The sequence below is a fragment of the Rubrivirga sp. S365 genome (assembly GCF_032248475.1).
Taxonomy (GTDB): Bacteria; Bacteroidota; Rhodothermia; order Rhodothermales; family Rubricoccaceae; genus Rubrivirga; species Rubrivirga litoralis.
This window is the reverse complement of record NZ_JAVTTN010000001.1, coordinates 228,789-340,385: the sequence shown is the minus strand read 5'-3', so window position 1 is coordinate 340,385 and position 111,597 is coordinate 228,789. Positions and strand designations below refer to the sequence as shown.

General features: G+C 74.5%; 108 protein-coding genes, 3 tRNA genes and 2 pseudogenes (2 of these 113 running past the window's edge). 60 read left to right on the top strand and 53 right to left on the bottom strand.

The features are described 5' to 3' along the window. Positions 1-976: the 3' end of a T9SS type A sorting domain-containing protein gene (locus tag RQM47_RS01540; protein WP_314007117.1), read on the top strand. Its footprint begins 1,619 nt before the window's first position; 976 of the gene's 2,595 nt are visible here — the last part of the coding sequence; its start codon lies off the left edge, out of view; its stop codon occupies positions 974-976. Between the two features lie 295 nt (positions 977-1,271). On the opposite strand, the gene treF is transcribed toward RQM47_RS01540, so the two are convergent. Next, the gene (treF, locus tag RQM47_RS01535) at positions 1,272-2,912 is read right to left on the bottom strand and encodes an alpha,alpha-trehalase TreF (RefSeq protein ID WP_314007114.1); all 1,641 of its coding nucleotides are present in this window, start codon (positions 2,910-2,912) and stop codon (positions 1,272-1,274) included. A gap of 114 nt (positions 2,913-3,026) precedes the next feature. On the opposite strand from treF, the gene RQM47_RS01530 reads away from it, so the two are divergent. Beyond that, positions 3,027-4,922, top strand: a complete 1,896-nt coding sequence (locus RQM47_RS01530; protein WP_314007112.1) for an ABC transporter ATP-binding protein — start codon at positions 3,027-3,029, stop codon at positions 4,920-4,922. A 242-nt stretch (positions 4,923-5,164) separates the two neighbouring features. Further along, on the top strand, positions 5,165-5,527 hold the full coding sequence (locus tag RQM47_RS01525) for an FKBP-type peptidyl-prolyl cis-trans isomerase (protein WP_311663503.1): 363 nt from the start codon (positions 5,165-5,167) through the stop codon (positions 5,525-5,527). Positions 5,528-5,555: 28 nt separating this feature from the next. Here the strand turns inward: RQM47_RS01525 and RQM47_RS01520 are convergent, their stop codons facing one another. From RQM47_RS01520 to RQM47_RS01470, 11 genes are all read right to left on the bottom strand, one after another. Continuing rightward, on the bottom strand, positions 5,556-6,149 hold the full coding sequence (locus RQM47_RS01520; RefSeq protein WP_314007109.1) for a DUF421 domain-containing protein: 594 nt from the start codon (positions 6,147-6,149) through the stop codon (positions 5,556-5,558). A 12-nt stretch (positions 6,150-6,161) separates the two neighbouring features. Beyond that, positions 6,162-7,052 carry an MBL fold metallo-hydrolase gene (locus tag RQM47_RS01515; RefSeq protein WP_314007106.1) on the bottom strand — a complete coding sequence of 297 codons (891 nt, stop codon included), beginning with the start codon at positions 7,050-7,052 and terminating at the stop codon, positions 6,162-6,164. A gap of 57 nt (positions 7,053-7,109) precedes the next feature. After that, on the bottom strand, positions 7,110-7,613 hold the full coding sequence (locus RQM47_RS01510) for a cupin domain-containing protein (RefSeq protein WP_311663508.1): 504 nt from the start codon (positions 7,611-7,613) through the stop codon (positions 7,110-7,112). Between the two features lie 103 nt (positions 7,614-7,716). Next, entirely contained in the window at positions 7,717-9,054 is a 1,338-nt protein-coding gene (locus tag RQM47_RS01505) for an acyl-CoA dehydrogenase family protein (protein WP_311663510.1), read from the bottom strand. A 140-nt stretch (positions 9,055-9,194) separates the two neighbouring features. Continuing rightward, entirely contained in the window at positions 9,195-9,404 is a 210-nt protein-coding gene (locus RQM47_RS01500; protein WP_311663512.1) for a hypothetical protein, read from the bottom strand. Positions 9,405-9,612: 208 nt separating this feature from the next. Continuing rightward, positions 9,613-10,002, bottom strand: a complete 390-nt coding sequence (locus tag RQM47_RS01495) for a DUF4440 domain-containing protein (protein WP_311663514.1) — start codon at positions 10,000-10,002, stop codon at positions 9,613-9,615. Continuing rightward, positions 9,999-10,379, bottom strand: a complete 381-nt coding sequence (locus tag RQM47_RS01490) for a Rid family detoxifying hydrolase (protein WP_311663516.1) — start codon at positions 10,377-10,379, stop codon at positions 9,999-10,001. Before RQM47_RS01490 ends, RQM47_RS01495 begins: the two co-directional genes overlap by 4 nt. Before the next feature lie 292 nt (positions 10,380-10,671). Then, complete coding sequence (locus RQM47_RS01485; RefSeq protein ID WP_311663518.1) at positions 10,672-11,748, bottom strand: phosphotransferase family protein; 1,077 nt, start codon at positions 11,746-11,748, stop codon at positions 10,672-10,674. Positions 11,749-11,761: 13 nt separating this feature from the next. Next, the gene (locus RQM47_RS01480) at positions 11,762-12,574 is read right to left on the bottom strand and encodes an alpha/beta hydrolase (protein WP_311663520.1); all 813 of its coding nucleotides are present in this window, start codon (positions 12,572-12,574) and stop codon (positions 11,762-11,764) included. Between the two features lie 31 nt (positions 12,575-12,605). Beyond that, the gene (locus RQM47_RS01475) at positions 12,606-12,737 is read right to left on the bottom strand and encodes a hypothetical protein (protein ID WP_311663522.1); all 132 of its coding nucleotides are present in this window, start codon (positions 12,735-12,737) and stop codon (positions 12,606-12,608) included. Between the two features lie 82 nt (positions 12,738-12,819). Beyond that, positions 12,820-14,058: an acyl-CoA dehydrogenase family protein gene (locus RQM47_RS01470; protein ID WP_311663524.1), complete on the bottom strand. Its 1,239-nt coding sequence runs from the start codon at positions 14,056-14,058 to the stop codon at positions 12,820-12,822. Between the two features lie 129 nt (positions 14,059-14,187). Here RQM47_RS01470 and RQM47_RS01465 point away from each other — a divergent pair, with 129 nt between their 5' ends. Then, positions 14,188-15,927: an ATP-binding protein gene (locus RQM47_RS01465; RefSeq protein WP_314007104.1), complete on the top strand. Its 1,740-nt coding sequence runs from the start codon at positions 14,188-14,190 to the stop codon at positions 15,925-15,927. A gap of 52 nt (positions 15,928-15,979) precedes the next feature. Here RQM47_RS01465 and RQM47_RS01460 read toward each other — a convergent pair whose 3' ends face one another. The 4 genes from RQM47_RS01460 to RQM47_RS01445 form a co-directional block, all read right to left on the bottom strand. After that, the gene (locus tag RQM47_RS01460) at positions 15,980-16,780 is read right to left on the bottom strand and encodes a glucose 1-dehydrogenase (RefSeq protein WP_311663528.1); all 801 of its coding nucleotides are present in this window, start codon (positions 16,778-16,780) and stop codon (positions 15,980-15,982) included. Positions 16,781-16,892: 112 nt separating this feature from the next. After that, a complete protein-coding gene (locus RQM47_RS01455) occupies positions 16,893-17,744 on the bottom strand; it encodes a hypothetical protein (protein ID WP_311663530.1) in 852 nt (283 codons plus the stop codon). 42 nt (positions 17,745-17,786) lie between these two features. Next, complete coding sequence (locus RQM47_RS01450; RefSeq protein ID WP_314007102.1) at positions 17,787-19,391, bottom strand: MDR family MFS transporter; 1,605 nt, start codon at positions 19,389-19,391, stop codon at positions 17,787-17,789. 291 nt (positions 19,392-19,682) lie between these two features. Next, positions 19,683-20,960, bottom strand: coding sequence for a bifunctional 3-(3-hydroxy-phenyl)propionate/3-hydroxycinnamic acid hydroxylase (locus RQM47_RS01445; protein WP_314007100.1), 1,278 nt, complete (start codon positions 20,958-20,960; stop codon positions 19,683-19,685). A 53-nt stretch (positions 20,961-21,013) separates the two neighbouring features. Between RQM47_RS01445 and RQM47_RS01440 the strand changes: the two genes are divergently transcribed. The 4 genes from RQM47_RS01440 to RQM47_RS01425 all read left to right on the top strand — a co-directional run bounded on the left by RQM47_RS01440 (position 21,014) and on the right by RQM47_RS01425 (position 22,806). Continuing rightward, positions 21,014-21,352, top strand: a complete 339-nt coding sequence (locus RQM47_RS01440) for a cupin domain-containing protein (RefSeq protein ID WP_311663536.1) — start codon at positions 21,014-21,016, stop codon at positions 21,350-21,352. Between the two features lie 96 nt (positions 21,353-21,448). Beyond that, positions 21,449-22,102, top strand: a complete 654-nt coding sequence (locus tag RQM47_RS01435; RefSeq protein WP_314007097.1) for a DUF1361 domain-containing protein — start codon at positions 21,449-21,451, stop codon at positions 22,100-22,102. 4 nt (positions 22,103-22,106) lie between these two features. Beyond that, a complete protein-coding gene (locus tag RQM47_RS01430) occupies positions 22,107-22,529 on the top strand; it encodes a hypothetical protein (protein ID WP_311663540.1) in 423 nt (140 codons plus the stop codon). A gap of 76 nt (positions 22,530-22,605) precedes the next feature. Beyond that, on the top strand, positions 22,606-22,806 hold the full coding sequence (locus RQM47_RS01425; RefSeq protein WP_314007094.1) for a hypothetical protein: 201 nt from the start codon (positions 22,606-22,608) through the stop codon (positions 22,804-22,806). A 160-nt stretch (positions 22,807-22,966) separates the two neighbouring features. On the opposite strand, the gene RQM47_RS01420 is transcribed toward RQM47_RS01425, so the two are convergent. The 5 genes from RQM47_RS01420 to RQM47_RS01400 form a co-directional block, all read right to left on the bottom strand. Then, a complete protein-coding gene (locus tag RQM47_RS01420; RefSeq protein ID WP_314007092.1) occupies positions 22,967-24,415 on the bottom strand; it encodes a pitrilysin family protein in 1,449 nt (482 codons plus the stop codon). 80 nt (positions 24,416-24,495) lie between these two features. After that, complete coding sequence (locus tag RQM47_RS01415) at positions 24,496-25,938, bottom strand: pitrilysin family protein (protein ID WP_311663546.1); 1,443 nt, start codon at positions 25,936-25,938, stop codon at positions 24,496-24,498. Positions 25,939-26,100: 162 nt separating this feature from the next. Further along, positions 26,101-26,171: transfer RNA gene (locus RQM47_RS01410), tRNA-Cys, on the bottom strand. A 57-nt stretch (positions 26,172-26,228) separates the two neighbouring features. Continuing rightward, positions 26,229-26,302 (bottom strand) — tRNA-Arg (locus tag RQM47_RS01405). A gap of 26 nt (positions 26,303-26,328) precedes the next feature. Next, positions 26,329-26,402, bottom strand: a tRNA-Pro gene (locus RQM47_RS01400). An 87-nt stretch (positions 26,403-26,489) separates the two neighbouring features. Here RQM47_RS01400 and RQM47_RS01395 point away from each other — a divergent pair. Beyond that, positions 26,490-26,957, top strand: coding sequence for a hypothetical protein (locus RQM47_RS01395; protein ID WP_311663548.1), 468 nt, complete (start codon positions 26,490-26,492; stop codon positions 26,955-26,957). A gap of 77 nt (positions 26,958-27,034) precedes the next feature. Here RQM47_RS01395 and RQM47_RS01390 read toward each other — a convergent pair whose 3' ends face one another. The 5 genes from RQM47_RS01390 to RQM47_RS01370 form a co-directional block, all read right to left on the bottom strand. Continuing rightward, complete coding sequence (locus RQM47_RS01390) at positions 27,035-27,208, bottom strand: hypothetical protein (protein ID WP_311663550.1); 174 nt, start codon at positions 27,206-27,208, stop codon at positions 27,035-27,037. Positions 27,209-27,258: 50 nt separating this feature from the next. Continuing rightward, on the bottom strand, positions 27,259-27,429 hold the full coding sequence (gene rpmG / locus RQM47_RS01385; protein WP_311663552.1) for a 50S ribosomal protein L33: 171 nt from the start codon (positions 27,427-27,429) through the stop codon (positions 27,259-27,261). 33 nt (positions 27,430-27,462) lie between these two features. Further along, positions 27,463-27,702 (bottom strand): 50S ribosomal protein L28, encoded by a 240-nt coding sequence (gene rpmB / locus RQM47_RS01380; RefSeq protein WP_311663554.1) that lies wholly within the window; start codon positions 27,700-27,702, stop codon positions 27,463-27,465. Between the two features lie 462 nt (positions 27,703-28,164). Further along, positions 28,165-29,412 (bottom strand): hypothetical protein, encoded by a 1,248-nt coding sequence (locus tag RQM47_RS01375; protein WP_311663556.1) that lies wholly within the window; start codon positions 29,410-29,412, stop codon positions 28,165-28,167. A gap of 56 nt (positions 29,413-29,468) precedes the next feature. Continuing rightward, on the bottom strand, positions 29,469-30,362 hold the full coding sequence (locus RQM47_RS01370) for a tetratricopeptide repeat protein (protein WP_311663557.1): 894 nt from the start codon (positions 30,360-30,362) through the stop codon (positions 29,469-29,471). A gap of 409 nt (positions 30,363-30,771) precedes the next feature. Here RQM47_RS01370 and RQM47_RS01365 point away from each other — a divergent pair, with 409 nt between their 5' ends. The 4 genes from RQM47_RS01365 (at position 30,772) to RQM47_RS01350 (ending at position 36,694) form a co-directional block, all read left to right on the top strand. Continuing rightward, entirely contained in the window at positions 30,772-31,215 is a 444-nt protein-coding gene (locus RQM47_RS01365; RefSeq protein ID WP_311663559.1) for a DUF4783 domain-containing protein, read from the top strand. Positions 31,216-31,263: 48 nt separating this feature from the next. Continuing rightward, complete coding sequence (locus RQM47_RS01360; protein WP_311663561.1) at positions 31,264-35,343, top strand: ATP-binding protein; 4,080 nt, start codon at positions 31,264-31,266, stop codon at positions 35,341-35,343. A gap of 343 nt (positions 35,344-35,686) precedes the next feature. After that, on the top strand, positions 35,687-36,142 hold the full coding sequence (locus RQM47_RS01355) for a hypothetical protein (RefSeq protein ID WP_311663563.1): 456 nt from the start codon (positions 35,687-35,689) through the stop codon (positions 36,140-36,142). A 123-nt stretch (positions 36,143-36,265) separates the two neighbouring features. Beyond that, positions 36,266-36,694, top strand: coding sequence for a hypothetical protein (locus RQM47_RS01350; RefSeq protein WP_311663565.1), 429 nt, complete (start codon positions 36,266-36,268; stop codon positions 36,692-36,694). 187 nt (positions 36,695-36,881) lie between these two features. On the opposite strand, the gene guaA is transcribed toward RQM47_RS01350, so the two are convergent. From guaA to serA, 6 genes are all read right to left on the bottom strand, one after another. Then, positions 36,882-38,468 (bottom strand): glutamine-hydrolyzing GMP synthase, encoded by a 1,587-nt coding sequence (gene guaA, locus RQM47_RS01345; protein ID WP_311663567.1) that lies wholly within the window; start codon positions 38,466-38,468, stop codon positions 36,882-36,884. A gap of 109 nt (positions 38,469-38,577) precedes the next feature. Then, positions 38,578-38,964: a glycine cleavage system protein GcvH gene (gene gcvH / locus RQM47_RS01340; RefSeq protein WP_311663570.1), complete on the bottom strand. Its 387-nt coding sequence runs from the start codon at positions 38,962-38,964 to the stop codon at positions 38,578-38,580. A 99-nt stretch (positions 38,965-39,063) separates the two neighbouring features. Then, positions 39,064-40,410, bottom strand: a complete 1,347-nt coding sequence (gene accC / locus RQM47_RS01335) for an acetyl-CoA carboxylase biotin carboxylase subunit (protein WP_311663572.1) — start codon at positions 40,408-40,410, stop codon at positions 39,064-39,066. A 69-nt stretch (positions 40,411-40,479) separates the two neighbouring features. After that, positions 40,480-40,977 (bottom strand): acetyl-CoA carboxylase biotin carboxyl carrier protein, encoded by a 498-nt coding sequence (gene accB, locus RQM47_RS01330; protein ID WP_349256316.1) that lies wholly within the window; start codon positions 40,975-40,977, stop codon positions 40,480-40,482. A 99-nt stretch (positions 40,978-41,076) separates the two neighbouring features. Further along, the gene (efp, locus tag RQM47_RS01325; protein WP_311663576.1) at positions 41,077-41,646 is read right to left on the bottom strand and encodes an elongation factor P; all 570 of its coding nucleotides are present in this window, start codon (positions 41,644-41,646) and stop codon (positions 41,077-41,079) included. A gap of 514 nt (positions 41,647-42,160) precedes the next feature. Continuing rightward, positions 42,161-43,390, bottom strand: coding sequence for a phosphoglycerate dehydrogenase (gene serA, locus RQM47_RS01320; RefSeq protein WP_311663578.1), 1,230 nt, complete (start codon positions 43,388-43,390; stop codon positions 42,161-42,163). Positions 43,391-43,590: 200 nt separating this feature from the next. Here serA and RQM47_RS17385 point away from each other — a divergent pair. The 3 genes and pseudogenes from RQM47_RS17385 to RQM47_RS01305 form a co-directional block, all read left to right on the top strand. Continuing rightward, positions 43,591-44,439 (top strand): annotated as a pseudogene (locus tag RQM47_RS17385) (PAS domain-containing protein); the annotation flags it as partial. Positions 44,440-44,485: 46 nt separating this feature from the next. After that, positions 44,486-44,794 (top strand): annotated as a pseudogene (locus RQM47_RS01310) (PAS domain-containing protein); the annotation flags it as partial. Continuing rightward, a complete protein-coding gene (locus tag RQM47_RS01305) occupies positions 44,774-46,423 on the top strand; it encodes a response regulator (RefSeq protein WP_314009432.1) in 1,650 nt (549 codons plus the stop codon). The pseudogene RQM47_RS01310 and the gene RQM47_RS01305, both read left to right, overlap by 21 nt. Positions 46,424-46,553: 130 nt before the next feature. Here RQM47_RS01305 and RQM47_RS01300 read toward each other — a convergent pair whose 3' ends face one another. Continuing rightward, positions 46,554-48,914, bottom strand: coding sequence for an ATP-dependent helicase (locus RQM47_RS01300; protein WP_314007089.1), 2,361 nt, complete (start codon positions 48,912-48,914; stop codon positions 46,554-46,556). Positions 48,915-49,170: 256 nt separating this feature from the next. On the opposite strand from RQM47_RS01300, the gene RQM47_RS01295 reads away from it, so the two are divergent. From RQM47_RS01295 to dps, 3 genes are all read left to right on the top strand, one after another. After that, positions 49,171-49,716, top strand: a complete 546-nt coding sequence (locus tag RQM47_RS01295) for a hypothetical protein (RefSeq protein ID WP_314007086.1) — start codon at positions 49,171-49,173, stop codon at positions 49,714-49,716. A 432-nt stretch (positions 49,717-50,148) separates the two neighbouring features. Next, positions 50,149-50,469: a DUF5335 family protein gene (locus RQM47_RS01290; protein WP_314007083.1), complete on the top strand. Its 321-nt coding sequence runs from the start codon at positions 50,149-50,151 to the stop codon at positions 50,467-50,469. Between the two features lie 151 nt (positions 50,470-50,620). Further along, positions 50,621-51,217, top strand: coding sequence for a DNA starvation/stationary phase protection protein Dps (gene dps, locus RQM47_RS01285; protein ID WP_314007078.1), 597 nt, complete (start codon positions 50,621-50,623; stop codon positions 51,215-51,217). A gap of 111 nt (positions 51,218-51,328) precedes the next feature. On the opposite strand, the gene RQM47_RS01280 is transcribed toward dps, so the two are convergent. Both RQM47_RS01280 and RQM47_RS01275 read right to left on the bottom strand, forming a co-directional pair. Beyond that, a complete protein-coding gene (locus RQM47_RS01280; RefSeq protein WP_314007076.1) occupies positions 51,329-52,798 on the bottom strand; it encodes an alkaline phosphatase D family protein in 1,470 nt (489 codons plus the stop codon). Between the two features lie 103 nt (positions 52,799-52,901). Beyond that, positions 52,902-53,312, bottom strand: coding sequence for a hypothetical protein (locus RQM47_RS01275; RefSeq protein ID WP_314007073.1), 411 nt, complete (start codon positions 53,310-53,312; stop codon positions 52,902-52,904). A 184-nt stretch (positions 53,313-53,496) separates the two neighbouring features. On the opposite strand from RQM47_RS01275, the gene RQM47_RS01270 reads away from it, so the two are divergent. From RQM47_RS01270 to RQM47_RS01240, 7 genes are all read left to right on the top strand, one after another. Then, entirely contained in the window at positions 53,497-53,667 is a 171-nt protein-coding gene (locus RQM47_RS01270; RefSeq protein WP_314007070.1) for a hypothetical protein, read from the top strand. 615 nt (positions 53,668-54,282) lie between these two features. Further along, positions 54,283-57,345 (top strand): vitamin B12-dependent ribonucleotide reductase, encoded by a 3,063-nt coding sequence (locus tag RQM47_RS01265; RefSeq protein WP_314007067.1) that lies wholly within the window; start codon positions 54,283-54,285, stop codon positions 57,343-57,345. A 229-nt stretch (positions 57,346-57,574) separates the two neighbouring features. Further along, complete coding sequence (locus tag RQM47_RS01260) at positions 57,575-57,835, top strand: type II toxin-antitoxin system HicA family toxin (protein WP_314007064.1); 261 nt, start codon at positions 57,575-57,577, stop codon at positions 57,833-57,835. Next, on the top strand, positions 57,822-58,046 hold the full coding sequence (locus tag RQM47_RS01255) for a type II toxin-antitoxin system HicB family antitoxin (protein ID WP_314007062.1): 225 nt from the start codon (positions 57,822-57,824) through the stop codon (positions 58,044-58,046). The genes RQM47_RS01260 and RQM47_RS01255 overlap by 14 nt, the downstream gene beginning before the upstream one ends. A gap of 147 nt (positions 58,047-58,193) precedes the next feature. Then, positions 58,194-58,418 (top strand): DUF433 domain-containing protein, encoded by a 225-nt coding sequence (locus RQM47_RS01250; RefSeq protein WP_314007058.1) that lies wholly within the window; start codon positions 58,194-58,196, stop codon positions 58,416-58,418. Further along, complete coding sequence (locus RQM47_RS01245) at positions 58,415-58,753, top strand: DUF5615 family PIN-like protein (RefSeq protein WP_314009431.1); 339 nt, start codon at positions 58,415-58,417, stop codon at positions 58,751-58,753. Before RQM47_RS01250 ends, RQM47_RS01245 begins: the two co-directional genes overlap by 4 nt. A 162-nt stretch (positions 58,754-58,915) precedes the next feature. Continuing rightward, the gene (locus RQM47_RS01240; RefSeq protein ID WP_314007055.1) at positions 58,916-60,211 is read left to right on the top strand and encodes a sodium:proton antiporter; all 1,296 of its coding nucleotides are present in this window, start codon (positions 58,916-58,918) and stop codon (positions 60,209-60,211) included. Between the two features lie 246 nt (positions 60,212-60,457). Here the strand turns inward: RQM47_RS01240 and RQM47_RS01235 are convergent, their stop codons facing one another. After that, positions 60,458-61,474, bottom strand: coding sequence for an ion channel (locus tag RQM47_RS01235; RefSeq protein ID WP_314007054.1), 1,017 nt, complete (start codon positions 61,472-61,474; stop codon positions 60,458-60,460). A gap of 78 nt (positions 61,475-61,552) precedes the next feature. Between RQM47_RS01235 and RQM47_RS01230 the strand changes: the two genes are divergently transcribed. The 4 genes from RQM47_RS01230 to RQM47_RS01215 all read left to right on the top strand — a co-directional run bounded on the left by RQM47_RS01230 (position 61,553) and on the right by RQM47_RS01215 (position 64,246). Beyond that, positions 61,553-63,019 carry a M28 family peptidase gene (locus RQM47_RS01230; RefSeq protein WP_314007052.1) on the top strand — a complete coding sequence of 489 codons (1,467 nt, stop codon included), beginning with the start codon at positions 61,553-61,555 and terminating at the stop codon, positions 63,017-63,019. Between the two features lie 130 nt (positions 63,020-63,149). Beyond that, positions 63,150-63,626: a hypothetical protein gene (locus RQM47_RS01225; protein WP_311663604.1), complete on the top strand. Its 477-nt coding sequence runs from the start codon at positions 63,150-63,152 to the stop codon at positions 63,624-63,626. Between the two features lie 43 nt (positions 63,627-63,669). After that, the gene (locus RQM47_RS01220) at positions 63,670-64,014 is read left to right on the top strand and encodes a DUF6883 domain-containing protein (protein WP_311663605.1); all 345 of its coding nucleotides are present in this window, start codon (positions 63,670-63,672) and stop codon (positions 64,012-64,014) included. 4 nt (positions 64,015-64,018) lie between these two features. Then, positions 64,019-64,246: a DUF4926 domain-containing protein gene (locus RQM47_RS01215; RefSeq protein ID WP_311663606.1), complete on the top strand. Its 228-nt coding sequence runs from the start codon at positions 64,019-64,021 to the stop codon at positions 64,244-64,246. 108 nt (positions 64,247-64,354) lie between these two features. Here the strand turns inward: RQM47_RS01215 and RQM47_RS01210 are convergent, their stop codons facing one another. Both RQM47_RS01210 and RQM47_RS01205 read right to left on the bottom strand, forming a co-directional pair. Next, positions 64,355-66,004: an FAD-binding dehydrogenase gene (locus RQM47_RS01210; protein WP_311664209.1), complete on the bottom strand. Its 1,650-nt coding sequence runs from the start codon at positions 66,002-66,004 to the stop codon at positions 64,355-64,357. Between the two features lie 130 nt (positions 66,005-66,134). Continuing rightward, the gene (locus RQM47_RS01205) at positions 66,135-66,314 is read right to left on the bottom strand and encodes a general stress protein CsbD (protein ID WP_314007050.1); all 180 of its coding nucleotides are present in this window, start codon (positions 66,312-66,314) and stop codon (positions 66,135-66,137) included. 197 nt (positions 66,315-66,511) lie between these two features. Here RQM47_RS01205 and RQM47_RS01200 point away from each other — a divergent pair, with 197 nt between their 5' ends. The 4 genes from RQM47_RS01200 (at position 66,512) to RQM47_RS01185 (ending at position 72,287) form a co-directional block, all read left to right on the top strand. Then, complete coding sequence (locus tag RQM47_RS01200) at positions 66,512-69,028, top strand: prolyl oligopeptidase family serine peptidase (protein WP_311664213.1); 2,517 nt, start codon at positions 66,512-66,514, stop codon at positions 69,026-69,028. A gap of 81 nt (positions 69,029-69,109) precedes the next feature. Then, on the top strand, positions 69,110-69,541 hold the full coding sequence (locus RQM47_RS01195) for a hypothetical protein (protein ID WP_311664215.1): 432 nt from the start codon (positions 69,110-69,112) through the stop codon (positions 69,539-69,541). A 146-nt stretch (positions 69,542-69,687) separates the two neighbouring features. After that, a complete protein-coding gene (locus RQM47_RS01190) occupies positions 69,688-71,748 on the top strand; it encodes a S9 family peptidase (protein ID WP_311664217.1) in 2,061 nt (686 codons plus the stop codon). Positions 71,749-71,837: 89 nt separating this feature from the next. Then, positions 71,838-72,287 (top strand): hypothetical protein, encoded by a 450-nt coding sequence (locus tag RQM47_RS01185; protein WP_311664219.1) that lies wholly within the window; start codon positions 71,838-71,840, stop codon positions 72,285-72,287. Positions 72,288-72,311: 24 nt separating this feature from the next. Here RQM47_RS01185 and RQM47_RS01180 read toward each other — a convergent pair whose 3' ends face one another. Both RQM47_RS01180 and tsaD read right to left on the bottom strand, forming a co-directional pair. Beyond that, positions 72,312-72,710, bottom strand: coding sequence for an SET domain-containing protein (locus RQM47_RS01180; RefSeq protein ID WP_311664221.1), 399 nt, complete (start codon positions 72,708-72,710; stop codon positions 72,312-72,314). A gap of 112 nt (positions 72,711-72,822) precedes the next feature. Next, positions 72,823-73,860, bottom strand: coding sequence for a tRNA (adenosine(37)-N6)-threonylcarbamoyltransferase complex transferase subunit TsaD (tsaD, locus tag RQM47_RS01175; RefSeq protein ID WP_311664223.1), 1,038 nt, complete (start codon positions 73,858-73,860; stop codon positions 72,823-72,825). Between the two features lie 233 nt (positions 73,861-74,093). Between tsaD and RQM47_RS01170 the strand changes: the two genes are divergently transcribed. Then, entirely contained in the window at positions 74,094-75,263 is a 1,170-nt protein-coding gene (locus RQM47_RS01170; protein WP_311664225.1) for a phosphopentomutase, read from the top strand. 75 nt (positions 75,264-75,338) lie between these two features. Next, entirely contained in the window at positions 75,339-76,235 is an 897-nt protein-coding gene (locus tag RQM47_RS01165) for a hypothetical protein (RefSeq protein ID WP_311664227.1), read from the top strand. Here RQM47_RS01165 and RQM47_RS01160 read toward each other — a convergent pair. Beyond that, a complete protein-coding gene (locus tag RQM47_RS01160; protein WP_311664229.1) occupies positions 76,232-76,648 on the bottom strand; it encodes a hypothetical protein in 417 nt (138 codons plus the stop codon). The two genes, RQM47_RS01165 and RQM47_RS01160, sit on opposite strands and share 4 nt — an antisense overlap. A 9-nt stretch (positions 76,649-76,657) precedes the next feature. On the opposite strand from RQM47_RS01160, the gene RQM47_RS01155 reads away from it, so the two are divergent. The 3 genes from RQM47_RS01155 to RQM47_RS01145 all read left to right on the top strand — a co-directional run bounded on the left by RQM47_RS01155 (position 76,658) and on the right by RQM47_RS01145 (position 77,739). Then, entirely contained in the window at positions 76,658-77,065 is a 408-nt protein-coding gene (locus RQM47_RS01155) for a hotdog fold thioesterase (RefSeq protein ID WP_311664231.1), read from the top strand. Between the two features lie 66 nt (positions 77,066-77,131). Then, positions 77,132-77,470 (top strand): EutN/CcmL family microcompartment protein, encoded by a 339-nt coding sequence (locus RQM47_RS01150; RefSeq protein ID WP_311664233.1) that lies wholly within the window; start codon positions 77,132-77,134, stop codon positions 77,468-77,470. Next, positions 77,467-77,739, top strand: coding sequence for a EutN/CcmL family microcompartment protein (locus RQM47_RS01145; protein ID WP_311664235.1), 273 nt, complete (start codon positions 77,467-77,469; stop codon positions 77,737-77,739). Before RQM47_RS01150 ends, RQM47_RS01145 begins: the two co-directional genes overlap by 4 nt. Here the strand turns inward: RQM47_RS01145 and RQM47_RS01140 are convergent. From RQM47_RS01140 to purQ, 5 genes are all read right to left on the bottom strand, one after another. Beyond that, entirely contained in the window at positions 77,736-79,793 is a 2,058-nt protein-coding gene (locus RQM47_RS01140) for an acyltransferase family protein (protein WP_314007046.1), read from the bottom strand. The genes RQM47_RS01145 and RQM47_RS01140 overlap by 4 nt on opposite strands. 88 nt (positions 79,794-79,881) lie before the next feature. Further along, positions 79,882-80,901, bottom strand: a complete 1,020-nt coding sequence (locus tag RQM47_RS01135) for a dihydrodipicolinate reductase (RefSeq protein ID WP_311664239.1) — start codon at positions 80,899-80,901, stop codon at positions 79,882-79,884. Positions 80,902-80,935: 34 nt separating this feature from the next. Beyond that, positions 80,936-81,346, bottom strand: a complete 411-nt coding sequence (locus RQM47_RS01130) for a hypothetical protein (RefSeq protein WP_311664241.1) — start codon at positions 81,344-81,346, stop codon at positions 80,936-80,938. A 435-nt stretch (positions 81,347-81,781) separates the two neighbouring features. After that, positions 81,782-82,273, bottom strand: a complete 492-nt coding sequence (locus tag RQM47_RS01125) for an SRPBCC family protein (RefSeq protein WP_311664243.1) — start codon at positions 82,271-82,273, stop codon at positions 81,782-81,784. 95 nt (positions 82,274-82,368) lie between these two features. Next, positions 82,369-83,076 (bottom strand): phosphoribosylformylglycinamidine synthase subunit PurQ, encoded by a 708-nt coding sequence (purQ, locus tag RQM47_RS01120; RefSeq protein WP_311664245.1) that lies wholly within the window; start codon positions 83,074-83,076, stop codon positions 82,369-82,371. 153 nt (positions 83,077-83,229) lie between these two features. On the opposite strand from purQ, the gene RQM47_RS01115 reads away from it, so the two are divergent. The 10 genes from RQM47_RS01115 to RQM47_RS01070 all read left to right on the top strand — a co-directional run bounded on the left by RQM47_RS01115 (position 83,230) and on the right by RQM47_RS01070 (position 93,311). Further along, positions 83,230-84,117, top strand: a complete 888-nt coding sequence (locus tag RQM47_RS01115) for a DUF58 domain-containing protein (RefSeq protein ID WP_311664247.1) — start codon at positions 83,230-83,232, stop codon at positions 84,115-84,117. Between the two features lie 452 nt (positions 84,118-84,569). Then, positions 84,570-85,586 carry a hypothetical protein gene (locus RQM47_RS01110; protein ID WP_311664248.1) on the top strand — a complete coding sequence of 339 codons (1,017 nt, stop codon included), beginning with the start codon at positions 84,570-84,572 and terminating at the stop codon, positions 85,584-85,586. Between the two features lie 16 nt (positions 85,587-85,602). Further along, positions 85,603-86,388, top strand: coding sequence for an NAD-dependent deacylase (locus tag RQM47_RS01105; protein ID WP_311664249.1), 786 nt, complete (start codon positions 85,603-85,605; stop codon positions 86,386-86,388). Continuing rightward, positions 86,388-86,765: a four helix bundle protein gene (locus RQM47_RS01100; protein ID WP_311664250.1), complete on the top strand. Its 378-nt coding sequence runs from the start codon at positions 86,388-86,390 to the stop codon at positions 86,763-86,765. The genes RQM47_RS01105 and RQM47_RS01100 overlap by 1 nt, the downstream gene beginning before the upstream one ends. Before the next feature lie 185 nt (positions 86,766-86,950). Then, the gene (locus RQM47_RS01095; protein ID WP_311664252.1) at positions 86,951-87,925 is read left to right on the top strand and encodes a VWA domain-containing protein; all 975 of its coding nucleotides are present in this window, start codon (positions 86,951-86,953) and stop codon (positions 87,923-87,925) included. 249 nt (positions 87,926-88,174) lie between these two features. Further along, positions 88,175-89,239, top strand: a complete 1,065-nt coding sequence (locus RQM47_RS01090) for a VWA domain-containing protein (RefSeq protein ID WP_314007043.1) — start codon at positions 88,175-88,177, stop codon at positions 89,237-89,239. A gap of 80 nt (positions 89,240-89,319) precedes the next feature. Next, entirely contained in the window at positions 89,320-90,027 is a 708-nt protein-coding gene (locus RQM47_RS01085; protein ID WP_311664254.1) for a hypothetical protein, read from the top strand. Beyond that, a complete protein-coding gene (locus RQM47_RS01080) occupies positions 90,024-90,650 on the top strand; it encodes a hypothetical protein (RefSeq protein WP_311664255.1) in 627 nt (208 codons plus the stop codon). Before RQM47_RS01085 ends, RQM47_RS01080 begins: the two co-directional genes overlap by 4 nt. A gap of 3 nt (positions 90,651-90,653) precedes the next feature. After that, positions 90,654-92,528 carry a BatD family protein gene (locus RQM47_RS01075; protein WP_311664256.1) on the top strand — a complete coding sequence of 625 codons (1,875 nt, stop codon included), beginning with the start codon at positions 90,654-90,656 and terminating at the stop codon, positions 92,526-92,528. Between the two features lie 87 nt (positions 92,529-92,615). Continuing rightward, a complete protein-coding gene (locus RQM47_RS01070) occupies positions 92,616-93,311 on the top strand; it encodes an SH3 domain-containing protein (protein ID WP_311664257.1) in 696 nt (231 codons plus the stop codon). Here the strand turns inward: RQM47_RS01070 and RQM47_RS01065 are convergent. After that, positions 93,308-93,676 carry a hypothetical protein gene (locus RQM47_RS01065; protein WP_311664258.1) on the bottom strand — a complete coding sequence of 123 codons (369 nt, stop codon included), beginning with the start codon at positions 93,674-93,676 and terminating at the stop codon, positions 93,308-93,310. The genes RQM47_RS01070 and RQM47_RS01065 overlap by 4 nt on opposite strands. Before the next feature lie 128 nt (positions 93,677-93,804). Here RQM47_RS01065 and RQM47_RS01060 point away from each other — a divergent pair, with 128 nt between their 5' ends. The 7 genes from RQM47_RS01060 (at position 93,805) to RQM47_RS01030 (ending at position 100,047) form a co-directional block, all read left to right on the top strand. Next, the gene (locus tag RQM47_RS01060) at positions 93,805-94,488 is read left to right on the top strand and encodes a thymidine kinase (RefSeq protein ID WP_311664259.1); all 684 of its coding nucleotides are present in this window, start codon (positions 93,805-93,807) and stop codon (positions 94,486-94,488) included. Continuing rightward, the gene (locus tag RQM47_RS01055) at positions 94,485-95,021 is read left to right on the top strand and encodes a J domain-containing protein (protein ID WP_311664260.1); all 537 of its coding nucleotides are present in this window, start codon (positions 94,485-94,487) and stop codon (positions 95,019-95,021) included. The genes RQM47_RS01060 and RQM47_RS01055 overlap by 4 nt, the downstream gene beginning before the upstream one ends. Before the next feature lie 232 nt (positions 95,022-95,253). Then, positions 95,254-95,757, top strand: a complete 504-nt coding sequence (locus RQM47_RS01050; protein ID WP_311664261.1) for an RDD family protein — start codon at positions 95,254-95,256, stop codon at positions 95,755-95,757. 242 nt (positions 95,758-95,999) lie between these two features. After that, complete coding sequence (dnaX, locus tag RQM47_RS01045; protein WP_311664262.1) at positions 96,000-98,204, top strand: DNA polymerase III subunit gamma/tau; 2,205 nt, start codon at positions 96,000-96,002, stop codon at positions 98,202-98,204. 112 nt (positions 98,205-98,316) lie between these two features. Further along, positions 98,317-98,646 (top strand): YbaB/EbfC family nucleoid-associated protein, encoded by a 330-nt coding sequence (locus tag RQM47_RS01040; RefSeq protein ID WP_311664263.1) that lies wholly within the window; start codon positions 98,317-98,319, stop codon positions 98,644-98,646. Positions 98,647-98,808: 162 nt separating this feature from the next. Continuing rightward, positions 98,809-99,495 (top strand): recombination mediator RecR, encoded by a 687-nt coding sequence (gene recR, locus RQM47_RS01035; protein WP_311664264.1) that lies wholly within the window; start codon positions 98,809-98,811, stop codon positions 99,493-99,495. 120 nt (positions 99,496-99,615) lie between these two features. Next, on the top strand, positions 99,616-100,047 hold the full coding sequence (locus tag RQM47_RS01030; RefSeq protein WP_311664265.1) for a hypothetical protein: 432 nt from the start codon (positions 99,616-99,618) through the stop codon (positions 100,045-100,047). 123 nt (positions 100,048-100,170) lie between these two features. Here RQM47_RS01030 and RQM47_RS01025 read toward each other — a convergent pair whose 3' ends face one another. The 3 genes from RQM47_RS01025 to RQM47_RS01015 are packed head-to-tail and all read right to left on the bottom strand — an operon-like array spanning position 100,171 to position 103,519. After that, positions 100,171-100,971: a LytTR family DNA-binding domain-containing protein gene (locus tag RQM47_RS01025; RefSeq protein ID WP_311664266.1), complete on the bottom strand. Its 801-nt coding sequence runs from the start codon at positions 100,969-100,971 to the stop codon at positions 100,171-100,173. Beyond that, complete coding sequence (locus RQM47_RS01020; protein ID WP_311664268.1) at positions 100,968-102,164, bottom strand: sensor histidine kinase; 1,197 nt, start codon at positions 102,162-102,164, stop codon at positions 100,968-100,970. The genes RQM47_RS01025 and RQM47_RS01020 overlap by 4 nt, the downstream gene beginning before the upstream one ends. Before the next feature lie 41 nt (positions 102,165-102,205). Next, complete coding sequence (locus tag RQM47_RS01015; RefSeq protein WP_311664270.1) at positions 102,206-103,519, bottom strand: amidohydrolase family protein; 1,314 nt, start codon at positions 103,517-103,519, stop codon at positions 102,206-102,208. A 316-nt stretch (positions 103,520-103,835) separates the two neighbouring features. On the opposite strand from RQM47_RS01015, the gene RQM47_RS01010 reads away from it, so the two are divergent. Next, a complete protein-coding gene (locus RQM47_RS01010) occupies positions 103,836-105,632 on the top strand; it encodes a TonB-dependent receptor plug domain-containing protein (RefSeq protein WP_311664272.1) in 1,797 nt (598 codons plus the stop codon). 198 nt (positions 105,633-105,830) lie between these two features. Here RQM47_RS01010 and RQM47_RS01005 read toward each other — a convergent pair whose 3' ends face one another. Further along, entirely contained in the window at positions 105,831-105,980 is a 150-nt protein-coding gene (locus RQM47_RS01005; RefSeq protein WP_311664274.1) for a hypothetical protein, read from the bottom strand. Positions 105,981-106,024: 44 nt separating this feature from the next. On the opposite strand from RQM47_RS01005, the gene RQM47_RS01000 reads away from it, so the two are divergent. The 3 genes from RQM47_RS01000 to RQM47_RS00990 all read left to right on the top strand — a co-directional run bounded on the left by RQM47_RS01000 (position 106,025) and on the right by RQM47_RS00990 (position 110,103). After that, the gene (locus RQM47_RS01000) at positions 106,025-106,576 is read left to right on the top strand and encodes a TIGR00730 family Rossman fold protein (protein WP_349256325.1); all 552 of its coding nucleotides are present in this window, start codon (positions 106,025-106,027) and stop codon (positions 106,574-106,576) included. A 190-nt stretch (positions 106,577-106,766) separates the two neighbouring features. Then, positions 106,767-108,416, top strand: coding sequence for an iron ABC transporter permease (locus RQM47_RS00995; RefSeq protein WP_311664278.1), 1,650 nt, complete (start codon positions 106,767-106,769; stop codon positions 108,414-108,416). A 520-nt stretch (positions 108,417-108,936) separates the two neighbouring features. Next, positions 108,937-110,103 carry a saccharopine dehydrogenase C-terminal domain-containing protein gene (locus RQM47_RS00990; protein WP_311664280.1) on the top strand — a complete coding sequence of 389 codons (1,167 nt, stop codon included), beginning with the start codon at positions 108,937-108,939 and terminating at the stop codon, positions 110,101-110,103. A gap of 34 nt (positions 110,104-110,137) precedes the next feature. Here the strand turns inward: RQM47_RS00990 and RQM47_RS00985 are convergent, their stop codons facing one another. After that, the gene (locus RQM47_RS00985; RefSeq protein ID WP_314007039.1) at positions 110,138-111,094 is read right to left on the bottom strand and encodes a DUF368 domain-containing protein; all 957 of its coding nucleotides are present in this window, start codon (positions 111,092-111,094) and stop codon (positions 110,138-110,140) included. 89 nt (positions 111,095-111,183) lie between these two features. After that, positions 111,184-111,597, bottom strand: the 3' portion of a protein-coding gene (locus RQM47_RS00980) for a protein-L-isoaspartate(D-aspartate) O-methyltransferase (protein ID WP_311664284.1). Its footprint extends 252 nt past the window's final position; 414 of the gene's 666 nt are visible here — the last part of the coding sequence; its start codon lies off the right edge, out of view; its stop codon occupies positions 111,184-111,186.

The following is a 111,597-nucleotide window of genomic DNA, read 5'->3' as shown; positions in this document are numbered from 1 at the left end:
CGGGAGCGTGTCGCCGGCCGAGCTCTTCGCCGCGCTCGAAGGGACGGCGGACGACATGATCTCCGGTGCCCCCGTCACGACGGTCAACGAAAACGCCACGCCGGGCTTCGACGACCGGACCGGGAACGGGTTCGTCCGCGCCGACTTCGCCATCGCCAGCCTCCTCGGCGTCGAGCCCGTCGCGTGCTCGGCCGAGCTCGCGCTCTCGTTCGACTTCGACGGCGACGGCGACGTCGACGGCGACGACTTCGAGACGGACGGGGCCAATGACCCCGACCAGTTCCTCGGCGACGTGTTCGGCGAGCTCGCCGCGGTCACGAACGCGACGGCCACCGAGTTCGTCGACCTCTCGACGTGCACGTTCGCCGTGTTCAACCCGTTCACGGAGATGGTGACCTACGCGGCCACGCCGGGCGGTGTGATCGGCGCCCGCGAGGAGTTCGTGTTCGCCGGCCAGCGCGGTACGGCGGACCTCCCGTCGGGCACGCTCCCCGACGGCCCCGGCGCGTTCGCGCTCATCGAGGGCGACGTGGCCGTGGGTGCGTCCGTGCAGGACGTGCTTGGATCGGTCGTGGCCTCGGTCGTCTACCTCAACGACGAGACCGTGTTCGGGTCGAAGAGCGGCGGCAACGGCGCGGCGCGGACATCGGGGGACCAGGCGTTCCTCGACGCGCTGGCCCGCGTGCGCGGCGAGGCGCAGGTGGCCTCGGGTCCGGTGGACGTGACGCTGGTGGCGTCTCCGAACCCGGTGCGCGGCCGTCTCTCGGTCGGGTTCGGTGCGGCCGAGGCCGGCCCGGTCCGGGCGTCGGTGTACGACGCGCTGGGGCGTGAGGTGGCCGTGTTGGCCGACGGCGCCTTCGAGGCCGGCCGTCACGAGGTGACGCTGGAGGCGGGGTCGTTCCCGTCGGGCGTGTACATCGTGCGGGTGTCGGTGGGCGGCGACGTGCAGACGCAGCAGGTCACGGTGGTGCGGTAGCGTCCGTCTCCACCCCGCCCCCGGGTTGTCCCGGGGCGTGCGCGGCCGGCTCCTTCGGGGGCCGGCCGCGCCGCGTTGGGGTCGCCCCGCCCGTGGCCGCCCCCGTCCAAGCGGCCGCCCCGCCCCGCCCTCCACACGAGGGCGGGGCGGCTGCGTTAGCCCGCCCCGCCCCGCCCGTGGTGCTGCGCGAGGGCGGGGTGGGAAGGCGTCCTCCGCCCCGCCTGTGGTTCCACCCGGGAGCGGGGTGGTGCAGGTGGGGGCGCGGCGCTCGTCTCTGGACGACCGCCGGTCGCCCCTACTCCTGCGCGCTGAAGCCGAGCGCCACCCCGTTCGTCCACCCGAAGCCGTCCTGGTTCGGGTACTCGCCGCCGCCGGCGGGGCGCGAGAGGTCGGTCACGTCGTACTTCTCGGTCATCTTGCCCGTCGCCTGGTAGACCCGGCGGTTCAGGGCGAGCCAGCGGTCGCGGACGGCGTCGGCGAGGTCGGCGCGGCCGTAGCGGCGGGCGCCCTCGGCGCCGAGCCACTGGAGCGGGGGCCACCCGTTGGGGGCGTCCCACTGTTGGCCCGACGCGATGAGCGTGGTCACGAGGCCGCCCGGTTGGAGGAAGTCGCGCTCCAGGCGGTCGGCCGTCGCGCGGCCCTGCGCCTCGGTCGCGAGCCCGAAATAGAGCGGGGCGGCCATCGCCAGCGTCGGCCGGTCCGTCACGCGCTGGCCGGTCCGCCAGCGGACGTCGAAAAAGGCGCCCTCGCTTGGGTCGTAGGCGGCGTCCAGGAGCGCCCGGCGGCGCGCCTCGGCCCGCCCCGCCCACCGCTCGGCCTCGGCGTCGTCGTCCCCGAGCGCGTGGAGCCGGCCGATCGTCCGCTCCTGGTGGTAGAGGAGGCTGTTGAGGTCGACCGGGACGAGGTCGACCGTTTCCAGCGTCCGCAGGTCTGTGGGGTCGCGCATCCAGCGGCTGGAAAAGTCCCACCCGCTCTCGGCCGCCGCCCGGAGGTTCCGGTAGAGGGCGGGGCGGTCCGCCTCGGGCACCGTCTGGGCCAGCTCGTAGTCCTCGCGGTAGGACTCGGGCCTCGGCTCCGGCCGGTCGTCCCAGTAGCGGTTGAGGACCGCTCCGCCCGCCAGGCGCACGGCGCGGCGGTGCGCCTCGCCCGGCGTGAGCGCCTCGGCGCCGTCCATCCAGAACGCGTGCTCGGCTTCGAGGGCGGGGAGGTAGCGGAGCGCCTGCGCCGAGTCCGTGGCCGCCGCGTAGAGGCCGACCATGGCCGCGAAAAACGGCGGCTGGCTCCGGCTGAGGTAGTACGTCCGGTTCCCGTTGGGGACGTGGCCGACGGTCTCGATCTGGAAGGCGAAGTTGTCGAGCACGCTCCGCACGAGGTCGAGCCGCCCGCTCTCGACCAGCCCGAGCATGGTGAAGTACGAGTCCCAGTAGTAGACCTCGCGGAAGCGCCCGCCCGGCACGACGTACGGGTTGGGGAGCGGGATGAGCGACGAGACGAGCTCGGGGTCGTCGGCCGGGCGCGTGAGCACGGGCCACAGCGCACGGACGTGCGCCTCCATCGAGAGCGACGGGTCGGTCTCGTACCCAGCCCCGACCGGCTCGGGGATCTCGAAGTGCCGCTCGACGAACGCGGCCAGGTCGAACCCCGCCCCGCCCGCGCCGTCCGTTTGCGACCCGCCCCTCTCGGCCTGGTAGCGGGCGGCGATCTCAGTCGGCGGCTGGAGCGGCCGGGCGTCGGCGAACGTCTTGGAGTCGGGGAAGAGGCGGGCCAGCTGGACATCGTGGAACAGCGGCCCGAGGTCGCGGGCGGGGTGGTACCGACCGTCAGCCCCGGCAGCGGGCACGACGTCCGCCGTGGCGGGCGCGACGGGCGGGGCGGCGGTCTGGCAGCCAGCGGCGAGGACGACTGCGAGGAGGAGGGCGGGGCGGAGAGGGCGCATCGGGCGGGGCGGGCGTGCGGGGGCGGAGCAACCTACCGCCCCGCTCGCCGCGGCCGCCCCGCCCGCAGACCGCCCCGCCCGTGAACACGGCGCGGGGCGGGGCGTGCATCGGGCATGGCAACACGAAACGGCACGGCGCGGAAGACGGCAAAGCGGAAGGGGAGCTCGCGAGGCCCGGCCGAGGACCTCTCGTTCCGCGAGCGGCTCGGGGCGCTCTCGAACCTCCCCCCGCTCTTCCGCCTCGTCTGGGCCACGAGCCCCGGGCTCGTCGCGGCCAACCTCGCGCTCCGGCTCGTCCGCTCGCTGGTCCCGGTGACGATGCTCTACGTGGGCAAGCTGGTCGTCGACGAGGTCGTCCGCGTGGCGGACGCGGCGCCGGACCTGGGCGGGGTGGCGGCGTGGACGGCCGAGTTGGAGGGGCTCGCGTGGCTGCTCGCCGCCGAGCTGGGCCTGGCCGTGCTCCAGGACCTCCTCGGCCGGGCGACGGCGCTCTGCGACTCGCTCCTGGGCGACCTGTTCACGAACGAGACCTCGGTCCGCCTCATGCGCCACGCGGCGGCGCTCGACCTGGCCCACTTCGAGAACGCCGACTTCTACGACCAGCTGGAGCGGGCGCGGCGGCAGACGACGGGGCGGATGGTCCTGCTGAGCCAGGTGTTCGGGCAGGCCGAGAGCCTGGTCACGGTCGCCTCGCTGGGCGTCGGGCTGGCGGTCTACCAGCCGTGGCTGCTCGTGCTGCTCGCCGTGGCGCTCGTCCCGGCCTTTCTCGGCGAGGCCCACTTTAACGCCCAGTCGTACTCGCTGGCCTACTCATGGACGCCCGAGCGCCGCGAGCTCGACTACCTCCGCTACGTCGGGGCGTCGGACGACACGGCCAAGGAGGTCAAGGTGTTCGGGCTCAACGACTACCTCGCCGAGCGCTACCGGACGCTCGCCGACGCCTACTACCGGGCCAACCGTGCGCTCGCCGTCCGCCGGGCGGGGTGGGGCGGCCTGCTCTCGGCCGTCGGCACGTTGGGCTACTACGCGGCCTACGCCGTGATCGTGTACCGGACGGCGGCCGGCGCGTTCACGATCGGCGATCTCACGTTCCTGGCCGGCTCGTTCGGGCGGATGCGGTCGCTCCTGGAGGGCCTGCTCGCGTCGTTCTCCGACGTCTCGGGACGGGCGCTCTACCTCGAGGACCTGTTCTCGTTTTTCGAGATCGAGCCCGCCGTCGCCACCCCGCCCAATGCCGTGCCGGTGCCGGACCCGATCGCTGAGGGGTTCGCGTTCGAGGGCGTCGGGTTCCGGTACCCGGGGAGCGAGGTGTGGGCCGTCCGCGATCTCACGTTCACGCTCCGCGCCGGCGAGGCGCTCGCGCTCGTGGGCGAGAACGGGGCGGGCAAGACGACGCTCGTGAAGCTGCTCGCCCGGCTCTACGACCCCGACGAGGGCCGCATCCTGCTCGACGGCCGCGACCTCAGGGACTACGACCTCGACGAGCTCCGGTCCGCCATCGGCGTCATCTTCCAGGACTTCGTGCGCTACCACCTGACGGCGTCCGAGAACATCGCCGTTGGGCGGATCGCGGAGCGGGGCGACCGGCCCCGGATCGAGACGTCGGCCGAGCGGTCGCTCGCGGACGCGGTCATCGAGTCGCTGCCCGAGGGCTACGACCAGACGCTGGGCAAGCGGTTCTCGGCGGGCGTGGACCTCTCGGGCGGCCAGTGGCAGAAGGTGGCGCTCGGCCGGGCCTACATGCGCGACGCCCAGCTCCTCATCCTCGACGAGCCGACGGCGGCGCTCGACGCGCGCGCCGAGTACGAGGTGTTCGAGCGGTTCAAGGACCTGACCGAAGGCAAGACGGCCGTGCTCATCTCGCACCGCTTCTCGACGGTCCGCATGGCCGACCGCATCCTGGTCCTCGACGGCGGCCGCGTCGAGGAGGTGGGCACGCACGAGGAGCTCCTGCGGGCGGGGCGGCGCTACGCGGAGCTGTTCGAGCTCCAGGCTCAGGGGTATCGGTAGGCCGCCCCGCCCAGGGCGGCGGGCGGGGCGGGCGCCGTGCTCGGGTGGGCGGGGCGGCCGTCCGTGCGCCGCGCCCTACGTTGGCGCCACCCCGCCCGTGCGTCTCTACCGCACTGGCTGAGCGGCGGCTGAGGCGGCACGGCACGCGACCATCGCGGCTCGCTCGGACACCCCGCCCGCCCGGCGGCGTTGACAGGCCGCACCCACCCCGCCCCTATGCGTCTCCGCCCCACCCCGCCCCTATGCGTCTCCGCCCCGCCCCGCTCCTCCTGCTCCTCGTGGGCCTCGCCGTCGCCGCGTGCGACTCCAGCGACTCCAACGACTCCAACGACTCCGACGGCGTGGCCGATCTCGGCGACACGGTGTTCGTCTCGTTCGAAGGTCGCCTCGACGACGGGACCATCTTCAACCCCCGGACCCAGGCCTCTTTCCGGCTGGACGACAGCGTGATCCCCGGCTTCCGCGACGGCATCGTAGGGATGCGGGTGGGGGAGAGCCGGACGTTCGTCGTCCCGCCCGAGGAGGGGTACGGCGACCAGCAGCGGGGGCCGATCCCGCCCAACTCCACGCTCACGTTCGAGGTCGAGCTCCTCGGCGTCCGCTAACGCCGCGCTGTGGGCTCCCGCCCCGCCCTTACGCGCCAGGGCGGGGCGGCGGCACGCGGCCGTCGCGGCCGGCGAGGTGGAGCGGGAACGTGGGCTCGCCGTCCCGCGCCTCGCCCTCGTCGTAGCGGTAGAGCCCGAGCTTCCCCGACCGCTCCAGGAAGGCGTAACGGACCTCCCCGGTCTGCTCGATGCCCTCCTCGCGGAGCAGGCCGAGAAACTCGTCGGGCCGCAGGCGCTCCAGACGGACGTTCTCGTCCAGCACGCGGCCGTGCTCGATGAGGAGCCGCGGCCGCCCTTCGAGAAAGTCGTTCACGCGCTGTGAGCGGAGCTGGGCCTGCCCAGCCAGGCTGCTCAGGGTGACGACGACGACGACCACGAGGCACGCGTAGAGGATCGGGACCTGGGGGTAGAACATGACGTCGCCCGTCGCCGAGCCCAGCGCGATGACGACCACGAACTCGAACGGCGAGAGCTGCTGCTGGCCCCGCTTCCCCATAAACCGAAGGAGGAGGACCGTGAACAGGTAGATGACGACGACGCGGAAGACGATCTCGAGGAAGAAGAGCGGGGGTTGCTCTCCGATAAACATCCGGTGCCAGTCGAAGGGGGTCACGGGGTCCACGGCGGGGCGGGGCTAGCGGAGGGCGCGGGCGAGGCCGTGCCAGCTCGCGTCGGGGTAGAGGAGGGCGCGGTACGGCGCGGCGGCCTCGGCGCCGAGATCGGCGTCGAGGCCGCTCAGAATCTCGGACGAGAACGCGGCCGCCTGGTGCCCGCGGTCGGCGTCGGCGTCCGCGAGGTCGGCGCGGACGCGGGCGGCCCAGGCGTCCAGCGCCGTGCGGAACGCGGCGAGGTCGGCGGCCGGCGTCTCGCTCGCGCCCCAGTGCATGCGGAACAGGCGCTCCGGCTCCCACGCCGCGATCCGGTCCAGCGACGCCGGCCACGCCTCCAGGTCCACGTCCGGGGGCGGGGTGACGGGCAGGACGCGCTCCGAGGGCGGGGCGGTCATCCCGACCGTGTCGCCGACGAACGCGGTCGCCGTCGCGCGGTCGAAGTAGGCGACGTGGTGGACGGCGTGGCCCGGCGTGTACGCCACGTCGAGCGCCCGCCCGCCGACCTCGACGGCCTCCCCGCCCGCGAGCGGCCGCAGCGACGCCTCGGGGACGGCCTCGAAGGCACCCCACAGCTCGTCCATCCGGTCGCCGTAGAGCCGCGTCGCGCTCGCGATCAGCTTCTCCGGCCGGGCCAGGTGCCGCGCGCCGACCTCGTGGACCCAGACCGGCACGCCGAGCCGGCGCACGAGCGTGCCCGTCGCCCCGGCGTGGTCGAGGTGGATGTGCGTGAGGAGGAGCGCGCGGACGTCGCCCAGGCCGTGCCCGAGCGCGCCCAGCCCGTCCTCCAGCGCCGGAAGCACGGTCGACGGGCCGGGGTCGACGAGCGCCACCCCGCCCTCGACCGGGACGACGCCGCAGGCGAGGACGCGCTCGGCGCCGAGAAACGGGAGGTCGAGGGCGCGGACATCATTCATGGAGCGGACTCAGATGGTGAACCCCGAGGGCGGGGCGGGAAAACGGGGGCGGGGCGGTCAGCGCCAGAGCGTCGTGAGCGGGCCGCCCCGCCCGCGCACGGGGTCGGCGGCCGGGCGGGGCACGGCGACGCCGGGCGGGGCGGGGCCGTCGTGGTCGGGTCGCCGCGTGGTGAAGGCGTGCTGGCCCTCGGGATAGGCGCCGACGACGCGGAAGTCGGCGCTGGCGTCGAGCCGCTGGTGGACGGTCCCGACGGGGAGCACGACCACGTCGCCGGCCTCCACCGTCACGTCCTGCCCCGCCGCCCCGCCCAGGCGGAGCGCTGCGCGGCCGGCGACGACGGCGAGCGCCTCGTGGGCGTCGGGGTGCTCGTGCGGGTAGGCGAAGACGCCGTCGACCCACGCTCCGCCCCAGCCGTTCTCGTCCAGGCGGCGGACGGCGGCCTCCGCCCCGCCCTCGAATGCGGCGCGGTACAGGAGGACCGGCCACGCGCGGCCGTCGCCGCCCCGCCCCAGCGTCAGCGTCTCGGGCGGACCCAACGGGCGGGGCGGAACGTCGGGCATCGGGCGGGGCGGGAACGGTGGGGCGGGGCGGCGTGGAGCGGCGTTCAGGAGGCGGCCGAGTGCGCGGCCTGAGGCCGTACCCCGTACCCGCCCGGAGGGCGTTCTACACGAACGCGCTGAGGCCGGTGATGGCGCGGCCCGTGATGAGCACGTTCATCTCGCGCGAGCCCTCGTAGCTGTAGACGGCCTCGGCGTCGGCGAACAAGCGGGCCACGTCGTGCTCCAGCAAGATGCCGTTGCCGCCGAGCAGGCCGCGCCCGATCTGCGCCGTCTCGCGCATCTTGTCCACGCACCACACCTTGGCGAGCGACGCCCGCTCGTGGAGCCGCTCGTGCTCCTCGTAGAGCTGGCCGAGCCCGAGGACCGTGGCCTGGATGGCGACCACGTTGCCGAGCATCCGCACGAGCCCCTCCTGGACGAGCTGGAAGCCGGCGATCGGCTTGCCGAACTGGGTCCGCCGCGTGCAGTAGTCGAGCGTCGCCTCGTAGAGCCCCATCGCCATCCCGCACGCCTCCCACGAGACGCCGGCGCGGGCCGTCGCCAGTTGCCCCGCCACGTCCTTGAACGTGCGGACGCCCGGGAGCCGGCTGGCCTCCGGCACCTCGACGTTCTCCAGCCGGATGTCGACGTTCTGAACGGCCCGCTTGGCGATCTTGCCCTCCAGCTTGTCCACGTGGAAGCCGGGCGTCCCCTTCTCGACGAGGAAGCCCTTCACATTCCCATCGGCCGTGTCGCGCGCCCAGATCACGGTGACGTCGGCGAAGGTCGCGTTGCCGGACCACTTTTTGGCGCCGTTCAACGTCCATGTGTCGCCGTCGCGGCTCGCCGTGGTTTCCAAGCCGAGGGCGGCGTCCGACCCGTGCTCAGGCTCGGTCAGCGCCCAACTCCCGATGGCCTCGAACCGCTCCAGCGGGCCGATCCACCGCTCTTTCTGCGCGTCGCTCCCGAACCGCCAGATCGAGTACAGGCAGAGCCCCCAATGCACGCCCAGAAACGTGCCGACGGACGGGTCGACGCGGGGGATCTCCATCGAGACCAGCCCGGTGAGGAAGCCGTCGGTGCAGTACCGCTCGGCCGGGTTCGGCCCGAACGCCTCGTGGAGCGCGTCGCGGAAGCCGGGGACGATCTCGAACGGCATCTCGCCCCGCTCCCAGTAGTCGTTGATGACCGGCGCGACCTCGTCGACCATGAACCGGCGGACGACGCGCCGCGCGCGCTGCTGGTCGTCGGTGAGCTGGCGCTCGAAGAGGCCGTAGAAGTCGGCGTCTGGCGCGGGCGGGGCGTACGGCGGGCGGGCCGCCCCGCCCCGGGCGCCGTCGCCGCCCGAGCGGCCGGGGCCGACGAGCCGGTCGAGGTCCTCGGCCGACATGCCTTCGAGGCGGTCGAGGAGGGCGGCGAGGTCGGTCTTTTCGGCGAGGCGGGCGAGCCGGGCGGGGTCCATCGGGCGGGGCGGGTGGGGGCGGGGTGAACGGCACGGCCGGGGCCGGGTTCATCCGCCGCCCCGCCCGCGCCGGTTTACGCCCACGAAAAAGCGGCCGCCCCGCTCGGGGACGGCCGCTCAGGGTCGAGGGCGGGGCGGGCTCAGGCCTGCGCTCCGGGCTGGCCGAGCACGTCGAGCGGGATCAGCTCGAGGTGGATGCCGTTGTCGCCCGGGTAGCTCCGGGTGTGGGCGACCTCGTTCGTCCAGATCTCGTCGGGGATGCCGTCGGGGAAGGCGCTGCAGAGGAGGTCGTCGGTCACCTGGCGTTCGAGGTGGGTGCAGGCGGTGCACTGGGATTGGGCGTCAATCATGGCGGGGCGGGTGTGGTTCTGGATGTTGCGTGTTGAACCGTCCCGCGGACGGGCGGGTCCGGCGGGGACCAACATTAGAACCAGTCCAGATCCACCCAGGCGCCGATTTTGCCGCCCCGCCCTCAGCTCCAACGGCCCGGGCGGGGCGGCTGGCTGGGCGCTCTCGGCGACCGCCCCGCCCACGCGCACGAGCCGGTCCGCACGGCCGCTAAAACGGTGCGTCGTGCGTGACGGCGACCGCGATCCGCCAACCGTCGCCCCCGTCCGCGGCGGGGACGAGCGTGTACGTTGTCGCAAACAACCAGCGGAGCCGGGTCCGGGGGCGCCCGAGCTGCCAGTCGACGCGGACGACGGCGTGGGCGGGGCCGTCCTCCAGGACCTCGACGCCGTCCGGCTGCACCTTCTGGACGTCCCACGCCCGGTGGAGCGCGAGGAGCGCCTCGACGCTCTCGGCCACGGCCTCGGCCGTACCCAGCACCTCGGCCTGACCGTCGCGGACGAGCAGGCTCGGCGTGAGGTAGCACGCGGCGATGGCGCCGGCGTCGTAGGCCACGAACGCCTCGGCGTACCGCTCGAAAAAAGGAACGACCTCGGTCACGACGCCGCCGCCGCGATCACCTCGATCTCGACGAGCGCGCCGAGCGGGAGCCCGCCGGTCGCGAACGCCGAGCGGGCGGGGCGGTGCTCGCCAAAGGCCTCGGCGTAGACGGCGTTGACGGCGCCGTAGTCGTCCATCGACGCGAGCAGCACCGTCGTCTTGACGACGTCGCCGAGGTCGAGCCCGGCCGCGTCGAGGACCGCGCGGATGTTGGCGAACACCTGCCGCGTCTGGGCCGCCGCGTCGTCGCCGACGAGCGTGTCCGTGGCGGGGTCGAGGGCCACCTGGCCGGAGCAGAACACGAGGCCGCCCGTGCGGACGGCGTGGCTGTACGGGCCGACGGCGGCGGGCGCGCCGGGGGCGGTGAGGACATCCATGAGCAGCAGGGGGCGGGGTGGGGGAGGGCGCAGGATACCCGCCGGGGCGCCGCCTCAACCACCCCGCCCTCGCGTCGAGGCGTGCGGCGGGTCCGCCCTTTGGGTCCGCCCCGCCCGTGGGGTCCGCTTGCGCCGGACACGACGAGTCGTGTCCCTACGGGCGCCCGTCGTTGGGAGAGGCGGCCGCGGGTGGGGCGGCGTCCGTCGTCGGCCGCCCCGCCCTCGCGTGGTCCGACGGGCGGGGTGGTCCGCCCCACTCGCGCGGCTACTTACACCTCGATCCCTCCCCGCCTCACCCGCCGTGGAGCTCCGAGATCCGGTCGCGCTCGATGGCCCGCGCCGCCGTCTCGCCGCAGGCGCGGACCGTGTGGATGAGGCCCTCGAAGCGCGGGTCCGTCGCCGTGCCCAGCGTCCACCGCTGGTAGATCTGCTGCGCGATCACGGCCAGCTTGACGAACCCGTAGGCCGTGTAGAAGACGGCGTGCTCGACCTCGCGGCCCGTCCGCGCCTCGTACGCCTCGACGAGCTCGGCGCGCGTCGGGTTGCCGGGCCACCACGTCGGGCTGAGCGCCATGGCCTTGAGGGCGGGGCGGTCGGTCGCCTCGACCCAGTAGCCCAGCGTCGAGCCCAGGTCCATGAGCGGGTCGCCGACCGTCGCGAGCTCCCAGTCGAGCACGGCGCGGACGTCGGCGAGGTCGCCGGGGTCGAGGACGAGGTTGTCGTACTTAAAGTCGTTGTGGACGAGCGTCGCGTCGGACTCGGGCGGCTGGTGCGCCTGCATCCAGGCGAACGCCCGCTCGAGCTCGGGGACGACGTCGGTCGCCGCCGCCGTGTAGCGCCGCTCCCACCCCGCCACCTGGCGCCCGACGTAGCCCTCGGGTCGCCCCAGGTCGGCGAGCCCGACGGCCTCCACGTCGACGGCGTGGAGCCGCGCGAACGTCTCGACGAAGGCGCCGGCCACGCGGCGCATGGCGTCGGCGTCGGGCCGCGCCTCGGGCGGGGCGGTCGTCCGCAGGACCACGCCCGGCACGTGCTCCATGACGTAGAACGGCGCCCCCAGCACGTCGCCGGTCGGCTCGTAGGCCAGCGGCTCGGGGACCGGGACGTGCCCGTCGAGCGCCGTCAGCAGCCCGTACTCGCGCCCCATGTCGTGGCCGCCGCGGACGTGCGCCCCGTGCGGCGGCCGCCGCAGGACGACCTCGCGGTGGCCCAGGTCGAGGAGGTACGTCAGGTTCGAGAACCCGCTGGGGTACTGGTGCACGACCGGCCGCTCTGTCACGCCCAGCGCGTCGCCCAGCCAGGCGGAGAGGGCGTCGAGGTCGAGCTCGTCGCCGGGGCGGACGTCGCGGGGGCGGTCGAGGGCGGGCATGGGCGGGGCGGCGCTAGGCGATGGGGTGGCGGCGGAGCCAGTCGAGCACGAGCCGCGTGGTCTCGGCCGGAGCCTCGGCCGGCGGCGTGTGGCCGACGTCCGCGAGCTCGACGAACGTGGCGTCCGGGATCCGCTCGGCGTCGGCGCGGCCCTGGTGCGGCGGGTGCGGCCGGTCGTGCTCGCCGGTGACGACGAGCGTGGGCGCCGTGATCCGCCCGAGCTGTCCGGCTACGTCGTCGCGGCCGAAGATGCCCCGCCCCGCCCGGAACACGCCGGCGCGCGAGTTCGACCGGATCCGCCGCTCCTGCTCGGTGCGGTCGGCGGCGCGGGCGGGGTCCGCGAGGTAGGTCGGGCCGTAGAGGATGGGGAGCACGCGGCCCAGGACGGCCCCGTAGCCCAGCGCGCGGAGCGCCCACAGGAGGGCGTCGTACTGGCGGCGCGCCGCCCCGCCCTCGGCCCCCGCGGCGGTCCCGATCTGGACGAGGCTGGCGACCCGGCGCGGCGCCCGCAGCGCGAGCCGGTACCCGACGTAGCCGCCCATCGAGTGCCCGACCCAGTGGAACCGCTCCAGCCCGAGCCGGTCGGCCAGGGCGAGCGCGTCGGCCGCGAGGCCCCACGGGTCGTAGCCGCCGGCCGTCACCTCGCTCCGCCCTTGGCCGCGCCAGTCCAGCCGGACCGCCCGGTAGCCGGCCTCGGCGAGCGCCTCGGCCTGCCGGTCCCACAGCGCCGACGTCATGAGGTAGCCGTGGCCGAGCACGACGGGCTCGCCGTCGCCGCCGGAGTCGGCGTAGAAGGCCTCGGCGCCGTTGAGGGAGAGCGTGGGCACGGCGGGCGGGGTGGGCGGGGCGGTCCGCAGACTAGGCCACGGTCGGCCGCCGCGCCACCGCCCCGCCCGCGAGTGGGGCGGTGGGGGATGCGGTGAGGCCGTCCGAGAGCCGGGCCTCGTCGAACCCGTCGCCACCGAACCGGGGCGCGGCGTCGGCCGCCACCGATGGCGAGGCGTCGCGCCCCGCCCACGAGCCCTGCCGCGAGGGCGGGGTGGCGCCGGGCGGGGCGGCGCGCCTTCGCCTGCTACACGTCCACGCCGACGCGCGCTTTTGCGGGCGGGGCGGCGTCGGGGTACCGCCTCATCTCCTCGCGGGCCACGACCGTCTTGTGCACCTCGTCCGGGCCGTCGTAGATGCGCGCGCCCCGCTCGTGGCGGTACCAGAACGCGAGCGGCGTGTCGTCCAGGACGCCCAGCCCGCCGTGGACCTGGATGGCCCGGTCGAGGACGCGCTGGAGCGTGTTGGCGACCGTGAACTTGATGGCGCTGATCTTGCCGCGTGCCGCCTTCGCCCCGTCGCGCTCGATGGCCTCGGCGGCGTCGAGGACCAGGAGCCGCGCGGCGTCGGTCTCGGCCCGACTCTCGGCGATCATGAACTGGACGGCCTGCTTGGTCGCGAGCGGCGTGCCCGGGGCGATCTCGCGCGCGGCGGCGTAGCGGCACAGGAGGCTCAGCGCCCGCTCGCACACGCCGACCCACCGCATGCAGTGGTGGATGCGGCCCGGCCCCAGCCGCTCCTGCGCGAGCTGGAACCCGCCGCCGCGCGGCCCGAGCAGGTTGGCCTCGGGCACGCGGACGCCGTGGAACCGGATCTCCGAGTGCGAGAACCACCCCTCGGCCTCGTCGCCCATAACCGGCAGCTTGCGGACGTGCTCCAGGCCGTCGGCGTCGGTCGGCACCAGGATCATCGACGCCCGGGCGTACTTGTTGTCGGCGTCGGGGTCGGTCACGACCATGGCCACGGCCCAGGCGGCGCCGTCGAAGCCGGTCGTAAACCACTTGTGGCCGTCGATGGTCCACTCGCCGCCCTCCAGCCGCGCCGTCGAGCTCATCACGGTCGGGTTCGAGCCGGCGTGCTCGGGCTCGGTCATCGCGAAGCACGAGCGGACGTCGCCGTCGAGGAGCGGCTGCAGAAACTCCGCCTTCTGCGCGTCGGTCGCGTGTCCGAGCAGGAGCTCCATGTTGCCAATGTCTGGCGCCTGCCCGTTCGTGGCGACGTGGCCGAGCGGGCTCCACCCGAGCGCCTCGGACACGCGGCCGAACGCGGGGAGCGACAGCCCCGCCCCGCCCTCGCTGGCGGAGAGCGCGAGGTTCCACAGGCCGGCCGCGCGGGCGTCGGCGCGGACGTCGGCGAGGCCGGCCCACAGCGTGGCGTAGTCGCTAGCCTGGAGGTGCGCCTCGAGCGGCACGCACCGCTCCGCGACGAACGCGCGGACGCGGCCGAGGAGGGCGTCGAGGTCGGAGGCGGGCGGGGCGGCGGTCATGGCGGGGCGGGGTGGGGGAAGGCGTATGCGTCACCCCAGCCCGGGTTCTGACACGGCCCGAGTCCGCCCCGCCCCGCGCTCAAGTGCCGCCCCGCCCCGCCCGATACCGGCGGGAGCCGAGCCCCACGTATGCCGACGACCCCGACCCCCCTCCACTTCCGCATCCAGCGCGCGCTCCTCGTCCTGGTCGGCGCGGCCGGGCTGGGCGTCAACGTCGGGCTGTACGGCGACGAGTCCGGGTGGTCCCAGGTCGCCGTCACCGTGCTCTACGGCGCCCCGCTCATCGCGGCCCTCGTCGTGACCTGGAGCGCTCGGGTGCGGGCGTGGACGCGCGAGATCGTCCTCGCGACGGCGTACCTGGTCTCCTTTGGCGACATCACCAACATGATGGTGAATGGGGGACCGGAGCGGATGGTGTGGCTCGTCCTCCTCCTCACGGGGACGCCGACCGTTGTCGGCGTCTTTGCGCGCCGGTGGTGGGAGGTGGCGCTCTACGGCGCGTCCAGCGTCGCGCTCCTCGGGGTGGGGTGGGCGGCCGGTCTGATGTCGGGCCGGGAGGCGATCCTCCTCGTCGTCGCCGGAACGATCGCCGCGACGGCGCTCTCGCTCGCGACGGCGGCCCGGGTCTGGGCGGAGGCCGCGCTCCGGGGCTCGAACGAGGACCTGGCGCGGGCGCGGGCCGAGGCCGAGGCCGAGCGCGAGCGCGCCGAGGCGGCGGCCCGGACCAAGAGCGAGTTTCTGGCCTCGATGAGCCACGAGATCCGCACGCCCATGAACGGCGTCGTCGGGATGTCGGACCTCCTCGCCGACACGGCGCTCGACACCGAGCAGGCCGAGTACGTGCGGACGATTCGCACGAGCGCCGACGCGCTCCTCGCGCTCGTCAACGACGTCCTGGACCTCTCGAAGATCGAGGCCGACGGGGTCGAGATCGAGGCCGTCCCGTTCGATCCCGCGGCCCTCGCCCGCGACGCCACCGACATCGTCCGCGTCCAGGCCGCCGCGCGCGGGCTCGCGCTCGCCGTCGAGGTCGGCCACGGCGTGCCCGCGGCGGCCCTGGGCGACCCCACGCGGGTCCGGCAGGTGCTCCTCAACCTGCTCTCGAACGCCGTCAAGTTCACGCACGAGGGCGCCGTGACCGTGCGCGTGTCGCCCGGGTTGGGCGGGGCGGGGCTCCGGTTCGAGGTCGAGGACACGGGCGTCGGCGTGGCCCCGGGCGCGCTCGATGGCCTGTTCGACCCGTTCACGCAGGCCGACGCCTCGACGACGCGGAAGTACGGGGGCACCGGGCTCGGGCTCGCCATCAGCCGGCGGCTCGTCGAGATGATGGGCGGGGAGATGGAGGCCCAGAGCGCGCCCGGCGTCGGCTCGACGTTCGCGTTCACGGTCGCCGCCCCGCCCTCGGCCGAGCCTGCGCCCGCCGAGTCGGCCCCCGCCCCGCCCGCTGGCGTCGAGCGGCGGGGGCTCCGCGTGCTCGTCGCCGAGGACAACGTGGTCAACCAGAAGGTCGTCGTGCGGACGCTCGACCGGCTCGGCGTCGGGGCCGACGTGGCCGCCGACGGAGCCGAGGCGCTCGCCGCGCTCCACCGGGCGGCCGGGGCGGGGCGGCCGTACGACGCGGTCCTCATGGACGTCCAGATGCCGACGATGGACGGCCACGAGGCCACGCGCCGGCTCCGCGCCGAGCTGCCGCCGGGCGCCCAGCCCTGGGTCGTCGCGCTGACGGCGAACGCCATGGAGGGCGACCGCGAAGCGTGCCTCGCCGCCGGTGCCGACGCCTACCTCTCGAAGCCGGTCCGCCGCGAGGCGCTCGCGGACGCCCTCGACGCGGCCGCGGCCGACCGCCCCGCCCCAGCGCTCGCCGCCTGAAACGGCCGCCTCCCCGCCCGCACGATCGAATCCGGGGGCGGGGTGGCGGCCCCTACATCCCCGGCGTGCCGACGAGCTGGCCGCCGTCGATGCGGAACCGCGAGCCCGTCACGAACCGGCTGGCGTCGGACGCGAGGTAGAGCGCGAGCGGGGCGATCTCCTCGGCGTCCGCGATCCGGCGCAGGGGCACGAGCTGGAGCGTCTGCTGGGCCGCCCGCTCGTCCTCCCACAGGACCGACGAGAACTGCGTCTTGACGAACCCGGGCACGACGGCGTTCACGCGGATCTGGTCGCGGGCCAGCTCGGCGCCGAGCACCTCGGTAAGCATGAGCACGGCGGCCTTCGAGACGCAGTAGACGCCCATGCCGGGCAGCGCCCGCTCGCCGGCCACGCTCGACATGTTGATGACCGAGCCGCCGCCCCGCTCGGTCATCGACGGCACGCAGGCGCGGATCGTGCGGAAGTAGCCCTTCACGTTGACGTCGTAGGTCTTGTCCCACTGCGACATCTCGCTCGTGAGAATCGGCCCGTAGTGCGGGTTCGTCGCCGCGTTGTTGACGAGCACGTCGACGCCGCCGTACTCGCTCGTGACGCGGTCGACGAGCGCGGCCACGCCCTCGTCGCTCCCCGTGTGCGCGGCGACCGCGAGCGCCTCCCCGCCCTCGGCGCGGATGGCCTCGGCGACGGCGTCGAGGTCGGCCTGCGTGCGGCTGGCGAGGGCGACCGACGCGCCGGCGGCGGCGAACGCCTCGGCGATCGCGCGGCCGATGCCGCGGCTGGCGCCGGTGACGAGGGCGATCTTGCCGTCGAGGCGGAGCGAGTGGGCGTCGGATGGGGCGGGGCGGTCGGGCATGGCCGGGGCGGGGTGGGGGAGGAGAGCGCCTGCTCTGGGCGGGGCGGGCGAACCTACCGCCTCGCCTTTTGGGTCCGCCCCGCCCGCGGTTCGGCGTCGGGGCGGGAGCGCGCTAGCGGGCGGTGAGGGAGTCGTAGAGGGCCGTCGAGGCGCGGTAGAGGCTGTCGATGAGGGCGGGGTCGCCGGCGTCGAGGCGGCCGAAAAGGAGGCTGTCGCGGACGGCCCGCTCGCGCTCCAGGCGGACGCCGGCGCCGATGAGGCTGGGCACGAGCACGCCGCGGACGTCGGCGGCCCTGGCCGCCCGGACGTCGGCGTAGGCCGCCACGGGGAGCCGGGCGGCGACGGTCTCGACCTGCGCCCGCGTCCCGTCGACCAGGAGCCCGACGACGACGGGCGCGTCGCCGGCCGCGGCCCGCTCGGCGGCCCGTGCGTCGGCGTGGTTGCTGACGAGCGACGCGGCCATCATCTGGAGCTCACGCGAGGCCCGGAACGCCTCCAGACCGACCGTGTCGAGCGGGGCGGCCATCCACTCCAGCCGCCCGGGTACGGACAGCCCGGCTCGCATGCCGGTGAGCTGGCCGCGGAACGTGGCGACCGCCTCGGCCAGACTCTCGCGGCCTTCTCCCATCGCGGACCCGGAGACGTTGCGGACTTTGAAGTAGAACCCGACGAGCCGAGCACGATCTGACGGCGGCCCGGGCAACGCCGCCTCAAGGGCGCTCACCGAGACCGGCTCCGCCAGGTACAGGCCGGCCGTGCCCTCCGCGTCCTCCGGCCAGTCCAGGCGGTCGAGCGGCTGGAGGAACGCCCGCCCCTCCTCGGGCGGGGCGGCCTCGGGCGGGGCGGCGGGTGCGTCCTCGACCGGCGCCGGCGGCGCGCACGCGGCGACCGCCCCGCCCGCGACGAGCACGGCGGCGAGCGGCCACCACAGGCGGCGGGCGGGCGGTGCGGGAGCGGCGGGCATGGGCGGGGCGGGCACGGTGGCGAGCGAACCTACCGCCCCGCCCTACGCCTGCGCCTCGACCGCGTGGACCGTGCTCGGGTCCGGCGGCCCGACCTCGGTCCCGCGCCCCAGGTCCTCGTCGAACGTCTTGCGCAGCGGGAGGTCGGGCACGAGGAGCGTCAGGAGCCACCCCGCCCCCACGAACCCGAGCGCGAGCGTGTAGACGTGGCGCGTGGCGAGCGCGTACGCCTGGCGGACCGGCTCCGGCGGCAGCGCGCCCTCGGCCGCGGTCGCGGGCACGCCGCCCTCGACGGGCGGGGCGGCGGCGGCCGAGCCCAGCGCGGTCGTGAGCGTGAGCGCGAGGACGGCGCCCAGCGCGGCCGTCCCCACGGCCCCGCCGATCTGGCGGAAAAACTGCGTCGCGCTCGTCGCCTGCCCCAGCTTCCGCACGTCGACCGCGTTCTGGACGGCGAGCGGGAAGAGCGGGAGCGTCGGCCCGACGCCCAGCCCGCACACGACCATGAGCACGAGGATGGTCGAAAACGAGGTGTCGACCGTGAGCCGGCTCAGCCCGAACACGCCGACGACGAACACGAGCCCGCCGCCCACCATGAACCGCTTGTAGCGCCCGACGCGCGAGACGATCTGCCCGCTGACCGTCGCCCCGAACACGACGCCGAGCGAGAGCGGGATGAGCGCCACGCCCGCCGCCGTCGCGCTCGTCCCCAGGACGTTGACGAGGTAGAGCGGGAGGAACACGACGAGCCCGAGAAAGGCGCCCCCGTAGAAGAACAGGGCGGCGACCGACGCCGAGAACACGCGCTGGCGGAACAGGCCGAGGTCGAGGAGCGGGTCCGACGTCCGCGCCGAGCGCACGGCGAACCCGGCCAAGAGCGCCGCCCCGCCCGCGAGCAGCCCCAGCGTGACCGGCCCGGCCCACGGGCAGGCCTGCTTGTCGAGCTGGAGCGCGAGCACGAACGGGACCAGCCCGCCGACGAGGAGCGCGGCGCCGAGGTAGTCGATCCGCCCGCCCCCGACGGGGTCGAACCGCGGCATCCGGCGGAGCACGAACCACAGCGCGAGGGCTCCGAACGGGATGTTGACGTAGAACACCCAGCGCCACCCCGCCACGCCCGGAATGACGCCGTCGGCGTGGTCGGTGAGGAAGCCGCCGAGGAGCGGCCCGAGCACGCTCGCGATCCCGAACGCCGCGCCCACGAACCCCTGGTACTTGCCGCGCTCGGCCGGCGGGAACAGGTCGGCGATGACGATGAAGGCCATCGCGAAGAGGCCCGCCCCGCCCACGCCCTGGAGCGCGCGGAACACGATGAGCTGTGTCATCCCGTCGCCCAAGACCGGCAGCGGCCCGAACTCGCCCGCCAGCCCGCACAGCGCGGACCCGACGAGGAACAGGCCGATGGCCCAGACCTCGACCGTCCGCCGGCTCGCGATGTCGGCGAGCTTCCCGTAGATCGGGACCATCGCCGTGGACGCCAGCAGGTAGGCCGTCGCCACCCAGGCGTAGCGCGTGACGCCGTCGAGGTCCTCGACGATGCGCGGGAGCGCCGTCGCCACGATCGTCTGGTCGAGGGCGCCGAGGAACAGCGCGAGCAGGACGGCGAACAGCGTGACTAGGCGGTCGCGCTGGGACAGGTCGGCAGCGGGCATCGGGCGGGCGGGGCGGCAGCAGGGGCAGCCTTTCTAACGCCTCAGGGAGCGGGGTGTCCGGCCGCGCCGAAACCTCACGCCCGCCCGCCCCGCTCGGCGTCTTCCCGCCGGGCGGGGCGGCGTCCAGCTTGCTCGGCCCGCCACCCCGCCCGGTGGCTCCCGATCCGTGGCCGCCCCGCCCGCGCCGAGGGCAGGCAGACGTGGCCCAATGCGGACACCATGCATGATGTCCCTACGAACCGTAGCCGTCGTGCTCCTGCGGGCGGGGCGGCCGTCTTCCGCTTCCCGCCGTCACCCCCGCACGTCCAGCAGCCGCCGACGCACGGCTGGGACCCGCCACCCCGCCCGCAGCACGGCGTCGCGGACGGCGGCGAGCGGGGCGGGCAGCGTCACGAGCCGCCCCAGGCGCACGGCCTGGCGGACCGTCGCCTCGACGTGCGGGCGGCGCTCGGCCTCGTAAGTGTCGAGCCTCCCGAGGGCCGCCCCGCCTTGCGCGACGGCGGCGACGAGCGGGGCGAGCGCCCAGGCGTCGCGCAGGCCGGCGCCCAGCCCTTGCCCCAGGAACGGCGGCATCTGGTGCGCCGCGTCGCCGGCGAGCACGACCCGCCCCGCCCGCCACCGCTCGGCGACGAGGTCGTGGAACGTGTACACCGCCGCCCGCTCCACCTCGACGGCGTCGGGGTCGACGTGCGGCGCGAGGAGCGCGCGGACGGACGACGGCCGGCAAATCGTCTCGGCGTCCTCGCCCGGGCGGAGCCGAAACTCCCACCGTCGGCGCGGGTCGGGGAACGGGACGTAGGTCGAGGGCCGGGCGGGGTCGGCGATCTGGAGGAGCCGGCGGGGCAGCCGCTCGCGGGCGGGACGGTCGACGAGCGCGTCGACGACCAGCCACGCCTGCTCGAACCCGCCGCCCGCGAGCGCGACGCCGGCCGCCTCGCGGACCCGGCTGCTCGCCCCGTCGCACCCGACGACGAGCGCGGCTTCGACGGCGAACGCCCCGCCCGGCCCGGTCCCGCTCACGTCGACCGCCCCGCCGGTCTGCGGTCCGCCGGTCTGCGGTCCGCCCCGCTCGCGGATGGACTCTACGGCGTGGCCCAGGCGGACGTCCACCGTCGGCAGCGCGGTGAGGCGGCGGCGGAGCGCGCGCTCGACGTCGGGCTGATACATCAAGATGCCCACGGGGAAGCCGGGCGGGGCGGCCTGGGCGGGGCGGCCGCGCAGGAGCAAATGGCCGCGCCGGTCGACCAGGTCGAACCCGTCGAGCGGTCGGCCCAGCCCGGCTGTCTCGACACCGGCGGCGGCGAGACAGCGGAGGGCCTCGCCGTCCAGGTGCGCCGCGCGCGGCGTGCTGTGCGGGGCGGCGTCCCGCTCCAGCACCACGACGCGGACGCCGCGCGCGCCGAGGAGCGCAGCGAGCACGCCGCCCACGGGGCCTAGGCCGACGACGACGACGGGGGGCGGGGCGGCAGGCAGGGCGGACCCAGAGGGTGGGGCGGGGCGGCGTCTGACCCGCCCCGCCCGCCGAGGTGCCCGGGCGGGGCGGCCCTCAGGCGGCGGCGTCCGAAACACCGCCCCGCGCAGCCGATTCAACCCAGCCCCCTCCTCTCCCCACCCCGCCCCTCATGGCCGACCAGTCCATCAAGAAAATCGATTCCTCCGCCTCGCCCCAGGGCGAGCTCGGGCAGACCTACCTCGTCAGCGGCACGTCCGTCGCCATGCGGCTCTGGAAGGAGTCGGCCGGCGAGGCCGGTGAGGATCACACGCGGCCGTACGAGACGGTCGGGTACGTGATCGAGGGCCGCGTCGAGGTCCACGTCGGCGACGACGTCGTCACGTGCGGAAAGGGCGACAGCTACCTCGTACCCGAGGGCACCGTCCGCCACTACAAGGTGCTCGACGACCTCACGGCTGTCGAGGCGACCTCCCCGCCCGCTCGCGTCAACGACCGCGACGACGGCTAGGGCCGGCGGCAAACTCTTTGCGAGCCGGGTGCAACACGCGCCCGGCTCGTTTCGTTGGGTGCGCTTTACTCGGCAAAGTCAGCCCGCCCCGCTCCCATGCTTACCTCCCCCCCCCGCCGTCTCGCCCTCGCCGTCGCGCTCGGCGGCTGGTGCGCCGCCCTCGTCGGCGTCCGCATCGGCCTCACCGGGTCCGGCTTCGGCCTGTTTCTCGGGTGGAACCTGTTCCTCGCCGCCGTCCCGCTCGCCGCCTCCACGTGGCTCGTCCGGCTCGACCGCCGGGGCGCGGGCGGGGCGGCGCTCGTTGCCGTCGGGGCCGTGTGGCTCCTGTTCTTCCCCAACGCCCCATACATCCTGACCGACCTCGTCCACCTGCGGGGCCGCCCGCCGGTCCCGTTCTGGTACGACCTCGCGGTCCTGCTCTCGGCGGCCGGCGTGGGGCTCCTGGCCGGCTACGTGTCGCTGGCCGACGTGCAGGGCGTGGTCGCGCGGCGCTGGGGCGGGGCGGCCGGGTGGGCGTCGGCCGTGGGCGCCCTGTTCCTCGGCGCGTTCGGGGTCTACCTCGGTCGCGTGCTCCGGTGGAACTCGTGGGACCTCCTGACCACCCCGCTCGGGCTCGCGCGCGACGTGCTCGGCCCGGTCCTCGCGCCGCACGCGCACCTCTCGGCCGTCGTCGTGACACTCGTGTTCGGCGGCATGCTGACGGCCGGCTACGTGGCGCTCCGCGCGCTGGCCGCCCCGCCCGCGCGCTAGCGGCGTGCTCTACGCCCTCTCGATCTGGACGCTCGCAGCGCTCGCCGTCCTGCTCACCGTGGTCCTCGTCACGGTCGGGAGCGGGGTAGTGCTGGCCGGAGCCGCCCGCCGCTGGGTCCGCGTGGCCGAGCAGGAGTCGCCGCCGCTGACGGGTGGGCGGGCCGTCGCCGACGCGGTCGGCACGTTCATCGTGGTCCTGGGCCTCCTCTGCTGGGCCGCGGTCGGGGCCGCGTACGCCGGCCTGTCGGTGCCGCCCGTGCGCCGGTGGATGCTGAGCGGGCCTCCGCCGCTCGACCAGCTCGGCGGCGGCCCGTTCGCGTTCTGGTCCCTCCTCCTGCTCGGCGTGGGCGGGGCGGTGTGCCTCGCCGCCGGCCTGTGGACGAAGGCGGACGCGTGGGACCCGGCGGACCCCTATGGGCCGGACTGACGTTTCTCCGCCCCGCCCGCTGTATGGTGTCCGTTCTCACGGCAGCACGCTACCGCTCCAAACATCCACCTCAGTCATGGCTCACGTAACCATTTCGGAAGACTCTCTCCGCCAGATGCTGCGTCAAGCCGTCGCGGACGCCCTCGACGACCGTCGTGATCTTCTCCGCGACGTGATGGCGGAGGTGCTGGAAGACGTCGCGCTGGCCGAAGCGATCCGAAGCGGCCTAGAGACCGACCGCGTAGAGCGAGACGACGTGTTCGCCGCTCTGGACTGAGCCTCGTGACGACGGCCTTCCGCACGAGCTTCCTCCGGGACCTTAAGAAGCTGAAGGACCAGCGAGTCCGGGGGCAGGTCCGTGCGGTGATCGAGTCTGTGGAGTCGGCCGCTTCCCGTAGCGACGCGACCGCGCCTGCACGCCCGCCCCGCCCCGCCCGCTACTCGATGGCGTCGACCGTCTCGACGGTCACGTCGTCGAACGGGGCGAGCTGCTCCTCGACGGCCGCCCGGTCGCCCACGACCACGATCGCGAGGTCGTCGCTGCGGAGGAGGTCGCGGGCCGTCCGCTGGACGTCGTCGGGCGTGACGGCGTAGACGCGCTGGACGTAGCCCTCGAGGTAGTCGCGGTCGAGCCCGTGGAGGTCGAGGAAAGCGAGGAACGCGGCGATCCCGCCGGGCGACGAGTTCTGCAGCACGAACGTCCCGGCGAGGTAGTTCTGGATTCCCTCCAGCTCGTCGGCCGAGGGCGGGGTGGTGGCGAGGCTGTCGATCTCGTACAGGATCTCGCGGATGGCCGGGCCGGTCGATTCGGTCACGACCGCCGCGCTCTCGGCCCAGTAGCCGTCGCGGAAGCGGACCGAGACCGACGAGCCCGGGCTGTAGGTGTAGCCCTTGTCCTCGCGGATGTTGCGCGTGATCCGGCTCCCGAAGCTCCCGCCGAGCAGCGCGTCCGTCACCTGGAGCGCGACGTAGTCGTCGGCGTCGGCCGAGGGGTCGATGGTCGGGAGCCCGACGTAGACGTTGGACTGGGCGGCCCCGGGCTGGTCGACGAGCACCACGCGCCGCCCCGCCCGCGCCTCGGGCGGCGTCGGGTCGGCGGGCGCCACGTCGGCGGCCCAGTCCCCGAATGCCTGGCGGACGGCGGCCTCGGTCTCGCCCTCGTCGAACTGGCCGACGACGTAGAGGTGGGTCCGCGCCGGACCGACGTGGGCCTCGTAGAAGGCGCGGACCGCGTCGGCGTCGGCGGCCTCGAGGTCGGCGGCGACGGGGAGGACGACGGAGGCGTAGGGGTGGTCGCCGTAGAGCGTCTTGCGGAACGCGGCGAGCGCGACCGTCCCCGGCTGCGAGCGGCCGACGGCGGCAGCGCGGAGCCGGTCGCGGCGGACGCGCTCGAAGGCGTCGTCGGGCAGGGCGGGGCGGCGGAGCACGTCGGCCGTCAGGCGCACGAACTCGGGCACGAACTCGGCGAGCACGCGGCCGCCGACCGTGGTCTGGTCGAGCCCGGCGCCGGCCGAGATCGCCCCGCCCATGGCGGCGGCGGCCTCGGCGATCTCCTCGGCCGAGAGCGTCTCGGTCCCCTCGGTCAACAGGTCGGCCGTGAGGTCGGCCAGGCTGTTCTGTCCCGGCCCCTCGTCCACGTTCCCCACGCGGACGACGGCAAGCACGTTGGCCTTCGGGATCGCGCCGTAGGGGACGAGCGTGACGCCGAGCCCGTTGTCGAGCGTGAACGTCCGCCCCTCGGGGAGGTCGAACGGGCGGGGCGGCCCGGGCGCGGGCGGGGTGGCGGGGAAGCTGGCTGCGCCTTCCCCTGCGGAGGTCTGGGCGCTCGCGGTCGGTGCGAGAGCGGCGAGCAGGAGCAGGGCGAGGGCGGGGAGGAGGCGGGTCATGAGGGCGTCGGCGTCGCGGCGTTGCAGGCAACGCCGGTGCGGGGCGGGGCGGCGGGACGAGGCAGCGGGGCGGGGCGGTGTCAGGTCCCTGCGCCGGCGGCATCGAGCTCGATCACGGTCCGGTTCTCGTCGCGGAGCACGCGCTGGGCGGTCCGCCGGATGAGCCCCGGCGTGACGGCCTCGAAGCGGTCGAGGACCGTGTTGATGCGGTCGGGGTCGTCGTCGAAGAGCGCGAACGAAGCGAGGAGGTCGGCGCGGCCGAGCCCGAACGTGCCGCCGAGCGTGTCGTAGAACTCGGACCGGAGCTCGACCTTGGCGCGGGCCAGCTCCTCGGGCGTGACGCCCTCGCGGGCCACGCGGTCGAGCTCGCGGTCGATGAGCGCCAGGACCGAGTCGGCCGGCGTCGACGCGTCGTGGACGAGCCAGGCCGACCACAGCGTCGGGCCGTTGTAGTTGAACAGGTTGCCGAGCGGCCAGTTGATGCCGCCGTCGACGCTCGCCGTCACGCCGGCCTCGCTTACGAGCGCTTGGTGGAGGCGGGAGTCCTCGCCGCCGAGGAGGATCTCGTTGAGGAGCCCCATCGCGTAGTACGCCTCGGAGTTGCGGGGCGGCATGTGGTACCCGAAGGCGAGCGCCGGCCGCTGCGCGAGCGAGTCGACCTTCGTCGCGCGCTTCTCGGCCTCTTGCGGGGGCTCCGAAATGTCGGGGATGGGCGGCACGTCGGCGCGCGGGATGCCGCCGAAGTAGCGCTCGACCCACGCCTCCGTTTGCCCCACGTCGATGTCGCCCACGACCACGACGACGGCGTTGTTCGGGGCGTAGTAGGTGTCGAAAAACTGCTGGACGTCGTCGAGCGTGGCCGCTTCGAGGTCGCTCAGCTCACCGTAGAAGTTGTGGGCGTTGTACCAGTTCTCGTTGGCCGTCTGGGGCAGGTCCAGCCACGGGAACCCGCCGTACGGCTGGTTGATGACGTTGACGCGGACCTCGTTGGAGACCACCCCCTGCTGGTTGGTCAGGTTCTCCTGCGTCACGTCGAGCCCGCGCATCCGGTCGGCCTCGGCCCACAGCATCGTCTCGACCGTGTTCGAGGGGACGATCACGAAGTAGTTCGTAAAGTCGAATCGGGTCGACCCGTTGAGGACGCCGCCGTTGCGTTGGACGAGGCCGATAAACTCGTTCTTGCCCAGGTGCTCGGACCCCTGGAACATCATGTGCTCGAACAGGTGCGCAAACCCGGTCCGGTCGCGGGGCTCGATGCGGAACCCGATGTTGTAGTACACCGCGACAATCGCCGTCGGCGCCGAGCGGTCGACGGAGAGGACGACCTTCAGCCCGTTGTCGAGCGTGTCGTAGACGACGGGGACCTCGAAGTCCGTGTCCGCGGGCTCGCCCATCTCCTCCTCGGTCAGCGGCTCGAACGCCGGCTCGGTCGACGGCGGCGGCTCGGGCGCCTCCAGGACGGTGACGCCGGACGAGCAGCCGGCGGCGAGGACGAGGACGGTGGCGAGGAACAGGGCGCGCATGGCGGGGCGGGGTGGGGGCTCTCGGGCGGGGCCAACTTCGCCCACCGGAGGGGGTTGGGCAACGGCCCCGCGCGCGGGACGGTCTCCGCCCCGCTCAGGCGCCCCGCCCCAACGCAGACCGCCCCGCCCTCGGCGGAGAGGGCGGGGCGGGGCGGGGCGGGGAGGTGCCGAGCGGATTTGAACCGCTGTGACAGGTTTTGCAGACCTGCGCCTAACCCCTCGGCCACGGCACCAGAGACCCGAAGCTACGACCGCCCCGCCCGGGCGGGATAGACCAGCCACGAAGACCGCGGGCCTGCCAGGACTCGAACCTGGAACCCTCGACTTAGAAGGTCGACGCTCTATCCTGTTGAGCTACAGGCCCACACGCCCCGCTAGGGCGGGGCGGTGTCGGGGCGGCCGGACTTGAACCGACGACCTCTGCGTCCCAAACGCAGCGCTCTACCGGACTGAGCTACGCCCCGAGGCGGCCGCCGCGGCGGCCACGCCCGAAGATACGCGGCGTCCTACCTTGCCGCCGCCCCGCTTCCGCGACGCCGACCGCCCCGCCCGTGCCCGCTCCGCCGCCCCGCCCCGACGCCGCCCGCGACGTGGCCCTCCCGCTCCGCATCGTCTGGGCGGCCGTCCTGGGCGGGGCGGCCGCGGCCCTGGGCACGATGGGGTGGCTCGCGCTCGCTCGGACGGTGCCCGCCCCGCTCGCCGACCGGGCCGAGGGCGCGTTCTACGTCGTCGCTCTGATCGGCGTCGTGGGGACCGCCGGCGCCTTCGCGCTCGTGCACCGGATGGAGCGGCGGCTGGGGCGGGCGGGGTCGGCCGCCGAGGCCGAGCGGACCGTTCGGCTCCACACAGTCGCCGCCCTCGCCGCCGCCGAGGTGCCGGCCCTCGCCGGCGCGCTCGCGGCGTTTCTCACCGGCGACCTCCTCGCCCTCGCGTTCGGGGCGCCACTGTTCGCCTTCGCCGCCTTCCTCTGGCCCAGCGACGACCGCGTGGGCGCGTGGCTCGGCGCCCGCCACCGCTAGCCGCCCCGCCCGTGCGCGCAAAAAAAAGGCGGCCCCGCCGAGCAGGGCCGCCTGGGGGCGGGGTGGCGCCGGAGGCTCTAAGCGGCCTGGGCCGCCTTGAGCTCGTCCTGGACGTTGCCCGCCTCGACCATCTTCGAGCGGAACTCGAACTGGCCGTTCTGCTTCTTCGAGGACACGATGATCTTCGCCATCTGCTTGGCCTCCTGGGCACCGCGGTTGGTCCGCTGGTTCTTCGAGACTTTCTTCGCCATGAGTCTGGGGGTCTGGTGGGGCGGGGCGGTCTAACGGACGGCCGCCGTCCCTATTTGATCTCGCGGTGCAGCGTGTGCTTCCGGAGGACCGGGTTGTACTTTTTGAGCTCGAGCCGGCCGGTCGTGTTCCGGCGGTTCTTCATCGTCGAGTAGCGCGACGAGCCCGGAGCCTCGGTGCACTCGAGCGTGACTTGGTGGCGGACGTCTTTGCCCTTGGCCATCGTCTCGGGGGTCTAGGGTGAGCGGGGGACGTTCTAAACGAGGGACGTTCCCTTGGCGCGCGCTTCGCGGAGCACGGCCGAGATCCCCTTCTTGTTGATCGTCTTGATCGTCTGCGCCGACACGCGGAGCGTGATCCAGCGGTCCTCCTCGGGCACGTAGAACCGCTTCTTCTGGAGGTTCACGTTGAACCGCCGCCGCACCTTGTTGTTGGCGTGGGAGACGTGGTTGCCGAACATCGGCTTCTTGCCGGTGATCTGGTCGGTTCGTGCCATCGGATCGGGGCCGAGCGGGGAGGGAGCAAAACGACGCCCCGCCGCTGGACAGCGCGCGGAGCGGAGTCGGGGAAGGTACGGGCCGCCCCGCCCGCGGCCAAACGCCAGGGCGCCCAAGCGTGTGAGTCTGGGGCGAAGACGAGGGGAAGGGCTGATCCGTGGCGGCGGATTCGTTCCGCCCGCGATCCCGCGAGCAGCGGGCGGGGCGGTCTCGAACAGCGCCACCCCGCCCGGCGACGGGCGCAGAAACGCAGTTCGCCGCGCCCGACGCGGGCGGGGTAGACACCGGCCGCACGGCCGCCCCGCCCATGCACCACGGGGCGGGGCGGGCGATTGCGTCACCTGCCACCTCCAGAGCAACATGCAGGTAGGGACAGGGTACTCGGTACGAGGTGCGTGAGCGCCGAGGTCAGATCGGACCGTACCTCGTACCCGGTACCCCGTACCCACCCGGAGGGCGCTCTAAAACAGCCCGAACCGGAGCTGCACCGCGTGCGCCCGCCGCCGCCGCTGCCCCATCAGGCGTCCGTCCTCGACCCCGTAGGTCGCGTAGGCCAGGCGCGCAAAGCGCGTCACGAGCGCCGCCCCGCCCGACGCCATCCCCTGGCTGAGCCCCGCTTGCACCTCGACGAGCCCGCCCAGCGTCGCCCGCGCCCCGCCGCGGAGGCCCGCCCGGACCGACTGGTCGTACTCGGCCGTCGACGCCGAGGTGTAGTCGAGGGCGAGCGCCGCCCCGCTCACGCCCGGCCCCTCGGGGAGCCGGAACGCCGCGCCGACGCGGAGGGCCGCCCCGCCCGCGCGCTCGGCGAAGCGGGCCTGGAGCGCCGCGATCTCGGCCGCGTCGTCCGGGTCGTCGGCCGAGCCGGAGACGGCGAACGACCGCTCGTAGCCGTAGGCGATCGCCCGGCCGAGGCCCGACACCTCGGCGCCCAGGTCGAGGCCGCGGACGCCCACGTCGCGCGCGAGCACGCCCAGCCCGACGCGGAGGCCGTCGCCCCGGAGCACGTACAGCTTTTCCGAGTCCGGGTGGAACGCGTCGAGCGCCTCGCCCTTGGCCGTCAGCCGCCGCTGGACATAGGTCGCCGACGCCCCGACGCTTACCGGGACCCCGAACGGCGTCAGGTCGGCCCCGACGACCGCCGGGACCAGCACGTCGGCCTGGCTGTAGAGGTCGACGTAGGGGACGCCCGCCCCGCCCCCCAGCACCTGCCCGCGCGTCACGGCGTGGCCGTAGAGCCCGACGCCGAACGCGACGCCGCCTACGCGAGCGCGGACCGACGGCGCCAGGACCGCCACGTCGAGCGTCTTCTGCGCGCCGCCCACGCGGAGCGCCTCGGCGTAGAGGGCTTCGAGCCGCTCGGGGTCCTCGTCCCGCATCCGCTCCAGTCCCTCGTCGAGGGCCGGGCCGAGGTCGCGGTCGTAGAAGTCGTACGTCTCGCGGAGGTTGCCGCCGGCCCCGGCCGTCACGCCGGCGACGCTCAGCGCGAGCCGGCGCGTGCCCGCGATGTGGGCGGGGTTGGCCAGGAACGGCGAGTCGAACGTGGGTAGCGCGGCCACCGCCCCGCCCGCCGCCAGCCGCGGGAGGTCGGGGAGGCCGACGGCGTCGTCCTGCGAGAGCGCCCCGAAGGGCTGGGCGGCGACGGAGCCGGCCGCCAGAGCGAGAGTGAGCGCGAGGAGCGGGCGGAGCCGCAGGGCGGGCAGCGTGGGCATGAGCGGGGGGACGAGCGTAGGCGGGGCGGGGCGGGGTGCGTCTCGGGCGGGGCGGCCTACGATTCGTCGCAGTAGTCGCCGACCGCGCGCTCGACCTCGTCGTAGGCGTCGAGGGCGATGTCCGCGACGTCGCTGCCGGCCGCGTCCTCGCCCAAGAGGAAGGCGCGGGCGTCGAGCGAGAGGAGCGCCTGGCCGAACCCGGCGGCGGCCTCGCGGGCGCTCGCCTCCAGGGCCGCCTCGTCGTCGGCGCAGACGCCCACGGACCCGTCGGCCAGGCGGTACCACGTGGCGGTCCGGTCGGCGGCCTCGGCCAGGCGCGTGTAGCTCGACACGAGCTGCGTGAGCCCGTTGACGGCTAGGGCCTGGCGGACCTGCGTCTCGCTCAGGTCCCGCGCGCGGAGGTCGCGGAGCGCTCCGTCGCGGTCGTACACGAGGGCGCCGCCGGCCACGCTCTGGCACACGTCGAAGCCCCGGATCGCGGACGGGACGACCGAGCGGAGGGCCTCGTCGGCCTCGCGGATGCGGGCGTCCTCGGCCTTGAGCTTGGCGTACCCCCCGACGTCCGCCAGGCCGAACGGCACCGCCGCCGGGTCCGACGCGTGCTCGCACGCCCCGTTCGGAGTGGCCTGTGCGCGGCGGGCGCCCCCGGCCTCGGTGCTCCCCGCTTGCTCGGTCATAAACCGGGCGATCCGGTCGATGTCCAGGACGCCGACGCCGCCCTGGTCGAGGAGCGTGGTCGCCAGCTCGACGCGCACCTCGGCGTTTTCGGGCTCCCGTTCGAGGGCGCCGCGGAGGAGGAGGGCCGCCGCCTCGTAGTTCCCCTTGCCCCGCTCGACGACGGCGTCGTTGAGGGCCGTCTCGACATTCGTGAAGGCGGCGCCGCCGGTCTCGTCGCACGCAGCGAGCGGGAGGAGGACGAGGGCAGCGAGGATTGTTCGGAGGCGGGGCATCGGAGAGGGGCGGGGTGGGGCCGAGGGGCATCGGCGGAGCGTGCGTGGGCATAAATCACCCCGCCCCACGTCCGCCCCGCGTAACGGGATCGCCGGTCATACCGCCCCGCCCGCGGACCAGAGGCGGCGCATGCGCGCCCAGAGCCGTGGCGTCGCAGGGCGCGGGCGGGGCGGCCCGGCGAACGGCCTGAAAAAGAGACACGTCCGTCTCCGATCCTCCCCACCCCGCCCCGCCGGTCCGGGGACCCGAGTCGCACCCGTGCGCTCGGTGCGTGTGGAGCGTCGTCGGGCGTGGGGCGTCGGGGCCGCCGTAGACGGGGCGGGGCGGGGCGGGCACGGCTCGGAGCGGGAGCACGGCCTATCTTTTGCCCCACGCCCGCGTCCGGTGTTTTCCCCGCACGTCCCGCTCATGGCGTTCCTCCTCTCGGCTCCCCATCGCCTCGCGCTCATCGGCGTGCTCGCGCTCGTTTTGGGCGCGGCCGGGGGCCGGCAAGAGTCGACCGACGACGTCCTCGAGCAGGTCAAGGCTGGGCTCGAGCAGGCCGACCCGGGCGCCGTGCTGGGCCGCGCCGATGCCCGCGTCGAGGTGGTCCTCTTCGGGCGGGGCGGGACCGTCCGCCGAACGCAGGCGGTCCACGTGCTCCGCGACTTTTTCCGCCGGTACCCACCGGACCGCGTGGCGATCGCTGAGCGGTCGTCGAGCGAGGACGGGCTCACGGCCATCTGGCGCTACTGGACGGCCGAGGACGGCCAGCCGCTCAACGTCCGGGCCGTTCACCGCGAGGGCGAGGGGGGCTGGAGGCTGGTCTCGCTCCGCGTCGAGCGGCGCTCGGCCCTCCGCGGCGGCCGCTGACGCCCGCCGGGGGGCGTGCTAGCTTCGCCCGGCCCGCTGCCCCTGCCCGTGACGCTCCCGCGCTCCCTGACCCGGCGCGGCGCCGTGCTCCTCGGCGGCGCCCTCGTGCTCCTCGCCCTGCTCGCCGCGACGCAGGCGTGGGCGGGCTGGCGCGCGTCGCGCGTGGGGCCGGGCGACGCGCGGCGGGTCCAGGTGCGGACGGTCGAGGAGGTCCGCGCGGCGCTCGCGGCCGACCTGGAGACGATGCGGGAGCGGGCTGAGGCGGTGGGGCGGCTGCCGGCCGTCCGAGAAGCCCTCGCACGGTCCGACACGGCCGCCGCCGGGCTCCCGCCGCCCCGCCCCGACCCGCCCGCGGCCGTGCTCGCGGCGGCCTTCGAGTCGCTCGCCGCCGAGACGGACGGCGGACGGCTGTCGGTCGAGGTCGTCGACCGGGACGGGGCGCTGCTGGCGTGGGAGGGGCCGTCGTTCCCGCGCGCCTCGGGGCCGCCGCCGGACTCGCTCCGCACGCGGGCCGTCGAGGACGAGGCCGAGCGGCGGGCGATCGCACTGTGGTTGCCGGTCCGCGCGGACGGCGACGTACTCGGGGCCGTCCGCGTCGTCCGGCTGGCGCAGGTCTCGGTCCCGGTCCGCAACCGCTTTCTCCAGGACTACGACCTGGCCGACGAGTGGCGGCCGGGCATCGAGCGGCCGTTCACGGTCCGCATCACGTCGCGCGTGCCGGCGCGGGCGGCGGCGCTCCGGGGGCCGGACGGGGCCGTGCTGGGGCAGGTGTCCGTGTCGGAGCCGTCGGTCGCGGCGCTGCGGGCGGGCCTCCACCGGTCGGCCGACGACGTGTCGGCCGCGTGGGCCGCGCTGCTCCTCGTGTGGGCGATGGGCGGGTTGGGCGGCCTCGTCCGCGCCGCGCTCCGCCGGGCGGGGCGGGGCGGCGGCTGGGGCCGGGCGGCGGCCGCGCTCACCGCGTTCGTGGGCGGTCTCGCGGCCACGCGCTACGGGCTCCTCGCCCTCGACGTGCCGGTCCGGTGGCTCGACCGCGCGCGGCGGCCGGCGGCCCTGTTCGACCCCGCGCTGCTTGCGTCCGACGTGGGGTGGGGCGCGCTCCGGTCGCCGGGCGACCTCGCGCTGTCCGCCCTGTTCGCGCTCACGGCCGCCTCGGCCGTCTTCGTCGTGGCCCTCCGGTTTGGGGCATCGCGCCCGTCGCCGGGGCGGGGCGGGGCGGCGGCCCTCTCGCTCGCGGCCGTGGCGGCGGCCGCCGCCGGGGCCGTCGCCGTCGGGGCCGTGTGGGTCCGGCAGGCCGTGCTCGACGCGACGATCGGGTACGCCGACCGCGCGACGCCGCTCCTGGACGGGCCGGCGGTCGTGGTGCTCGCCGGCCTCGTGGCGGCGCTGGCGGCGCTCGGGCTCGCGGTCGCGGCGGCCGTCCTCCTCGCGCGGTGGGCGGGGCGCGGGCGGGGCGGGGCCGTGGCGGCGGCCGTGGCCCTCGTCGCGGCGGGCGGGGCGGCCGCCTTCGTCTCCGCCCCGCCCCTGCCGTCGCTGGCGCTCGTGGGGCTCGGCCTCGGGTTCGCGCTCGCGCTCGGGGGGCAGCCGGAGCGGTGGACGCAGCCGGTCTCGTTCCGCGGCGTGCTCCTGGGCGCGCTCGTGCTGGCGCCGGTGGTGTACGGGTTTATGCGCGGGCCGCTCCACGAGCGGTCCGAGGACCTCCTCTCGGACGCGGCCTACGCGTTCTCGAACGCCCGCGACGAGCGCGTGTCGCTGGCCGTCGAGCAGGTGCTCGGCGACGCCCGCGCCGACGACGCGCTGGGGCCGGCGCTCCTGGAGGCCGTCGCCGAGGCCGACTCGGCCCGGACCGCCGGGCGCGCGCCGGCCGACTCGACGCGCGAGCGGCTCGACGTGCTCGCGGCCGGGCTCGTGACGAGCTCGCTCCTGGGCTCGCTCGCCGACGTGGCGACCGAACTCCGGCTCGTGGGGCCGGCCGGCGACACGCTGGGGAGCTACGTCGAGGGCGGCGCCGCCCCGCCCGCCGGACGCGGCGACCCGCTCGCGTTCGAGGCCATGCGCGAGGAGTACCTGGCCCGCGACGAGGGCGGCTCGTTCCGGCGGCGGCTGCCGGTGAGCGAGCGCCGCGGGCTCAGCCGGTCGGCGGCGATCGCCCCGCTCCTCACGGCCGACGACGAGGCCGTGGCGTGGATCTACCTCCGGGCCACGCCCCGCTCGGCCCGGTTCGCGACCGAGACCCCGTTCCCCCGCGTGCTCGCCCCGACGGGCCTGTTCGGGCTCGACGACGAAGCTCTGAGCTACGCTGAGTACGACGACGGCGTCCTCGTGCGCAACCGCGGCGAGGCCCCGCTCCGCCTGGACTCGACGGTCTTCCGCGTGCTCAGCGACCGGGCGCGCGGCTACGGCCGCACCGAGGCGCTCGGCGGGCGCGCCGTGCGGGCCTACTACCAGCGCTTGGGCGACGACGCCGAAGACGTCGTCGCCGTCCGCGCGCCGGCCGAGGACGGGCTCGACGTGCTGTTCGTGCTCCTCCGCCTGAGCCTCTCGGGCCTGGCGCTGGGCGGGGTGGTGTTCGTCGTCGGGCTGTGGCTGCGGTGGCAGGCCGGGCTCGTGCCGGCCCCGCGCACGCGGTTTCGCGACAAGGTCCTCAACCGCTTCCTCGTGGTCGGCCTCGCGAGCGTGGCGCTGACGGGCGTCGTGGGGCGGCAGGTGATCGTCGAGCAGAACCGGCAGTCGGTCCGCGACGCGCTCCGCCAGCGGCTGAACCGGGCCGAGGCCGCCCTCGCCTCGGCCGACGTCGAGGCCGGCGGGCTCGACGCCGTCGCCGCTGCGCTGGGCGTCGACGTCCACTTCTACGTGGGGCCGCAGCTGCGGGCGTCGAGCCGGCGCCAGCTCGTCCGCCAGCGCCTCATCGAGCCGCGCCTGCCGGGCGACGTCTACCGCGCCCTCTTCCTCGAAGGTGAGCCGTACGCGTTCGGGGCCGACCGGATCGGCACGTTCACCTACACGACGGGCTACAAGGTGCTCCCCGATTCGGCGGGGCGGGCGGCCGGCGCGATCGCGGTCCCCACGATCTCGGAGCAGGCGGCGATTGAGTCGGGTCAGGCGCGCATGGTGGCCTACCTGTTCGGCGGCCTCCTCGCCCTCCTCGCAGCCATTCTCGTCGTCGCCGCTGTCCTCGCCGGCCAGCTGACGCGCCCGTTCGCGCGGCTCCGCGAGGGGCTCCTCGCCGTCGGCGCGGGTGGGGCGGACCGGGCCGAGCTGGAGCCGATCCCGGTCGAGACGCGCGACGAGGTGGGCGAGCTGGTCGAGGCGTTCAACGGCATGCAGGCGGCGCTCGCCGAGAGCCGCCGGAAGCTGGCCGAGCAGGAGCGGGAGGTGGCCTGGAGCACGATGGCGCGCCAGGTGGCCCACGAGATCAAGAACCCGCTCATGCCCATGAAGCTCTCCGTCCAGTACCTCCAGCGGACGTTCCGGCCGCCCGGCGAGGAGGCGCCGCCCGACGACGTCCGCTTCGCGGGCCAGTTCGAGCGGACGACGGACATGCTCATCGACCAGATCGAGACGCTGAGCCGCATCGCGTCCGACTTCTCGACGTTCGCCCAGATGCCGGCCCGCGCGCCGGAGCCGCTCGACCTGGGCGGGGTGGCGCAGGAGGCGGCCGACCTGTTCGAGGGGCCGCTCGCCGAGAGCGGCCGGGCCGAGCTAGCCCTCGACCTGCCGGCCGCCCCGCTCACGGTCGTGGCTGACCGCGACGAGCTGCGCCGCGTGCTCGTGAACCTGCTCACGAACGCGCTCCAGGCGATCCCCGACCGCCCCGCCCCCGGCCGCATCCGGCTGGCCGCCGAGGCCGTCGACGCGGCGTGGGCCGAGGTCCGCGTGGCCGACGACGGGACGGGCATCGCGGAGGAGGCGCGGGACAACGTGTTCCAGCCCAGCTTCTCGACCAAGACGAGCGGGATGGGCCTGGGCCTGGCGATCTCGAAGCGGGCCGTCGAGGCCGTCGGCGGGTCGATCGCGTTCGAGACGGCCGAGGGCGAGGGGACCACGTTCACGGTCCGCCTCCCGCGCGTGGCGGGGGGCGATGGACTTGCCGCCCCGCCCGCGGAGGATCCGGGTGGGGTGGAACTGTGAGGCGGCCCGCCGGGGCGTCCTCGGGCGGGGCGGTCGGCGTCTGTGGCGCGCCGAGGGCGGGGCGGCGCGCGACCATCCCGCCCCCGCACCAGAGCGGCGTGCCCCCTCGTGCGGACACCACGCGTGGTCTCCCTGCGTCCCGGGGCCACGTCCCGCAGCGGGGCTCCTCGGGCGGGGTGGCAGTCTCGCGGCCACCGCGACGCCAGCGGAGGCCGCCCCGCCCGGACCGGACACGGCAAGCCGTGTCTCTACGAACGAGGGCGGGGTGGGGTGCACGCCCTTTTGCCGTAGGATGCTCTTCGGTGTCGCCGTAGCCTCGGCTTCTACCCGCCCCGCCCCTTCCATGAGCCGATTTGCGTTCGTCGCCGCGCTCGCCTGCCTCGGCGCGCTCTCGGCCTGCGACGGGGACGGCGTCGGGCGCTACCCCGCCCCGCTCGATTTGCCCAGTGCGTCCGTCGTGGAGCTGCGGACCACGGCGCCCGTCCCCGGCCGCTACAACGTGGAGGCGACCGTCGTCAAGATCACGCGGTGCTACTGCCCGCCGGACGTGTTCTGCGCGCCGTGCCTGTTCGCCGACGGCGTGGTCGTGTCGGAGACCGGGGCGCCGTTCCCCGAGAGCGACGCCGACAGCCTGGACGCTGCCGGCTACCTCCACGTCGCGGCCGAAGACCCCGAGCAGTTCGAGCGGGGCGGCCGGTACCTGCTCTCCGTCTCGGTCGAGTCGCGTTCTGAGGGCGTGGACGGCAGCGCTCCTCCCATCGTGTGGACCGACCTCCTTGGCTACGGACGGGCCGAGTAGCGGGGGCGCAGTGTCTCACCCCGCTCGGTTGGGGCGGGCGGGGCGGCTTAGCACGAGCGGGGCGGCGACCGATAGGGAGGGGAGCTACTGTGCTCTCCAGTCGGCCCTTTGGGTCCGCCCGCCGTGCGCCTCCCCGCCCTGGTTGTCCTGCTCCTGTCCGTTTCCGCGTGCGAGGGCGGGGCGGAGCGCGTCGGCGATGTCCACCCGGATTCGGTCTACGCCTTCGAGTCGGGCCAATTCGAGCCCGACAGCCTCCCCGGCATCGAGCGCCTGGACGCGGCCGCCGCGCAGGGCGACCCGGACGCGCAGTTCAAGGTGGCCTTCTTCCGCCACCACATGACGGGCGACTACGAGGCGGCCGTTCCCGTTTTCGAGCGGCTCGCCGCCAGCGGCCACCCGGACGCAACGGCGATGCTCGCGACGGTCTACATGTACGGGAACGGCGTCGAGGTCGACCACGACGAGGCCGCGCGATGGCTGGAGCGGGCCGCCACGCTGGGCCACGAACGTGCCGCCCGCGACCTCGCGGCGTACCGCGCCCGGCAGCGGTAGGCGCCACCCCGCCCTCGCACTAGGCCAAGGCGCTCTCCCATGCGGACACCATGCATGGTGTCCCTACGCCTCGGGGCGGGACTCCTCGGGCGGGGCGGTAGCGTCCTGCGGCTACCGGCAGGGACCGCCCCGCCCGCACCGGCACACGGGCGGGGTGGAGGGCTCGTCGCGCGTCACCCCTCGCCCGCTACTCCCACTCGATCGTCGCCGGCGGCTTGCTCGACACGTCGTACGCCACGCGGTTGATGCCGCGGACCTCGTTGATGATCCGGTTCGACGCCCGCCCCAGGACCTCGTACGGGAGCCGCGCCCAGTCGGCCGTCATGCCGTCGGTCGAGGTCACGGCGCGGAGGCACGCGGCCTGCTCGTAGGTGCGGAAGTCGCCCATGACGCCGACCGACTGGACCGGGAGCAACACGGCGAACGCCTGCCACACGTCGTCGTAGGTGCCCGAGCGTTCGAGCTCCTCGAGCCAGATCCGGTCCGCCTGGCGCAGCAGCTCGCACGCCTCGCGCGTGACCGGGCCGAGCACGCGGACGGCGAGGCCGGGGCCGGGGAACGGGTGCCGCCGGATGATCGCGTCGGGCACGCCGAGCGCGCGGCCCACGTCGCGGACCTCGTCCTTGAACAGCTCGCGGAACGGCTCGATCAGGTCGAACCCGAGCTTCTCGGGCAGCCCGCCCACGTTGTGGTGCGTCTTGATGGTCGCCGACGGCCCCTTAAAGCTGACCGACTCGATCACGTCTGGGTAGAGCGTGCCCTGCGCAAGAAAGCGCGGCTTGTGACCCAGCCGCTCGGTGATCGCCTCGGTCTCGGCCTCGAACACCTCGATGAAGGTCCGCCCGATGATCCGGCGCTTTTCCTCCGGGTCCTCGACGCCCGCGAGCCGGTCCAGGAACAGGTCGCTCGCGTCGACCGCGCGGAGGTCGATGTCGAACCCGTCGCGGAACGTCGTCTGCACCTGCTCGAACTCGCCCGACCGCAGCAGCCCGTTGTCGACGAACACGCACGTCAGCTGGTCGCCGATGGCGCGGTGCAAGAGGGCCGCCGCGACCGACGAGTCGACCCCGCCCGAGAGGCCGAGGACGACGTGGTCGTCGCCGACGGTCTCGCGAATCTCAGCGGTCTTCTCGTCGATAAACGAGCCCATCGTCCAGTCGCCCTTCAGCCCGCAGATCTCGGTCACGAAGTTGCCCAGCATGGCCGCCCCGTGCTCCGAGTGGACGACCTCGGGGTGAAACTGGACGCCCCAGATCGGCCCGTGCTCCGAGTCGGCCTCGGCGGCGACGGCGGCGATCGGCGCGTTGTCGGTCGCCGCGATCGAGCGGAAGCCGGCCGGCAGGCGCGTCAGGTGGTCGCCGTGGCTCATCCACACGACGGAGCCCTCGGGGACGCCCCGGAACAGGGCGTCCTCCTCGTGGGCAACGATCGGCGCGCGCCCGAACTCGCGGTGGTCGCTCGCCTCCACCCCGCCCCCGAGGGCGTGCGCGAGCGCCTGGAGCCCGTAGCAGATGCCGAGGACGGGGACCGCCCCGCCCCCGGGCGTCTCCAGCGACAGCAGGGCGGGGTCGACCTGCGGCGAGCCCTCGTCGTAGACCGAGAGCGGCCCGCCCGACAGGATGAGCCCGCTGGGCCGCATCGCCGCCACCTCGTCCGCCGAGACGGTGCACGGGTGGATCTCGCAGTAGACGCCGGCCTCGCGGACGCGCCGCGCGATCAGCTGCGTCGTCTGGCTCCCGAAGTCGAGGACGACGACCGTTTCGTGGTGAGTCATGAGGGATGGGAGAGGGATACGGGATGGGGAGGGATGGGCAGACGGGGCGGGGCGGCCTCAGAGGGCGGGGCGGTCCGCCGATCCCTCCATGCCTCTATCCCTCCGTCCCTCAGTCCGCCCCGATCATCTCCTTGTACTCGTCCACCGACAGCAGGCCGTCCACGTCCGACGCCTGGGCGGGGCGGAGCTTGACCATCCACCCCGCCCCGTACGGGTCCGTGTTGACGGACTCGGGGGCGTCGTCGAGGTCGGGGTTCACGGACTCGACCGTGCCGGCGATCGGCGCGAACAGCTCGCTCACCGTCTTGACCGCCTCGACGGTCCCGAACGGCCCCTCGGCCTCGACCTCGGTGCCCTCGGCCTCCATCTCGACGAACACGATGTCGCCCAGCTCGCTCTGCGCGTAGTCCGTGATCCCGACGGTCACCAGCCCGTCGTCTTCGAGGCGGACCCACTCGTGGTCCTTGGTGTAGCGGCAGTCGTCGGGGAAGGTCATGAGGGATGCGGGATGGGGAGGGATGGAGGGACGAGCAGAGGTGGACGGGGACGGCCGGGGCGGGGCGGCGGTCTGCCCATCCCTCCATGCCCGATCCCTCTATCCCTCTTTGACCAGCTCGAACCGCTCGAGGAACTTCGTGTCGAAGTCGCCCGCGAGGAAGCGCGGGTCCTGGAGCAGCTGCTGGTGGAAGGGGACCGTCGTGTGGAGGCCCTCGATGATGAACTCGTCGAGCGCCCGGAGCATCTTGCGGATCGCCCGCTCGCGCGTGTCCTCGCGGACGATGAGCTTGGCGATGAGCGAGTCGTAGGTGGGCGGGACCGTGTAGCCGGCGAACACGTGCGTGTCGCACCGAACGCCCCGCCCCTTCGGGCTGTGGAAGGCGGTGATTGTGCCCGGCGAGGGCGAGAAGTTGCGGAACGGGTCCTCGGCGTTGATCCGGCACTCGATGGAGTGGCCGCGCGGGGCGCGGTCGCCGCTCGTAATCGTCTCGCCCGAGGCCACGCGGATCTGCCACTCGATCAGGTCCGTGTCGGTCACTTCCTCCGTCACCGGATGCTCGACCTGGATCCGCGTGTTCATCTCCATAAAGTAGAAGTCGCGGTTCTTGTCGAGCAGGAACTCGACCGTGCCTGCCCCGCGGTAGTTGACCGCGAGCGCGCCGTCGATCGCGGCCCGGCCCATCCGCTCGCGGAGGTCGGCGTCGACGACGGGGCTGGGCGACTCTTCGAGGAGCTTCTGGTGGCGGCGCTGGATCGAGCACTCGCGCTCGCCAAAGTGGACGACCGTGCCCTGGCCGTCGCCGACGAGTTGGATCTCGACGTGGCGCGGCTCCTCGACGAACTTCTCGATGTAGAGCCGGCCGTCGCCGAAGGCGTTGGCGGCCTCGGTCCCGGCGGCCACGAACAGCTTCTCGAACTCGGCCTCATTGCTGGCCATGCGCATGCCGCGGCCGCCGCCGCCGGCCGACGCCTTGATCATGACCGGGAAGCCGGCCTCGCGCGCCGTCGCGAGCCCCTCGGCCACGTCGGCGACCGCCCCGCCCGAGCCGGGCACGACGGGGACGCCGGCCTCGCGCATGGTCTCCTTGGCGACCGACTTGTCGCCCATCTTCGAGATCGTCTCGGGGCGCGGGCCGATAAAGGTGAGGTCGTGGTCGTCGCAGACGCGGGCGAACTCGGCGTTCTCGGCCAGGAACCCGTAGCCCGGGTGGACGGCGTCGGCGCCCGTGACCTCGGCCGCCGCGATGATCGACGGGATGTGGAGGTAGCTCTTAGCGCTCGGCGGCGGCCCGATGCACACGGCCTCGTCGGCGAACTTGACGGGCAGCGAGTCGCGGTCGATCGTCGAGTAGACGGCGACCGTCTTGATCCCCATCTCGCGGCACGTCCGGATGATGCGGAGCGCGATCTCGCCGCGGTTGGCGATCAGGACTTTTTTAATCATGGAGCGTGTTGCGTGTTGCGTGTCCAGTGTTTGCATGTAAACACGCAAGGCTGAACACGTAACAGGGCTCTACTTTTCGATCACGAACAGGGGCTGGTCGAACTCAACCGGCTCCGCGTTCTCGACGAGGAGCCGGGTGACGGTCCCGGCCTCCTCGGCCTGGATCTCGTTCATGAGCTTCATCGCCTCGATGATGCACAGCGTCTGGCCGACCTCGACGCGGTCGCCGACGGCCACGAACGGGTCGGCCTCGGGCGAGGGCGCGGCGTAAAACGTGCCGACGATGGGCGCGAGGACCAGCGACTCGTTCGCGCCCGAGCCGGGCTCGGCGGCCGCCCCGCCCTCGTCCGGCGCGGGCGGGGCGGGCGACACGGCGGCGGGCGCAGTGCTGGGCGGGGCGGCGGCGGCCGGCGGCGCCGTCATCACGACGGGCGGGGCGGTCGACGCCGGCGCCGGCCGCTGCGTGGCGCGGACGGTCAGCTTGAACCCCTCCTCTTCGACCTTCACCTCGGCCAGGCCGCTCTCGGCGACGATCTCGAGGAGGCGCTGAATCTTGTCGAGGTCCATGTCCATGTGCCAGAGCGGGCGGGGCGGAGAGGCGCGGAATCTACGGCGCGGGGCGGCGGAGCGGTACCGGGCCGCCCCGCCCGTTCAGTCCGACGGGCGCTAGGCGGCCGTCACGCGGGTTTGGTAGGAGCCCGTCTCCGGGTCCACGCGGACGATGTCGCCCTCGTTGATGAAGAGCGGCACCTGGACCGTCGCCCCGCTCTCGAGCGTGGCCGGCTTGGTGGCGCCGGTCGCCGTGTCGCCCTTGAGGCCGGGGTCGGTCTGCGAGACCGCGAGCTCGACCATGCGCGGGAGCTCGACGTTGAGCGGCTCGTCGGAGCCGGCGTCGAAGAGGACGTCGATCATGCCGCCCTCCTTGATAAACTCCTTGCCCGTCACGAGGTCGCTGCGGAGCGTCCGCTGCTCGTACGTCTCGGTGTTCATAAAGTGGAGGCCCAGGTCGTCCTCGTAGAGGTACTGCATCTGGCGGCGTTCGACGCGGACGTCCTCGACCTTCTCGCCGGCCCGGAACGTGGTGTCGACGATCTTCCCGTTGCGGACGTTCTTGAGCTTCCCGCGCACGAACGCCCCGCCCTTGCCGGGCTTGACGTGCATGAACTCAACGATCTGCCAGAGGTCGTTCTTCCAGTTGAGGACGAGGCCGTTGCGGAAGTCTTGCGTGGAGGCCATGCGGTCGGGGCGGGGTGGCGTGGGCGGAAAAGCTACTCCGCCGCCGCCCCGCCCGCGGCGAATCGCGCGTGGAGCCGGGCGGCCCCGGTGGACCTAACGGGCGGGGCGGCGCTCCTCCCGCACCCAGACGCGGACGCTCGCCGGCCCGAACGCCTGCGCGCCGACGCCGCCGGCCGGCGCGAGCCCGTCCAGGTCCACCGCCCCGCCCTCGGCGTCGGTGGGCGGAGCCAGAGGGCCGGCACGGGCGGGGCGGGGGTGTGCGGGCGGGGCGGCCGCAGACTAACGCCCGGCCCCGCCCGTGCGCGTCGGCCCGAGGTCGGGGACTCGGTACGGGGCGCTCGGTACAGAGGGCGGGGCGGGCGACCGTCCAGGGCCGCCCCGCCGTTGCGTGCAACGGCGCTACAGGGTCCCGCCAGGGCGGAGCGGTCGGGGGCGACGCGACCGCCCCGCCCCCGCGCCGTGCGGGCGGGGCGGGCACCTTCCCGTACCCCGTACCCCGTACCCCGTACCGGCCTTAAAACAGGACGCGCGTGCGGATCGTCCCCTCAACCTCGCGGAGCGCGCCGAGCGCCTCGTCCGACGTCCGGCCGTCGAGGTCGGTCACGACGTAGCCCAGGTCGCCGCGCGTCTGGAGAAACTGGGCCTCGACGTTCGCTCCGACGTCGGAGAACACGCCGTTGACGGCCGCGATCACGCCCGGCACGTTCCGGTGCATGTGCAAGATGCGGTGGGCGCCCGGGTGCGGCGGGAGCGCCACCTCGGGCACGTTCACCGACGTCTCCGTGCTCCCGTTGTCGCTGTAGCGGACGAGCTTGCCGGCCACCTCGGCGCCGATGTTCTCCTGGGCCTCGACCGTCGAGCCGCCAACGTGCGGCGTCAAGAGCGCCCGGTCGATCCCCTGGAGCGGCGACGTGAACGGGTCGTCGTTCGAGGCCGGCTCGGTTGGGTACACGTCGACGGCGGCGCCGGCGAGGTGGCCGCGCCCGAGCGCCGCGGCGAGCGCGCTGAGGTCGACGACCGACCCGCGCGAGGCGTTGAGGAGCACGGCGTCGGGCTTCATGCGCGCGATCTCGGCCGCCCCGACGAGCCCCCGCGTTTGCGACGTGTCCGGCACGTGGAGCGTGACGACGTCGGCCTGGTCCAGCAGGGCGCCCAGACTGGGGGCGGGGTGGGCGTTCCCGAGCGGGAGCGTGGCGGCCGTGTCGTAGAACACGACGCGCATCCCGAGCCCCTCGGCCAGCACCGAGAGCTGCTTGCCGATGTTGCCGTAGCCCACGATTCCCAGCGTCTTGCCGCGGATCTCGCGGCTCGTCCCCACGCTCTTGGCCCACTCGCCGCGGTGCGCCCGCGCGTTCTTCTCGGGCACGCCGCGGAGCAGCAGGATGGCCTCCGCGAGCACCAACTCGGCGACGGACCGCGTGTTCGAGAACGGGGCGTTGAACACGGCCACGCCGCGCCGGCTCGCCGCCTCCAGGTCAATCTGGTTGGTCCCGATGCAGAACGCGCCCACGGCGACCAGCTTCTCGGCCGCCCTGAACACGTCGGCCGTCAGCTGCGTCCGCGAGCGGATGCCCAGAAAGTGCACGTCGCGGACGAGGTCGAGGAGCGCGTCGCCGGTCGCCGCCCCGCCCTCGCGCTCGACGCGCGTGTAGCCGGCCTCCCGGAAGGCCCGGACGGCGGTGTCGTGAACGCCCTCCAGGAGCAGGACCTTGATCTTGTCTTTGTCGAGCGACGTGGCGGCCATCGGGCGGGGCGGTCGTGGGGCGGGGCGCGCCGGTCGAACCGGCCGCGCGGCGCGCTGATCCGGGCGGCTCGGGCGGGGCGGCCCCGGAAACGTGCGGCGGCGGTTAACGGCCGCCGGGCAGGCTCCGATACCTGCGTCCCGTTCCCCCGCCGCCCCGGACCGTGCCCACCGCCCCGCCCGCCCCGCCCGCCACCGAGGCCATGACGCCGTCGGCCCTCCGCGCGCACCGGCTGATGATCCTGCTGGCGGCCGTGGCGGCCATCACGTTGTGGGTGATGGACCGGCTCGGGGGGCGTGTCTACGACGACCCTCTCGCCTACCGGCTGGTGATCTCCGGTGCGGCCGCTACCGTGCTCGTGCTGACGTACGTGAGCGACGGGGTCCGGCAGCGGCTCCGGGGCATCACGCTGACGATCGCCTACGCGGCCGCCCTGTTTTTCGGGTGGGCGGCGGTACGGAACGGGCTCGACACGAACTGGACGTCGACGCACCTCTTGGCCACCGCCCTGACCGGGCTCGTGATCGCCCAACTCGCGCGGACCGAGCGCGAGCTGTTCGGCTCGCTCGCGGCCCTCGCCTTGACCCTCTTCATCCCAGCGGCGTGGACCGCCCCGCCCGTCGGGGAGCTCGCGCTCCCGCTCGCGTCGCTCGCGACGACCGTCGCGTTCTTCCTGACCGCGCTCGGGATCGTCAGCGTGGCGCGGCTCCGAGACCTCCAGGCGCTCCGTGAGAGCCAGGACGCGCTGTCAGCGTCGTACGGCCGGCTCGTCGCTGCGACCGAGGAGGCCGAGAGCCGGCGCCGCCTGCTCCAGACCGTCGTCGACGCCATCCCCGACGCCATCTTCGCTGTCGACCGCGACGGCCGCTTTATCGCTGCCAACGCGACGGGCGCCGAGCAGACCTCGGCCGGGAGCGTCGAGGGCCTCTTCGGGAAGACGGCCCACGACGTATTGCCGCCCGACATCGCCAAGACCATGCACGAGGAGCGGCTCCCGATCTTCGAAACGGGGGAGGCCATCGTCGGCGTGGAACACGCGGTCACCGCCCGCGACGGCCGCGAGCTGTCCGTACTCACGACGCGGGTCCCGCTCCGCGACGGGGGCGGGGCGCCTGGTCCTCGCCAACGCCCGCCCCGCCCAGATCTATTCGGGGGCTACGGTCGAGGACATCCTCGGGAAACGACCGGCGGATCTGCTCCCCGCGCCGATCGCCCGCGAGGTCGAGCGGCGGCTACGGGACATCCTCGACCGCAACGAGGCCGGTTGCCCGTTCGAGCACTCGCTCGTCGACCGGGCCGGCCGCGCGCGCACGGTCGAGGCCGTGCACGTCCCGCTCCGCGACGCCGCGGGCGGGGCGGTCGGCGCGATCGCCGTGGTGCGCGACGTGACCGAGGCGAAGGCGGCGCGGACCGCGCTCCTCGCAGCGAAGGAGGCGGCCGAAGCCTCAACGCAGGCGAAGAGCGAGTTCCTGGCCAACATGAGCCACGAGATCCGCACGCCCATGAACGGCGTGATCGGGATGACGTCGCTCCTGCTGGATACGGACCTCGACGCCGAGCAGCGCGGGTTCGTCGAGACCGTGCGCACGAGCGGCGACGCGCTCCTCACCCTCATCAACGACATCCTCGACTTCTCCAAGATCGAGGCCGGGCACCTCGACCTCGAGGAGGCCCCCTTCGACGTGCGGCAGGCGGTCGAGGACGCGCTCGACCTCGTCGCGCAGCCGGCGGCCGAGAAGGGCGTCGAGCTCGCCTACGTCGTCGAGGACGGCGTGCCGGGCGCCGTTGTGGGCGACGCGAGCCGGGTCCGGCAGGTGCTCGTGAACCTGCTCTCGAACGCGGTCAAGTTCACGCACGAGGGGAGCGTCTGCGTCCGCGTCTCGGCCGCCCCGCCCGACGTCGAGGACGGCGGGCGGACCTCGCTCCGCGTGGCCGTCGAGGACACGGGCATCGGGATCGAGCCGGGCAAGCTCGACCACGTGTTCGGGAGCTTCACGCAGGCCGACGCCTCGACGACGCGGCGGTTCGGGGGGACCGGGCTGGGGCTGGCCATCTCGAAGCGGCTCGTCGAGCTCATGGGCGGCGAGATCCACGCCGAGTCGGAGCCCGGCGCGGGGTCGACGTTCGCGTTCACGGTCGAGGCGACCGTGGCCCCGTCGGAGCGCCGGGTGTTCCTGCGGCCCGAGCAGCCGGCGCTGGCCGGCCGGCGCGTGCTCGTCGTCGACGACCACGCGGTCAACCGCGAGATCGTGACGCGGCTGGCGGCCCGGTGGGGGATGCGCGCCGACGCCGTCGCGTCCGGCGCCGAGGCCGTCGCCGCCGTGGCCGACGCCGCGAGCGGGGCGGACCCGTACGACCTCGTCGTGCTCGACATGCAGATGCCGGACCTCGACGGGCTCGGCGTCGCCGCGGCGCTCCGGGCCGGCCCCGCCCCGCCCCCGCTCATGGTCCTGCTCACGTCGGTGGCCCGCGACGCCGCGCTCCGCGAGCGGGCCGAGGCCGCCGGCGTCCACGCGGTCCTCTACAAGCCGACCAAGCCGGCCCTCCTCTACGACGTCCTGGTCGGCGCGTTCGCCGGCCCCGGGCGGGCCGCCCCGCCCTCGGCGCCGGCGGCCGAGCGGGGCGGGGCGGGGGGCGCCGTCGCGGTCCTGCTGGCCGAGGACAACGTGGTCAACCAGAAGGTGGCCCTCCGCATCCTCGAGCGGCTGGGGCACGGGGCCGACGTGGCGGCGAACGGGGCCGAGGCCGTGGCCGCGGTGCAGGCTCGGGCGGCGCGGGGGCGGCCGTACGACCTCGTGCTGATGGACGTGCAGATGCCGGAGCTCGACGGGCTCGACGCGACGCGGCAGATCCGGTCGGCCGACGTGGCGCAGCCGCGAGTCGTCGCGCTCACGGCCAACGCGATGCGGGGCGACCGGGAGCGGTGCCTGGCGGCCGGGGCCGACGACTACCTCACGAAGCCGGTCAAGCTCGACGACCTCCGGGCCGTGCTCGCGGACGTGGCCGCCGCCGGGGGCGGGGCGGTCGCGGCGTAGGGGGCAATGGCGAAGGGGCGCGGGGCAGGGCCGCCGCCCCGCCCGTGGCCGCCGCCCCGCCCACGCCGAGGGCGGGGCGGGAACCGTGGGGCGGGGTGGCGCGCGCTCCCAGGGCGACCGCCGGTCGCCCCTACTCGACCACCTGGAGGCGCGCGAACGCCAGCTTCAGCTTTTTCTGGCCGACCGAGTTGAAAAACACCGTCGCCGCGGCGCGCTCGCCGGCGCCCTCGACGGCCAGCACCTTCCCGTTCCCGAACGAGCGGTGGTGCACGCGGACGCCCGGCACAATCGCCGACTCGCCCTCGTCGTAGACGACCTCGCGCTCGCCGGACGCGACCCGCTTGGTCTTCCGCTTGGGGCCGCTGTCCGGTCGCAGCGAACGCTTCCAGTAGTCCGGCGACATGTCGCCGTAGCCGCCCGTGCCGCCGGACGACGGCTCGAACCGCCCCGCCCGCGCCTCGAACCGGCCGCCGGACTCCGTGCGCAGCAGGTCGTCGCCGTCGAGCTCGTCGAGGAACCGGCTGCGGACGCTCGACTGCTGGTCGCCGTAGCGGTACCGGCTCCGGGCGTAGCTGAGGTAGAGGGCCTCCTCGGCGCGCGTGACGCCGACGTACAGCAGCCGCCGTTCCTCCTCCAACTCCGTCGGGTCCTGGGCCGCCTTGGCGAGCGGGAACAGGCCCTCCTCCAGCCCGGTCACGAACACGACCTTGAACTCCAGGCCTTTAGAGGCGTGGAGCGTCATGAGCGTGACGCGGTTGTCGTCGTCGCCCAGGCGGTCGACGTCGGCCACGAGGCTCACCTCCTGCAAGAACTCGCTGAGCGTGCGCGGCTCGCCGGACGGGTCGCCGCCGGCAAACTCGGCGACGGCGTTGAGCAGCTCGTGGATGTTCTCCAACCGAGCCAGCGCCTCGGGCGTGTTCTGGTCGCGGTACGACTGGAGCAGCCCGGTCTCCTGGATCAGCTCGCGGGCGAGCTCGTCGGCCGGCGCCGTCTGCGCCTTCGAGGCGAACCGCGAGACCAGAAACCCGAACCCCTCGACGGCCTTCGCCGCGCGCGGCGAGAGCCCCGCCCCGCCCGGGTCCTGGACGGCCTGCCACAGCCCGACCCGGTGCTCGGTCGCGTAGGCCCGGAGCTGGTCGACCGTCTTGCCGCCGATCCCGCGCGTCGGCGTGTTGACGACGCGGAGCAGGCTGGCCTCGTCGGACGGGTTGACGGCGAGGCGGAGGTAGGCGAGCGCGTCCTTGATCTCCTTGCGCTGGTAGAACGAGACGCCGCCGACGAGCCGGTACGGGATCCCGCCGCGCCGGAGCGCCTCCTCGATGGAGCGGCTCTGGGCGTTCGTCCGGTAGAGCACGGCCACGTCGGACCACCCGATGCCGGAGCGCGAGCGAAGGTCGCGGATCGTCCGCTCCACCTTCTGCGCCTCGTCGCGCTCTGACAGCGCCTCCATGAGGATGACGGGGTCGCCCTCGGAGTTGTCGGTCCAGAGCGTCTTGTCGAGCTGCTTCGTGTTGCCGCTGATGACGGCGTCGGCCAGACGCACGATCCGCTGCGTGCTCCGGTAGTTCTGCTCCAGGCGGATCGTCTTGGCCTCGGGGTAGTCCTTCTGGAACGAGAGGATGTTCTGGATGTCGGCGCCGCGGAAGGCGTAGATGCTCTGCGCATCATCTCCAACGACACAGATGTTGCGGTGCTCGGCGGCCAGGAGCTTGGCGAGCACGTACTGCGTCCGGTTCGTGTCCTGGTACTCGTCGATGTGGAGGTAGCGCCACCGCCGCTGGTACTCCTTCAGAACCTCCGGGTGCTGCTCGAAGAGGCGGATGGGCCATCCGAGCAGGTCGTCGAAGTCCATCGCGTTGGCCTGCCGGAGCGCCGCGTTGTAGGGCGTGTAGAGCTTGGCGGCGGCCTCGGTAAACGGGTCGCCCGCGAGGCGCGCGTACTCGTCCGGTCCTACCTGGGCGTTCTTGGCGCCCGAGATCGCGCTCCGCACCGACCGCGGCGTGACGCGCTTAGGGTCGATCCCGTAGCGCGTCATGAGCTCCTTGAGGAGCCGCTCGGTGTCGTCGGAGTCGTAGATCGTGAAGTTGCGCGAGAACCCGATCTTGTCGGCCTCGCGGCGGAGCACGCGGCTAAAGACGCTGTGGAACGTGCCCATCCACATGCCCTTGGCCTCGTCGCCCACGAGGTCGGTCACGCGGGCGCGCATCTCGCGGGCGGCCTTGTTGGTGAAGGTGAGGGCGAGGATCTGGCTCGGCCACGCCTTTTTGGCCGCGATGAGGACGGCGACCCGGTGCGTGAGCGTCCGCGTCTTGCCCGAGCCCGGCCCGGCGATGATCATGACCGGCCCCTCGGTCGCGCGGGCGGCCTCCTGCTGGACCGGGTTGAGCCCGCCCAGGAGCGCCTCGACGGCGCCGTCGTCGGCGGAGGCCGTGGGCGGGGCGGGGCGGTCGGGGCCGCCGTCGGGCGGGGGGCGGAGGGCGAACGTCTTCATCGGCGGCGTCAGTTGGGTCTCGCCCGAACCTACGCGAGCGCGCCCCCGCCGGACGGCCCGCGCCGGGCGGGGTGGCGTGAATCCTGACGCCCACCCCGCCCTCGGCCGGCGAGCGGCGGGCGCGGACCACCACCCCGCCCGTTTCGCGGGCGGGGTGGGCGACTTCTGGTGCCGTAGTACGTCTGCACCAGGTGCGGCGGGTTCTGGAGGCGTACGCTCCAGACGAATCACCGCGGCATGAGTCCGTGCCTATCGCATGACGAACCGTACGATTTACTCCCTGGCCGTTGCCGTCTTCGCCACGGTCTCGACCGCAGCCCAGGCACAGACGGCCCTCGACGTGGGCGACCCCATCCGAGTCACAACAGCCGACGGGGTCCTGACCGGCCGGCTCGCCGCGACTGAGGGGGACACCCTGTTCATCGAACTCGGTCCCCCCGGCCCCGTCCCGCGCATGCTGTTCCATCGGGTGGCATACGACGAAATCGAGTCGGCCGACATCCGGGTCCCGCACTCCCGCTGGCGGGGGGCGGCCATCGGCGCCGGCGTCGCTGCGGGCGTCGTGACCGTGACTACGCTCGGACTCGTGGGGTACACGATGTACACAGGGGACGAGTGGGGGTCAGCCTTCACCATGGCTATCGGTGCCGTCGCTCTGATTCCGAGTGCCGCCGTCGGGGCGGCCATCGGCGCCCTCGTTCCGGGGACGCGGTGGGAAACGGTGTCGCCGGGGCGGCTCTCCCTCAGCCCGGTGGCGCTCGGGCGGGGCGGGGGAGGAATTCGGCTCCGGGTTCAGTTGTAGCTCAGCCCCGCCCGCTGCCCGCCCGCTGCCCGCCCCGCCCTCAGCCGGCGTGCGGCGGGCAGCGTGCGACACTTCGGCCGCCCCGCCCCAGAAATACCCGTGGGGACACGACGTGTCGTGTCCGGGGCGGGCGGGGCGGTCAGGGACGTCAGCGAGTCCCACGTGAGGCGGCGGCAGTTCCCCTCCTGGCCACCGCGCAGCGTCGGCGCAGCCAAGAGGGGCTAGGACCCAAAGGGCGGGGTGGTTGTCGGGCGGGGCGGGGCGGTTCCGCCCGTGGCCGCCCCGCCCGCGGAGTCCGTTCGCAGAGGGCGCGTCTGGGGCCGTCCCTGGGCGCCGCGTAGGGCGAACGGGCAGGAGCCGGGTCCGGCGGATCTGTGACGCGGGGGCGGGGTGGAACGGGCTCCCCTCCCCGCCCACCTTTCCCTACCCGCTATGGCCACCCGCTCCCTCGACCGCACCGACTGGAACGACTACTTCGACACCTTCTCCAAAGACCGGATCGAGGGCGGCGATGTCGGCAAGGCGCACGTCCGCGTCCTCTCCGAGGAGAACGGCGACCAGGTGCTCGCCGACTGGCTCCCGCTCCACGGCCTCACCTACGACTCCAAGGACGACCTGTTCGAGGTCGCCATGGAGGGCATGGACCACTTGGTCAACAACCCGACCGAGATCCACGTCAAGGACGACGGCGACCTCCTGAGCTTCGAGGTGGTCCGCAAGGACGGCGACCGCGAGATCATCGAGCTGAAGTAGCGCCCGCCCCGCTCTGCATGCCCGCGCCCGCCCCGCCCGCTCCTGGGCGGGGCGGGCGTTCTCTGAAACGCCCGTGAGGGCGCGGGCGGGGTGGATCTGCCCCACCCCGCTCCCGTTCGATACCCAACACGTTACTCTCCCCTCTCTACTCATGGCTACTCCGAAAAACGGGGCCTCCCAGCAGGCCCGCACCCCCTACCACACGCGCCTCGGCATCGACGAGGACAAGCGCCAGACGCTCGTCGGCCTCCTCAACGAGACGTTGGCCGCGACGAGCGACCTGTACTCCCAGACGAAGCAGGCGCACTGGAACGTCAAGGGCAAGGACTTCTACCAGCTCCACCTCCTCTACGACGAACTGGCCGAGAAGCTGGAGGAGCCGCTCGACCTCGTCGCCGAGCGCGTCGTGCTCTTGGGCGGCTACGCGTTCGGGACCGTCCGCATGGCGGCCCAGAGCAGCCCGATCTCGCCGTTCCCCGGGACCGAAGCCGAGGGCGACGACGACACCTTCAACGACCCGTCGTTCCTGACGACGCTGGCCGACCGCTGGGCCGAGTACGCCGACCACATCCGCGACGCCAACAAGGCGTCCGACGACGTCGGCGATCCGGGCACGACGGACCTCTACGACCAGATCACGCACATCGCCGACCGCGGCACGTGGTTTATCGAGGCCCACCTCCAGCGCTACCACGGCGGTCTGAAGGAGCAGGGTCAGGACCCCGACCTCGAGGCCGTGGGCCAGTAACCCCGCGCCTGCCGCCTCTCGCCGCCCCGCCCCGGACTGTCCAGGGCGGGGCGGTTTACGTTAGGGCCACCCCGCCCGGTGGGTCCGGTTCGCGAGCGGGGCGGGGTGGTCCTAGGGCGTCCGCAACTCGGCGGCGCGGACGGCCCGCTCCCACAGCACGGCGCCCTCGGCGTCGAGCGCCCGCATCGTCAGCGTGCGGTCGGTGCGGGGGCCGGAGACCGAGAGCGTCCCGAAGTTGTGGCGGTCGGCGACGAGCGTGCCCGGCACGCGGAGCGGATTGGCGGCCTCGGGCGAGGCCGGGTCGAGCGCGGCGTCGGAGACGCCGGCCGTGAGCGGGCTCGACGTGAACTCGTAGAGCGGGTACGCCCCGGGCCGGTCCAGCTTGAGGAGCTCGGCGTGGTGGCGGTCGCCGGAGAGGAACACGACGCCGTCGACGCGGCGCAGCCGGAGCTGGTCGAGGAGGAACGCCCGCTCGGCCGGCGCGACGGCCGCGTAGGTCTCGAACACGGGCACTGGGTTGAGAAACTGGCCCCCGAAGGCGACCACCTTGAACGGGGCGTCGCTCCCGGTGAGCGCGTCGAGGAGCCACTGGAGCTGCTCGCGCCCGAGGACCGTCTGCTCCGGGGCAGGCGCGTCGTTGGGCGCCCGGTGGTAGCGGTCGTCGAGGAGGAAGAACTCGACATCGCCCCACTGGAAGTGCGTGAACACGCCGGGCACGCCGGGGAGCCCGCGCGCGGCGGCGGGCCAGTAGCGCGTGAACGCGTCGAGCGTCTCACCCTTCAGGATGTACGAGCGGTCCGCGTTGTTGGGGCCGTAGTCGTGGTCGTCCCACGTCGCGTAGTGGGGGGCGGCGGCGAGGAGCGGCTGGAGGTCGGGCTCGGCGCGGTTGTGGGCGTAGCGGTACGCGATGCCGCCGGCGCTCCACCAGTCGACCTCGCGGAGGTAGACGTTGTCGCCCAGCCACAGCATGAGGTCCGGGCGCGCCTGGCGGATCGTCTCGAAGATGGCCGTCGGGCCGCCGTAGGGCCGGCCGGGGCGGTCGTACGGCGGGTCGTTGTCGTAGTAGCACGAGCCGAAGGCGACCGTGAACGCGGGCGGGTCGGTCCGCCACTGCCACAGGTCCTGCGTCGTGAACGCGGTCGGGTAGGGGAACAAGACGGCCTGCCCGTTGACCGCGACGGCGTAGCCGTAGGTCTGCCCCGGCTCCAGGCCGTCGAGGCGGACCGTGGCCGTCCCGTCCGCGCCGGTCGCGGCCGTCACCGTCTGCACGACTTCGGCCCCGCCCGCGGCGCGGACCGTCAGCGTCACCTCGGCCGGCCCGTCGGTCTGGACCCAGACGGCGGCCCCGCGCGCCGTGACGTCGGCGAGCATGGGGCCGGCGGCGAGCCGCCCCGCCCCGGCGGGCGCGGCGGCGGCCGGCGGGGCCAGCCCGGCCCGGGCGAGCGCCGTCTGCACGGCCCGCTCAATCGCGGCCTGGCCGGCGGGCGTGGACGAGGCGGCGGTGAGCGCCGGCGCGCACCCGCTCCCCACGAGGAGCAGGGCGAGGCCGGCGAGGAGGGCGGGGCGGGGCGGGACGGTCATCGCGGGGCGGGGCCAGAGGGCGGGACGGAGCCGGAGGGCGGGGCCAAAGAAAACGCCGCGCCCCAGTGAAAGGGCGCGGCGCGAACGATCACCGTCCAGAAGGCTACTCGTCCTCCTCGTCCTCGTAGACGGGGGCGGGGCGGATGTCCCACTGGAGCATCTGCTCGATGTCGGCCGAGTCCTCGCCGTTCTCGTCCTCGAACTCGTAGTCGCCCAGCTCGTCGCGCTTGGAGGCCCGGACGCGGGTCCACTTTGTCCCCTCCAGGTCCTCGAATTCGTCGGGGAACGGGCTCTCGATGCGGTGGCTCGGGTGGTAGCCGCGGTACTCCTTGGAGGCCTCGTAGAGGGCGGCCCGGCGCGCGCCCGGCCGCGTGGCGCTGTACCCGACGACGCGGAACGGCGGGATGTTGATGATGGCGATCACGTCGTCGCCCTCGTCCTCGGGGTCGGAGTACTCGGGGCGGACCACCTTGAACTCGTCGGGGTGGGGGTACGCGCTGCGGTCGTCGAACATGAGAGGGGCCGGGAGTTGGAACGGAGAGCAGAGGGGCCGAAGCTACTCCGCGCGCCCTAGAGCGGCCGGGTCGTAGCGCCCGCCCCGCCCCGCTTTCCCCCCCGATTCATCGGTCAGGGGCCGCCGGTCTTGCCCGCCCCGCCCCCGCGCGGTAGACTCGGCGGGCACCTCCTCCTCCACGCTCATGGACGACCTGGACGACCTGAACGACGACGACCTGAATCTCGACGACGACCTCGACCTGGACGACGACGATCTGGACCTCGACGACGACCTCGATCTGGACGACGAGGACCTGGAGCTCGACGGCGACGAGTTCGAGGACGACGACCTCGGCGACGACGACGACTTCTAGAGCACCCTCCGGGTGGGTACGGGGTACCGGGTACGGCTCCAGGCGGGCCACCCGAGCCGCGGGTCCGCACTCTGCGTCCTCCTGAACGGTGCGCTCTCGCCGCCCCGCCCTCCGCCCTCCGCGCTGCACGGGGGCGGGGTGGTGTCGGTGTGAGGCACTGGCCGCGCGTCGGCCTGACGCTCCCGCCCCGCCCGCGCTCAACGACCGTTATGGTCCTGGAGCCTGCATAACGGCTCGCCATCGAGAGGGGGAGAACGGCCCCGCCCCGCCCCGCGCGCGGCACACGGAGGGCGGGGCGGTCTCGGATAACGGACGGCGCTCCGGCCTTGGGTCGTCGAAATAGGGCGGGGTGGGGCCGTGGAGGTGCTCGGCCACCCCGCCCGCACGGCGCTGTCCACGCTGTGGATAACCCGTGGACGGAGCGTCCTTGCGCCGCCGCCCGGCTCGCGGCTTACTTGAGGTCCGCTTCGAGGCACGCGCCGGGCAGGACGCCGGCCGCGCTCCCGACGGGCCGCCCCGCCCTCCAGGTCCACGAAGCGCCGGTGCTCCCCTGCCGCTCCCGAGACCGGAGCGGGACGCGGCCGCCGCCTCTCCCCCTCGCTTTCCCCCCGACTCATGGCCAAGACCAAGGCACCCGCCGCCCCGCACGCCGGCGGCCTCACGATCGACCGCGCGTTCTCGACCGAGGGCCAGCACCCGTTCGACAGCGTCGCCTGGACCACGCGCGACGCGGCGATCAAGAACTTCGCCGGCGAGGCCATCTTCGAGCAGCGCGGCGTCGAGTTCCCCGAGGCGTTCAGCCCGCTCGCCGTCAACGTCGTCGCGTCGAAGTACTTCTACGGCGACACCGAGACCGGCAACGGCTCGCCGGCCGAGGGCCAGCGCGAGTACAGCCTGAAGCAGCTCGTCCACCGCGTCACGCGGACGATCACGGACTGGGGCCGCGACCAGGGCTACTTCGCCTCGGACGCCGACGCCGAGGCGTTCTACGACGAGCTCACGTGGCTCTGCACGAACCAGTACGGCGCCTTCAACAGCCCCGTGTGGTTCAACGTCGGGCTGGGCGCCCAGTACGGCGTCCGCGACTCGGGCGGCAAGACGATCTCCGGGTGGGACGTCGACAAGGGCGAGGTCGTCGCCGTCGACCCCTACGAGCGGCCGCAGGCGAGCGCCTGCTTCATCATCTCGGTCGAGGACTCGGTCGACGACATCTGGAAGCTGATGGGCGAGAGCGCCCGGCTGTTCAAGTTCGGGAGTGGGGTGGGGGCCGACTGGTCCAAGCTCCGGTCGAGCCACGAGAAGCTCTCCGGCGGCGGCATCCCGTCCGGCCCGGTCAGCTTCATGAAGGTCCAGGACGCGACCGGCGGCACGATCAAGTCGGGCGGCAAGACGCGCCGCGCGGCCATCATGCAGACGCTGAAGGTGTGGCACCCGGACATCTTGGAGTTCGTCCGCGCCAAGCAGGACGAGGAGCGCAAGGCGTGGGCGCTCATCGAGGAGGGCTACGACGGCTCGTTCAACGGCGACGCCTACGGCTCGGTCGCCTTCCAGAACGTGAACCAGTCGGTCCGCCTCAACGACGCCTTTATGGAGGCGGCCCGGGCGGGGCGGGCCTTCGAGCTCACGGCCGTCACGAGCGGGGAGGCCGTCGACACGGTCGACGCGGCCGACCTGCTGGCCCTCATCGCCGAGGGCACGCACGTCTGCGGCGATCCGGGCGCGCAGTACGAGGACACAATCCAGCGCTGGCACACGTGCAAGAACACGGGGCCGATCAACTCGAGCAACCCGTGCTCGGAGTACATGTTCGTCGACGACTCGGCGTGCAACCTGGCGTCGCTGAACCTGATGAAGTTCAAGACGGCCGACGGCGCGTTCGACGTCGAGCGCTTCCGGGCGGCGGCGCGCCTGTTCCTCACGGCCCAGGAGATCCTGGTCGACAACGCGGGCTACCCCTCGGACCGGATCGCGGCGAACAGCCACCGCTTCCGGCCGCTCGGGCTGGGGTTCGCCAACCTCGGCGCGCTCCTCATGTCGATGGGGCTCCCGTACGACTCCGACGAGGGCCGCGCCGTCGCCGGCGCCGTCATGGCCATCGAGCACTGCGAGGGCTACGCCCGAAGCGCGGAGATCGCGTCGAACCCGGCGATCGGGACGTTCGAGGGCTACGCCGAGAACGAGGAGCCCTTCCTCGAGGTCATGCGGATGCACCGCGACGCGGTCGCCGACATCCACGCGTCCTGCCCGGCCTACCTCCGCGACGCCGCCCAAGAGAGCGCCGACCGGATGGTGGCGCTGGGCGAGGCTCACGGTTACCGGAACGCGCAGGCCACGGTCCTCGCCCCGACCGGGACGATCGGGTTCATGATGGACTGCGACACGACGGGCATCGAGCCCGACCTCGCGCTCGTCAAGTACAAGCTGCTCGCCGGCAAGGGCGACGGGCTCATGAAGATCGTGAACCAGACGGTGCCCGAGGCCCTGAAGCGCCTCGGCTACACGGACGCTGAGGCCGGGGAGATCGTCGCCTACATCGACGAGCAGGACACGATCGAGGGGGCGCCCGGCCTCAAGCCCGAGCACCTGCCGGTCTTCGACTGCGCGTTCAAGCCGCACAACGGCGAGCGCTCGATCTCGCACCTCGGCCACATCCGGATGATGGCGGCGACGCAGCCGTTCATCTCGGGCGCCATCTCGAAGACGGTCAACCTGTCCGAGAGCGCGACGGTCGAGGACATCGCCGACGCCTACATGCAGTCGTGGGAGTTGGGCCTGAAGGCGGTCGCCATTTACCGCGAGAACTCGAAGCGGAGCCAGCCGCTCTCGACGAAGTCCGGCGGCAACACGTCAGGCAAGACGGCCGGCGCGGGCGGGGTGGCGGACGTGTCCGGCGACGGGGCCGCGACCGCCCCGCCCGAGCTTGCGGAGCGGATTGTCGAGAAGGTCGTCTACCGCCCGCACCGCGAGCGGCTGCCAGACGAGCGCCCGAGCGTGACGCACAAGTTCTCGGTGGCCGGCCACGAGGGGTACCTCCACGTCGGGCTCTACCCCGAGGGCCACACGCTCGCCGGCCGCCCGGGCGAGATCTTTATCACGATGGCCAAGCAGGGCTCGACCATCGCCGGGCTCATGGACAGCTTCGCCACGGCCATCTCGCTGGCGTTCCAGTACGGCGTGCCGCTGGAGGACCTGGTGAGCAAGTTCGGCCACGTCCGGTTCGAGCCGGCCGGGTTCACGAACAACCCCCAGATCCCGATCGCCAAGTCGATCACGGACTACATCTTCCGCTACCTCTCGCTCCGCTTCCTGAGCACGGGCGACGCCACCCCGCCCGCGGGCGGGGCGGGCTCGGACCTGGCCGCCGAGGACGGGGTGTCGGTGGACCCTACCGTGGCCGTGGCGGCTGAGGCCGACCGCCACGGCCCGGCCGCCGACGAGGTCCAGGCCGACCTGTTCGCGGCGGCCCAGGCCGCTCTCGACGGGGGCGGGGCGGCCGCGGCGTCGCCGCACGTGGGCGGGGCGGTCGAGGCGGTCCTCGCCGCCGACGCCGACGGCCAACTCGGCGCGTTCCAGAACCAGGACGACGCGCCGGCCTGCCCCAACTGCGGCGGCATCACGGTGCGGGCGGGGGCGTGCTACAGCTGCCCGAACTGCGGGTCGTCGACGGGCTGCGGCTGAGCCGCCCCGCCCGCGCAGGTTGCGCCCCCGGTTGGTCCGCCAGCCGGGGGCGTTTTAACGTTAGGCGGGGTTGGGCATTCGCCCGTTGAGGGCAAGGAGCGCTATCTTACGAGAGCGGTAGCCAGCCCGCGATGCATGACAGGCACACGCGCGTTGCGCCTCCCGACTCCGCCCCGAGCCGGCCACTCCTACGAGAAGGAGCGGTCGGCTTTTTTACATTTCTACGGTCATGTCGAAGCACGACAAACTCCTCGCCCGCCTTCTCCGCGGCACGTCCGACGCCAGCTTCTCGTTCGAGGAGTTGCGGTCTGTCCTCCTCAGGCTTGGGTTTGAGCAGCGTGCGCCGAGAGGGAGCCATTACACGTTCTCCCACCCGGCGGTCCCATCTATCTTGACCGTCCCCAAGCACAGGCCGGTCAAGCGCGTCTACGTTAGGAAGGCCCGCGCGCTCATCACCGAACACAACCTCGCCAACGATGGAAGCACCTGACCTCCGCTACGAGATCATCCTGTATTGGAGCGACGAAGACGGCGCGTACGTAGCGGAGGTCCCCGAGCTTCCAGGGTGCGTCTCTGACGGCGAGACGTACGCAGAGGCCGTTGAGAACGTAGAAGACGCGATCCGCGCGTGGATCGAGACGGCGCAGGAGCTCGGCCGAGACGTCCCCGAGCCTAAGGGCCGCCGGCTCCTGTTCGCGTAGGGCGGGGCGGCGTACGCTCCACCCCGCCGCACTCCACCACAACACAGCGTCGAGACGCAAGCATGGGCGGGATGGGGAGCGTCACCCCGCCCGAAGGCCTGGGCGGGGCGGGGGGGAGCCTGTCGGCGTCCGCTCCGTTTCATTGCCATGACCGACTGGCACCAGCGCATCACGATCGACCCCGAGCAGTGCGGCGGGCGCCCCTGCATCCGCGGGATGCGCGTGCGCGTGTCAGACGTGCTGGACCTTCTGGCGGCGGGGCTGAGCCCGGACGAGGTGGTCGAGGAACTCCCCTACCTCGAACGCGCCGACGTCGAGGCCAGCCTGAAGTACGCCAGCGAGGCGACGAGCCAGCCGGCGAGGGCCGCCTGACGCTCTGGATCGACGCGATGCTGTCGCCGGCGCTCGCGCGCTGGATTACCCAGGCGTTCGACGGCGTGGACGCGGTCTCCGCACAAAGGCTCGGGCTCATCGAGGCGAAGGACCCGTCCATCTTCGACGCCGCGCGCGGAGCTGGCGCCGTCGTGCTCACGAAAGATCGGGACTTCGCCGACGAGGTCGAGCGGCGTGGCTCGCCTTCCGTTGTCTGGCTCCGCGTCGGAAACACGACGACGGCCAACCTGAAGCGCGTGCTGGCCGAGCAGTTGCCGGCCGCGCTCGTGGCGCTGCGGGGCGGGGAGGTCCTGGTCGAACTGCGGGACGACTGACCGCCCCGCCCGCCCGCTGTTTTAGACGGGCGGGGCGGCGAGCGCGACGGGCACCCCACCCCGCCCGCAACCGCAGGCCCTGGGCGGGGTGGAGCAGGAACCGCCCCGCCCCCGGTGGCGCTTGAGGAGGCCACCCCGCCCTTTGGGTCCGCCCCCTCCACGATGGGTTTATTCGGCACGCTCGCCGCGCTCCTGACCGTCACGGCGCTGTTCGCCTACGCCAACCACCGGACGGTCCGGTTGCCGACGACGATCGGGGTCATGCTCATCGCGCTCCTGACGTCGCTCGCGCTGCTGGCGCTGCACGGCGTCGGGATCGACCTCGACGTGCCGGCGCGGCGGCTGCTCCAGGGCATCGACTTCGACGAGACGCTGCTCCAGGGGATGCTCTCGTTCCTGCTCTTCGCCGGCGCCCTCCACGTCGACCTGGGCGACCTCGCCGAGCACAAGGGGACGATCGCGGTGCTGGCCACGTTCGGCGTCGTGATCTCGACGGCCGTCATCGGCGGGCTCACGTTCCTCGCCGCCGGCGCGCTCGGGCTCGACCTCCGCCTGATCGACGCGCTCCTGTTCGGGGCGCTCATCTCGCCGACGGACCCGATCGCCGTCATGGGGCTGTTGTCCACGATGGGCGTGCCCCGCTCGCTCGAGACCAAGATCGCCGGCGAGAGCCTGTTCAACGACGGCGTCGGCGTCGTCGTTTTCCTCATCCTCCTCGAGCTGGCGCGGGGGACCGAGCCGGTGACGGCCGGCGACGTGGCGCTCCTGTTCGCGCAGGAGGCCGGCGGCGGCGCCCTGTTCGGGGCCGTGGCCGGCTACGTCGCCTACCGGATGCTCCGGTCGATCGACGACTACAAGGTCGAGGTGCTCGTCACGCTCGCGCTCGTGACCGGCGGGTACGCGCTCGCCGGGGCGCTCCACCTCTCGGCGCCGATTGCGATCGTCGTGGCCGGGCTCCTCATCGGCAACCAGGGGCGGGCGTTCGCCATGAGCGATCTCACGCGGGACCGGCTCGACGTGTTCTGGGAGCTGATCGACGAGGTCCTGAACGCGGTCCTGTTCGTGCTCATCGGGCTCGAGATCCTGGTCATCACGTTCGCGCCGTCGGCCGTGGTCCTCGCGCTGCTGGCCGTCCCGATCGCGCTGCTTGGCCGGTCGGTCGGCGTGTTCGTCCCGCTCGCCGGGCTCCGCCCGTTCGGGCTCCGGCAGGAGGCCGGCGTCAAGCGGGTGCTGGTCTGGGGCGGCCTCCGCGGCGGCATCTCGGTCGCGCTCGCGCTGTCGCTGCCGCCGGGGCCGGTCCGCGAGACGCTCCTCGTGGCGACCTACGCCGTCGTCGTGTTCTCGATCGTCGTGCAGGGGCTGACCGTCCCGCGCCTGGTCCGGCACGTGCTCCAGACGGGGCCGCCGCGCGACCTCGACCCGCTCGACGAGGACTCCGGCCCGCCCGCCGTCGCGTGAGCGGGGCGGCCCGTCCGCGACCGCCCCGCCCAAGGGGAGCGGGCGAGAGAAGAGGAGGAGAGGCAACGAGGAGAAGAGGCCGCGCCGTCCCGTCCCTCCTTCTCCACCCCGCCCGCCGCCGCGTGGGCGGGGCGGAGCGCCCGCCTTCCCACCCCGCCCGCGCGGCACTCCTCGGGTGGGGAGCGGAACGAAAACGGCCTCTCAGCCCGCGTACCCAGTACCTCGTACCCAGTACCCCCCAACGCGTCAGTCGTCGTAGCCGTCGAGGACGTGGTCCCAGTCCCAGCCCTCGCCCTCGACGAGGCCCAGGAGCATCCGGCGGCGGCGGTCGCAGACGTCCTCGCGGAGCGACTCGTAGTAGGCCTCGTCCGAGCACACGGGGTACCCGTCGGAGCGGAGGCCGCTGAGCGACGGCGGCGTCGGCGCCTCGCTGGAGGGCTCGACCGACTGCTCCTGGAGCCGGTCGAGGAGCGTGTCGATGGCGGCGCGGGCGGGGTGGAACGCGCCCGGGCTCAGGCAGTCGCCGGAGAGCGCGTGCTCGGCAATCGACAGGGCCTCGTCGAGCGCGGCCAGCGACGGCGCCAGCGCCTCGCGCCGGCGCGAGCCGCGGAAGTGGTGGAGGACCGGGTAGGCCAGGTGCTGCTGGGCCAGCGTCGTGAGCGCCGGCGTGAGCCCGATGAGGTGCTGCTCGAAGGCCTCGCACCCCCGGTCGGGGTCCCACATGGTGCGGATGATTTCCTCCGGCGTCTCGCCGAGCCCCCACAGCGCCGCCGCCGTGCCGCGCCGGTCGACGGCGGCCTGGAGGACCGGGAGCACGTACGAGATGGCGAGGCTGAGCACGATGAGCCCCGAGAGCGAGGCCGTCGTCGTGAGCATTTGCCACACGGCCCCCTCCGGCTGGTAGTCGCCCAGGCCCAGCGTAACGAGCGTGTAGCCGACGAAGTAGACCCGCGACCAGAACCCGGCCGGCGCGCCCGACGACGCCGCCACGATGGCGCCGTCGGAGGCCAGGAACACGAGCGTCCACCCCGCCCACAGCAGGACGGTCCACGAGAAGATGGCCAGGAGCAGGACCACGAGCCCGAGCTGGCTGAAGAAGAAGCCCGACACGCGCTGCCCGACGTCGCTCTGCGTAAACCGCCACGCCCCCCGGCTGAGCCGCTTCGTGAGTGGCCCGCCGCCCCGCCCGAGCGTCGTGTAGAGGGCGTCGTAGAGGGAGAGGCCGACCAGGAGGAGGCCGGGGAGGAGGAGCCAGATCTGCATGCGCGCGGGCGGGGCGGAGCGGGAGGGGCGGGGTGGCCGTACCATCGCCACACGTACCACGCCAACCGCCCTACGCCGATGCGGCTCCCACGCCTTTTCGTCTTCGCCGCCCTCCTCCCCGCCGCCGCGCTCGCCCAGCCCGGCGTCGACGCCAACCGGCCGACGGACCGGCCGTGGCCGGACTCCCTCGTTGGCGGGACCGCCCCGCCCGCGGACGTGCAGCGCCTCTACGCCGTGGCCGCGGCCGTCGACGCCGACCGGATTGAGGCCGACGTCCGGCGCCTCGCCGGCTTCGGGACGCGGCACACGCTGTCCGACACCGTGAGCGATACGCGCGGGATCGGCGCGGCGCGGCGGTGGATCCGGGCCGAGTTCGAGCGGATCTCGGCGGCCTGCGGCGGGTGCCTCGAGGTGGTCGAGCAGCGCCGCGTGGTGACGGGCGAGCGCCGCATCCCCGAGCCGGTCGAGGTCGTCAACGTCCTCGCCATCCAGCGCGGGACGTCCGACCCCGACCGCTACGTGGTCATGTCGGGCGACATCGACAGCCGGGCGTCCGACGCGCTCGACGCGACGAGCGACGCGCCGGGCGCCAACGACAACGCCTCCGGCATGGCCGGCGCCATCGAGGCGGCCCGCGTGCTCAGCCAGTACGAGTTCCCCGGAACGATCGTCTACGCCGGACTGAGCGGGGAGGAGCAGGGCCTGTTCGGCGGCCAGATCATGGCCGAGACCGCGCGTGCCGAGGGCTGGCGCATCGAGGCCGTCCTCAACAACGACATGATCGGCAACAGCTGCGGGATCGACGGCGTGTGCGACAACACGAGCGCCCGCGTCTTCTCCGAGGCCACGCGCCCGACCGAGACTGAGCAGGAGGCCCGTCTCCGCCGGTTCACGGGCGGCGAGGTCGACGGGCCGAGCCGGAACCTCGCCCGCGCCATCGACCGGCTGGCCGACCAGTACGTCCGCAACCTGGACGTGATGATGGTCTACCGGCTCGACCGCTTCGGGCGGGGCGGCCACCACACGCCGTTCACGAACGTGGGCTACCCCGGCGTCCGCATCATGGAGACGCACGAGCACTACGACCGCCAGCACCAGGACCTCCGCACCGAGGCCTACCCCGACGGCACGCCGCGCCACTACGGCGACACGGTCGAGTACGTCGACTTCGACTACGCGGCCAAGCTCACGGCCCTCAACGCGGTCGCGCTGGCCGCCTTCGCCGGCGCCCCCGCCCCGCCCTCAGGCGTGACGATCGAGGGCGCCGTCCGGCCGTCGACGACGCTCCGGTGGGAGCGGCCGGACGCGGCGGAGAACCCGCAGCTCGCCGGGTTCCGCGTGAACTGGCGGCTCACGACGAGCCCGCAGTGGGAGCGCTCCGTGTTCGTCCCCGACAACGGCGAGGCCGAGCAGCACTACACGCTGGGGAACGTGGTCATCGACAACTACCTGTTCGGCGTGTCGAGCGTGGCCGCCGACGGGAGCGAGAGCCCGGTCGTGTTCCCCGGCGCGATCGGCGCGTTCGACTACGCGCCGGGCGAGTAGGGCTGCCCCGCCCGCCGCCCCGCCCGGCGACGCGGGGCGGGGTGGTCGGGCTCAGGGCCGCCCTGGCCGGTGGCTTGCGGGGATCGCCGGCCCGCGCAGCGGGTAGATCCCGGCCCCTCCCGCTCCCGAGATGACCCGCCCGCTCGCCCTCCCCGCCCTGGCGGCACTCGCCGCCCTCGCCGCCTGCACCGACGCCCCGCCCGAAGGCGCCGCGGCAACCGCCCCGCCCCCCGGCGCCGTCGAGGTGGTGTCGAACGAGAGCGACGCCGCCGAGACCCCCGCCCGCCCCGCCCCCGCCGCCGTCGACACGACGCTCCCGCCGACGGTCACGGTCGCCGGGCAGACCGTCCCCCGCCGGGCGTTCGTCGAGGATGTCGAGGCCGGCGAGCGCGTGTGCCACCTCACGCTCCGCACGGACGGGGGCGGGGTGGAGCAGGTTATGGGTGACTTCTCGCTGTGCGAGGGCCAGGCCATCCAGGGCGAGCGCGTCCAGATCGAGTACGCCACGGACGTGGTGCCGGCGGCGTCTTGCGTCGGCGACCCCGACTGCCTGGAGACCGAGACGGTCCCGTTTGCGGTGGTCGTCGACGTGATCGGGCGGCGGTGAGGCGGTGGAGTAGGGAGGCAGGAGGCGCTCGTAGCTTCGGTGCATGACCGTCCCGAACGCAGAGGGTGCCGTCGTCCCACCCGAGAAGCTGACGGACTACCTCCTCGCGCTCTCGCATCCCGTCGGCGGGTCGAAAGCCCGCTTCTTCCGGGCGCACGGGTTCGACGACAACAACGCGGACCTGCTGGCCGATGGTCTCCGCCGTATCGTCACCGGCGCACCCGCGTCGGTCCGACCGACCCCGTTCGGGACGAAGTACGTCGCCGCCGGTGATCTTCCCACGCCGCGCGGCACCGTCGTCCTGATCGAGACCGTCTGGATCGTCGAGCCGCCCGATGAGCGTCCGCGGCTCGTCACGGCGTATCCTGTGGACACGAGCCGACCCTGACCCCATGATCCGCGAACTCGGCACAGTCGTGCTGGCGCACGACCTCCCGGACCTCGGTTTAGAGGAGGGGGACGTCGGTGCGGTCGTCTACGTCTACGACGGCGGCCGCGCGGTCGAGGTGGAGTTCGTCTCGGGCTCGGGGGCTACGGTCGCTGTCGAGACGCTGCGGGCGTCGGACGTGCGTCCGCTCGGGGACAGCGAGATCCTCCACGCCCGCGCCCTCGCCGCCTGACCCGCCGCTGCGAGCCGGCGGAAGGCGCCGGCGCTCTCGCTCGACGAGACGGCGGCGCTGTGGACCCCCACCCCGCCCCCACGACACGCGGGCGGGGCGGGCACCGATCTACCGACCCACCGCCCCGCTCACCGCCCGCCCCGCCGCGCGGCCCGAAAACAGGCAGCCGCCGAGGAAGGTGCCCTCGAGCGAGCGGTAGCCGTGCATCCCGCCGCCGCCGAAGCCGGCCGCCTCGCCGGCCGCCCACAAACCCGGGACCGGCTCGCCACCCCGCCCGAGCACGCGGGCGTCGAGGTCGGTCTCGATGCCGCCCAGCGTCTTCCGCGTGAGGACGTGGAGCTTGACGGCGATGAGCGGGCCGGCGTCGGGGTCGAGCAGCCGGTGGGGCGGGGCCACGCGCAGGATCTTGTCGCCCAGGAACCGCCGGGCGCCGCGGACCGCGGTGATCTGGAGGTCCTTCGTGAACGGGTTCTCGACCTCGCGGTCCCGCGCGACGACCTCGCGCCGGATGTCCGCGACGGACAGGAGCGGGGCGGCCGTCTTCCGGTTCATGCCGTCGACGAGCGCGTCGAGGTCGCGGGCGACCACGAAGTCAGCGCCGCGCTCCTTGAACCGCTCGACGGGCGGCGGCGCGCCCTTGCCCAACCGCCCCGCCAGGCCGCGCAGGCTCCGCCCCGTGAGGTCCGGGTTCTGCTCTGACCCCGAGAGCGCGAACTCCTTCTCGATGATCCGCTGCGTGAGGATGAACCACGAGTGGTCGTGGCCGGTCGTGCGGAGGTGCGCGAGCGTGCCCAGCGTGTCGAACCCGGGGAACAGCGGGACCGGCAGGCGCCGCCCGACGGCGTCCAGCCACAGCGACGACGGGCCGGGCAGGATGCGGATGCCGTGGCGGCTCCAGACGGGCGCGTAGTTCTCGATGCCCTCGACGTAGTGCCACATCCGGTCGGGGTGGAGGATCCGGCCGCCGGCCTCCTCGACCACGCCCAGCATCTTCCCGTCGACCGAGTCGGGCACGCCGACGAGCAGGTGCTCGGGCGGGGCGCCCAGCCGCGGCGGCCAGTTCTGGCGGACGAGGTCGAGGTTGGCACCGATCCCCCCGCTCGTGACGATGACGGCCTCGGCGTCGAGCGAGAAATCGCCCACGACGTCTCGGTTCGAGGGCGCCCCGCGCTCGGCGTCGCTCGGCGCGAGCACGTCGCCGGTCACGCCCGTCACCGCCCCGCCCGCGGTCGCCAGCCCGGTCACGCGGTGGCGGAACCGGAACTGGACGCGGTCGCCGTGCGCGCGGAGCTTGCGGACGAACGGCTCGACGAGGCCCGGCCCGGTGCCCCAGACGATGTGGAACCGCGGCACCGAGTTGCCCGGACCCGTCGCGCCGTAGCCGCCCCGCTCGGCCCAGCCGACGATGGGGAACAGCTTGACGCCTTGCCGCCGCACCCACTCGCGCTTCTCGCCGGCCGCCCAGTCGACGTAGGCCTCGGCCCAGCGGCGCGGCCACAGGTCGTCGTCGCGGTCGAAGCCGGCCGTGCCCAGCCAGTCCTGCCACGCGAGGTCGCGGCTGTCGCGGACGCGGAGCCGCCGCTGCTCGGGGCTGTCGACGAGGAACAGGCCGCCAAACGACCACCACGCCTGCCCGCCCAGGCTCTGCTCGGGCTCCTGGTCGAGCACGACCACGCGGCGCCCGGCCTCGGCGAGCTCGGCGGCGGCGACGAGCCCGGCGAGGCCGGCTCCTACGACGATGGCGTCTGCGTCAGGCATGGCGGGGCGGGGGCGGGAAGGGAGAGTAGCGCCGCCCCGCCCGGCGGGTGCTCCCAAACGGAGCCACCCCGCCCGGCGCGTGCGGGGCGGGGTGGCGGAGGGCGAGGCTCTCGCCGGGCGGAGCCGAACCTTAGAGCGCGGCGGCCACCTTCTTCCTGATCTCGGCGCGCGGCTCGCCCGTCTTGTGGTGGATGAGCGAGACCATCTGCTTGAGGCCGCCCCGGGTCTGCTTCATGGCCTTGTCGTCGAACTCGACGGTGGACCAGCGGGCCTTGATGCGGTCGCGGACGCGGTGCCAGTCTCGGTTCATCTTCGGGGTAGCCATCGGTGCCTGTGCCTCTCGGGGCGGATCTGCGGAGTAAAGAAAGTCTACTTGTTTGTAGAGGTTTAAGGCGTCGGGGTTCCGGCTCGCGTGCCCGGCGAGGGCGGGGCGGCACCGCGCCCGCCCCGCCCGCGGGGTCGGGCCGAAGGCGACCTATACTCCGGGACCACTCCGCCCGCCCCGCCATGCCTGCTCCGCCCCGCCCCCGGTCGTTCCGCCCCGCCCTCGCCGCCTTCCTCCTGGCCGCCGTGGCAGCGCAGGCGCAGGCTCCGGGCGGGGCGGGCGCCCAGGACGACCCGCTCGTCTACCAGACGCCCGCGCCGGCGCTCGCCGCGCTCGTCGACGCGCCGCAGACGCCGACCGTCCGCCTGAGCCCGGACCGCGAGACGATGGCGCTGTTCGCTGTCGCGGGCGCGCCGCCGGTCGCCGAGCTGGCCGAGCCCGAGTTGGGGCTGGCCGGCGTCCGCATCAACCCGGCGACGAACGGGCCGAGCCGGGCGAGCGGCTACACGAGCCTGAGCTTGAAACCCGTCGCGGGCGGGGCGCAAACCGCCGGGGTGGCGCGCGAGGTCACCGGCTTCCCCGACGGCGCCCGACTCCGCAGCCCGCAGTGGAGCCCGGACGGCCAGCGCCTCGCGCTCCTCGCCGACCGCCCCGACCGCGTCGAGCTGTGGACGGTCGACGTGGCCTCGGCAGCGGCCCGCCCCGCCCTCGACGCGGCCGTCAACGACGCGGCGCCGGGCGCGTCGTTCGCGTGGCTCCCCGACGGGCGCCTCGTCGTCCGCACTGTGCCGGGCGGGCGGGGCGGGGCGCCCGAGGAGACGACGGTGCCGACCGGCCCGGTCGTGCAGGAGTCAGCGGGCCGGGCGGCCCCGGCGCGGACCTACCAGGACCTGCTCGCGAGCCCGCGCGACGAGGCGCTTTTTGACTACTACATGACGAGTCAGCTCGTGGTGGTGGACCCCGCCGGGGCGGCCACCCCGCTCGGGCCAGAGGCCGTCTACGCGTCGGTCTCGCCGTCGCCGGACGGCCGGTTCGTGCTCACCGAGGCGCTCCACGCGCCGTACTCGTACCTCGTCCCGTGGTACCGCTTCCCCACGCGCGTCGAGGTGTGGGACCTGGCCACGGGCGCGCCGACGCTCGTCCACGACGCCCCGCTCGCCGAGCGCGTGCCCATCGCGTTCGGCTCGGTCCCCACCGGCCCGCGCGGCCACGCGTGGCGGGCCGACGCGCCGGCCACGCTCGTCTGGGCCGAGGCCCAGGACGGCGGCGACGCGGGCGCCCCGGCCGACGTCCGCGACCGGCTGTTCACGCTCGACGCCCCGTTCGCGGGCGGGGCGGCGCCGCTCGTCACGCTCCCGCTCCGCTTTAGCGGCGTGACGTGGGGCGACGACGACACGGCGGTGGTCGAGGAGTACCAGTGGCAGGACCGGACGCGCCGGGCCTACGTGATCGACCCGTCGCGGCCGGCCGCCCCGCCCCGCGAGCTGTTCACGGTCTCGTTCGAGAACCGCTACGACGACCCCGGCCAGCCGATGACGGAGCCGACTGCGGGCGGGGCGGAGGTCCTCGTCCTCGACGGCACGGACACGTTCTGGACCGGCCAGGGCGCCTCGCCCGAGGGCAACCGCCCGTTCGTCCGCCGCCTCGACCTGGCGACGGGCGAGAGCGCGGAGGTCTTCCGCTCCCAGGCGCCGTACTACGAGGCGCCCGTCGCCTTCCTGGACGAGGGCGGGGCGGTGCTCCTCACGCGGCGCGAGACGGTCACCGCCCCGCCCAACTTCGTCGCGCGCGACCTGGCGACGGGCGAGGCGCGGGCGCTCACCGACTTTCCGCACCCGTACCCCGAGCTGGCCGACGTCCAGAAGGAGACGGTCGAGTACACGCGGGCCGACGGCGTCCCGCTCTCGGCCACGCTCTACCTCCCCGCCGGCTACGACGCCGAGCGCGACGGCCCGCTGCCGACGCTCGTCTGGGCCTACCCGACCGAGTTCAAGAGCGCCGACGCGGCCGGCCAGCGGTCGGACTCGCCCTACCAGTTCACGCGCGTGAGCTACTGGGGCGCCGTCCCGTTCGTGACGCAGGGCTACGCCGTCCTCGACGACGCCTCGTTCCCCGTCGTCGGCGAGGGCGAGGCGCAGCCGAACGACACGTTCCGCGAGCAGCTCGTGATGAACGCCGAGGCGGCCATCGCCGCCGGCGCCGAGCGCGGCGTCGTGGACCCCGACCGCGTGGCCGTCGGCGGCCACAGCTACGGGGCGTTCATGGTCGGCAACCTGCTCGCCCACTCCGACCTGTTCCGCGCCGGGATCGCCCGGTCCGGCGCCTACAACCGGACGCTCACGCCGTTCGGCTTCCAGCGTGAGGAGCGGACGTTCTGGGACGACCCGATGCTCTACGTCGGGATGAGCCCGTTCATGCACGCCGACCAGATCGACGAGCCGATCCTGCTCATCCACGGCGACGCCGACAACAACCCGGGCACGTTCACGCTCCAGTCCGAGCGGCTCTACGGCGCGCTCAAGGGCCTCGGCGGGACAGCTCGGCTCGTGCTCCTGCCGGCCGAGAGCCACGGCTACCGCGGGCGCGAGTCGCTCCTCCACATGCTCTGGGAGGAGGCCCGGTGGCTGGACACGTACGTCAAGCCGGCCGCCCCGCCCCGCGCCGACGGGGGCGGGATGGAGGCCACAGGCGGGCGCTGAGGGCGGGCGGGGCTGCTGAGAGGCTGACTATCGCTGTTCTACTGGTGCCTGCTCCGCGAGGGCTACGGGTTGTTCGAGTTCGTGTCGATCTCCAGCGTCCTCACCAAAGCCTACGCGGCGTACGCCCGGACGTACCTCTACACCGAGACCGACGACAACGACCTCACGTACTTCCTCCTGTTCCACCTCGACGTCATCGACCAAGCCCTCGACAGCGTCCAGGCGTACGTCGGGCGGAAGGTGCGGGAGATTCGGGAGACGAAGGCGGTGCTCCACCCGGACGCTGGGCTGAACCCGCGGCAGATCGCCCTGCTGCGCCACGCGCTCCAGCACCCCGACGCCGCGTACACGTTTGCGTCCCACCAGATGAGCCACGGGGTCGTGTACCAGACGGCCCGGACTGACCTCCTCGCGCTCGCCGACCGCGGCCTCCTCACGTCGACGCGGGCGGGGCGGAAGTACGTGTTCCACGCCCTCCCCGACCTCGGCGACCGACTCCACGAGCTGGAGTAGCCCGTCCGTTCTTGTGCAAGCGCCGCCCCGCCCCAGACCGAGCGCGGGGCGGGGCGGGGGGAAGTGGCTTGGAGGTCGTGCGGCCGTCCGCCCCGCCCGTCGACCGCGTCTCCGGTATCCTGTGGATGCACTCACCCCGCCCCACGATGGTTCTCCGCCCCGCCGCCCTTGGTGTCCTCCTGCTCGCGGCTACTGCGCCCGTCGCGCAGACCGCCGACACGCTCGCTTGGACGCCCGAGCACAGCATGCGCTTCCACCGCGTCGGGGGCGTCGACCTCGCGCCCGGCGGCGACCTCGCGGCCTACGTCGTCTCCGAGCCGCTCATGGAGGGCGAGCAGTCGGAGTGGAACAGCCAGATCTGGGTGGCCGCAACGGACGGCTCCTTGGACGTGCAGTACACGCGCGGTGACGCGTCGGCGTCAGGCCCGCGCTTCTCGCCGGACGGCGCCCACCTCGCCTTCCTCTCGTCGCGGGGCGGCGACGTATCTCAGGTGTGGCGGATGCGGGTGCGGGGCGGGGAAGCCGAACAGGTCACCGACGCCGAGGCCGGCGTCTCGGCCTTCCGGTGGTCGCCCGACGGCGCGCGGATCGCCTACACAGCCCGCGACCCGGAGACGGACGAGGACAAGGCGCGCACGAAGGAGAAGCGCGACGTCATCGTGGTCGACCAGAACTTCGACTACACGCACCTCTGGGTGGTCGACGCGGAGCCGGGCACGGACGGCGAGCGGGACGCCCAGCGCCTGACCGGCGGCACCTTCCACGTGGCCGAGTTCGACTGGACACCGGATGGCCGCACGCTCGTCTTCAGCCACCAGGAGGACCCCCGCATCAGCACCGGCTTTAGCGAACGCGACCTCTCGACGGTCCCGGCCGACAGCGGCGCCGTCGTCCCGCTCGTGACCTGGGGCGGGGCGGACGGGCAGCCGCTCGTGTCGCCGGACGGGCGCCTGGTCGCGTTCGTCTCGCACGGCGGGAGCCCGCAGGAGGTCGGCTTGGGCGACGTCTACGTAGTCCCGCTCGCGGGGGGCGCCCCGCGCAAGCTGGCTGACACGCCGGACCGGAGCGCGTCGCTCCTGGCGTGGTCCGCTGACGGCCGGCACGTCTACGCGCTCGAGAGCGTCGGGACGACGCGCGCGGTCATCGCCATCCCGACGGACGGGGCCGACGCCGAGGTCGTCGCGCAGGGCGACGGCGTGGTCGCGAACGTCGCGTTCGACGCCGACGGGCGCACGATGGCGTTCACGTTCGAGGACCCCGCCACCCCGCCCGAGGTCTACACGTCGACGGTCGGTGCCTTCGACCCCGTCGCCGTCTCGTCGGTCCACGCCGACGTGCCGCTCCCGGCGATGGGCCGGACCGAGGTCGTCTCGTGGACCTCGCCCGACGGGACGCCCGTCGAGGGGCTCCTGACGTACCCGGTCGGCTATGAGGAGGGGCGCCGGGTCCCGCTCGTCCTCAACATCCACGGCGGCCCGGCTGGTGTCTACACCCAGTCGTTCACGGGCGGGCCGAGCATCTACCAACTGCAGACCTTCGCGCAGCGCGGCTACGCCGTGCTCCGGCCGAACCCGCGCGGGAGCACCGGCTACGGCCGCGACTTCCGCTACGCGAACGTCCGCGACTGGGGGTTCGGCGACTACGAGGACGTGATGTCCGGCGTCGACGCCGTAATCGAGAGGGGCGTCGGGCACCCGGACAGCCTCGCCGTGATGGGCTGGAGCTACGGCGGGTACCTCACGTCGTTCGCCGTCACGCGGACCGACCGGTTCAAGGCGGCTAGCATGGGGGCGGGCCTCCCCAATCTCGTCAGCATGGTGACGACGACGGACATCCCGAACTACCTCGTCGCCCACCTCGGCGGCCGCGAGGTCTGGGAAGACTACGACGCCTACGAGCGCCACTCGGCGATCTACCGCGTCGCGAACGTGACCACGCCGACCCAGGTGATCCACGGCGCCAACGACCTCCGCGTGCCGTTCACCCAGGGCCAGGAGTTCTACGTCGCGCTCCAGCGGCGCGGCGTCAAGACCGAGATGGTGGTCCTCCCGCGGACGCCGCACGGCCCGCGTGAGCCCAAGCTGCTCATGGCGACGACGCCCTACATCCTGAGCTGGTTCGAGGAGCACCTCCGCGGCCGCGACGTGGAGCCGGACCCGTGGGCGAACGCCGAGGACGACGGGGGCAGCGCGGCGGGCGGGCGCTGAGGGCGGGCGGGGAGGTTCGGGCACCACGGTTCGCCGCAGGCGTTCGTCGACAGTACGGCCCGCTCCTCCCAAGCCTCCACCCCGCCCCCATGTCCTTCGCCCGCTCCCTCGCCGCCGGCCTCACCGGCGCCCTCACGCTCAACGCGCTGAACGAGGCCGCCCACCGCCTCACCGCGCCCGACGCCGCCGTGCCGCGGCTCGACCGGCTGGGGACGGCCGCGCTCTCCCGGGCGCTCGGCCTGGGCGTCCGCCCCGCCCGCCAGGCCGACGAGGGCGGGGCGGTCTACGGCGCCGCGCTCGCGCTCGACGTGGCCGTCAACACGGTGACGTATGCGACGGTCGCCGGGTCGAAGCGGCCGGTCCTGCGCGGCGCCGCGACCGGCGCCCTGAGCGGGGCGGTCGCCCTGGCCGCGGCCGCGCTCCTGGACCGCGGGCAGGACGTCGCGCGGCGGCCGGCGACGCCGGCGCTGACCGTGCTGTGGTATTCCGTGGGCGGGGCGGCGGCCGGACTCGCGGCGCGGGCGCTCGGCGAGCGGTGACGGGGCGGGCGCGCCCGGGCTGGGCTACTCCGCCGCCTCGGCCAGCTCGAAGTCGAACCCTTTTTCGGCCGTCTCGCGGTCGAACGTCCGGTAGTCGCAGGTGAGCTCCTCGCCGGCGCGGACGGCGCGGTTGGTGACGGTCGTCCGGTCGGGCGGGTCGTCGCAGTTGGGCGCTTCGGCGTGGTTCATGAACTTGCCGTTGTCGCCGCAGAACACGTAGGCGCCGCTCTCGTCGAGGTAGCACCACGCCCGCATCTGCGACTGGTACGGCTCGGGGAAGGCGGCGAGGTCGTCGGGCGTGATCTCCCAGTCGACGCCGGGCGTGAACTCCCAGATGAGCGTGCCGGCCGGGATGTCGCGGGCGGCGAACACGCCGGTACCGTGGACGGGGCTTTTTTCGAGGTACGTGGGGACGAGGAACACGGGCGGGGGCAGGGTGGGGATGAGCCTGGGGCGGGGCGGAACGTACACCACCCCGCCCCGGCGCGGCCCGCTCTCGACGCACCGCTGGGGGCGGGGCGGCCACCGGTCGCCCCTACAGCGCGAGGGCGGGGTGGGCGCCCAGGTCGAGGCCGTCCGCGTGCCCTGCGGCGAGCTTGAAGGCGGCCGTGACGGCGATCATGGCCGCGTTGTCGACCGAGTGCGCGCGGTCGGGGACGAACGTGGCGAACCCGTCGGCCCGCCCCGCCCGCTCGACAGCGGCGCGGAGGCCGGAGTTGGCCGAGACGCCGCCCACGACGGCCACGGCGCGGACGCCCGTGCGGCGGACGGCGTCGCGCACCGCGTCGACGAGCGCGTCCACGACCGTGCGCTGGAACGAGGCGCAGACGTCGGCCCGGTGGCGCTCCAGGACGGCCGCGCGGTCGCCGCCCAGGTCGGCGATCCAGTAGCGGACAGCCGTCTTGAGGCCGCTGAACGAGAGGTCGAACAGGGGCCGCTCGCCGTGCTTGCCGGCGAGGCGCGGCGAGGGCAGGTCGAGAAAGTCGGCGTCGCCTCTAGCGGCGAGCCGGTCGACGTGCGGGCCGCCGGGGTAGGGCAGCCCGAGCAGCTTGGCCACCTTGTCGAACGCCTCGCCGGCCGCGTCGTCGCGCGTCCGCCCCAGCTCGGTGTGCCGGAAGCCCTCCTCGACGAGCGTGAGGAGGGTGTGGCCGCCCGAGACTGTCAGGCACAGGAACGGGAGCGGCGGGCGGGGCGGCTCGACGAACACCGAGTAGACGTGGCCCTCCAGGTGGTTCACGCCGACAAGCGGGAGCCCGGCCCCGAGCGCGACGCCCTTGGCCGCGCTCAGGCCGACGAGCAGCGACCCGGCCAGCCCCGGCCCCACTGTCACGGCGACGGCGCCCAGGTCGCCCATCGCCACCCCGCCCTCGCGGAGCGCGGCCTGGACGGTCGGCACGACGAGCCGCTCGTGCGCTCGGCTCGCGTGCTCGGGGACCACGCCGCCGAACCCCTCGTGCACGCGCTGCCCGGCCACGACCGACGACCGGAGCGCCCCGCCCGCCCACACGGCGGCGGCCGTGTCGTCGCACGACGTCTCGATGGCCAGGATCGGCGGGAGGTCCGGGAGGGTCATGGAATGTGGAACGCGGAAGGACGAAGGCGGAAGGTGGCGACGTGGGCGGGGCGGGGTGGGGGAGGGGGGACTAGGAAATGGGAAAGAGGGAATGGGCAGAGGGTGGGTTTGGGCCACCCCGCCCGATCCGCCCCGCCCAACCTTTCCGCCCCGCCCCGGTTGACGCGGGCGGGGCGGCCGGCCACCTTCCGTACCCCGTACCCCGTACCCCGTACCCCGTACCCCGTACCCTTATGCCCGCCCCGCTCTTCGTCACCATCGTCCTCGACGGCGCCGGGGTCGGCGACGCGCCCGACGCCGAGGCCTGGGGCGACGCCGGCGCCGACACGCTCGGCCACGTCGTCCGCCAGGAGCGGCCGGCGCTCCCCAACCTCGAGATGTGGGGGCTCGGGAAGCTCGTCGACGGGCTGGGCGGGGTGGACAAGCCCGTCGCCTCGTGGGGGCGGCTCACGGAGCGGGCGGCCGGCAAGGACTCGACGACCGGCCACTGGGCGCTCGCCGGGCTCGTCCTGGAGGAGCCGTTTCCGACCTACCCCGACGGCTTCCCCCCAGACGTGATCGACGCCTTCTGCGACCGCGCCGGCGTCGACGGCGTGCTCGGCAACCGCGCCGCGAGCGGGACGGCGATCGTGGCCGAGCTGGGCGAGGAGCACCAGCGGACCGGCCGCCCCATCGTCTACACGTCGGCCGACAGCGTTTTCCAGGTCGCGGCGCACGTCGATACGGTCCCGCTGGACGAGCTGTACCGGATGTGCCGGGTGACGCGCGACGAGGTGTGCGTCGGCGAGCACGCCGTCGGCCGCGTGATCGCCCGGCCGTTCGAGGGCGCGCCCGGCGCCTACGAACGGCTCTCCGACAAGCGGAAGGATTTTTCCTTGCTGCCGCCCCGCCCGACGCTCCTCGACGCGCTCCAGGGCGCGGGCGTGCGGACGGTCTGCGTGGGCAAGATCGCGAGCCTGTTCGGCGGCGCCGGCGTCGACGTCGAGCGCAAGACGGCCGGGAACGCCGACGGCGTGCGGCAGACGCTGGAGGCCATGCGCGAGGCCGCGGCGTCGGACGTGCCCACGTTCGTGTGGACCAACCTCGTCGACTTCGACGAGCTCTACGGGCACCGGAACGACGCGGCCGGCTACGCCCGCGCGCTGGAGGCGTTCGACGAGGCGCTCCCCTTTTTCAGCGCGGCTACGCCGCCCGGCGGCGCCGTCTTCCTCACGGCCGACCACGGCAACGACCCAACGTTCCCGGGAACCGACCACACGCGCGAGCGGACGCCGGCCCTCCTCTACCGCCCGGGCCGCCCCGCCCGCGACCTGGGCACGCGCGCCACGTTCGCCGACCACGCGGCGACGGTCGCGGCCTTTTTCGGCGTCGATGGGGGCGGGGAGGGCACGCCGTTTGGGTGAGGGCGGGGCGGTCGGATCGGGCAGGGCGCGACGTACGTTCGGCGCCTCATCCGCCGCCTCGCTCTGGGGTCATCCATGCCGCGCTTTTCGTGTTGGCTTCGCCCCGCCCTGGTTGCCGTCGCCGTTCTCGCGGGCGGGGCGGCGTCGGCGCAGCCGATGTGGCGGCCGGCGCCGGAGGGGGGCAGCGTGTCGCTCGACGTGCTGAAGGCGTTCGCGGGGCGAGACGTCGTCACGGACGAGAGAGGAGTCGTGATCGGGGACGTGGGGCCGACAGCGCTGAACACGGCCCACGTCGTCTCAGCTCGTTTTCCGGTCGGCTTTGCGGTCACAGTCGTAGCAGATTTCCCGACGGCTTACTTCACTTACGACGCGTCCACCAGCAATCCTGGCGGCGGTGCGGTCGTAGGGGATCCACAGAGCGAGTTCGGCATCGGTAACCCTTACCTCGGCGCCGAGCTCGCCGCCCGCCCCGCCCTCACCGTCGAGGCCGGGGTCCGGCTCCCGCTGTCGAGTCACGAGTTCTCCCCCGCTCGATTCACGGGCATACAGACGTCTTTCGAGGCGGTCGAGATGTTCCAGGACGGTACGTTTTCCGCGCGGCTCGGAGTCCGGTACGAGCCAGCCGTGTCACACGCCATCCGGCTCCGCCTTCTCGCCGCTCCGGTCCTCCGGACCTTCGACTCGTTCGAGCAGGACGGCCCTGTCGTCCAGGAGCGCCGTGCGACGAATGTCGAGGTGCAGTACGGTGCGCAAGTCGTCGGACTGCTCGACCGGGTCGAACTTGCGGGCGGGGTGGTCGGCCGGCTCGACACGGCGGGTGATATAAATCACTCCCCGGTCTCGCTAACGCTCGGCGCGTCGGCCCAAGGCCTGCCCGTCCGACCAGGGCTCCTCATCCGCGTCCCGATCCACGACAACCTCTTCGACACGGACGCCGTCGTCGGCTTCAGCCTCGACGTCCCGCTCCGCTAGCCGCCCTGCGCGGGCGGGGCGGCGTCCTCAGCCCGCGCCGCCGCCACCTTCCGCCGCACCTGGCGGACCGTCGAGACCGCCCCGCCCACGACGAGCACGGCCACGAACGCGTACACCCACCACGGCACGTTCCGGCCGACGACGATGAGGTAGAGGTAGGCCGAGACGAAGAAGAACCCGGCCGCGAGCGCCGGCGCCACCACGCTCCGCCCCGCCCGCGCGTTGCGGACGAGCCACGCGACGGACGCCGTGAAAAACGGGATCGCGCCGACGTAGATCACGCCGAAGACGAGCGGGTCGACGCCGTATTGGGCGCCGAGGCCGAAAAACCAGTCGCGAAGCGTGTCGAACAGGGCGGGACCCTCGGGCGGGGCGGCAGCGTGGGGCAGGTAGACGCCCGCCCCGCCCCCCACCTTTCGCCCGTGCCCAAGACGCTCTCCGACTTCCCCGACCGCGAGACGCTCGGGACCACGCTCGGCATCGACATCACCGAGGCCTCCGGCACGCGGTGCGTGGCGACGATGCCCGTCGAGCCGCGCCACCACCAGCCGCTGGGCTACCTCCACGGCGGGGCCTCGGTCGTGCTCGCCGAGACGGTCGCCTCGGTCGGCGCCTACTTGGCGGCGCCGGACGGGCAGACGGCGTTCGGCATGGAGATCAACGCCAACCACCTCCGCCCCAAGCGCGACGGCACGCTTACGGCCGTGGGCGAGCCCGTCTACGTCGGCCGCTCGACGCAGGTGTGGCAGATCGACATCCGCGACGAGCGCGACAAGCTGATCTGCACGAGCCGCTGCACGCTCGCCATCGTCCCGCTCGACGGGCGCTGAGTGGGGCGGGGCGGCTCCCTGCGCGCCCGGGCTACCTTCCGCCGTCCCACCCCGCCCCCTGGCCCCATGCTCCTCGGCAAAGTCATCGGCACCGTCTGGGCCACGCGCAAGGACCCCGGCCTGGTCGGGATCAAGTTCCTGATCGTCCGCGAACTCGACCTCGACGGCGAGCCCCAGGCCGCGTTCGTCGTCGCCGCCGACGCGGTCGGGGCGGGCGAGGGCGAGGTGGTCCTGGTGGCGCAGGGCTCGTCCGGGCGCCAGACGGCGATCACCGACGGCAAGGCCGTCGACGCCGTCGTCATGGCGATCGTCGACCGGCTGGACGTGGCCGGGGGCGGGGCGGAGATCGAGGACCGCGCCGACGAGGCCGCCCCGCTCGCGTTCGAGCCGGCGGGCGGGGCGTGAGGCTGGGCCGCGTCATCGGGAGCCTCTGGGCGACCCAGAAGGACCCGTCGCTCGTCGGGCGGCGGATGCTGCTCGTCCAGCCCACGCACGCCGACGGCGCTGACGCCGGCCGGCCGACGGTCGCGCTCGACACCGCCGACGCCGGGCCGGGCGACACGGTCCTCTACGTGACCAGTTCGGAGGCGGCCATCCCGTTCCGCCCCGCCCACGCCCTCACCGCGACCGACGCCACGATCGTCGGCGTCGTGGACCCCGAGGCGCAGCGCTAGCGGATGGCCTCGTCGATCCGCCGGGCGACGACGGGGGTGAGGTCCGCGACGAACGATGCCGCCAAGTGATCGCCGTCGCGGTAGAGGGGCCGGCTTCCACGGACCGTCTCGCAGGGCTCGCCGGAGCAGAGCTCGTCGGCCCACGCGACGTAGCCCACGCCGCCGGCAGAAGCCGCTTCCTTCTCAACCTGGGCTGCCCGATCCCGCTCCAGGTTTTTGGCCTGGAACTGGCACGCCGCCCCGCCCGACCACGGCTGCCACGCCGCCCGCGCGAGGCACCCTGTGACGTCGAAGTTAGGCCGCGGCGAGTCTTCTAGATAGACAACGTGATCGGCCGCGCCGGCCAAGTGTTGGAACACCCGGGCCGCCCCACCCCGCCAAGCCGTGTCCCACGCGCGGACTGGCGTCCGGTCCTCGTAGGATGGCAGGAGATACGCGGACGAACTCGACGCGACGACGAGGTACGGGCGGAGCCGTGAGATTTCCTCGAACGCTGCCTCACGCCACATCGTGCACTCGTCGTAGATGCGGCCGAGGCCGGGATTAAACGTCTCGACATCGACGGCTGGGCACGCCGACTTGGTGAGGGAAACTAGTCGCCAGCCGCGCGCCATCGCCACCCGCTCGATGGCGGGAAACCACTGGGCCGCGTGGCTGTCGCCGAACAGGACCACCGTCGTGTCCGCGTCGACCACGCCGTACGAGCAGCCCTCGGCAGCTGTCGCGTAGAAGTCCGCGTGGCACTCGTCGCCGTAGACCGCCGCCAAATCGGCCCAGGCTTCCGTGAACCGGACTTGGTCCGGGCGCTGCGCCCAGGCCTCCGCCGCCTGCCACCACGCTGCCGACAGCCCCACCCCGAGCGCCGTCAGCGCGACGGCCAGCGCCAGCGACCGCCCCGCCCGCACCCGCCCCGCCAGGGCGGGGTGGTGCCGGACCGGGTCCTCGACGAGCCGGTATGACGCCTCGGCGAGCCCGAGCGAGAGGGCCACGAGCGCGAGCCGGGCAGGGAGCGTCTCAGCCAGCCCTAGCGCGGCCCCGAACACGAGCACCGGCCAGTGCCACAGGTACCACGAGTACGAGAGCCGGCCGAGCTCCTGGAGCGGGCGCCACGCCAGCGCCCGCGCGAGCGCCGTCTCCGTGCGCGCCGTCCCGGCCCGGAGCGCGAGGACCGTCGCGGCGACCGGGACGGCCGCGGCCCACCCGGGGAACAGGGTGTCGGCCCGGTACAGCGCGCCGACGGCCACGATTGCCGCCAGCCCGACCCACCCGAGCACACCCTCGGCGGCCCCCACGCGGCCCGGGTTCAGGCGCCTCGACCCGGCCGCCCCGCCCCCGGCCACGAGCATCCCGAGCGCCCCGGCCGCGAACTCCCACGCCCGGAGCGGCGAGAGGAAGAAGGCCCACGGCTGGCGGACGCCCGTGAGGTAGACCGAAGCCGCAAAGGACACGACGGCCACAGCCGCCATCCACCCGACGAGCCGCCGCCGCGACGGCCGCCGCCCCGCCCGCCGCTGCCATCCCAACGCGCCGAACGCGAACAGGACGAAGACCGGCCAGACGACGTAGAACTGCTCCTCGACCGAGAGCGACCACGTGTGGAGGAGCGGGTTGTCCTCGGCCGCCGCGCCCAGGTAGTCCGTTGCCCGCCGCGCGAAGAACACGTTCGAGAGGTACGCCGCCGTCGCCAAGGCCGACTTCGCCAGGTCCCGCTGCTCGAACGGGGCTAGAACGAGCGCGCCGACGGCGACCGTCGCTACGAGGACGACAGCGACGGCCGGGAGCAGCCGCCGCGCCCGCCGCGCGTAGAACCGCACGAGGTCGACGGTCCCCGTCTCCTCGGCCTCGTGGACGAGGAGCCACGTGATGAGGTAGCCCGAGAGCACGAAGAACACGTCGACGCCGATGTAGCCGCCGCCGAACCCCGGCACGCCGGCGTGGTAGAGCACGACGAGCAGCACGGCGACGGCCCGGAGCCCCTCGATGTCGGCGCGGAACCGGGGGCGGGGCACGAGCCGCGCGGGATTCTCAGCGGGCGGGGCGATCTGGGCAGACACAGGGCGGGGCGGCGGGTGGTGGGCACGCTCTCGCCATATCCTGTGCCTCCCTGCAGGGCGAGGCGGTATGGAAGGTTCGGGTCGCGCCCTAACGGGAACACGCGCCGAATCTAACTGAGCGGGAGCGCCCGCCCACGGCCGCCGCGGGCAGGTCGAGCACCGTCCGCAGGCCCGGCCGGACGGCGGCCACGCGGGGGACCGCGTTGACGAGCGCCGCGACCGTCGCCGTGTCGCCGAACGTCCCGCCGCGGACGACGACGTCGAGGCCCGGGTCGCCCGCGATGAGGACCCGGTCCTCGTCGGGCGCCCCGACGGCCATCGTGAGCGTGAGCGTGGCGCGGACCGCCCCGCCCTGGCGCACCGTCGCCGTCTGGTGGATGCCGGCCACGCTCCCAGCGCGGACCGTCACATGCTCAGTCTCGTGGTCGGCGTCGGACACGTGCGGGCCGAACGTCTCCTCGATCTCCACCCCGCCCCAGCCCAGGCCTGCCGCGAGCACGCGGGCCGATTCGACCATGCCGATGTGGCCAAACCCGCCGGCCGCCTCGCGCTCGCGGAACGCCTCGGCGGAGAGCCCCGCCCCCACCTTCCGCTGGAGCGGCCCCCGCCGCCGCCCAGCGTCGACCGACCGCCACACGTCGACGCGCTCGACGCGGGCGCACGCGCTCGACAGCACGACGGGCAAGAGGTCCATCACGAACCCCGGGTTCACGCCCGTCCCCACGACGGCCACGCCGGCCCGACGCGCGGCGGCGTCGACGCGCTCCGAGAAGCCCGCGTCGCGCTCGAACGGCCACACGAGCTCCTCCGCCGACGACACCACGTGTGCCCCGGCCGCGACGCACGTCATGATCTGGCCCTCGATTCGGTCGAGGAACGAGGACGTCGTGTGGAGGACGACGTCGGGCCGCCACGCGGCGAGCGCCGCCTCGGCGTCGTCGCGGACCAGGACGCCGACGGGCTCGCCTCCCAAGACCTCCCCGACGTCGCGCCCGACGGCCTCCAGGTCGAGCGCGCCCACGAGGTCGAGGGCAGGGCGAGATTGAACGAGGCGGGCGCAGGCCCGGCCGATGGGCCCGAGCCCAAACTGGACGACGCGGAGGGGCATGGGCGGGGCGGCCGTATCGCGGCGGCGGGCAGCGCTAGCCGACGACGAAGGGGTCGGTCGAAAGCCGGACCTCCTCGTCGCCGTCGGACACGTTCAGGAGGAGCCGGTAGGTCCCGGCCGGGACGTCGAGGTCGATGGGCGGCGACATGGATGTCTCGCCGGCCGGGAGCACCACGATGGCGCCGCCGCAGGTAGGGCGGTCTGGGCGCGCGATCTCGCCCCATGCCCCGGTCGTCCTCTCGGCCTCCAGCGCGGCCCAGCAGCTGGGCGGCCCAAACTCGATCGGGACCGACCCCGTGTTCTCGATCCGCAGCGTCGCGTCCGCGCCGAGCGCGTAGGCCGTTTTGTCGGTCGACAGCGTGGCGCTGAACGCCTGGCCGTCTGTGAGGGCGGAGTCGCAGCCGGCAGCCGCGAGGGCGGCGAGCAGGAAAACCAACGGGCGCATGGGCCGGGGCTGAGGAGGGGGACCAAGCTACGGCCCCCCTCTCCGGCCCTGGCGGGGCACTTCGGCGCCCCTCTCCACCACAAAGCCGCCTCAGAGAGACGGGCTCTCCGAGGCGGCGGGTTTCGGACGCCGCGTCCCTGGCTAGCGGACGTCCGAGTCGGTTGCGGGCGGGCCGCAAAGGTGTAGCTCCGGTGGAGGCGCTTCTTTCTACACCGGCGGCAGAGAACGATAACCGAGCGGGATGGGCGGAGTTCGAGAGACAGCGAATCGAGGAGACGCAGGACCAAGGCTTATCTATTTGAGATACAAACATATGATGTCCAGGCGTCGGGCGGGATGGGACCTGCCCTTCAGAGCTTGTCTGACACGCCCGTGCGCCTCGCAGCGAGACGGAGCCGCCGGACCGGCAGCCGCCCCGCCCGAGCGGCGTCCCCGCTAGCCCGCCACCGCCCCGCCCAGGCGGTCCAGGAAGCCGTCCGTCATCCGGCCCATCTCGAACGCCACGGCCGGCTCGACGACGCCGCGCGCGAACCGGGGCGCCGGCACCTCGAGGGTTGCCTCCAGGCGGAGCGTGCCCGCCGCCCCGCCCGGCGCATCGCGGAGCGCCACCCCGCCCGCGAACCGGGCGTTGCCGACGCCGTCGATCGGCGTCCAGGACAGGGCGTAGGCGCCGTCGTCGGCGTGGTAGCGGCAGGCGTAGACGGTCGTGACGCGGGCGCCGGGCGGCCCCATCGGCTCCATCGTCCAGACGAACGCGTCCGCGGACTCCGCCCCGCCCTCGGCCGCCCCGCCCTCGTACGGCTCGACCGAGGCGACGCCCGGGAACAGGGCGCCCCACCGGGGCACGTCGCGGAGCCACGCCCAGGCCGCCGCGGGCGGGGCGGGCAGGTGGAACGCGCGCTCGACCTGGACGGAGACCTCGATCACAGAAGCGGGGTGGAGGAGGAGAAAGCCGAACGTGGCCGCCCCGCCCCCAGCGCAGAAGCCTCTCGCCGCGTCTCCAGGCGTTCCGGGCGGGGCGGTCAGGCCGCGACGCCGTCGCCTGCCGCGAGGTGGTCGAACACGGACTGGAAGACGCGCGCGCCGTCCGCCCCGCCCAAGAGCGCCTCGACGCACCGCTCGGGGTGCGGCATCATGCCGACCACGTTGCCGGCCGCGTTCGCGACGCCGGCGATGTTGCGGGCCGACCCGTTCGGGGCCGCCTCGGGCACGGCCTCGCCCGCGGCGTCGACGTAGCGGAAGACGACGCGGCCCTCGCCCTCCAGCCGGTCCAGCGTGTCCGCGTCGGCCGTGTAGTTGCCCTCGCCGTGGGCCACGGGGACCGTCAGGACCTCGCCGGCGTCGAGGCCCGACGTGAACGGCGTCGCCGTCGATTCGACGCGGAGGTGGGCGTCTTTGCAGGCGAACCGGAGGCTCGCGTTGCGGAGCAGCGCGCCCGGCAGGAGGCCGGCCTCGCACAGCACCTGGAACCCGTTGCAGATCCCGAGCACCGGCCGCCCCGCCCCGGCGACCCGCACGACGTCCTTCATCACGGGCGAGAACCGGGCGATGGCCCCGGCCCGGAGGTAGTCGCCGTAGGAGAACCCGCCGGGCACGACCACGAGGTCGGCGTCGCCGACCGACGCCTCCTTGTGCCATACGAACCGGGCGTCCTGCCCGAACACGTGCTTCGCGGCGTGGTACACGTCGTGGTCGCAGTTGGACCCGGGAAAAACGAGGACGGCAACCATGAATGCGGAAGGTTGAACGCGGAATGGTGAAGGGGTACCCGCCGGGCCACCCCGCCCCGCCCGGTCGACGTACCTAATCTAGACGGTCGCGTCGGGCAGGTGGCCCTGCACAGACGCCCGTTCCGCGTTCACCCTTCCGAATTCCGCATTCTCGTGATTCCCCGCGAGCTGTTCCGCAAGATCCGCCACGTCGAGGTCCGCACGCGCGGGCTCGTCGACGACGTGTTCGGGGGCGAGTACCACTCGGCGTTCAAGGGCCGCGGTATCGAGTTCGCCGAGGTCCGCCCGTACCAGGTCGGCGACGACGTGCGGACCATCGACTGGAACGTGTCGGCGCGGACGGGCGAGCCGCACGTGAAGCTGTTCGAGGAGGAGCGCGAGCAGACGCTGCTCCTCGTCGTCGACGTGTCGGGGTCGGAGGACTTCGGGAGCGGGGAGGGCGCCAAGCGTGACCTGGCCGCCGAGGTCTGCGCCGTGCTCGGGTTCTCAGCGCTCCGCAACAGCGACAAGGTCGGGCTCGTCCTGTTCACCGACCGCGTCGAGCGGTTCGTCCCCCCGCGCAAGGGGCGCCGCCACGTGCTCCGCCTCCTCCGCGACCTCTTCGCGCACGAGGCCGAGCACCGGGGGACGAGCCTCGACGACGCGCTCGACCACGTCCTCCGCGTCCAGCGCCGCCGCGCCATTGTGATCCTCGTCAGCGACTTCCTCGTGCCCGACGACGCCGACCTCGCGCGGCGCCTCCGCGTCGTGGCGCAGAAGCACGACGTCGTCGCCGTCCGACTCGTGGACCCGCGCGAGGAGGCGCTGCCGGCCGTGGGCCTGCTCCGCGTGGTCGACGCCGAGACCGGCCGCCCCGCCCTCGTCGACACGTCGAGCGCCCGCGTGCGCCGCGCCTTCGCGGACCGCGCTGCCGCCCGCGCCGCGCGCGCCGAGGCCACGCTCCGCCAGGCCCGCGTCGACCACGTCACGCTGCGGACGGACGAGGACTACGTCGAGCCGCTCTCGGCCTTTTTCCGCCGCCGCGTGCGGGGCATGCGATGACCAGAGGGAAGAGGGAAGGGGGAAGAGGGAAGGGGGAGGCTTGTCCCGAGCCGCGCGTGCTCGGGCGGGGCGGGGCGGGCGGCTGGCCTGCGCGGGCGGGGTGGGCGGCAGCGGCTGTCCCCCCTGGCGAGGAGAACACGCCGTTCGACCTTGAGAGGCCATTTGGGATTTCTCCCTCCCCCGCCGGGGGAGGGCCGGGGTGGGGGACAGACGTCGACTCAGGGCGGGGTGGTCGGCTCATCACCCCCGTGGCTGCGCCGGCTTCGCGGCTCCCGATCTCCCCTCGCTGGGGGGAAGAGAAGAGCGGCTGGTTCCAAGCAGCTTTCGGGCGCAGCGGTGAGCAGGCGGACGGCGAGTGCCCCGGGCGGGGCGGCCGGCCCCGCGCCACCCCGCTCTGCGCCGGCAGCCGGCCTCGCCCCGACCCGCCCCGCCCCGCGCGCCTCCGGTGGCTCGTGCCCCTCGCGCTCCTCCTCGCCGCGGGCGGGGTGGAGGCGCAGAGCGCGCGGCTCTACGTGCTGGCCGACACCGTCGAGGCCGGCGAGCCCTTCGAGATCGCCGTGGCCGTCGACCACGCGCCGGGGCAGCAGACGGCGTTCCCGGCGGTCCCGGTGGACGACCCCGAGGCCGCCCCACTCCTCGCCTTCGGCGACGCCGAGGCGACGGCCGTGCGCCGCCTCCCGCCCGCGATCCGCGGCCGCGTGCGGACCGACAGCGCGGTCTACGCCGTCGCCGCGTTCGCCGTCGACTCCGCGCGCGTGGGGCCGGTCGAGGTCCGCGTCGACTCGGCGGCGGTGGCGACGGGCGTGGCCGTCGTGCCGGTCCGCTCGCTCCTGGAGGGCGCGCCGCCGTACGAGCCCACCCCGCCCGGTCCGCTCGACGACTTCCCGAGCGCGGCGCCCGTCTGGATCGCGCTCGGCGTGCTGGGCGCGCTCGTGCTGCTGGGGGCCGGCGCGTGGGCCGTCCGCACGCTCCGCCAGCCCAAGGCGGTGGGCGGGGCGGCGCCCTACCCGGCGGCGCTCGCGCGGCTGGACGCGCTCGCCCGCGAGGCGCCGGCCACGCCGGCCGAGGTCGAGACCCACGTCGTCGCCGTGCGCGCCGTGCTCCGCGAGTACCTCGCGCGCCGCCTGGGCCTCCCCGCCCTCGAATCGACGACCGAAGAACTGGACGCCGCCCTCCGCGCCGACGCCCGCGTCCCGGGCGGGGCGGCCGACGCCGTCCGCAAGGCGCTGCTCCCGACCGACCTCGTCGCCTTCGCGGGCGCCCGCCCCGCCCCGCCCGAGGTGGCCGCCTTTGGCGACCGCACGCGCGCCGCCGTCGAGGCGGTGGAGGAGGGCGTGCGGGAAGCGGAGCGCGGAGACGCGGAGGACGGAGAGAGGCCCGGACGGGGCGGGGCGGCCAGAACGCCCGACGCGCAGGCGGAGACGGCCGGCGGTGGACGCGCCGTTCGGACCGACGCCCCCAGTCCCTAGTCCCCCAGTCCCTAGAATGCACCAGCCCATCGGCCCGCCGTTTTCCGACACGCTCGTCCGCCGCCTGCGGCAAGCCCGGCGCGTGGCCGTGCTGACCGGCGCCGGGATCTCGGCCGAGAGCGGGGTCCCCACGTTCCGCGACCCCGACGGCCTGTGGCAGCGGTTCCGCCCCGAGGAGCTTGCCAACGTCGAGGCGTTCCTCGCCAACCCCACGCTCGTGCAGGGCTGGTACGCCCACCGCCGGCAGGTCGTCGAGGACGTCGAGCCGAACGCGGGCCACTACGCCTTGGCCGAGCTCGAACGCTGGGTGACGGGGCGGGGCGGCCAGTTCCTGCTCGCGACCCAGAACGTGGACGGCCTCCACGAGCGGGCCGGCAGCCAGAACCTCGTCGAGCTCCACGGCTCGCTCCGCCGGTCGCACTGCCTCGACTGCGGCGCGCCCGCCCCGCCCCCGACCGCCCCGCCCGCAGACGCAGACGGCGAGGGCGGGGTGGCGCGGTGCGCGGCGTGCGGCGGGCTCGTCCGCCCCGACGTGGTATGGTTCGGGGAGATGCTGCCCGAGGACGCCATCGGCCGGGCGACCGAGGCGGCGGCGCTCGCCGACGTCTACCTCTCGGTCGGCACGAGCGCCGTGGTGTACCCGGCCGCCGGGCTCCCCCAGGTCGCGCGCCAGGCCGGGGCCTACGTCGCCGAGGTCAACCCGACGCCGTCCGACATCGCGTGGCGCCTGGACGAGCAGGTGCCGGGGCGCGCGGGCGACGTGCTGCCGGCACTGGTCGAAAGAGTGACGGGTGACGAGTGATGGGTGATGAGCAAGAGCGGCGGAGACCGTATCGGTCGCACCGGGACCTGGAGGTGTGGTCCGACGGCATCGCCCTCGTCCGGGACGTGTACGCGCTGACGCAGGCGTGGCCGTCGGACGAGCGGTTCGGGCTCACGTCGCAGGTCCGCCGCGCGGCCGTCTCGGTCCCGTCGAATGTTGCGGAGGGGTGGGGGCGCCACAAGAAGGGGGAGTTCGACCAGTTCCTGCGCTACGCCCGCGGCTCCCTCTTCGAGGTCGAAATGCAACTCACGATCGCCGTCGAGATCGGCTTGAACCGAGAGCAAGAAACGGCCGGTCTCCTCCGCCGGATCGACGTGCTCAGCCGTCGCCTCCTCGCTCTCCGCCGCTCGTTGTGAGTGACGAGTGACGGGTAAAGAATGATGAGCAAAAGCTTCCCACCCCGCCCCAGCGAGTGACGGGTGAAGACTAATGAGCAAAGGCCCCCCGCCCCGCCCGCTGTGCGTCCTCTATCGCTCCGCCCGTCTCTGCATTTGCTCATCGCCCGTCACTCATAACTCGTCACCCACAACCCGTCACCCACTTGACCTTCGCCTCCCCCCTCTGGCTCCTCGCGCTCCTCGCCCTGCCCGCCCTGTGGTGGGCGGGGCGGCGGGGCGGGGCGGCGCCCGGCGTGCGGTATTCCGTCGCCGACGACGCGGCGGCGCTGGGGACGACCGGGTGGGCGCACGTGCGGTGGCTGCCCGGCGCGCTGCTGGCGGCGGCGTTCGGGCTGGGCGCCGTCGCGCTGGCCCGGCCGCAGGAGCGCGACGCGTCGCTGGAGCGCTCGACCGAGGGGATCGACGTCGTGCTCGCGCTCGACGTGTCGACCTCGATGACGGCCGAGGACTTCGTGCCCAACCGCTTCGAGGCGGCCAAAGCCGTCGCCGCCGAGTTTGTCCGCGGGCGGACATCGGACCGGATCGGGCTCGTCGTGTTCGCCGCCCAGGCCTACACGCAGGCCCCGCTCACGCTGGACTACCCGTTCCTGCTCACGATGCTCCAGGAGGTGCGGATGGGCGTGATCGAGGACGGCACCGCGATCGGCACGGCGCTCGCCACCGCGACCGCCCGGCTCCGCGACTCGGACGCGGCCTCCAAGGTCGTCATCCTGCTCACCGACGGCCAGAACAACCGCGGGCAGGTCGACCCCCAGACGGCGGCCGAGGCCGCGGCCGCGCTCGGCGTCAAGGTCTACGCCATCGGCGTGGGCGACGAGGGCGGGGCGGTCCGCGGGGCCGGCCCGTTCGGGGGCGCCTTTTTCGGGACCGCGCCCGAGGTCGACGAGGAGGCGCTCCGCGCCGTCGCCCAGACGACCGGCGGCCGCTACTTCCGGGCCACCGACGCCCAGGCCCTCCGCGAGATCTACGCGGCCATCTCGGACCTGGAGCGGACGGAGATCGAGGAGACCGTGCTCCTGGACGTCCGCGAGCTGTACCCGTGGTTCCTGTGGCCGGCCCTCGCGTGCCTCGTCCTGTCGGTCGGCCTCTCCACGACCCGCCTCCGCGAAGTGCCGTGAGTGATGGGTGACGGGTGAAGAGTGACGGGCAAAGGCCCCTCGCCTCGCCCCAGCGAGTAACGAGCGACGGGTGAAGAGTGATGAGCAAAGGCCCTCCACCCCGCCCGCTGTGCGTCCTTCACCGCCCCGCCCGAGTACGCGGCGAGTAAATCACCGCCCCGCCCCGCCCCGTTGCCGCTCGGCTAACCGCCCCGCCCGCACTTGCATGTGCCCATCACCCGTCACTCGTAACCCTTCACCCGCACCCCGTTGAGCTTCCGCGACCCCCTCGTCCTCGGTCTCGTCGCCGTCCTCGTCGGCGCCGCGCTCGTCGCGTTCGCGCACGCGGCGCGGCGGCGGGCGGAGGCGCTGCGGCTGTTCCTGGGCGCGCGGGCGGGGCGGGAGGAGAGCGGGCTCGCGCCCGTCGCTAGAGGGCGGCGCGTGCGGGCGGGGCTCGTGGCCGGCGCGCTCGCGTGCCTCGGGCTCGCGCTCGCCGGGCCGCGCGCGGGCACGTCGGTCCGCGAGGCGCGGCAGGAGAGCCTCGACCTGCTCGTGGCCCTCGACGTGTCGGAGTCGATGCGGGCCGAGGACGTGGCGCCGAGCCGCCTCGACCGGGCCAAGCTCGCCATCGAGCGCGTCGTGGCCGACCGCCAGGGCGACCGCGTGGGCCTCGTGGTCTTCGCCGGCGAGGCGTTCCTCCAGTGCCCGCTGACAACCGACCGCGGGGCGCTCCGCCTGTTCCTCGACGCCGCCGACCCCGAGATGGTGGGCGCCCAGGGCACCGACTTCGCGAGCGCGCTCCGCGTGGCCGACCGGGCGTTCGACGCGGCGGCCGAGGGCGCCGACGCCCGCCCGCGCGCGCTCCTCGTGGTGTCCGACGGCGAGGACCACGAGGGCGGCCTGGGCGGGGCGGCCGACGCCCTCCGCGACGACGGCGTGACGATCCTCGCGCTGGGCGTGGGGACCGAGGAGGGCGCGGCGGTCCCCGAGGTCCGGCGCGGCCGCGTGGTGGGCGTCCACCGCGACCGCTCGGGGGCCGAGGTCGTCTCGCGCTACGAGCCGGGCGCGCTCCGCGACCTGGCCGGCCGCGGCGACGTGGTCCGCGTGGGGCAGGGCGGGGCGGCCGCCGCCGAAGTCAACGCGCTGCTCGACGGGCTCGACCGGGCGGTCCTGACCGAGAGCGAGGTGGCGGCCTCGGCCGAGCGGTTCCAGTGGCCGCTCGCGCTGGGCCTCCTGCTCCTGCTCGTCGAGCGGCTCCTGGCCCTCCGCCCCGCCCCGCCCGACGACGACGCGGGCGGGGTGAGCGCGCCCCGCCGCGAGGCGGCGACGGCATGACGGGCGTGCGCGACGACCGCCGGGGGGACACGCCGACCGCCCCGCCCCCCACACGGGCACCCGTAGGGACACGGCTTGCCGTGTCCGCACGCGGGGCCTCCCGCCCCGCCCGCGCGGCCGGGGCGGGGTGGCTGGCGCTGGCGCTGGCCCTGGCCGTCCTCGCCGGCTGCGGCGACGTGACGGCGGCGCTCCAGCCCGGCGTGGCCGAGGGGCGGGGCGGCGTCGAGGCCCAGGCCGCGGGCGACCCCGAGGGCGCCGAGGCCGCGTTCACAGAGGGCCTCGCCGCGCGCGACGTGCCGCGCCGCGTGCAGGCCCAGCTGTGGCACAGCCTCGGCCTCGTCCGCGCGCAGCGCCAGGCGACCGCCGAGGCCGACAGCGCCTTTGCCGAGGCCATCGACCGCGCCGACGACCCCGCCCTCCGCGCCCGCTACGCCTTCGACGCTGGCGCGGCCGCCCTCGCCGGCGACGACCCCGCCCTCGCCCTCGGCCACCTCCGCCGCGCCCTCGTCCTGGACTCCGAGAACCCGGCGGCCCGGCGGAACGTCGAGATCGCGCTCCGCCGCCTGGCCGACCGCGAGCCGCCCCGCCCGACGCCGTTCGCCGAGCAGGTCAAGGCGCAGGCCGACTCGCTCGTGGCCGCCCGGCAATACCCGGCGGCCCTGGACGTCATGGTAGACGGCCTCCGCCGCGACTCGTCCGTGGCCGTCTACGCCGACTTTATCGGCCGCCTCGCCGGCGTCGCCGGCATCGAGACCGGCGGCCCCGCTGCCCAACCCCCCGCGCCGTGACCCGCCCCGCCCTCGCGCTCCTCCTGTTCCTGGCGTCGGCCGCGCTCGCGCAGTCGGTCGGGCGGGGCGGCCCGTCGCCGGTCGAGACGTACCACGAGGGCGCGCAGGCGTTTATCGAGGGCGACGTGGCCGCGGCGTCGGCCGCCGTCCGCGCCGGGCTCCAGGCGGCGCCCGGCGACGAGAAGCTCCAGAAGCTCCGCGACCTCATCGAGCAGGAGCAGGAGGAGCAGGACCAGCGCCGCGGCGGCCAGCAGGACCAGGACGCCGAAAACGAGGACTCCGAGGGCCAGCGCGACGACGAAGGCCAGAGCGGCGGCGAGGGCCAGCAGCAACCGCCGGAGGACGACGAGGGCGGGGCGGAGCGCGACCAGACCGACACGCAGACCCCGCCGCCCGGCGGCGGGGGCGAGGAGCCGGACGACCAGGAGGGCCAGCAGAGCCCCGGTCGGAGCGTCGGCGAGGGCGGGCCGACGCCGGCCGGCGACGGGGCGGTCCCCGAGGGCCAGATGAGCCGGGCGCAGGCCGAGCGCATCCTCGACGCCGTCGGCGGCGACGAGCGCCTGCTGCTCCGCGAGCTCCGCCGCTCCGAGGCCCGCGCGCGGCGGACGGACAAGGACTGGTAGCCGATGCCCGCCCCGCCCGTTCTGCTCTGCCGCCCCGCCCCGCTCGCCAGGACGCCTTGGCGCCGCCGACCCCTATCACGGGCGGGGCGGGGCGGCGTGTGGCTCGCCCTCGTCGTCCTGTGGGCGCTGGCGGCGGCCGGCGCCGCGGCGCAGTCGGCGAGCGCGGTCGTGTCGGACCGGGCGGTCCGCGTGGGCGAGCCGTTCACGTACACGCTCACGCTCCAGGGCGGGGCGGGCGACGACGTCCGCGCGCCGATCGCGACGGGCGCGCTCCGGCTCGTCTCGGACCAGCCCACGCTCGACGTCACGACGATGGTGGGGGGGCAGACGCAGCGGCGCGTGGCGTGGCTCTACGAGGGCACGCGGCCCGGGACCGGCCGCGTCGGCGGCCTCCGCGTCACGGTCGGCGGGCGGAGGCTCACGGTCGACCCCGTGGCCGTCACGGTCAACGGCCGCGCCCCGCCCGCGCGCGCGCCGAGCGGGGTGCCCGGCGTGGGGTCCGAGCTGTTCGTCCGCGCCGAGCCCAGCCGCGAGACGGCCGTCGTGGGCCAGCAGGTGGTCGTCGACTACGTCCTCTACTTCGAGCCGCACGTCCAGCCGCGCCAGACGGCGCCCATCGGGACGTGGGACGCCGCCGGGTTCTGGCGCGAGGAGCTCGACGTGCCCTCGGCGTACCCGCGCACGGTCTCGCTCGGCGGGCGGACCTACGAGGCCGTCACGATCCGCCGCGTGGCCCTCTTCCCCACGCGCGCCGGCACGCTCGAGCTGTCGCCGATGGAGTTCTCGGTCGACCTCCTGCGCACCGACCGCCGCATCGGGAACGACCCGTTCGCCCCGTTTTTCTCGCCGTTCAGCCAGCGCTACACCGAGGAGACGGTAACGGCGCCGGCCGCCCAGGTCGCCGTCCGCGAGCTGCCGCCCGGGGCGCCGCCCTCGTTCGACGGGGCCGTCGGCCAGTTTACGCTGCGGTCCTCGGCCGACCGCCACGCGGTGGCGGCCGGCGAGCCGGTCGAGGTCCAGGTCACGATCTCGGGGACCGGCAACCTCGCCACACTCGGCGCCCCTGCGCTCGACGTGCCGCCGAACGCGGACGTGTACGGGCCGGAGGAGGACCGCGAGGCGATGCGCGGCGCCGCCCCGCTCCGCGGCGTCAAGTCGTTCACGTGGACGCTCGTGCCGCAGGGCGGCGACATCGAGGTGCCGCCGGCGGCGTGGTCCTACTTCGACCCGGCGACGGGCACCTACCAGACGCTCCGCACGGACCCCGTCGAGGTCGCCGTCCGCGGCGGCACGGTCGCGGGCGGGGCGGTCGCCGCAGACGGCGCGCGCCGCCTCCGCACGGACGCCGACTGGCAGCGGCCGGCGGGCTCGACGGCGTGGCTGTGGGCCGTGCTCGGCGGCGGGCTCGCGCTCCCCGCCCTCGCCGCGCTCGCGCTCCTGGGCGTCCGCGCCGGGCGCGAGCGGCTGGCGGCCGACACGCCGGATCGCCGGAGCCGCCGCGCCGCGGCCGCCGCGTCGAGCCGGCTGGCGGGCACGGCGGGCGGGGCGGACGGCTTCCGCGAGGTCGAGCGCGCCGTCCGCGCCTTCCTGGCCGACCGGCTGGGCGTGCCGCCGTCGGTCCGCGAGCGCGCCGCGCTCGACGCCCGGTTGGAGGCGGCGGGCGCGCCGACCGAGCTCCGCGACCGCGTCCACGCCGTTATCGCCGCGTGCGCGCGCGGCCAGTTTGCGCCCGGCCTCGCGTCCAATCTCGCCGCCGTCCGCGCCGACGCCGAGGCGACGCTCGGCGCCCTCGACTCGCTCGGGCGCGTTCAGCGTTCGGGGTTCAGACGGTTCGGGGAGCGGCTCCAAAGGCGCGGGGGCGGGGCGGCGACGTCCTGAGCCGGCGGGGACGCCGCCGAACCGGCACGGCCGAACTCCACAACCCTGAACCTCCCCGACCCCGAACCACCCCGCCCCGCCCCGCCCGTGGCTGTCGCCCTCGCCCTGCTCGTGCTCCTCCAGCCCGCCCCGCGCGCCGAGGCCGAGCGGCTGTTTGACGTGGGGACCACGCTCGTCGCCGAGGGCGACACGGCCGGCGCCGTGGCCGCGTGGGAGGGCGCCCTCGACACCGGCTGGGCGTCGGCCGCCGCCGAGGCCAACCTGGGCGCCGTCGCGCACGAGCGGGGCGACGTGGGCCGCGCGCGGCTGCACCTGGAGCGGGCCGCCCGCCTCGCCCCGCTCGACGGCGACGTGGCGCGGGCGCTGGCCGACGCCCGCGAGGCGGCCGGCGCCGCCCCGCCCACGGCGGCCGAGCGCGCGTGGCGCGGGCTCGTGGGTGTGGTGCGCCCGGTCGGGCTCGTGGCCCTCGCGCTGGCGCTCGCGTTCGGGGCGCTCGCGCTGAGGCTCCTCGGCCGGCGCCGCCCCGCCCTCGTCGTTAGCGTCGTGGCCGCGTTCGCCGTGGCCGCCGCCGGCACGTCGCTGTGGCAGGCGGCCCAGGCGGACGGTATCGTGCTCGCGGACGCGGCCGACGTCCGCGAGGCGCCGTCGCCGACCGCCCCGCCCGTGGCGCGCGTCCGCGCCGGCGAGCGCGTGGGCGTGGGGGAGGAGCGGGCGGGGTGGCGCCGCGTCTCGGCCGGCGGCGCCGAGGGCTGGGTCCGGGGCGGGGCGGTGGCGGCGCTCTAGCGGCGGGCGAGCGCGGCGTCGATCTGGGCCTCGACGTCGCCGCCGGCGCGGTGGCCGCGGGCGAACGCGACCGCCTGCTCGCGGACGCCGGCCAGGCCGTCGGCGTCGAGTCCGGCGAGCGGCCACATGGCGACGGGCGCGCGGGCCAGCTTGACGACGAGCCGGGGCGACTTTTTCCCAACGACCATGGCGACGCCGACCGGCACGTCGTCGAGGTCTGTGAGGCGGACGGTCCCGCGCCGCGTGCGCTGGACGGGGCGGGGTGGGAGGTCGAGGGCGCGGCGGAGGACGTCGTCGGGCGTTTCGCCAAACGCGCCGCGCGCGGCGATGGCGTCGTAGACGTCCTGGGAGATGCGGATGGTCATGGGCGGGGTGGAGCGGGGAAAGCGCGAGACGAAGGAAGTGTCACAATGTTACATCGGCACGCAGCGCACTCCGCACGACCGCCCCGCCCCGGTCGTTCATCCTGCTCCCCCCGCGCTACTTTCCCCCCATGGAGCCCCACGTCTACACGCGCGACGAGAGCGGCCGCCGTCGCGGGTGGGTCGAGGTCGTCTGCGGGAGCATGTTCTCGGGCAAGACCGAGGAGCTGATCCGCCGCCTGAAGCGGGCGCGGATCGCGCGGCAGAACGTGGCCTTGTTCAAGCCGGCCCTCGACACGCGCTACGACGCCGAGGCCGTCGTCAGCCACGACGCCACGGCGCTCCCCGCCGTCGTCATCCACGCGGCCGACCAGATCCTGCTCCTCGTCGGCGACGCCGACGTCGTGGGCATCGACGAGGCCCAGTTTTTCGGCCCCGAGCTCGTCGACGTCGTCGAGCGGCTGGCCCGCGACGGCAAGCGCGTCGTGATCGCCGGTCTGGACCAGGACTACCTCGGGCGCCCGTTCGAGCCGGTCCCCCAACTCATGGCCGTGGCCGAGCACGTGACGAAGCTGCACGCCGTGTGCGTCCGGTGCGGGGCGCCGGCCAACCACTCGCAGCGGATCGTGGCCGAGGGCGCGCGCGTGCTCGTCGGCGAGGCCGAGGCGTACGAGCCGCGGTGCCGGCGGTGCTTCCGGCCGCGGGCCGTGGAGGCGGTCCCCGTCGCGGCCGGCACCGAGCCCGCCGCCCCGCCCGAGCCCGCTCCGGCCGAGCCCGCCCCGCCCGCGTCGGGCGCCGTCCCCGCGCGCCCATGAGCCTCGTCACGATCGGCACGTCGTTCGTGGTCGTGGCGCTGCTGGCGGCCGTCGTCCTCGGCTGGGTCGCCGACCTCCGGCGGACGGGCGGGGCGGTCTCGGCGCACGAGGCCCGCGCGCAGGCCGAGCGGGCGGGGCGGGGCGGCCGCGGGCGCAGCGCGTTCTACACGTCGCGCGAGGACCGGGCCGAGGCCATGCGCGAGCGGATCGCCCGCGAGCGCCGACGCCGCGAGCGGGCGCGCGGTCCGCGCGTTCGGAGTCCCGACGCTGAGCCCGCCGGCTCCCCGGCCGACCGTCCACCCGCCCCGCCCCCCGACGCCCCCGAGGCCCGCCACCGGCGGACGCTCGAACTGGGGAGCGGCCCCGTCACCGCCGATCGCCTCCGCCTCCACTACCGCCGCCTCGTCACGGCGTACCACCCCGACCGCGTGGCCGGCCTGGGCGCCAAGCTCCAGCGGCTGGCCGAGGAGGAGACGAAGGCGATCAACGAGGCGTATTCGTTTTTCAAGCGCGAGATCGGGGAGAGGGCGTAGCGGCCCGCGCCACCGCGCCCGCCGTGCCCACGGCCACGGGCGACCGCCGGTCGCCCCTACGGCGGCCGCCCCGCCCGGACGCTGCGGTCCGACGGCGTTGCATGCAACGCCGCTACGACGGCCGCCCCGCCCGTGCCGTGGGCGGGGCGGCGCGTCTTCGCTTCCCGATCCCCCGACGTTTCTTGGACGCGGGCGGGGCGGGGCGCTATCGTCCGGGCCGCCCCCCACGCCTATGGCCACCGCCGCCCCCGTCTCTGCCGCCCGCCCCGTCCGCGTCCGCCGGTTTGCGGCGGCGTTCCTCGACGGCGCCCTCGCGCTCACGCTCGCGCTCGTGCCCGCCGCGCTGACGCCGGGGGCGTTCAAGGGGCGGATGTTCGGGGTCGGCCTCCTGCTCGGCGCCGCTTACCTCCTCCTCCGCGACGGGCTCCCGTACGCCGAGTGGGGGCCGCGCTCGCTGGGCAAGCGGTGGCTCGGCCTCCGCCCGTACTGTGTGGGCGGGGCGGCCCTGACGTGGGAGGTCTCGGCGCGGCGGAACGCGACAGTCGGCGGCGCGCTCGCCGTGTGGGCGCTGATCTACCTCGCCGGCGGGTTCCGCGGCATCCCGTTCGGCGGGTTCCTCCTGTGGGCGGCCGTCGCCGTGGTCGTGATCGAGGCCGTGCTCGTCGCCATCGACCCGGTCGGCCGGCGGCTGGGCGACCGGATCGCGCAGACGCGCGTGGTCGAGGCGCGAGCGTAAGGGGGGGGGACAGGCAGCAGGAACTGAAAGAAGGCAGAGGGCGCCGCCGCCCCGCCCCCGCGTCGCTGCCACGGGCGGGGCGGGGCGGTCGAGTTTGGAGTCGCGCTGCCCGTCCCCGCCCCTCGCTCTCCGCCCCGCCCGACTTGTCCACACGCCCCGCCCGCGCCGGGGCCTGACGCTATGTTGACCGGGGCCGGCGGTACCGTTGGAGCCCCGCCGCCCCGCCCCCGGACACCCTCTCGATGGCCGACACCCCTGCCCCGCGCTACCTCGTCACGGCGCGGAAGTACCGCCCGCAGACGTTCGGCGACCTCGTCGCCCAGGAGCACGTCGCCCAGACGCTCCGCAACGCGATCACGTCGGGCCGCCTCGCCCACGCCTACCTCTTTAGCGGCCCGCGCGGCGTGGGCAAGACGACGGCCGCGCGCATCCTCGCCAAGGCCGTCAACTGCCAGACGCCGCTCGACCAGCGGCCCGACGCCGAGCCGTGCCGGACGTGCGACTCGTGCCTCGCCTTCGAGGCCGGCCGCTCGCTCAACGTCATCGAGATCGACGCGGCCTCGAACAACCGCGTCGAGGACATCCGCGAGCTCCGCGACACCGTCCGCGTGCCGCCGCAGGGGGCCGACAAGAAGGTGTACATCCTCGACGAGGTCCACATGCTCTCGGCGAGCGCGTTCAACGCGCTCCTCAAGACGCTCGAGGAGCCGCCGCCGTACGCCCTCTTCATCTTCGCGACGACGGAGCCGCACAAGGTGCTCCCCACGATCCTGTCCCGGACCCAGCGGTTCGACTTCCGGCGGATCGCGGTGCCCGAGATCGTCGGCCGCCTCCGGGCCATCTGCGAGGCCGAGGGCGTCCGGGCCGACGACGAGAGCCTCGTCCTCCTCGCGCGCAAGGGCGACGGCGCGCTCCGCGACGCGCTCTCGCTCTTCGACCAAGCCCTCTCGCTCTGCGGCGACACGGTCGAGATCGGCCCGCTCCGCGAGGCGCTCGGCGTGGTCGACGCCGACCTCTACTTCGCGGCGACCGACCGCGCGCGCGCCGGCGACCGCGCCGGCCTCCTCGACCTCGTCGAGCACGTGGTCCAGAGCGGCCACGACCTGAACGAGTTCGTGCTGGGCCTGGCCGACCACGTCCGCAACCTGCTCGTGGCGCGGGCGACGGGCTCAGGCGCGCTCATCGAGGGGACCGAGGCCACGCGCGACCGCTACCTCCGCGCCGCCGGCCCCTACGCCGAGGCGGACCTCCTGCACCTCCTCCTCCTCTCCGACGGGGCGGCGAGCGACCTCCGCGAGAGCCGCCAGCCGCGCCTGACGTTGGAGCTGGCGCTGCTCAAGATGGCGAGCCTGGAGTCGGCCCTCGACCTCGGCCGCCTGATCGACCGGCTCGACGGGCTGGAGGCGGCGGCCCGCGACGGCGCCCTCGCTGCCCCGGCCTCGGCTCCGGCCGCCCCGCCCCCAGCGGCTCCCGCGGCTTCGACCGCCCCGCCCTCGGCGCCTGCGGCCTCGGCTGCCGCGCCGTCGGCCGGCGCGCCTGCGTCCTCGGCCGCCCCGCCCTCAGTTCCTGCGCCTTCTGCCGCCCCGCCCTCAGCGCCTGCGGCTCCGCCCGCCTCGGAGCCTGCCGCCTCGCCCGCGGCGCAGACGTCGGAGCCGCCGGCCGGGTACGCCGCTCGTCCGCCGGCCGCCGCGCCGCCGAGCGCGGGCGGGGCGGTCCCGGAGCCGCCCGCGAGCGCCGAGCCGGCCCCGAGCGCTCCGCCGCGTCCGCCGGCCGCCCCGCCCCAGCAGGAGCAGCCCCCGCCGCACACCGACCGCGACGACCCCATGGGGGGGCGGGGTGGCGACGACGGCGGCGTGCCCCGGCCGCCCCGCCCCGCGCCGGCGCCCCCGCCTGCGGGCGGACCGCCCGCGGCCGCGCCCCGCCCGGCGCCGGCCCGGCCCGGCGGCGCCCTGTTTGGCCGCCCCGCCCTCCGCCGGCCGTCCGGCGGCGACGGGCAGACGGGCGGGGCGGCCACGCTCGCCGTCCCCGACGCGCCCTCGGCGACGGGCGGGGCGGCGCCGGCCGAGCCCATCGGCCCGGCGCTCGGGCAGGTGCAGGACGCGTGGCCGCGCTTTGTCGAGGCGGTCCGCGCCGAGGTCGGCGTCCGCGTCGGCGCCATCGTCCAGGGTGGGCGGGCGCTCCGCGTGCGGCGCGGGGCCGTCGAGGTCGGGCTCGACGACGACTTCGCGTGCCGCGTGGCCGACGAGCACGCAGCGGTGCTCGCCGACGTGCTCATGGGCGTGCTGGGCGGGGAGGCGCCGCCCGTCCGCTACGTGGTCGCCCCGGCCGAAGCCCTCGAAACCGGGGCGCCGGCCGACCCGTTCGACGCGCTCAAGCAGATGCGCCAGGAGCACCCGGTCGTCCGCGCGCTCTTCGAGCGGTTCGGCGCCGAGATCGTCTGGCAGTGAGTCGGTACGGGGTACAGGGTACGGGGTACCCGCCCCACGCCATTCTATTCGTACCCCGTACTTCGTACCCAGTACCCCTACTCCGATGGACGGAACCCCTGGAGGCCCCAACATGGCCGACCTGTTCGGCAAGATGGCCGACATGCAGAAGCGCGTGGCTGAGACACAGTCGAAGCTTTCCGAGGAGCGCGTGACGGCCGAGGCCGGCGGCGGCATGGTCAAGGTGACGGCCGACGGCGCGGGCCGGGTCGTCTCGATCAAGATCGAGCCCGACGCCGTCGACCCCGACGACCTCGAGCTCCTGGAGGACCTCGTCGTGGCCGGCGTGAACAAGGCCATCGAGGAGGCCGAGGGCATCAAGGCACGCAAGATGCAGGAGGCGGCCTCGTCGATGCTCCCGCCGGGCCTGGACCTGGGCGGCATGGGTCTGCCGGGGATGTAGGGAGGGCGGGGCCTGGCCGCGTCCGCCCCGCCCGCGCAGCCGTCGGGCGGGGCGGGTGACACGCCGCTGGCGCCCGCCCGCGCGACCTTACCCCGTTCCACCCCGCCCAATTCGAGGGCGGGGCGGCGCCCGTACTGACCGACCCGACTGACCGCCCCCCAGATGCACCTGACGTCCGAGACCGTCGACGCGCTCGTCGAGCAGCTCTCGAAGCTCCCTACGATCGGCCGGAAGACGGCCCAGCGGCTCGCGGCCTTCATCCTGAAGATGCCTCGCGACGAGGTCGTCGAGCTCGCCAAGGCGCTCGTGGCGGCCAAGGACCGCGTCAAGACGTGCTCGGTCTGCTTCAACGTGACCGACGTCGACCCGTGCCCCGTGTGCCAGTCGGCCAAGCGGGACCGGTCCGTGATCTGCGTGGTCGAGGAGCCGTCCGACGTGCTCGCGCTGGAGCGGACGGGCGAGTTCCGCGGCCTCTACCACGTGCTCGGCGGCGTGATCTCGCCGCTCGACGGGATCGGCCCGGACGACCTCCACGTGTCCGAGCTCGTGGCCCGCGTCGCCGGCGCCGCGACCGCCCCGCCCGGGGGCGCGACGGCCGAGCCGGGCGCGGTCGCCGAGCCCGACGGGTCCTTCGAGACCGGCGACGAGGGCGGGGCGGTCCGCGAGGTGATTCTGGCCATGAACCCGAACGTGGAGGGTGATACGACGGCGTACTACGTCGGCCAGATGCTGGCGCCCTTCGGCGTGACCGTCTCGCGGATCGCGCGCGGCCTCCCCATCGGCGGCGACCTCGAGTTCGCCGACGAGGCCACGCTCAGCCGCGCGCTCGAAGGGCGGTCGGGGTTGTAGGCGGGTGCTCCGCCCGTGCGCAACCCGCTGTCCATCCGCGGGTTCGGGCGGGGCGGGGGAACCGGCGGCGCGTTGGTTGTTTGAACAGCCATCGCCGACGCCCCGCCCGGGGCCTGTCCCATGGTCAAGGTCGTCACCGCCGCCCGTTACCTGCTCGGGGTCCTGCTGCTCGTGCTCGGCCTCAACGGGTTCCTGGACGTCATCCCCCAGCCGCCCCCGCCCGACGACGGCGGCGCGTTCCTGGGCGCGCTGGTCTCGGGCGGCGTGCTCCCGGTCGTGAAGGCGTTCGAGGTGGTCGTCGGCGTGCTGTTGCTGGCGGGGCGGTTCGTCCCGCTCGCGCTCGTGGTGCTCGTCCCGATCACCGTAGGCATCCTGCTCTACCACGTCCGGTTCGACCCGGCGGGCGGGGTGGCCGCCTACCTCGTCGCCGTGCTCCACGGGGTCCTGCTGTGGGGGTACCGGGCGCACCTGATGCCGCTGCTCGTGCCGCGCGCCGAGCCGCTGCCGGACCGCCGCCCCGCCCCGCCCGCCGAGCGGCGCGTGGTGGCCTAGAGCGACCCAAAGGAGGGTACAAGGTGCGAGGTACAGGGTACGCGGCTCGTAGAGCCCACGCAGGGCCGTACCTCGTACCGGGTACCTCGTACCCACCCGGAGGGGGCGCCGGGGGCGGGGTGGTCAGGCCATCATCCGGCGGATCGTGTCGGCGTAGGTCCGGCTCACGCGGACGACCGCCCCGCCGTCGAGGCGCGCGACGAAGCCGCCCGAGTTGTCGCGCTCTAGGGCGCGGAGCGCGTCGAGCGCCACGACGGCCGAGCGGTGGACGCGCGCGAACCGGGCCGGGTCGAGCCGCTCGGCGAGCGCGCCGATGCCCTGCGAGGCCAGGTACGTCCGCCCCGCCCGATTCGGGACCGTCCGGGCCGGGTCCGTCTGGGCGGAGTCGGCCCGCGTGTGGAGCTTGGTGTAGTCGCCGGCGGCCTCGGCCCAGACCAGGTCGGCCGTGGCGACGGGGACGAACACGCCGCCGTCCTCGACGAGCAGCCGCTCGGCGTAGGGCGGGGCGGCGTGGCGAGCGGCCGCGGCCGCCCCGCCCCCATCTGCCTGGGCGAGCGCGCGGCCGACGGCCTCGGCAAAGCGGGCGCGCGTGAACGGCTTGAGCAGGTAGTCGACGGCCGCCACCTCGAAGGCGCGCACGGCGTGCTGGTCGTAGGCCGTCGAGAAGACGACGCGCGGGAGCTGAAGGCCGCGGCGCTCGGCCTCGTCGAGCACCTCGAACCCGGTCAGCCCGGGCATCTGGACGTCGAGGAACAGGAGCCCGACGGCCGCCCCGCCCGCCTCGGCGTCGGCGAGGGCCGCGACCGTCTCCGGCCCGTTCGCGCACTCGCCGACGACCGCGACCGGCGCGTCGAGCGCGGCGAGCGCCTCGCGGACCATCTTCCGCGCCGGCGCCTCGTCGTCGGCGATCATCGCGCGCGTCATGGCTGGGCGGGCGGGGCGGGGCGGCCGTCGGCGGGGACCGTAAACCGGGCCTCCAGGCCGCGCGCCTGCCCGTCGCCCCCGGGCACAGCGAGCGTGAGGCCGGTCCCGAAGAGGGCGCGCAGCCGGGCGTCCGTGTTGGCGAGGCCGACGCCGCCTGGGACCGCCCCGCCCGCCGCCCGGGGCGGGGTGCCGCCGTGGGCCACCGGGGCGGGGTGGAGCAGGTCGGCGACGGGCACGCCCGGCCCGGCCCCGTCGTCGCGGACGAGGACGTGGACCGCCCCGCCCACGCGCCGGGCTTCGACGCGGAGCAGGCCGCCCTCGACGGTCGGCGCGAGCCCGTGGCGGACGGCGTTCTCGACGAGCGGCTGCACGAGCATGGGCGGCACCGGCACGTCGAGCGCGTCGTCGTCGGCGTCGATCTGGACGCGGAGGCGGCCGCCCATCCGCTCCCCCTCCAGCGCGAGGTAGTCGCGGACGAAGTCGAGCTCCTCGCGGAGCAGCACGCGCTCGCGCCGCGCGGCGGCCAGCGTGTAGCGGACGAGCCCGGCCAGCCGGGCCACCAAGTCGCGCGTCGCGCCCTGCTCGGGCGGGACCGAGGCGGCGACCGAGTTCAGCGTGTTGAACAGGAAGTGCGGGTCCATCTGCGCCCGGAGCGCGGAGAGCTGGGCGTCGCGGGCGGCCCGCTCCAACTCGGCGTGACGCGCCGCGGCCTCGGCCTCGGCCCTCGCCCGCCACTGGACCTCGGAGACGAAGTGGATGGCGTGGAGCGTCCCGAACTGGGCGACGTAGACGAGCGCCGGGATAAACACGTCCCATGCCTTCCCCCAGTCTCCGAGGACCGTGTAGCCAGCGACGGGCGCGAGCGCGCGGTAGGCGACATACCACGCCCACACCCACAGCGGCCCGAGCACGACGTGGGCCGCTACCTGGAGCCGCGGCCGTCCATCGAGCCGGCGGACGGCGACCCACCACACGGGGAGCGTGAGGAGCCCTTTCAGCCCGTAGTCGAACAGCGAGCGCGGGAGGAGGCCGAGCGTCTCGGTGACGAACAGGTCGAGTCCCCCTTCCTGAATCGCCCACTGCTCGATGGTCGCCGAGTACCCGAGCGCGAGCACGGCGTAGGCCGCCGCCGCACCTCCAACGCCGCGCCACGTGAGGCGGGGGCGGGGCGGGCGGGGCGGCTGAGCGGGCATGGCCGAAGGTAGCGGGCGGGGCGGGCCACCCCGCCCCGGCGTCAGCGTCGGGCGGCGGCGGCGTCCGTCCCGCCCAGGGGCTGCCCTTGCTTTTCGCGGTGCGCGATCTGCGCCGTGCACGACCAGTCGGCGGTCGGGTCGCAGGCGAGGGCGAGCAGGCTCGCTTCGTGGCCCGGCGCGAGGCGGCCGATGGCGCGGCCGGGGAAGACGACCTCCGGCGTCACGCGCGTCCACAGGTCGAGGACGGTGGGGAGATCGAAGAACTCGTTCGACGCGAAGAAGGCGGCCTCGGCGGCGGCCGTTCGGTTCCACTGGTCCGTGCCGATGGCGACACGGGCGCCGGCGTCGTGGAGGCGCCGCAGCGTCCGCCGGTGGAGGTCGCGGGCGAACACCCTGCGGGCGGGGCGGTCGGCGTTGTACACGTCGGACCAGACGGAGGTCGGGACGTAGACGAGGCCCCGCTCGCCAGACGCCTCGATCACGGCGTCGCTGAGGAGCGACCGCTCGATCTCGTCGTCGCCCTCGCGGCGGCCCGGGAGGTGGGCGAACCCGTCCACCCCGCTCTCGACGGCGAGCACCACGTCGGCGGCGGTCCCGACGTGGGCGAACACGCGGAGGCCGGCGTCATGCGCCCGGCGGACGACCTCGCGGAGCACCTCAGGCGTGAGGCCGCGGCCGCTCGCCAGCCCCGTCATCCCGCTCCGGGCCTCGGCCTCGCCCGCGACATCCATGAGGTACACCTTGACCACGTCGGGCTCGTGGGAGAGGAACGCCGCCCACTTCGCATCGAGGTCGGCCAGGGTCGGCACCTCGAAGTAGGCGTCGTCCTCGGCGAGCCGGCTCTCGTGGATCTCCCGCTTCATCGCGTCGGTCAGGTCGCGGCCGACGTAGCGGAGCGCCTGCCACTCGTAGACCTGGACCGGGTGCGACCGCGGCGACGTGAACCCGCCGTGCGAGTACGCCACGTCGACCGAGCCCGGGCCGTCGAACTGGTCCATCACCTGCGCCGCCCACGAGTGCCGGTCGGTCAGGACGAGCGCGTAGAACACGCCGTCTTCGACAAACCGCTCGGCTTGGCCCGGCCCTTGGTAGGCGTCGCTGAGCATGTGCGTGTGCGCGTCTCCGAACGGCGGCACGACGAACCGCCCCGCCAGGTCCACGACGCGCTCGGCGCGGGCGGGGCGGTCCGCGAACACCCCGCCCTCGGCCCAGACTGTATCACGCGGCTCGAACCGCTCGCCGTCCCACCACTGGCCGCCGACGTACGCCGTGGGCGGGGCGGCCGGGTTCGGGCGCGGCGACTGAGCGAGGGCGGACGTGGCCGCGAGGAGGACGAGGGCGGGGAGGAGGCGCACGGGGCGGTGGGGCGGGGAGGTCGTAGGGTAGCCGGCGTCGTGCCCGGCCTCCAGCCCGCATCGACGGGCCGCACGCTCGGCCGACAAGCCGCAGGGCCGCCCGGAGAGCCCCGATGCCGCGCCGCCCTCTCGATAGCTTTCCCGCCCCGCCCCCGGACTCATCCGCCGCCCCGCCCTCCTGCTCGCCGCCGCGCTCGTCGCGGGCGCGGCCTCCGCCCAGACCGGGCCGCCCGAGGCCGCCCCGCCCGACACGACGCGGGCGCTCGGCGAGGTCGTCGTCGGGGGGACCAGCGCCGCCGGGGCCGGCGTCGAGCGCGTGCCCGTCGCCGGCGTGCTCGCGCGCGACCCGGCCGTGCTCGCCGACGTGGCGCGGCTGGTCCCCTCGGCCGTCGCGCCGACGAACTCGCGCGGCGAGACGCTCCTCTACCTCCGCGGCGCCGGCGAGCGCCAGACGGCCGTGCTCCTCGACGGCGCCCCGCTGACGGTGCCGTGGGACCGCCGCCTCAACCTGGCCCTCGTCCCGGCCGGCGTCGTCGGGAGCCTCGACGTGGTGCGCGGGCCGGCGTCGCTCGCGTGGGGACCGAACGCGGCCGGCGGCGCGCTCGACCTCGTGCCGCGCGCGCTGCCGTCGGACGGCGCGCTGACGGAGGCCGAGGCGTCCGGCGGCCTCCCCGCCCGGGGCCGCCTCGCCGCGACCGCGCTCCGGCGGCGCGGGCCGTGGAGCCTCACGGGGTCGGCCGACGCCTCGGCGTCCGCGGGCGACGCGCTCGCCGCACGGCTCCCGTTTAGCCAGGACGCGGGCGCGCTCCGCACGAACACCGACCGCCGCGCGGCGAGCGCGCTGGGCCGCGTCGTCTGGGAGCCCGCCGGCCCGCACCGGCCGACGCTCGCGGTCACGGCCCTCGCCGTCACGGCCGCGCAGGGCGTCGCGCCCGAGGGCCACCTCGACCCGGCCGCCGAGCGCGTCCGCTTTTGGCGGATCCCCTCGTGGCAGCAGGCGGCGCTCGTCGTGCGCGGACGCATCCCCGCCCGCGTCGTCGGATTGGACGCGACGGCCTGGGCGAGCGGCGCCCGCCAGACGATCGACCAGTTCGCGGGCGCGGATTACGACGCGCGCGAGGGCGGGGAGGAGAGCAGGGACCGCACGGCCGGCGGCCGCCTCGTGGCCCACGCGGTGGGCGGGGCGGGGACGGTCCGCCTCGTCGCCCACGGCCACGTCTCGACGCACGACGAGGGCGGCCCGAACGCCGAGCCCGAGCGCTTCCGCGAAGCGGGGTGGCGCCTGGGCGTCGAGGCCGAGGGCGAAATGGGGCCGGTCGCGCTCCTGGCCGGCGCCGCCCTCGACGGGTTCGACCCGCTCAAAACCGCCGGGCGGACGTCGAGCGGCGGGTTCCGATCCGTCGCGCTCGTGGTGCGCGCCGAGGCGCCGGTCGGCCTAGCGCGCGTGTGGGCCGGCGTGTCGCGGGCGGGGCGGTTCCCGACGCTCCGCGAGCTGTTCGGCGAGGCGCTCGGCCGGTTCGCCCTCAACCCCGACCTCCGCCCCGAGGCGACGTGGCAAGGCGAGGTCGGCGCCCGCGCCGAGGGCCGCCGCGTCTCGGGCCGCGCCGCCGTCTTCGTCCGCCGCACGGCCGGGACCATCGAGCAGGAGCGGCTGCCCGACGGCCGCCGCCGCCGCGTCAACCTGGGCGGCAGCCGCGCCGTCGGCGTTGAGGCCGAGGCCGCGCTCCGCCTGGGCGGGGCGGCCCGGCTCGACGCGAGCGGCACCGTCCTCCACCTCCGCGGCTGGACCGACGACGCCGACGGCCTCCGCCTCCCCGAGCGGCCGGCCGCGCTCGGCCGCCTCGCCCTGACCGTCCTCCCCGCCCGCGGGTGGACGGCCGCCGCCGAGTTCCTCGCCACCGGCCCGGCCGTCTCGCTCGCCCCGGGCGGGATGGCGGACCTGCCCGCGTCCGTGGTCCTAGGCGGCCGCGTCGGCTATCGGTGGGCCGTCGGGCGCGGCCTGCTCGGCGCCTTCGTGCGCGTCGACAACGCGGGCGACGCCGCCGTCTTCCCGCAGGCAGGCCTCCCCGCCCCCGGCCGCGAGGTGCGCGCAGGCCTCCGGTGGGTGGGGTGAGGGGAAATGGGAAATGGGAAATGGGAAATGGGAAATGGGAAATGGGAAATGGGAAATGGAGCGTGCGGGCGGGGTGGCGCTGAATTTGTTCCGCCCCGCCCAGGCACGGCGGAGCGGTCGAGACGACGCCGAGGCTTAGCCAGGGCAGCGGCAGTCCCCCTCCTGGCCACCGCGCAGCGTCGGCGCAGCCAAGAGGGGCTAGGGGTGGTGGACGATGCGGGCGGGGCGGTCCTGAACAGCACCGCCCCAGCCGTCGGGCCGCCCCGCCCGGACGCCGCGGCCCGACGGCGTTGCATGCAACGCCGCTACGACGGCCGCCCCGCCCGTGGTGTGGGCGGGGTGGCGCATCTCCGCTGCCCGCTGCGGTAGCTTTCCCCGTGCGCCCGTCCCCCATCCGTCGTGTCTGCGTCTACTGCGGCTCCCGCCCCGGCGCCCGCCTCGCCTACGCCGAGGCCGCCCGGTCTCTGGGGACGCTCCTCGCCGAGGCCGGCATCGGGCTCGTGACCGGCGGCGGCCGCGTCGGGCTCATGGGCGTCGTCGCCGACGCCGTGCTCGCGGCGGGCGGGGAGGCCGTCGGCGTGATCCCGCATGCACTCGCCGAGCGCGAGGTGGGCCACGACGGGCTGACCGCGCTCCACGTTGTCGCCTCGATGCACGAGCGGAAGGCGACGATGGCCGACCTCGCCGACGCCTTCGTCGCGCTCCCGGGCGGGCTGGGCACGCTCGAGGAGATCGCCGAGATGCTGACGTGGGCGCAGCTCGGGCTCCACGACAAGCCGTGCGGGCTCCTCGACGTCGAGGGCTACTACGCCCCGCTCGTCGCGTTCGTGGACCACGCCGTCGGCGAGGGGTTCGTGGGCGCCGAGCACCGCGCCGCGCTCGTCGTCGAGGCCGAGCCGGCGGCGCTCCTCGACCGGCTGCGCTCCGCCCCGCCCCGCCCGTGACGCTGCCTCGCCCGTTGGGTCCGCTCGTGACGCCGCCCCGCCCCGCCCCGCGTGCGGACACGGCGAGCCGTGTCCCTGCGAGTGCCCGCCGTGGAGCGGCCGCCTTCTCCACCCCGCTTCGGCGGGCGGGGTGGGCGCCCCCCGCGCCCCGTTCCCCTGTTCCTGCCGGCTCGCAGAGCTGGTCCTGCCCGTGCTGAGCCGCCGCGCCGCCTGGGCGCTCGCTGCCGTCGTCGCCGTGGTGCTCCTAGGCTACGTCGTGTGGCCGAACCTGGCCACGTTCCGGCTCGGCCTGGACGGCGCGCTCCTGGCCGACCTGTTCGGGCGCCCGCGCGCGGCCGGCGCGCGCGGGCTCGTCAACTCGGTCGCCGTGTCGCTGGGGACCGTCGCGGGCGGGGCGGCCGTGGGGACCGCCCTCGCGTGGGCGCTCTGGCGCTACGACCTCCCGCTCCGGCGGACGCTGGGCGCCGTCGCGGCGCTCCCGCTCGCGCTCCCGCCGCTCGTCGGCGTGCTCGCGTTCCTGTTCCTCTACGGCGAGTCGGGGATGCTCCCGCGCGGGCTCCAGGCGGCGTTCGGGCTCGACGCCGTGCCGTTTGCGTTCGGCGGCGTGGGCGCCGTGCTCGCCGTCCACGTCTACGTCTTCTACGTCTACTTCTACCTGTTCGTCGGCGCCGCGCTGGCCGACCTCGACGGGTCGCTGCTGGACGCGAGCGCGGACCTGGGCGCCGGGCCGTGGACGACGTTCCGCCGCGTCGTGCTCCCGCTGCTCCGCCCCGCCCTCGTGGGCGCGGCGCTCCTCGTGTTCATGCTGTCGATGGCGTCCTTTACCGCCCCGCTCCTGTTCGCCGAGGGCGAGCCGTTCCTGACGACCCAGATCTACCAGTACAAGACGAACGGGGCGCTCGACCGGGCGGCCGCCGTGTCCGTCGTGCTGACGGCCATCTGCCTCCTGTTCCTCGTCGGCGCCGAGCGCGGGGGGAAGGCCGTGGGCGGGGCGGCCAAGGGCGTCGGGCGCCGCCCCGCCCCGCTCCGCAGCCCGTGGGCGCGGGCGCTCGCGGGCGCCCTCGTCGGGCTCTTCCTGGTCGTCGTGCTCCTGCCCGTCGCGACGGTCGTCCTGCTCTCGTTCGTGGCCGAGGGGACGTGGACGACGCAGGTGCTCCCGGACACGTTCACGCTCGCCAACTACGCCGCGCTCGCGACCGAGGCGGACGTGTTCGCGCCGATCGTGAACTCGCTCTGGATGGCCGGCCTGGCGACGGCCGCCAACGTCGTGTTCGGCGTGGCGACGGCGCTCGTGGTCGTCAAGGGCCGCGTGCCGGGGCGGGGCGTGCTCCGCGCGCTCTCGCTCCTCCCGTTCGCCATCCCCGGCACCGTCATCGCGCTCGGCCTCGTCGTCGCCTTCGACGAGCCGACGGCGCTCGCGGGCGGGGCGGTCCTCGTGGGGACGGTCTGGCTGCTCCCGCTGGCCTATTTCGTCCGCCACATCCCGCTCGTGGTCCGCTCGGCGCAGGCGGCGCTCGAAGGGTTCGACGACCGGCTGGGCGAGGCGTCGGCCGACCTCGGCGCCGGCCCCTGGACGACGTTCCGCCGCGTGGTCCTCCCGGCGATCGGGCCGGGTGTGATCGCGGGCGCCCTCCTCACGTTCGTGACCGCGCTGGGCGAGTTCGTGGCCTCGATCATGCTCTACGTCTACGCCAACCGCCCCATCGCCGTCGAGGTGTTCTCGCAGCTCCGGGTCTACGAGTTCGGTCAGGCGGCGGCCTACAGCGTGCTCCTCATGGTGCTCGTGGGCGCGGCCGTCGTCCTCAGCCGCGCGCTGGGCGGGGCGGGCCGCGTGGGGTGAGGAAAGTGGAAAGTGGAAAGTGGAAAGTGGAAAGTGAAAAGTGGAAAGTGGAAAGTGGAAAGTGGGCGGGGTGGCGCTGAATTTGTTCCGCCCCGCCCGCTCCGGCCCGAGCGGGGCGGTGGAAGTGGACACCAACGCCGGCCAGGAGCGGCGGCAGTTCCCCTCCTGGACACCGCGCAGCGTCGGCGCAGCCAGGAGGGGCTAGGGGTGGTTGTCGCTACGGGCGGGGCGGTCCAGCATGGCGCCGCCCCGCCCGCTGCCGCCCCGCCCAACAACGGGCACCCGTAGGGACACGACTTGTCGTGTCCGGGGCAAGCGGAACGGCCCGGTCAGGCCCCGCCCCGCCCGCGGCGTGCCGCCGGGCCAATGCGGACACCACGCGTGGTGCCCCTACGAATCCGCCCCGCCCTCACGCGGTGCGGGCGGGGTGGCGTCCTGCCGCTGCCCGCAAGATCCACACGGCGCCCGCGCACGAGCCGGCCCGCCCCGCCCGTACCTTCCCGAACCGCTCACGACCGTCATGAAGATCACCGTTCTGGGGGCCGGGGCCATCGGGTCGGCCGTGGCCTACGACCTCGCCCGCACCGACGCCGTCACGCGCGTCCAGGTCTGCGAGGCCCGCCCCATCACGCTCCGCGCGTTCCGCACCGAGCGCGCCCACCCCAAGGTGCGGACCTACGAGGCCGACGCCCGCGACACGCAGACGCTCGAGCCCATCCTGGCCGGGAGCGCCGTCGTCGTCTCGTGCGTCGGGCCGGAGCACAGCGCGCGCCTGGCGCGGCTGTCGCTCGCGCTCGGCGCCCACTTCGTCGACCTCGCCGATCCCGACGCCCTCTGCGACGCCGAGGCCGCACTCGCCGCCGAGGCCGAGCAGCGCCAGCGGTGGGTGGTCATGGGGTGCGGGCTGGCGCCCGGGCTCGTCGGCGTCCTCGTCATGTGTGGGATCGAGGCGCTCGCCGAGGCGACGGCCGCACGCATCCGCGTCGGCGGCGTGCCCGAGGAGCGGGGCGAGCCCTACGGGCACCGCCTGGCGCACTCGGCCGAGAAGCTCCTCGACGACTACACGGCCCCCGCCCCGGTCCTCCGCGACGGGGCGCTCGAGACGCGCCCGCCGCTGACCGGCGTCGAGGCCGTCGAGGTCCGCGGGTTCGGGACGATGGAGGCGTTCTACACGAGCGCCGGCCTGCGCTCGCTGGCGACGGCGCTCGAAGGCCGGCTCGACCGGCTCGACGCCAAGATGCTCCGCTACCCGGGCCACGCCGACCGCATGCGGTTCTTGCTCGACCTCGGCCTCGCCGACAAGACGTCGCTCGACGTCCGCACGCACCTGACCTACCGCGACGTGCTGGTCCGCCGGCTCCGGCAGCGGCTGGGCGGCCCCTACCGCGACGCCGTCCTCCTCCGCGTCGAAGTCGACGGCCGCCGTGCGGACGGCGAGGCCGGAACGCTGGCGTACTCGCTCGTCGCCCGCCCCGGCGAGGAGGCTGGGCTCTCGGCCATGCAGCGGTGCACCGGCTTCCCCGCGTCCGTCGCCGCGCTCCTGCTGGCCCAGCGCGGGGTGCCGGGGGGCGGGGCGGGGGCCGCCGAGCAGGTGCTCCCGCCCGAGCCCTTCGTCGAGGGGCTGGTCCAGCGCGGGCTCCAGATCGAGGAGCAGTGGGCGCCCCGCGCGGTGGCGGAGCCGGCCTAGCCGCCCCGCCTGTCGTCCCCGCCCCGCCCGGCGCCTACGCTGCCGGCATCTCGTCGTGCTCGCGCGCGAGCGCCGCGTCCGCGCCGTCCAGGCGCCGCCGCCCCGCCCACGCGAGCGCCGAGACCAGGGCGAACCCGAGCGCGGCCAGGCCCAGCGCGAGCGGCCACGCCTCGCCGGGCGCGAGGAGCACCGACGGGTCGGGGACCCGCTCCGCCACGCCGTCCGACCCCACATGCTCGACGTACCCGACCCACGGCCAGAGCGCGCGGAGCGAGCCGGCGAGGAGCCCGACGAGGACGGCCATCGTGAGGTCGTGGTGGCGGTCGAGGAGCCAGCTCAGCCCCTTCGCCGCGAGCCCCAGCCCGACGCCGGCCCCGAGCGCGAACGTGGCGATGTAGCCCACGTCGAGCGACCGGAGCGCTTCCAGCGTCGGCCGGTAGAGTCCGAACACTTCGAGCAGGAACGCCCCGCTCACGCCCGGCAGGATCATCGCGTTGATGGACACGGCCGCCGTGCCGGCGATGCGGAGCACGCTGGGGTCGGCTGCGTCCCCGCTCCGCGGCAGCCCGATGAGGACGAAGGCGACGACGGCGGCGACCGCGGCAACCGCGAGGTGCCACGCGTGCTGCTCCTTCCGCTCGCGCCACGGGACGATGAGGGACGCGGCGACGAGCCCGAAAAAGAGCGCCCGACACTCGACCGGGTAGCGCACGAGGAGTTCGGGGATAAACAGCGAGCCGACCCCGATGGCGAGACCGATCCCCATGACGACCGGCAGCAACAGACCCCAGTCGAGCGCGCGGAACGCCTGCAGCGCCTCCCCGCCCCGCCCGCGCGCGAGCAGGAGGACGGCCGAGAACCCGTCGCCGATGGCCGAGATCAGGTCCTTGTAGATCCCGACGATGAGCGCCATCGTGCCCCCGCTCACGCCGGGGATGATGTCGGCGCTCCCCATGAGGAGGCCCTGCGCGAGGTGCTTGATCAGAGGCATGGGAGGAGGTACAGGGTACTCGGTACGGGGTACGCGGGGGCGGGGCGGCGTACCCGGTACCTCGTACCCGTACCCGCCCGGAGAGCGGCCTACCCCTCCCCGCTCACGAGGGGGACGAACACGACGCCGTCGAACGTCTCGTCGCGCGTCTCGTCCGGGCCGACGCGCGTGATCCGGTGCAGGACCTGGTGGTCGGGCGGCCCGACGGGGATGACGAGGCGGGCGTCGGGGCGGGGCGGGGCGGGGTCGCGGAGCTGGGCGACGAGGTCGGGCGGGACGGCGGGGCCGCCGGCCGTGACCACGATGGCGTCGAACGGGGCGTAGGCCGGCCACCCGCGCGTGCCGTCGCCGGTTCGCGTCCGCACGCGGATGCCGAGGCGGCCGAGCGTCTGGTCGGTCCGCGACAGGATGGGCGCGTGGCGCTCGACCGAGAACACGCGGGCGCCGAGCGCGGCGAGGACGGCGGCCTGGTAGCCGCTGCCCGTGCCCACCTCGAGCACGCG

Bases quoted from the DNA above. Each gene is read 5' to 3' on its own strand.
- treF (WP_314007114.1), bottom strand. From the start codon at position 2,912: ATGCGCCCTCTCCGCCCCGCCCTCCTCCTCGCAGTCGTCCTCGCCGCT.
- RQM47_RS01530 (WP_314007112.1), top strand. From the start codon at position 3,027: ATGGCAACACGAAACGGCACGGCGCGGAAGACGGCAAAGCGGAAGGGG.
- RQM47_RS01525 (WP_311663503.1), top strand. From the start codon at position 5,165: ATGCGTCTCCGCCCCGCCCCGCTCCTCCTGCTCCTCGTGGGCCTCGCC.
- RQM47_RS01515 (WP_314007106.1), bottom strand. From the start codon at position 7,052: ATGAATGATGTCCGCGCCCTCGACCTCCCGTTTCTCGGCGCCGAGCGC.
- RQM47_RS01510 (WP_311663508.1), bottom strand. From the start codon at position 7,613: ATGCCCGACGTTCCGCCCCGCCCGTTGGGTCCGCCCGAGACGCTGACG.
- RQM47_RS01505 (WP_311663510.1), bottom strand. From the start codon at position 9,054: ATGGACCCCGCCCGGCTCGCCCGCCTCGCCGAAAAGACCGACCTCGCC.
- RQM47_RS01500 (WP_311663512.1), bottom strand. From the start codon at position 9,404: ATGATTGACGCCCAATCCCAGTGCACCGCCTGCACCCACCTCGAACGC.
- RQM47_RS01490 (WP_311663516.1), bottom strand. From the start codon at position 10,379: ATGGATGTCCTCACCGCCCCCGGCGCGCCCGCCGCCGTCGGCCCGTAC.
- RQM47_RS01485 (WP_311663518.1), bottom strand. From the start codon at position 11,748: ATGCCCGCCCTCGACCGCCCCCGCGACGTCCGCCCCGGCGACGAGCTC.
- RQM47_RS01470 (WP_311663524.1), bottom strand. From the start codon at position 14,058: ATGACCGCCGCCCCGCCCGCCTCCGACCTCGACGCCCTCCTCGGCCGC.
- RQM47_RS01465 (WP_314007104.1), top strand. From the start codon at position 14,188: ATGCCGACGACCCCGACCCCCCTCCACTTCCGCATCCAGCGCGCGCTC.
- RQM47_RS01460 (WP_311663528.1), bottom strand. From the start codon at position 16,780: ATGCCCGACCGCCCCGCCCCATCCGACGCCCACTCGCTCCGCCTCGAC.
- RQM47_RS01455 (WP_311663530.1), bottom strand. From the start codon at position 17,744: ATGCCCGCCGCTCCCGCACCGCCCGCCCGCCGCCTGTGGTGGCCGCTC.
- RQM47_RS01450 (WP_314007102.1), bottom strand. From the start codon at position 19,391: ATGCCCGCTGCCGACCTGTCCCAGCGCGACCGCCTAGTCACGCTGTTC.
- RQM47_RS01440 (WP_311663536.1), top strand. From the start codon at position 21,014: ATGGCCGACCAGTCCATCAAGAAAATCGATTCCTCCGCCTCGCCCCAG.
- RQM47_RS01435 (WP_314007097.1), top strand. From the start codon at position 21,449: ATGCTTACCTCCCCCCCCCGCCGTCTCGCCCTCGCCGTCGCGCTCGGC.
- RQM47_RS01425 (WP_314007094.1), top strand. From the start codon at position 22,606: ATGGCTCACGTAACCATTTCGGAAGACTCTCTCCGCCAGATGCTGCGT.
- RQM47_RS01420 (WP_314007092.1), bottom strand. From the start codon at position 24,415: ATGACCCGCCTCCTCCCCGCCCTCGCCCTGCTCCTGCTCGCCGCTCTC.
- RQM47_RS01415 (WP_311663546.1), bottom strand. From the start codon at position 25,938: ATGCGCGCCCTGTTCCTCGCCACCGTCCTCGTCCTCGCCGCCGGCTGC.
- RQM47_RS01390 (WP_311663550.1), bottom strand. From the start codon at position 27,208: ATGGCGAAGAAAGTCTCGAAGAACCAGCGGACCAACCGCGGTGCCCAG.
- rpmG (WP_311663552.1), bottom strand. From the start codon at position 27,429: ATGGCCAAGGGCAAAGACGTCCGCCACCAAGTCACGCTCGAGTGCACC.
- rpmB (WP_311663554.1), bottom strand. From the start codon at position 27,702: ATGGCACGAACCGACCAGATCACCGGCAAGAAGCCGATGTTCGGCAAC.
- RQM47_RS01375 (WP_311663556.1), bottom strand. From the start codon at position 29,412: ATGCCCACGCTGCCCGCCCTGCGGCTCCGCCCGCTCCTCGCGCTCACT.
- RQM47_RS01370 (WP_311663557.1), bottom strand. From the start codon at position 30,362: ATGCCCCGCCTCCGAACAATCCTCGCTGCCCTCGTCCTCCTCCCGCTC.
- RQM47_RS01365 (WP_311663559.1), top strand. From the start codon at position 30,772: ATGGCGTTCCTCCTCTCGGCTCCCCATCGCCTCGCGCTCATCGGCGTG.
- RQM47_RS01355 (WP_311663563.1), top strand. From the start codon at position 35,687: ATGAGCCGATTTGCGTTCGTCGCCGCGCTCGCCTGCCTCGGCGCGCTC.
- guaA (WP_311663567.1), bottom strand. From the start codon at position 38,468: ATGACTCACCACGAAACGGTCGTCGTCCTCGACTTCGGGAGCCAGACG.
- gcvH (WP_311663570.1), bottom strand. From the start codon at position 38,964: ATGACCTTCCCCGACGACTGCCGCTACACCAAGGACCACGAGTGGGTC.
- accC (WP_311663572.1), bottom strand. From the start codon at position 40,410: ATGATTAAAAAAGTCCTGATCGCCAACCGCGGCGAGATCGCGCTCCGC.
- accB (WP_349256316.1), bottom strand. From the start codon at position 40,977: ATGGACCTCGACAAGATTCAGCGCCTCCTCGAGATCGTCGCCGAGAGC.
- efp (WP_311663576.1), bottom strand. From the start codon at position 41,646: ATGGCCTCCACGCAAGACTTCCGCAACGGCCTCGTCCTCAACTGGAAG.
- serA (WP_311663578.1), bottom strand. From the start codon at position 43,390: ATGGCCGCCACGTCGCTCGACAAAGACAAGATCAAGGTCCTGCTCCTG.
- RQM47_RS01300 (WP_314007089.1), bottom strand. From the start codon at position 48,914: ATGAAGACGTTCGCCCTCCGCCCCCCGCCCGACGGCGGCCCCGACCGC.
- RQM47_RS01295 (WP_314007086.1), top strand. From the start codon at position 49,171: ATGACGAACCGTACGATTTACTCCCTGGCCGTTGCCGTCTTCGCCACG.
- RQM47_RS01290 (WP_314007083.1), top strand. From the start codon at position 50,149: ATGGCCACCCGCTCCCTCGACCGCACCGACTGGAACGACTACTTCGAC.
- dps (WP_314007078.1), top strand. From the start codon at position 50,621: ATGGCTACTCCGAAAAACGGGGCCTCCCAGCAGGCCCGCACCCCCTAC.
- RQM47_RS01280 (WP_314007076.1), bottom strand. From the start codon at position 52,798: ATGACCGTCCCGCCCCGCCCCGCCCTCCTCGCCGGCCTCGCCCTGCTC.
- RQM47_RS01275 (WP_314007073.1), bottom strand. From the start codon at position 53,312: ATGTTCGACGACCGCAGCGCGTACCCCCACCCCGACGAGTTCAAGGTG.
- RQM47_RS01270 (WP_314007070.1), top strand. From the start codon at position 53,497: ATGGACGACCTGGACGACCTGAACGACGACGACCTGAATCTCGACGAC.
- RQM47_RS01265 (WP_314007067.1), top strand. From the start codon at position 54,283: ATGGCCAAGACCAAGGCACCCGCCGCCCCGCACGCCGGCGGCCTCACG.
- RQM47_RS01260 (WP_314007064.1), top strand. From the start codon at position 57,575: ATGTCGAAGCACGACAAACTCCTCGCCCGCCTTCTCCGCGGCACGTCC.
- RQM47_RS01255 (WP_314007062.1), top strand. From the start codon at position 57,822: ATGGAAGCACCTGACCTCCGCTACGAGATCATCCTGTATTGGAGCGAC.
- RQM47_RS01250 (WP_314007058.1), top strand. From the start codon at position 58,194: ATGACCGACTGGCACCAGCGCATCACGATCGACCCCGAGCAGTGCGGC.
- RQM47_RS01240 (WP_314007055.1), top strand. From the start codon at position 58,916: ATGGGTTTATTCGGCACGCTCGCCGCGCTCCTGACCGTCACGGCGCTG.
- RQM47_RS01235 (WP_314007054.1), bottom strand. From the start codon at position 61,474: ATGCAGATCTGGCTCCTCCTCCCCGGCCTCCTCCTGGTCGGCCTCTCC.
- RQM47_RS01230 (WP_314007052.1), top strand. From the start codon at position 61,553: ATGCGGCTCCCACGCCTTTTCGTCTTCGCCGCCCTCCTCCCCGCCGCC.
- RQM47_RS01225 (WP_311663604.1), top strand. From the start codon at position 63,150: ATGACCCGCCCGCTCGCCCTCCCCGCCCTGGCGGCACTCGCCGCCCTC.
- RQM47_RS01220 (WP_311663605.1), top strand. From the start codon at position 63,670: ATGACCGTCCCGAACGCAGAGGGTGCCGTCGTCCCACCCGAGAAGCTG.
- RQM47_RS01215 (WP_311663606.1), top strand. From the start codon at position 64,019: ATGATCCGCGAACTCGGCACAGTCGTGCTGGCGCACGACCTCCCGGAC.
- RQM47_RS01210 (WP_311664209.1), bottom strand. From the start codon at position 66,004: ATGCCTGACGCAGACGCCATCGTCGTAGGAGCCGGCCTCGCCGGGCTC.
- RQM47_RS01205 (WP_314007050.1), bottom strand. From the start codon at position 66,314: ATGAACCGAGACTGGCACCGCGTCCGCGACCGCATCAAGGCCCGCTGG.
- RQM47_RS01200 (WP_311664213.1), top strand. From the start codon at position 66,512: ATGCCTGCTCCGCCCCGCCCCCGGTCGTTCCGCCCCGCCCTCGCCGCC.
- RQM47_RS01190 (WP_311664217.1), top strand. From the start codon at position 69,688: ATGGTTCTCCGCCCCGCCGCCCTTGGTGTCCTCCTGCTCGCGGCTACT.
- RQM47_RS01185 (WP_311664219.1), top strand. From the start codon at position 71,838: ATGTCCTTCGCCCGCTCCCTCGCCGCCGGCCTCACCGGCGCCCTCACG.
- tsaD (WP_311664223.1), bottom strand. From the start codon at position 73,860: ATGACCCTCCCGGACCTCCCGCCGATCCTGGCCATCGAGACGTCGTGC.
- RQM47_RS01170 (WP_311664225.1), top strand. From the start codon at position 74,094: ATGCCCGCCCCGCTCTTCGTCACCATCGTCCTCGACGGCGCCGGGGTC.
- RQM47_RS01165 (WP_311664227.1), top strand. From the start codon at position 75,339: ATGCCGCGCTTTTCGTGTTGGCTTCGCCCCGCCCTGGTTGCCGTCGCC.
- RQM47_RS01150 (WP_311664233.1), top strand. From the start codon at position 77,132: ATGCTCCTCGGCAAAGTCATCGGCACCGTCTGGGCCACGCGCAAGGAC.
- RQM47_RS01135 (WP_311664239.1), bottom strand. From the start codon at position 80,901: ATGCCCCTCCGCGTCGTCCAGTTTGGGCTCGGGCCCATCGGCCGGGCC.
- RQM47_RS01130 (WP_311664241.1), bottom strand. From the start codon at position 81,346: ATGCGCCCGTTGGTTTTCCTGCTCGCCGCCCTCGCGGCTGCCGGCTGC.
- purQ (WP_311664245.1), bottom strand. From the start codon at position 83,076: ATGGTTGCCGTCCTCGTTTTTCCCGGGTCCAACTGCGACCACGACGTG.
- RQM47_RS01105 (WP_311664249.1), top strand. From the start codon at position 85,603: ATGCACCAGCCCATCGGCCCGCCGTTTTCCGACACGCTCGTCCGCCGC.
- RQM47_RS01100 (WP_311664250.1), top strand. From the start codon at position 86,388: ATGGGTGATGAGCAAGAGCGGCGGAGACCGTATCGGTCGCACCGGGAC.
- RQM47_RS01075 (WP_311664256.1), top strand. From the start codon at position 90,654: ATGCCCGCCCCGCCCGTTCTGCTCTGCCGCCCCGCCCCGCTCGCCAGG.
- RQM47_RS01065 (WP_311664258.1), bottom strand. From the start codon at position 93,676: ATGACCATCCGCATCTCCCAGGACGTCTACGACGCCATCGCCGCGCGC.
- RQM47_RS01060 (WP_311664259.1), top strand. From the start codon at position 93,805: ATGGAGCCCCACGTCTACACGCGCGACGAGAGCGGCCGCCGTCGCGGG.
- RQM47_RS01055 (WP_311664260.1), top strand. From the start codon at position 94,485: ATGAGCCTCGTCACGATCGGCACGTCGTTCGTGGTCGTGGCGCTGCTG.
- RQM47_RS01050 (WP_311664261.1), top strand. From the start codon at position 95,254: ATGGCCACCGCCGCCCCCGTCTCTGCCGCCCGCCCCGTCCGCGTCCGC.
- dnaX (WP_311664262.1), top strand. From the start codon at position 96,000: ATGGCCGACACCCCTGCCCCGCGCTACCTCGTCACGGCGCGGAAGTAC.
- RQM47_RS01040 (WP_311664263.1), top strand. From the start codon at position 98,317: ATGGCCGACCTGTTCGGCAAGATGGCCGACATGCAGAAGCGCGTGGCT.
- recR (WP_311664264.1), top strand. From the start codon at position 98,809: ATGCACCTGACGTCCGAGACCGTCGACGCGCTCGTCGAGCAGCTCTCG.
- RQM47_RS01030 (WP_311664265.1), top strand. From the start codon at position 99,616: ATGGTCAAGGTCGTCACCGCCGCCCGTTACCTGCTCGGGGTCCTGCTG.
- RQM47_RS01025 (WP_311664266.1), bottom strand. From the start codon at position 100,971: ATGACGCGCGCGATGATCGCCGACGACGAGGCGCCGGCGCGGAAGATG.
- RQM47_RS01020 (WP_311664268.1), bottom strand. From the start codon at position 102,164: ATGCCCGCTCAGCCGCCCCGCCCGCCCCGCCCCCGCCTCACGTGGCGC.
- RQM47_RS01005 (WP_311664274.1), bottom strand. From the start codon at position 105,980: ATGCGCCACCCCGCCCACACCACGGGCGGGGCGGCCGTCGTAGCGGCG.
- RQM47_RS00990 (WP_311664280.1), top strand. From the start codon at position 108,937: ATGAAGATCACCGTTCTGGGGGCCGGGGCCATCGGGTCGGCCGTGGCC.
- RQM47_RS00985 (WP_314007039.1), bottom strand. From the start codon at position 111,094: ATGCCTCTGATCAAGCACCTCGCGCAGGGCCTCCTCATGGGGAGCGCC.